This is a genomic window from Pseudomonas argentinensis (assembly GCF_001839655.2).
Taxonomy (GTDB): Bacteria; Pseudomonadota; Gammaproteobacteria; order Pseudomonadales; family Pseudomonadaceae; genus Aquipseudomonas; species Aquipseudomonas argentinensis_B.
In genome coordinates, this window is record NZ_CP056087.1 from 3,624,378 (window position 1) to 3,736,632 (window position 112,255).

At 63.9% G+C, this 112,255-nt stretch carries 101 protein-coding genes and 1 pseudogene (2 of these 102 only partly in view); 47 read left to right on the forward strand and 55 right to left on the reverse strand.

Annotated elements, in window-relative coordinates; genetic code table 11:
* The 3 genes in view from SA190iCDA_RS16230 to ttcA are tightly spaced (at most 22 nt apart) and all read right to left on the reverse strand, a layout consistent with a single transcriptional unit that may run on beyond the window.
* A protein-coding gene (locus SA190iCDA_RS16230) for an NAD-dependent deacylase (RefSeq protein WP_070886407.1) crosses the window boundary here: on the reverse strand, positions 1-738 show its 5' portion. The gene continues 42 nt to the left of window position 1, outside the view; the window shows 738 of its 780 coding nt (coding positions 1-738); its start codon is at positions 736-738; its stop codon lies off the left edge, out of view.
* The gene (locus SA190iCDA_RS16235) at positions 738-1,457 is read right to left on the reverse strand and encodes a DNA-3-methyladenine glycosylase I (RefSeq protein WP_070886408.1); all 720 of its coding nucleotides are present in this window, start codon (positions 1,455-1,457) and stop codon (positions 738-740) included. The genes SA190iCDA_RS16230 and SA190iCDA_RS16235 overlap by 1 nt, the downstream gene beginning before the upstream one ends.
* A gap of 22 nt (positions 1,458-1,479) precedes the next feature.
* The gene (ttcA, locus tag SA190iCDA_RS16240) at positions 1,480-2,304 is read right to left on the reverse strand and encodes a tRNA 2-thiocytidine(32) synthetase TtcA (RefSeq protein WP_070886409.1); all 825 of its coding nucleotides are present in this window, start codon (positions 2,302-2,304) and stop codon (positions 1,480-1,482) included.
* Between the two features lie 142 nt (positions 2,305-2,446).
* Here ttcA and SA190iCDA_RS16245 point away from each other — a divergent pair, with 142 nt between their 5' ends.
* Positions 2,447-3,025: a DNA-J related domain-containing protein gene (locus tag SA190iCDA_RS16245; RefSeq protein WP_070886410.1), complete on the forward strand. Its 579-nt coding sequence runs from the start codon at positions 2,447-2,449 to the stop codon at positions 3,023-3,025.
* Positions 3,026-3,107: 82 nt separating this feature from the next.
* Complete coding sequence (locus SA190iCDA_RS16250; RefSeq protein WP_070886411.1) at positions 3,108-3,602, forward strand: SprT family zinc-dependent metalloprotease; 495 nt, start codon at positions 3,108-3,110, stop codon at positions 3,600-3,602.
* A gap of 36 nt (positions 3,603-3,638) precedes the next feature.
* On the opposite strand, the gene SA190iCDA_RS16255 is transcribed toward SA190iCDA_RS16250, so the two are convergent.
* From SA190iCDA_RS16255 to SA190iCDA_RS16270, 4 genes and pseudogenes are all read right to left on the reverse strand, one after another.
* On the reverse strand, positions 3,639-4,526 hold the full coding sequence (locus tag SA190iCDA_RS16255) for a chemotaxis protein CheV (protein ID WP_070886412.1): 888 nt from the start codon (positions 4,524-4,526) through the stop codon (positions 3,639-3,641).
* Between the two features lie 82 nt (positions 4,527-4,608).
* The gene (locus tag SA190iCDA_RS16260) at positions 4,609-4,845 is read right to left on the reverse strand and encodes a glutaredoxin family protein (RefSeq protein WP_070886413.1); all 237 of its coding nucleotides are present in this window, start codon (positions 4,843-4,845) and stop codon (positions 4,609-4,611) included.
* A 57-nt stretch (positions 4,846-4,902) separates the two neighbouring features.
* Entirely contained in the window at positions 4,903-6,027 is a 1,125-nt protein-coding gene (locus tag SA190iCDA_RS16265) for a DUF5610 domain-containing protein (RefSeq protein ID WP_070886414.1), read from the reverse strand.
* Between the two features lie 96 nt (positions 6,028-6,123).
* A pseudogene (locus tag SA190iCDA_RS16270) lies at positions 6,124-6,639 on the reverse strand (ammonium transporter); the annotation flags it as partial.
* Between the two features lie 159 nt (positions 6,640-6,798).
* On the opposite strand from SA190iCDA_RS16270, the gene SA190iCDA_RS16275 reads away from it, so the two are divergent.
* The 6 genes from SA190iCDA_RS16275 (at position 6,799) to SA190iCDA_RS16300 (ending at position 11,634) form a co-directional block, all read left to right on the forward strand.
* A complete protein-coding gene (locus tag SA190iCDA_RS16275) occupies positions 6,799-7,128 on the forward strand; it encodes a DUF883 family protein (protein WP_070886415.1) in 330 nt (109 codons plus the stop codon).
* Between the two features lie 12 nt (positions 7,129-7,140).
* The gene (locus tag SA190iCDA_RS16280; RefSeq protein WP_070886416.1) at positions 7,141-7,527 is read left to right on the forward strand and encodes a phage holin family protein; all 387 of its coding nucleotides are present in this window, start codon (positions 7,141-7,143) and stop codon (positions 7,525-7,527) included.
* A 32-nt stretch (positions 7,528-7,559) separates the two neighbouring features.
* Positions 7,560-7,853, forward strand: a complete 294-nt coding sequence (locus SA190iCDA_RS16285; RefSeq protein ID WP_236100872.1) for a hypothetical protein — start codon at positions 7,560-7,562, stop codon at positions 7,851-7,853.
* A gap of 81 nt (positions 7,854-7,934) precedes the next feature.
* Positions 7,935-9,089 (forward strand): EAL domain-containing protein, encoded by a 1,155-nt coding sequence (locus tag SA190iCDA_RS16290; RefSeq protein WP_070886418.1) that lies wholly within the window; start codon positions 7,935-7,937, stop codon positions 9,087-9,089.
* 113 nt (positions 9,090-9,202) lie between these two features.
* Entirely contained in the window at positions 9,203-10,534 is a 1,332-nt protein-coding gene (locus tag SA190iCDA_RS16295; RefSeq protein WP_070886419.1) for a deoxyguanosinetriphosphate triphosphohydrolase, read from the forward strand.
* 2 nt (positions 10,535-10,536) lie between these two features.
* Positions 10,537-11,634, forward strand: coding sequence for an FUSC family protein (locus SA190iCDA_RS16300; protein ID WP_070886420.1), 1,098 nt, complete (start codon positions 10,537-10,539; stop codon positions 11,632-11,634).
* An 81-nt stretch (positions 11,635-11,715) separates the two neighbouring features.
* Here SA190iCDA_RS16300 and SA190iCDA_RS16305 read toward each other — a convergent pair whose 3' ends face one another.
* Positions 11,716-12,060, reverse strand: coding sequence for a YggL family protein (locus tag SA190iCDA_RS16305; protein WP_013790960.1), 345 nt, complete (start codon positions 12,058-12,060; stop codon positions 11,716-11,718).
* A gap of 211 nt (positions 12,061-12,271) precedes the next feature.
* Between SA190iCDA_RS16305 and dacB the strand changes: the two genes are divergently transcribed.
* Positions 12,272-13,750 (forward strand): D-alanyl-D-alanine carboxypeptidase/D-alanyl-D-alanine-endopeptidase, encoded by a 1,479-nt coding sequence (gene dacB, locus SA190iCDA_RS16310; protein WP_070886421.1) that lies wholly within the window; start codon positions 12,272-12,274, stop codon positions 13,748-13,750.
* A gap of 89 nt (positions 13,751-13,839) precedes the next feature.
* Here the strand turns inward: dacB and rlmKL are convergent, their stop codons facing one another.
* On the reverse strand, positions 13,840-16,086 hold the full coding sequence (rlmKL, locus tag SA190iCDA_RS16315) for a bifunctional 23S rRNA (guanine(2069)-N(7))-methyltransferase RlmK/23S rRNA (guanine(2445)-N(2))-methyltransferase RlmL (RefSeq protein ID WP_070886422.1): 2,247 nt from the start codon (positions 16,084-16,086) through the stop codon (positions 13,840-13,842).
* A gap of 424 nt (positions 16,087-16,510) precedes the next feature.
* Here rlmKL and rmf point away from each other — a divergent pair, with 424 nt between their 5' ends.
* A complete protein-coding gene (rmf, locus tag SA190iCDA_RS16320; protein ID WP_073268316.1) occupies positions 16,511-16,726 on the forward strand; it encodes a ribosome modulation factor in 216 nt (71 codons plus the stop codon).
* A 96-nt stretch (positions 16,727-16,822) separates the two neighbouring features.
* Here rmf and SA190iCDA_RS16325 read toward each other — a convergent pair whose 3' ends face one another.
* Both SA190iCDA_RS16325 and SA190iCDA_RS16330 read right to left on the reverse strand, forming a co-directional pair.
* Entirely contained in the window at positions 16,823-17,845 is a 1,023-nt protein-coding gene (locus tag SA190iCDA_RS16325) for a quinone-dependent dihydroorotate dehydrogenase (protein WP_070886423.1), read from the reverse strand.
* A 549-nt stretch (positions 17,846-18,394) separates the two neighbouring features.
* A complete protein-coding gene (locus tag SA190iCDA_RS16330; protein WP_070886424.1) occupies positions 18,395-18,616 on the reverse strand; it encodes a DUF2835 domain-containing protein in 222 nt (73 codons plus the stop codon).
* 166 nt (positions 18,617-18,782) lie between these two features.
* Between SA190iCDA_RS16330 and SA190iCDA_RS16335 the strand changes: the two genes are divergently transcribed.
* Both SA190iCDA_RS16335 and SA190iCDA_RS16340 read left to right on the forward strand, forming a co-directional pair.
* Positions 18,783-19,646 (forward strand): DUF6685 family protein, encoded by an 864-nt coding sequence (locus SA190iCDA_RS16335; RefSeq protein ID WP_070886425.1) that lies wholly within the window; start codon positions 18,783-18,785, stop codon positions 19,644-19,646.
* 85 nt (positions 19,647-19,731) lie between these two features.
* The gene (locus SA190iCDA_RS16340; RefSeq protein WP_419203820.1) at positions 19,732-20,739 is read left to right on the forward strand and encodes an alpha/beta fold hydrolase; all 1,008 of its coding nucleotides are present in this window, start codon (positions 19,732-19,734) and stop codon (positions 20,737-20,739) included.
* A gap of 253 nt (positions 20,740-20,992) precedes the next feature.
* On the opposite strand, the gene SA190iCDA_RS16345 is transcribed toward SA190iCDA_RS16340, so the two are convergent.
* Positions 20,993-25,861, reverse strand: a complete 4,869-nt coding sequence (locus SA190iCDA_RS16345; RefSeq protein WP_070886427.1) for an NAD-glutamate dehydrogenase — start codon at positions 25,859-25,861, stop codon at positions 20,993-20,995.
* Between the two features lie 280 nt (positions 25,862-26,141).
* Here SA190iCDA_RS16345 and SA190iCDA_RS16350 point away from each other — a divergent pair, with 280 nt between their 5' ends.
* From SA190iCDA_RS16350 to SA190iCDA_RS16385, 8 genes are all read left to right on the forward strand, one after another.
* Complete coding sequence (locus SA190iCDA_RS16350) at positions 26,142-28,025, forward strand: methyl-accepting chemotaxis protein (RefSeq protein WP_070886428.1); 1,884 nt, start codon at positions 26,142-26,144, stop codon at positions 28,023-28,025.
* Between the two features lie 150 nt (positions 28,026-28,175).
* The gene (locus tag SA190iCDA_RS16355; protein WP_013790950.1) at positions 28,176-29,135 is read left to right on the forward strand and encodes an AAA family ATPase; all 960 of its coding nucleotides are present in this window, start codon (positions 28,176-28,178) and stop codon (positions 29,133-29,135) included.
* Positions 29,135-30,088, forward strand: coding sequence for a DUF58 domain-containing protein (locus SA190iCDA_RS16360; protein WP_070886429.1), 954 nt, complete (start codon positions 29,135-29,137; stop codon positions 30,086-30,088). The genes SA190iCDA_RS16355 and SA190iCDA_RS16360 overlap by 1 nt, the downstream gene beginning before the upstream one ends.
* Positions 30,085-30,579: a DUF4381 domain-containing protein gene (locus SA190iCDA_RS16365; RefSeq protein ID WP_070886430.1), complete on the forward strand. Its 495-nt coding sequence runs from the start codon at positions 30,085-30,087 to the stop codon at positions 30,577-30,579. Before SA190iCDA_RS16360 ends, SA190iCDA_RS16365 begins: the two co-directional genes overlap by 4 nt.
* The gene (locus tag SA190iCDA_RS16370; protein WP_070886431.1) at positions 30,572-31,603 is read left to right on the forward strand and encodes a vWA domain-containing protein; all 1,032 of its coding nucleotides are present in this window, start codon (positions 30,572-30,574) and stop codon (positions 31,601-31,603) included. Before SA190iCDA_RS16365 ends, SA190iCDA_RS16370 begins: the two co-directional genes overlap by 8 nt.
* Positions 31,600-33,345 carry a VWA domain-containing protein gene (locus SA190iCDA_RS16375; RefSeq protein WP_070886432.1) on the forward strand — a complete coding sequence of 582 codons (1,746 nt, stop codon included), beginning with the start codon at positions 31,600-31,602 and terminating at the stop codon, positions 33,343-33,345. Before SA190iCDA_RS16370 ends, SA190iCDA_RS16375 begins: the two co-directional genes overlap by 4 nt.
* Entirely contained in the window at positions 33,342-34,982 is a 1,641-nt protein-coding gene (locus SA190iCDA_RS16380) for a BatD family protein (RefSeq protein ID WP_070886433.1), read from the forward strand. The genes SA190iCDA_RS16375 and SA190iCDA_RS16380 overlap by 4 nt, the downstream gene beginning before the upstream one ends.
* Before the next feature lie 11 nt (positions 34,983-34,993).
* Positions 34,994-35,818 (forward strand): AraC family transcriptional regulator, encoded by an 825-nt coding sequence (locus SA190iCDA_RS16385; RefSeq protein ID WP_070886434.1) that lies wholly within the window; start codon positions 34,994-34,996, stop codon positions 35,816-35,818.
* Between the two features lie 626 nt (positions 35,819-36,444).
* Here SA190iCDA_RS16385 and SA190iCDA_RS16390 read toward each other — a convergent pair.
* The 16 genes from SA190iCDA_RS16390 to SA190iCDA_RS16465 all read right to left on the reverse strand — a co-directional run bounded on the left by SA190iCDA_RS16390 (position 36,445) and on the right by SA190iCDA_RS16465 (position 54,623).
* On the reverse strand, positions 36,445-37,032 hold the full coding sequence (locus tag SA190iCDA_RS16390; protein WP_070886579.1) for a LysE family translocator: 588 nt from the start codon (positions 37,030-37,032) through the stop codon (positions 36,445-36,447).
* A gap of 235 nt (positions 37,033-37,267) precedes the next feature.
* Positions 37,268-37,870, reverse strand: a complete 603-nt coding sequence (locus SA190iCDA_RS16395; RefSeq protein ID WP_139159507.1) for a hypothetical protein — start codon at positions 37,868-37,870, stop codon at positions 37,268-37,270.
* Between the two features lie 50 nt (positions 37,871-37,920).
* Positions 37,921-38,289, reverse strand: coding sequence for a hypothetical protein (locus SA190iCDA_RS16400; RefSeq protein ID WP_139159508.1), 369 nt, complete (start codon positions 38,287-38,289; stop codon positions 37,921-37,923).
* Positions 38,290-38,576: 287 nt separating this feature from the next.
* Positions 38,577-39,071 (reverse strand): hypothetical protein, encoded by a 495-nt coding sequence (locus tag SA190iCDA_RS16405; RefSeq protein WP_139159509.1) that lies wholly within the window; start codon positions 39,069-39,071, stop codon positions 38,577-38,579.
* 198 nt (positions 39,072-39,269) lie between these two features.
* Positions 39,270-39,773: a hypothetical protein gene (locus tag SA190iCDA_RS16410; protein ID WP_139159510.1), complete on the reverse strand. Its 504-nt coding sequence runs from the start codon at positions 39,771-39,773 to the stop codon at positions 39,270-39,272.
* Between the two features lie 86 nt (positions 39,774-39,859).
* Positions 39,860-40,246 carry a hypothetical protein gene (locus SA190iCDA_RS16415; protein ID WP_139159511.1) on the reverse strand — a complete coding sequence of 129 codons (387 nt, stop codon included), beginning with the start codon at positions 40,244-40,246 and terminating at the stop codon, positions 39,860-39,862.
* 270 nt (positions 40,247-40,516) lie between these two features.
* Positions 40,517-42,895 carry an efflux RND transporter permease subunit gene (locus SA190iCDA_RS16420; protein ID WP_070886435.1) on the reverse strand — a complete coding sequence of 793 codons (2,379 nt, stop codon included), beginning with the start codon at positions 42,893-42,895 and terminating at the stop codon, positions 40,517-40,519.
* Positions 42,896-42,914: 19 nt separating this feature from the next.
* Positions 42,915-43,958, reverse strand: coding sequence for a WD40/YVTN/BNR-like repeat-containing protein (locus SA190iCDA_RS16425; RefSeq protein WP_070886436.1), 1,044 nt, complete (start codon positions 43,956-43,958; stop codon positions 42,915-42,917).
* A 164-nt stretch (positions 43,959-44,122) separates the two neighbouring features.
* Positions 44,123-45,484: a DUF1329 domain-containing protein gene (locus tag SA190iCDA_RS16430; protein ID WP_070886437.1), complete on the reverse strand. Its 1,362-nt coding sequence runs from the start codon at positions 45,482-45,484 to the stop codon at positions 44,123-44,125.
* Positions 45,485-45,499: 15 nt separating this feature from the next.
* Entirely contained in the window at positions 45,500-47,464 is a 1,965-nt protein-coding gene (locus SA190iCDA_RS16435; RefSeq protein WP_070886438.1) for a DUF1302 domain-containing protein, read from the reverse strand.
* Positions 47,465-47,992: 528 nt separating this feature from the next.
* Positions 47,993-50,656 carry an aminopeptidase N gene (gene pepN / locus SA190iCDA_RS16440; RefSeq protein WP_070886439.1) on the reverse strand — a complete coding sequence of 888 codons (2,664 nt, stop codon included), beginning with the start codon at positions 50,654-50,656 and terminating at the stop codon, positions 47,993-47,995.
* Between the two features lie 59 nt (positions 50,657-50,715).
* The gene (locus SA190iCDA_RS16445) at positions 50,716-51,561 is read right to left on the reverse strand and encodes a DUF2797 domain-containing protein (RefSeq protein ID WP_070886440.1); all 846 of its coding nucleotides are present in this window, start codon (positions 51,559-51,561) and stop codon (positions 50,716-50,718) included.
* Positions 51,561-51,824: a YeaC family protein gene (locus tag SA190iCDA_RS16450; protein WP_070886441.1), complete on the reverse strand. Its 264-nt coding sequence runs from the start codon at positions 51,822-51,824 to the stop codon at positions 51,561-51,563. Before SA190iCDA_RS16450 ends, SA190iCDA_RS16445 begins: the two co-directional genes overlap by 1 nt.
* Positions 51,825-51,895: 71 nt before the next feature.
* Entirely contained in the window at positions 51,896-52,765 is an 870-nt protein-coding gene (locus SA190iCDA_RS16455) for a rhomboid family intramembrane serine protease (protein ID WP_070886442.1), read from the reverse strand.
* Positions 52,762-53,736: a metallophosphoesterase gene (locus SA190iCDA_RS16460; RefSeq protein ID WP_070886443.1), complete on the reverse strand. Its 975-nt coding sequence runs from the start codon at positions 53,734-53,736 to the stop codon at positions 52,762-52,764. Before SA190iCDA_RS16460 ends, SA190iCDA_RS16455 begins: the two co-directional genes overlap by 4 nt.
* A complete protein-coding gene (locus SA190iCDA_RS16465) occupies positions 53,736-54,623 on the reverse strand; it encodes an NAD(+) kinase (protein ID WP_070886444.1) in 888 nt (295 codons plus the stop codon). Before SA190iCDA_RS16465 ends, SA190iCDA_RS16460 begins: the two co-directional genes overlap by 1 nt.
* Before the next feature lie 377 nt (positions 54,624-55,000).
* Between SA190iCDA_RS16465 and SA190iCDA_RS16470 the strand changes: the two genes are divergently transcribed.
* Positions 55,001-55,966, forward strand: coding sequence for a DUF1853 family protein (locus tag SA190iCDA_RS16470; RefSeq protein ID WP_070886445.1), 966 nt, complete (start codon positions 55,001-55,003; stop codon positions 55,964-55,966).
* Here the strand turns inward: SA190iCDA_RS16470 and SA190iCDA_RS16475 are convergent.
* From SA190iCDA_RS16475 to SA190iCDA_RS16485, 3 genes are all read right to left on the reverse strand, one after another.
* Positions 55,955-56,896: a 1-aminocyclopropane-1-carboxylate deaminase/D-cysteine desulfhydrase gene (locus tag SA190iCDA_RS16475; RefSeq protein WP_070886446.1), complete on the reverse strand. Its 942-nt coding sequence runs from the start codon at positions 56,894-56,896 to the stop codon at positions 55,955-55,957. The two genes, SA190iCDA_RS16470 and SA190iCDA_RS16475, sit on opposite strands and share 12 nt — an antisense overlap.
* 28 nt (positions 56,897-56,924) lie before the next feature.
* Positions 56,925-58,211 carry a chromosome partitioning protein ParA gene (locus SA190iCDA_RS16480; RefSeq protein WP_070886447.1) on the reverse strand — a complete coding sequence of 429 codons (1,287 nt, stop codon included), beginning with the start codon at positions 58,209-58,211 and terminating at the stop codon, positions 56,925-56,927.
* 408 nt (positions 58,212-58,619) lie between these two features.
* The gene (locus SA190iCDA_RS16485; RefSeq protein ID WP_139159512.1) at positions 58,620-60,650 is read right to left on the reverse strand and encodes an NADPH-dependent 2,4-dienoyl-CoA reductase; all 2,031 of its coding nucleotides are present in this window, start codon (positions 60,648-60,650) and stop codon (positions 58,620-58,622) included.
* A gap of 193 nt (positions 60,651-60,843) precedes the next feature.
* Between SA190iCDA_RS16485 and SA190iCDA_RS16490 the strand changes: the two genes are divergently transcribed.
* The 9 genes from SA190iCDA_RS16490 (at position 60,844) to SA190iCDA_RS16530 (ending at position 68,473) form a co-directional block, all read left to right on the forward strand.
* The gene (locus SA190iCDA_RS16490; RefSeq protein WP_070886448.1) at positions 60,844-61,902 is read left to right on the forward strand and encodes an AraC family transcriptional regulator; all 1,059 of its coding nucleotides are present in this window, start codon (positions 60,844-60,846) and stop codon (positions 61,900-61,902) included.
* Positions 61,903-62,093: 191 nt separating this feature from the next.
* Positions 62,094-63,281: a PepSY-associated TM helix domain-containing protein gene (locus SA190iCDA_RS16495; RefSeq protein ID WP_070886449.1), complete on the forward strand. Its 1,188-nt coding sequence runs from the start codon at positions 62,094-62,096 to the stop codon at positions 63,279-63,281.
* The gene (locus SA190iCDA_RS16500; RefSeq protein WP_070886450.1) at positions 63,278-63,823 is read left to right on the forward strand and encodes a thiamine pyrophosphate-binding protein; all 546 of its coding nucleotides are present in this window, start codon (positions 63,278-63,280) and stop codon (positions 63,821-63,823) included. The genes SA190iCDA_RS16495 and SA190iCDA_RS16500 overlap by 4 nt, the downstream gene beginning before the upstream one ends.
* Positions 63,820-64,140, forward strand: a complete 321-nt coding sequence (locus tag SA190iCDA_RS16505; RefSeq protein ID WP_070886451.1) for a hypothetical protein — start codon at positions 63,820-63,822, stop codon at positions 64,138-64,140. The genes SA190iCDA_RS16500 and SA190iCDA_RS16505 overlap by 4 nt, the downstream gene beginning before the upstream one ends.
* Positions 64,137-64,703 carry a DUF6162 family protein gene (locus SA190iCDA_RS16510; RefSeq protein ID WP_070886452.1) on the forward strand — a complete coding sequence of 189 codons (567 nt, stop codon included), beginning with the start codon at positions 64,137-64,139 and terminating at the stop codon, positions 64,701-64,703. The genes SA190iCDA_RS16505 and SA190iCDA_RS16510 overlap by 4 nt, the downstream gene beginning before the upstream one ends.
* 329 nt (positions 64,704-65,032) lie before the next feature.
* A complete protein-coding gene (locus SA190iCDA_RS16515) occupies positions 65,033-65,938 on the forward strand; it encodes a metal ABC transporter substrate-binding protein (RefSeq protein ID WP_139159514.1) in 906 nt (301 codons plus the stop codon).
* On the forward strand, positions 65,935-66,690 hold the full coding sequence (locus tag SA190iCDA_RS16520; protein WP_070886453.1) for a metal ABC transporter ATP-binding protein: 756 nt from the start codon (positions 65,935-65,937) through the stop codon (positions 66,688-66,690). The genes SA190iCDA_RS16515 and SA190iCDA_RS16520 overlap by 4 nt, the downstream gene beginning before the upstream one ends.
* Positions 66,687-67,589, forward strand: coding sequence for a metal ABC transporter permease (locus tag SA190iCDA_RS16525; protein ID WP_170833953.1), 903 nt, complete (start codon positions 66,687-66,689; stop codon positions 67,587-67,589). Before SA190iCDA_RS16520 ends, SA190iCDA_RS16525 begins: the two co-directional genes overlap by 4 nt.
* Complete coding sequence (locus SA190iCDA_RS16530) at positions 67,586-68,473, forward strand: metal ABC transporter solute-binding protein, Zn/Mn family (protein WP_070886454.1); 888 nt, start codon at positions 67,586-67,588, stop codon at positions 68,471-68,473. Before SA190iCDA_RS16525 ends, SA190iCDA_RS16530 begins: the two co-directional genes overlap by 4 nt.
* A gap of 272 nt (positions 68,474-68,745) precedes the next feature.
* Here SA190iCDA_RS16530 and epsC read toward each other — a convergent pair whose 3' ends face one another.
* From epsC to SA190iCDA_RS16550, 4 genes are all read right to left on the reverse strand, one after another.
* The gene (gene epsC / locus SA190iCDA_RS16535; protein ID WP_070886455.1) at positions 68,746-69,708 is read right to left on the reverse strand and encodes a serine O-acetyltransferase EpsC; all 963 of its coding nucleotides are present in this window, start codon (positions 69,706-69,708) and stop codon (positions 68,746-68,748) included.
* 122 nt (positions 69,709-69,830) lie between these two features.
* Positions 69,831-71,906: a maltose alpha-D-glucosyltransferase gene (treS, locus tag SA190iCDA_RS16540; protein WP_419203821.1), complete on the reverse strand. Its 2,076-nt coding sequence runs from the start codon at positions 71,904-71,906 to the stop codon at positions 69,831-69,833.
* Between the two features lie 152 nt (positions 71,907-72,058).
* The gene (locus SA190iCDA_RS16545; RefSeq protein WP_419203822.1) at positions 72,059-72,547 is read right to left on the reverse strand and encodes a c-type cytochrome; all 489 of its coding nucleotides are present in this window, start codon (positions 72,545-72,547) and stop codon (positions 72,059-72,061) included.
* A 42-nt stretch (positions 72,548-72,589) separates the two neighbouring features.
* Positions 72,590-73,477: an NAD(P)/FAD-dependent oxidoreductase gene (locus tag SA190iCDA_RS16550; RefSeq protein ID WP_070886458.1), complete on the reverse strand. Its 888-nt coding sequence runs from the start codon at positions 73,475-73,477 to the stop codon at positions 72,590-72,592.
* Between the two features lie 146 nt (positions 73,478-73,623).
* On the opposite strand from SA190iCDA_RS16550, the gene SA190iCDA_RS16555 reads away from it, so the two are divergent.
* Positions 73,624-74,073, forward strand: coding sequence for an Rrf2 family transcriptional regulator (locus SA190iCDA_RS16555; RefSeq protein WP_070886459.1), 450 nt, complete (start codon positions 73,624-73,626; stop codon positions 74,071-74,073).
* Positions 74,074-74,092: 19 nt separating this feature from the next.
* On the opposite strand, the gene SA190iCDA_RS16560 is transcribed toward SA190iCDA_RS16555, so the two are convergent.
* Positions 74,093-74,494, reverse strand: a complete 402-nt coding sequence (locus SA190iCDA_RS16560; RefSeq protein ID WP_070886460.1) for a hypothetical protein — start codon at positions 74,492-74,494, stop codon at positions 74,093-74,095.
* A gap of 68 nt (positions 74,495-74,562) precedes the next feature.
* On the reverse strand, positions 74,563-76,200 hold the full coding sequence (locus SA190iCDA_RS16565; RefSeq protein ID WP_070886461.1) for a methyl-accepting chemotaxis protein: 1,638 nt from the start codon (positions 76,198-76,200) through the stop codon (positions 74,563-74,565).
* Positions 76,201-76,813: 613 nt separating this feature from the next.
* Between SA190iCDA_RS16565 and pgm the strand changes: the two genes are divergently transcribed.
* Complete coding sequence (pgm, locus tag SA190iCDA_RS16570; RefSeq protein WP_070886462.1) at positions 76,814-78,478, forward strand: phosphoglucomutase (alpha-D-glucose-1,6-bisphosphate-dependent); 1,665 nt, start codon at positions 76,814-76,816, stop codon at positions 78,476-78,478.
* Between the two features lie 69 nt (positions 78,479-78,547).
* Here the strand turns inward: pgm and SA190iCDA_RS16575 are convergent, their stop codons facing one another.
* The 7 genes from SA190iCDA_RS16575 to SA190iCDA_RS16605 all read right to left on the reverse strand — a co-directional run bounded on the left by SA190iCDA_RS16575 (position 78,548) and on the right by SA190iCDA_RS16605 (position 84,582).
* Positions 78,548-79,180: a hypothetical protein gene (locus SA190iCDA_RS16575; RefSeq protein WP_236100873.1), complete on the reverse strand. Its 633-nt coding sequence runs from the start codon at positions 79,178-79,180 to the stop codon at positions 78,548-78,550.
* Entirely contained in the window at positions 79,180-79,881 is a 702-nt protein-coding gene (locus SA190iCDA_RS16580) for a hypothetical protein (protein WP_070886464.1), read from the reverse strand. The genes SA190iCDA_RS16575 and SA190iCDA_RS16580 overlap by 1 nt, the downstream gene beginning before the upstream one ends.
* Before the next feature lie 99 nt (positions 79,882-79,980).
* A complete protein-coding gene (pstB, locus tag SA190iCDA_RS16585) occupies positions 79,981-80,742 on the reverse strand; it encodes a phosphate ABC transporter ATP-binding protein PstB (RefSeq protein WP_070886465.1) in 762 nt (253 codons plus the stop codon).
* A gap of 76 nt (positions 80,743-80,818) precedes the next feature.
* Entirely contained in the window at positions 80,819-81,712 is an 894-nt protein-coding gene (gene pstA, locus SA190iCDA_RS16590) for a phosphate ABC transporter permease PstA (protein WP_070886583.1), read from the reverse strand.
* Positions 81,712-82,677, reverse strand: coding sequence for a phosphate ABC transporter permease subunit PstC (gene pstC / locus SA190iCDA_RS16595; protein WP_070886466.1), 966 nt, complete (start codon positions 82,675-82,677; stop codon positions 81,712-81,714). The genes pstA and pstC overlap by 1 nt, the downstream gene beginning before the upstream one ends.
* Positions 82,678-82,739: 62 nt before the next feature.
* Complete coding sequence (gene pstS / locus SA190iCDA_RS16600) at positions 82,740-83,771, reverse strand: phosphate ABC transporter substrate-binding protein PstS (protein WP_070886467.1); 1,032 nt, start codon at positions 83,769-83,771, stop codon at positions 82,740-82,742.
* A 460-nt stretch (positions 83,772-84,231) separates the two neighbouring features.
* Complete coding sequence (locus SA190iCDA_RS16605) at positions 84,232-84,582, reverse strand: hypothetical protein (RefSeq protein WP_070886468.1); 351 nt, start codon at positions 84,580-84,582, stop codon at positions 84,232-84,234.
* 244 nt (positions 84,583-84,826) lie between these two features.
* Between SA190iCDA_RS16605 and SA190iCDA_RS16610 the strand changes: the two genes are divergently transcribed.
* Entirely contained in the window at positions 84,827-85,384 is a 558-nt protein-coding gene (locus SA190iCDA_RS16610) for a cysteine hydrolase family protein (RefSeq protein WP_070886469.1), read from the forward strand.
* 45 nt (positions 85,385-85,429) lie between these two features.
* Here SA190iCDA_RS16610 and SA190iCDA_RS16615 read toward each other — a convergent pair whose 3' ends face one another.
* A complete protein-coding gene (locus SA190iCDA_RS16615) occupies positions 85,430-86,704 on the reverse strand; it encodes a glucarate dehydratase family protein (protein ID WP_070886470.1) in 1,275 nt (424 codons plus the stop codon).
* Positions 86,705-86,907: 203 nt separating this feature from the next.
* On the opposite strand from SA190iCDA_RS16615, the gene SA190iCDA_RS16620 reads away from it, so the two are divergent.
* Positions 86,908-87,807, forward strand: coding sequence for a LysR substrate-binding domain-containing protein (locus SA190iCDA_RS16620; RefSeq protein ID WP_070886471.1), 900 nt, complete (start codon positions 86,908-86,910; stop codon positions 87,805-87,807).
* A 171-nt stretch (positions 87,808-87,978) separates the two neighbouring features.
* Here the strand turns inward: SA190iCDA_RS16620 and SA190iCDA_RS16625 are convergent, their stop codons facing one another.
* Positions 87,979-88,404, reverse strand: a complete 426-nt coding sequence (locus SA190iCDA_RS16625; RefSeq protein WP_070886472.1) for a VOC family protein — start codon at positions 88,402-88,404, stop codon at positions 87,979-87,981.
* A gap of 125 nt (positions 88,405-88,529) precedes the next feature.
* On the opposite strand from SA190iCDA_RS16625, the gene SA190iCDA_RS16630 reads away from it, so the two are divergent.
* Positions 88,530-89,399: a LysR family transcriptional regulator gene (locus tag SA190iCDA_RS16630; protein WP_070886473.1), complete on the forward strand. Its 870-nt coding sequence runs from the start codon at positions 88,530-88,532 to the stop codon at positions 89,397-89,399.
* A 186-nt stretch (positions 89,400-89,585) separates the two neighbouring features.
* Here the strand turns inward: SA190iCDA_RS16630 and SA190iCDA_RS16635 are convergent, their stop codons facing one another.
* From SA190iCDA_RS16635 to SA190iCDA_RS16650, 4 genes are all read right to left on the reverse strand, one after another.
* Positions 89,586-90,254, reverse strand: coding sequence for a TIGR04211 family SH3 domain-containing protein (locus tag SA190iCDA_RS16635; RefSeq protein ID WP_070886474.1), 669 nt, complete (start codon positions 90,252-90,254; stop codon positions 89,586-89,588).
* 214 nt (positions 90,255-90,468) lie between these two features.
* Complete coding sequence (locus SA190iCDA_RS16640) at positions 90,469-91,683, reverse strand: MFS transporter (RefSeq protein WP_070886475.1); 1,215 nt, start codon at positions 91,681-91,683, stop codon at positions 90,469-90,471.
* Positions 91,684-91,875: 192 nt separating this feature from the next.
* Positions 91,876-92,775 carry a LysR family transcriptional regulator gene (locus SA190iCDA_RS16645; protein ID WP_070886476.1) on the reverse strand — a complete coding sequence of 300 codons (900 nt, stop codon included), beginning with the start codon at positions 92,773-92,775 and terminating at the stop codon, positions 91,876-91,878.
* Between the two features lie 35 nt (positions 92,776-92,810).
* Complete coding sequence (locus SA190iCDA_RS16650) at positions 92,811-93,329, reverse strand: GNAT family N-acetyltransferase (protein WP_083329817.1); 519 nt, start codon at positions 93,327-93,329, stop codon at positions 92,811-92,813.
* A 226-nt stretch (positions 93,330-93,555) separates the two neighbouring features.
* Here SA190iCDA_RS16650 and minC point away from each other — a divergent pair, with 226 nt between their 5' ends.
* From minC to SA190iCDA_RS16680, 6 genes are all read left to right on the forward strand, one after another.
* A complete protein-coding gene (gene minC / locus SA190iCDA_RS16655) occupies positions 93,556-94,287 on the forward strand; it encodes a septum site-determining protein MinC (protein WP_070886478.1) in 732 nt (243 codons plus the stop codon).
* Positions 94,288-94,466: 179 nt separating this feature from the next.
* Positions 94,467-95,282: a septum site-determining protein MinD gene (gene minD, locus SA190iCDA_RS16660; protein ID WP_013790889.1), complete on the forward strand. Its 816-nt coding sequence runs from the start codon at positions 94,467-94,469 to the stop codon at positions 95,280-95,282.
* Complete coding sequence (gene minE / locus SA190iCDA_RS16665) at positions 95,279-95,533, forward strand: cell division topological specificity factor MinE (protein ID WP_013790888.1); 255 nt, start codon at positions 95,279-95,281, stop codon at positions 95,531-95,533. The genes minD and minE overlap by 4 nt, the downstream gene beginning before the upstream one ends.
* Positions 95,534-95,717: 184 nt before the next feature.
* Positions 95,718-96,353: an RluA family pseudouridine synthase gene (locus SA190iCDA_RS16670; protein ID WP_070886479.1), complete on the forward strand. Its 636-nt coding sequence runs from the start codon at positions 95,718-95,720 to the stop codon at positions 96,351-96,353.
* Positions 96,354-96,584: 231 nt separating this feature from the next.
* Positions 96,585-98,735: a TonB-dependent siderophore receptor gene (locus SA190iCDA_RS16675; RefSeq protein WP_070886480.1), complete on the forward strand. Its 2,151-nt coding sequence runs from the start codon at positions 96,585-96,587 to the stop codon at positions 98,733-98,735.
* A gap of 304 nt (positions 98,736-99,039) precedes the next feature.
* Positions 99,040-99,873 (forward strand): 5'-nucleotidase, lipoprotein e(P4) family, encoded by an 834-nt coding sequence (locus SA190iCDA_RS16680; protein WP_070886481.1) that lies wholly within the window; start codon positions 99,040-99,042, stop codon positions 99,871-99,873.
* A gap of 611 nt (positions 99,874-100,484) precedes the next feature.
* On the opposite strand, the gene SA190iCDA_RS23170 is transcribed toward SA190iCDA_RS16680, so the two are convergent.
* Complete coding sequence (locus SA190iCDA_RS23170; protein WP_268963855.1) at positions 100,485-100,607, reverse strand: hypothetical protein; 123 nt, start codon at positions 100,605-100,607, stop codon at positions 100,485-100,487.
* Between the two features lie 10 nt (positions 100,608-100,617).
* Between SA190iCDA_RS23170 and SA190iCDA_RS16685 the strand changes: the two genes are divergently transcribed.
* The 5 genes from SA190iCDA_RS16685 (at position 100,618) to SA190iCDA_RS16705 (ending at position 108,085) form a co-directional block, all read left to right on the forward strand.
* Complete coding sequence (locus SA190iCDA_RS16685) at positions 100,618-103,527, forward strand: ribonucleoside-diphosphate reductase subunit alpha (RefSeq protein WP_070886482.1); 2,910 nt, start codon at positions 100,618-100,620, stop codon at positions 103,525-103,527.
* Between the two features lie 157 nt (positions 103,528-103,684).
* A complete protein-coding gene (locus SA190iCDA_RS16690) occupies positions 103,685-104,947 on the forward strand; it encodes a ribonucleotide-diphosphate reductase subunit beta (RefSeq protein WP_070886483.1) in 1,263 nt (420 codons plus the stop codon).
* Between the two features lie 94 nt (positions 104,948-105,041).
* Positions 105,042-106,025 (forward strand): hypothetical protein, encoded by a 984-nt coding sequence (locus SA190iCDA_RS16695; RefSeq protein WP_139159515.1) that lies wholly within the window; start codon positions 105,042-105,044, stop codon positions 106,023-106,025.
* A 960-nt stretch (positions 106,026-106,985) separates the two neighbouring features.
* Positions 106,986-107,447, forward strand: a complete 462-nt coding sequence (locus SA190iCDA_RS16700; RefSeq protein ID WP_139159517.1) for a Bro-N domain-containing protein — start codon at positions 106,986-106,988, stop codon at positions 107,445-107,447.
* 107 nt (positions 107,448-107,554) lie between these two features.
* The gene (locus SA190iCDA_RS16705) at positions 107,555-108,085 is read left to right on the forward strand and encodes an REP-associated tyrosine transposase (RefSeq protein WP_070886485.1); all 531 of its coding nucleotides are present in this window, start codon (positions 107,555-107,557) and stop codon (positions 108,083-108,085) included.
* 86 nt (positions 108,086-108,171) lie between these two features.
* Here SA190iCDA_RS16705 and SA190iCDA_RS16710 read toward each other — a convergent pair whose 3' ends face one another.
* A complete protein-coding gene (locus SA190iCDA_RS16710) occupies positions 108,172-108,372 on the reverse strand; it encodes a DUF1289 domain-containing protein (protein WP_070886486.1) in 201 nt (66 codons plus the stop codon).
* Positions 108,356-108,691 carry a hypothetical protein gene (locus SA190iCDA_RS16715; protein WP_070886487.1) on the reverse strand — a complete coding sequence of 112 codons (336 nt, stop codon included), beginning with the start codon at positions 108,689-108,691 and terminating at the stop codon, positions 108,356-108,358. The genes SA190iCDA_RS16710 and SA190iCDA_RS16715 overlap by 17 nt, the downstream gene beginning before the upstream one ends.
* A 133-nt stretch (positions 108,692-108,824) precedes the next feature.
* Between SA190iCDA_RS16715 and SA190iCDA_RS16720 the strand changes: the two genes are divergently transcribed.
* Positions 108,825-109,517: a GNAT family N-acetyltransferase gene (locus SA190iCDA_RS16720; protein WP_070886488.1), complete on the forward strand. Its 693-nt coding sequence runs from the start codon at positions 108,825-108,827 to the stop codon at positions 109,515-109,517.
* 72 nt (positions 109,518-109,589) lie between these two features.
* Here the strand turns inward: SA190iCDA_RS16720 and SA190iCDA_RS16725 are convergent, their stop codons facing one another.
* The gene (locus SA190iCDA_RS16725) at positions 109,590-111,689 is read right to left on the reverse strand and encodes a TonB-dependent receptor (RefSeq protein WP_070886489.1); all 2,100 of its coding nucleotides are present in this window, start codon (positions 111,687-111,689) and stop codon (positions 109,590-109,592) included.
* A gap of 288 nt (positions 111,690-111,977) precedes the next feature.
* Positions 111,978-112,255, reverse strand: the end of a protein-coding gene (locus SA190iCDA_RS16730) for a class I SAM-dependent DNA methyltransferase (protein ID WP_070886490.1). The gene runs 466 nt beyond the window's last position; 278 of the gene's 744 nt are visible here — the last part of the coding sequence; its start codon lies beyond the right edge, outside the window — the gene reads right to left on this strand; it ends in the stop codon at positions 111,978-111,980.

The window sequence follows — 112,255 nt, forward strand, 5'->3', positions numbered from 1 at the left end:
CGGGAAAACATCTAAGGCCCGTTCTTCCAGCCGCAAGTCAACCCGGTCACTGACCCGGGTGTGCGACAAATTGACCTCCACCGTCACGCCTCCCGACCGGCGCGCCTGCAGCAGCGGCTCGGCTATATAAGGAAAGCTGGCGCTGGTGCCGGCACTGATCACCAGGTCGAAACCCTTCGCCAACTGCCGTCGTAGACGCTCCAGGGCTACGGACGGCAACAGCTCCCCGAACAACGTCACCGGTGGGCGCAGCACGCCATCGCAAGCCGCGCACAGCGGTGGTAGCGGCCGCTGCAGATGCTCGGCCAACCGCTCGTCGGTTTGTCCGCATCGCTGGCAATAAAGCGGCGCCAATTCTCCGTGAATCTCTATCAGCCGGTCCATGGGGCTGCCGGCCAGGCGGTGGTACCCATCGATATTCTGGGTCAGCACCCAGCATTCGGGCTTGATGGCCTGCAGTTCGGCTATCGCCTGGTGGCCGGCGTTCGGCCCGGCGCCCAGGCAGGCGCTGCCAAGCTGCGCCAGGTATTTCCAGCACAGCGCCGGATCACGGCGCAGCATCTCGCCGGACATGGCCACCTCGATCGGCACGCCATCATCGGTATGGTCGTTGTACAGGCCGCCGATGCCGCGGTAGGTGGGCAAGCCGGAGTCGGCGGAAATTCCCGCCCCGGTGATGATCAGGATGCGCTGCGCGTCGATGAACGCCGACGCCAGGCGCTGCAGTTGCGGCCGCATCAATGGTTGACCGTATGGGCCAGCATCACCGAAAGCTGGCACAGGGGCCGACCACTTTCCCAATGCCACTGATTGAATGCTGCCTGAACCGCTGCGCGGTCGCGCTGGCTGCTGGGTACCTTGTCGACGATCTTCTGCGCCTTGAGGGCGGCGACCATGTCGTCGCTGGGAATAAAGGTGTCCTTGCCGACCATGCGCAGAAAGCGCGGCGCGGAAAGCCCGCCGAGCTGGGTGCCCTGCTTGGCCAGCCAGTGCCAGAGGCCGACGATATCGGTCACCGGCCACTCGGCGATCAGCGCACCAAAGGCGAAGCCGGGTTTGGGCGCAGCGGCCTTCCCCGCAGCCGCCGGGCCGGTGAGCGCACCGTGCTCGACATCGAGGATGAACTGCGCATTGCGCGGCACGCTCTTGAGCTTGCCCAGGTGGCGAATCAGCCGGGCATCCTGCATCAGTCGTTCCAGGCGCTCGCCCCCCATCAGCACGACCTTTTCCGGGTCGAAGCCGAAGAACACTTCCTCGAAGGCCGGCCACTTGGCGTCGACCAGGCTGTGCTTGAGGCCGGCCCTGAAGATGCGCAGGCTCATGATCGACAGGTAGCGATCGTTACCCAGCGCGCGCAGCTTCTTGTCCGAAACCGGCTGCGGCAGCCGCGCCTCGAGCGCCTCGACCGAGCCGAAGCGGTTCACGCAGTACTCATGCAGCCATCGATAATCGTGCATCGCTTGTGGTCAGCCCTCGAGATTACAGGTTCATCACGTTGAGAAAGCGTGGTGTAGCCTGCTCGTCGATCTTCAGGCTGGTGAAATCGAACAGGTTGCGATCCGCCAGTTGCGAGGGCACCACGTTCTGCAGGGCGCGGAACATGATCTCGGTACGGCCCGGCGACTTGCGCTCCCACTCCTGCAGCATGTCCTTGACCACCTGGCGCTGCAGGTTTTCCTGGGAGCCGCACAGGTTGCAGGGGATGATCGGGAATTCCTTGAGCGTGCTGTAGGCTTCGATATCCGCCTCGCTGCAGTAGGCCAGCGGGCGAATCACCACGTTGCGCCCGTCGTCGGCGCGCAGCTTGGGCGGCATGGCCTTGAGGGTGCCGCCGTAGAACATGTTGAGAAAGAAGGTCTCCAGGATGTCGTCGCGGTGGTGACCGAGGGCCATCTTGGTCGCGCCGATCTCGTCGGCGAAGGTGTACAGGGTGCCGCGGCGCAGGCGCGAGCACAGCGAGCAGGTGGTCTTGCCTTCCGGGATCTTTTCCTTGACCACCGAATAGGTGTCCTTTTCGACGATGTGGTACGCCACCCCGATGGACTCCAGGTAGGCCGGCAGCACATGTTCGGGAAAGCCCGGCTGCTTCTGGTCCATGTTGACCGCGACGATCTCGAAGTTGATCGGCGCGACCTTCTGCAGGTACAGCAGGATGTCGAGCATGGTGTAGCTGTCCTTGCCACCGGACAGGCAGACCATGACCTTGTCGCCCTCCTCGATCATGTTGAAATCGGCGATGGCTTCGCCGGCCTGCCGACGCAGGCGTTTTTGCAGCTTGTTCTGATTGACCGAGAGGGTGCCCATGGCGCGCAAGAATCCGCTATAAGTACTGAAGCCGCGCATTTTACCCAGAAAACGAGGCGCACCCCAGCCACAAAACGGCTAACTGTCGGCGCGCCGGCGAAACCCGCCAGCAACGCGCCCTCTCATCGATCAAGGAAAGCCGATGAACCAGGAAACCTTACCCGACTGCAAGCTGCTCGACCTGCTGGAAGCCTCGCCCGCCGGGCTCACCGAGTACGAACTGCTGTTGCGCCTGAACCGCTGGCAGGGCCGTGACGAGCGCCTGCCGGACGACACTCTGGAGCTGTTTCGCAGCCACTTCCTGCTGTTTCATACGCTGTACCGGCTACGCGATCAACTGCATGCCGAGGGCCGGGCGTCGCTGCAGATCAGCCCGCTGTGCATCCGCCTGCTGCCTTACCAGGCTGGGCAAGGCGGCCTGAGCGAACCGGAGCCACTGCGCGACTACTACCTGGATCTCGATCATTTGCGTGACACCGGCGCCGAGGATGTCGAACAGATGCTTGGCGCCTTCTGGGTGCGCCTGCAGGGCGGCGAAGACCGGCAACAGGCGCTGGCCACGCTGGAGCTGGACGCACAGGCTGGCGAACTCGACCTGACGATCATCCGTCAGCGCTACCGACAGCTGGTCAGCCTTCATCACCCGGATCGCGGCGGCTGCACCCAGCGCCTGCAGCGCATCAACAGCGCCATGGAAACCCTGCAGCGCTACTACCGCTGAGCCCTACCACTCGGCTCAAAGCCCTGCAGCGGGCGAGGATTTGCGACATAATCGGCGGCAGTTACCCGCCCCCGAAGCCGTCATGCCCGATCAGATCCACGCCCGCGTCGAAGCCTGTTACCAGCAGGCGGAAACCTTCTTCAAGCGGCGCTTCACCCGCCCGCAGGTGAGTTTCAAGCTGCGCGGGCAAAAGGCTGGCGTGGCGCACCTCACCGAAAACAAGCTGCGCTTCAATCCGCAGCTGTATCGCGACAACCAGGAAGATTTCCTGCGCCAGACCGTGGCCCACGAGGTGGCCCACCTGATCGCCCACCAGCTGTTCGGCCTGAACATTCAACCCCACGGCGAGGAATGGCAGCTGATCATGCGCGGCGTCTATGAGCTGCCGCCGCACCGCTGCCATACCTACGAGGTGAAGCGGCGCCAGGTCAGCCGGTTCATCTACCGCTGCCACTGCCCACAGGGCGAGTTTCCGTTTTCCGCCCAGCGCCACGCGTTGGTGGCCAAGGGGCGCCGCTACTTCTGCCGGCGCTGCAAGATCACCCTGCAGTTCACCGGCGAGCAGCGCGTCGAATAGAGCCAGGGCGCGGTCGTGCGGCCGTATTAACAGGCCCTAGTTGTCGAGGCGCTGAAAGGCACGCAGCAGCGCGTGGCTGAGGTCCACACTGGAGAACTTGGTGAGCACGTCGTTGGCGCCGACCGCGCGGGCCTTCTCGGTGTTCATGGTGCTGTCCAGCGAGGTGTGCAGCAGCACATAGGTTTCGCCGAGTTCGGCGTCCTTGCGGATCTGCTGAACCAGGGCATAACCATCCATCTCCGGCATTTCGATATCCGAAACCAGCACCTCGACCGGCCGTCCCTCCTCCCGTGCCGCTCGCAATACTTCGAGGGCACTGGCAGCGCTGCGCACCGCCTGGCAATCGAGGTCGAGCTTGCGCAGGGTGATCAGCGTCTGCTGCAGGGCCACCTGGGAATCGTCGACCACCAGCACGCGTCGGCCCTGCAGCAATCGCTGCTCGTCCGCGGTCAGCAGTTGCTCGCCGACCTCTTCGAGCGGCGCCGGGGCGAGTTCATGCAGCACTTTCTCGATATCGAGAATCTGCACGATGGTGCCGTCGATCTGGGTCACTCCGGTGATGAAGGCGCGCGTGCCGGCACCCGAGGGTGGCGGACGCACATCGCGGGTCGAACACTGCACGATACGCTCGACGCTGTGCACGTGCAGGCCCTGCCGAGACCGACTCAGCTCGGTGACGATCAGGCAACCTTCACCGGCATCGCTGCCGCCACGTTCGCCGATCGCCCGGGCCAGGTCGATGACCGTCAGTGCCGAGCCCCGCAAGGTCGCCACGCCACGCACATGGGGGTGCCGACTGGGCATCTTGGTCAGGGCGGGACAGGGAATGATTTCGTTGACCTTGAGCAGGTTGATGCCCAGCAGGCGACCGTTGTGCAAACGAAACAGCAGCAGCGACAGCGCGTCGCCAAGCACCATGTTCATACCCGCATCCCCCATCCAACAGAAAACGAAATAAAGTGGCCCGGCGGCATGGCGCCCGGCTCATTGCTCTAATGGCAATCGGTCAACCCAGAAACGCGGCAACCTGTGGTGCGTCGAACGGCCAGTGCAGTTCGGCCCCCGTGTCGGTGCGCCGTAGCACGGGAATCACCAGCGCGTAGCGCTCCAACAGCCCGGGCCGATCGGCGATATCCACCAATTCGACCAGCAGACCGTTTTCCACGAATGGCATCAGCACGGCCTCGGCGTATTCACAGAGATGACAGCCCAGGGTGCCGAGTAGCTGGCATTCAGGAAGCATGGTCGAAGCAGCCCGCGAGGTGACAGAGCGCAAAGTCTATCACCTCGAGCTGTCTACTCAGCCCTTCTCGCCGTCCTGATTGCCTGGCGGCGCCAGCGTCGAGCCCAGCAGGCCCTGCAAGCCATCGAGCAAGCGCCCGTTGAGCTGTTCGGCCTTTTCCAGGCGCCCGGCGTCGAAGCGCTCGTCCAGCGAGAACCCGCCCTTGAGCAGATCCTGCAGCAGCCCCTTGCCATCGCTGACCCAGGCGTCCGCCGTGCGCAGAGCATCGAGCAGACCCTGGGCGTAATCGGTAAGCGCACCGTTGGTCGCGCTGGCTGGTTGCCCGCCCTGATTGGAGACCGCGCCGTAGGTATCAGTGGCCTGGCGTACGCTGGTCTGGGTCAGGCGCAGCGACATGGAGGCCAGCTGCGAGCTGTCCATGTCCAGCGCCATGGCGCGGTCAAAGGCCCCGGCCATATCGCCGGAATAGAAGGAATTGGACAGATCCTGCACCTGGTCGAAGAGTTTCCCCAGGGCGGCCTTTTCCTCATCATCCAGCTCACCCTCGACCTCCACCTGCCAGCCGCCGATCTGCAGGCTGCCGGACTGGCTGCCGGCACCTTCGGTGCGCGACCAGGCCGCCGAGGCCTGGGCAACCGATACGCGCAGGCGGTCGCCGTCACGGGTGGTGATGTTGAGTTCGAAGCTTTCCGCCACCGCGGCGAAACGATCGCTGGAAGTCGGCGTGACGCCGCTGTTGCCGCCGGTGGCCGGCACGCCACCGTAGAGTTTGTCGAGCCCGGCGAAACCCTGCTCGATGCGCTTGAAGGTGTCGTCGATGTCCGTGGCGACTTTATCCTTGAGCACGCCCATGCCATCGAGAATCTTGCGCGCCTCGTCGAACCCCTTCTGCACACCGGAGCGGGCCTGATCGAGAAGCTGCTGCAGTTTCTCGGGGCTGGCGCCCGATGCCGCCTCGCTCTTGAGGCGTTGCTCGACGAAGCCCAGCACACGATCGGCGACTTTCTCCGGGGAGAAGTCGTCCTGCTTGGCCGTCAGCGAGCCTGGCGGCAGGCCGAGGCGCTCAGCCAGGCGGTTGGACAGCGCGGCCTGGGCATCGGCCGCATTGCGAATGGTGGGCTGACCGCCGAGTTGGGGCGAGCGGCCTGTCGTGTTGGTCGACAGCGGGATGGAAATAGCCATGGCAAGTCACCGAAACGGAGCATGTCCAAGGTTGACGGCAGCCCCGGGCAAAAGTTTAGGGTTGGCCGTCAGCCAATCGACCAGACGGTTAGCGGCTCAGTCCTGGCTCACCGAACCGATCTTGTGGATCGACAGGTCGGCGCCGTAATACTCCTGCTCTTGGCTCAGGCGAATGCCCACCAGCAGCTTGAGCAGGCCATACACCACAAAGCCGCCGAGCAGGGCCACGGCCACGCCGGCCAGGCTGCCAAGCAGCTGACTGGTGAGGCTCACACCGCCCAGGCCACCCCACCACGGTTGGCCAAAGATACCGCAGGCGATGCCGCCCCACAGGCCGCACAATCCGTGCAGGGGCCAGACGCCGAGCACGTCGTCGATCTTCCATCTGACCTGCGTCGCGGTGAAGGCCCAGACGAACAACGCGCCAGCGATGGCGCCAGTGATCAGTGCGCCCACTGGATGCATCAGGTCGGAGCCGGCGCAGATGGCAACCAGCCCGGCCAGCGGGCCGTTGTGCAGGAAGCCCGGGTCGTTGCGCCCGACGATCAACGCCGCCAGGGTGCCACCGACCATCGCCATCAGCGTATTGACGGCCACCAGCCCGCTGATGCTGCCCAAGGAGCATGCATCTCGCTCAACGTCGCGGCTCGACAATGCAATGCCTGTGCCCTCCGTTCGGTCTCCGCGCCTATCCCGGCAGATAGAGTGAACCTGCCGAGGGAGCGCCACTCGAACCCCTTACACCGCCTCATACCTACAGGAGATTGATCAATGGCCCGCCCACTCCCCCCGCGCCCCGCAGCTCCCGCCAGCAAAGAAGAGCTGCTCGAAGAATTCCAGGCACTGGTACGTGACACCGAAACCCTGCTGCAGCACTCCGCCAGCCTGGTTGGCGATCAGGCCGAAGAGCTGCGTGCGCAGATCCGCGACAGCCTGGGCCGCGCGCGCACCACGCTGAAGAACACCGAAGAAACCGTGGTTCAGCGTGGCCGTGCGGTGGCTGGCGCGACCGAGGACTACGTGCAGACCCATCCGTGGCAGACCATCGGCATCGCTGCCGGTATTGGTATACTGATCGGCATGCTCATTAGCCGACGTTGATCAGGACAGCCCATGGATGACAGCCAGACAGCAGCACCTCCCAGCCGCGGCCCTTCGCCACGGCGCCTGGCCGGTGCGCTGCTCGGGCTGGTTCATGGCCATGTGGCGCTGTTCAGCGAAGAGATCAAGGAACAGCAGGCGCGCACCGTCAGCCTGCTGATCCTGACCGGCCTGTGCATCCTGTTCGGCCTCCTGCTGATCGTCGGCCTCTCCGCCGCCCTGTTGATCGGCTTCTGGGACACCCACCGTATTCTGGTCATCACCCTGCTCTGCTTCTTCTATGCAACGGGTCTACTGGTTTGCGGCTGGAACCTGGTACAGCGCATGCGTCATGCGCCGGCGCCCTTCAGTGCCAGCCTCGAAGAACTGGCCCGTGATCGCGAGCAACTGCTGCCATGACCGACAAAAGCACCAGGGAACTGCGCAAGACCATGCTGCGGCTGCGCCTGGAAATGCATCGCCAGGAAATTCGCCATGAAACCCTGGTCATGCTCGAGCCGCTGCAAAGAGCCAAGGATCTGGGCACGCATTGGCGCGAGGAACTCAAGAAGCGCAACGCACCAATCTGGATCACCGGTGGTGTGTTCGCCCTGACGGTACTGGGCATGCGCGGGGGCCAATGGCGCCATTGGCTGCGCATGGCACTTGCCGCCTTTCCTGATCTGCGCAAACGTGCACCTCGGGGTACAAGCGAAAAGCCAGCAGAAAAACCCGATCAAGCGTAAAACTGGCCACCTTATTGCTAGAAATGGCGCAAAAGGCCAGGTCATATCCCGGCTCCCGCCCTATCACTAAGGATGTGCCCGGTGCTCGACGGTCAACCCACCGCCGTCTTCCAACCCTTTATCGATACCGCTACCGGACAGATTGCCGGCGTCGAGGCGCTGGCGCGATTGCGCGACGCCCATGGCCATCTGCATTCTGCAGGGCCGCTGTTCGCCGACCCGAAAACCCCTGCCGCAGCCCTGCGCCGGCTTGACCGAGCCGTTCGCGAGCAGGCGTTCGCGCGCTTTCATGATGCGCCTTCGGACTGGTTCCTGAGCGTCAACATCTCTCCGCGCTGGATTGCCCGTCTACGCCCGCAACAGGCGCTGCCGAGCCTCAGGCAATTGACGAGCAGTGGCGTGGATCCCAGGCGCGCGGTGTTCGAGATCACCGAACTGGGCGGCGCCAGCCAGCGCCTGGCGGCCGTGGCGGCCCGTTATCGCGAGGCCGGGGTACGTATCGCCATCGACGACTTCGGCGCCGGCTACTCGCAGCTCGACCGCGTTCTGGCCCTGCGCCCCGACATCCTCAAACTGGACATGCGCCTGTTCCAGGAGGCGGCCCGTGGCGGGCCCAGCGGTGAAGTGGTCAAGGCGCTGGCGATGATGGCGGAGAAGACCGGCTGCTGGATCATCGCCGAAGGGGTGGAGACCGAAGCCGAACTGGAGTTTGCCCTGGAGTGTGGCGCACGCTACGTGCAAGGTTATCTGTTCGCCAAGCCGGAGCTCGACTTCTTCGCCAGCAGCGCGTTCGTCGAATGCTTCGCGGAGCTGCGCAACGCCTACGTGCACAAGAAACTCGCCGAGCGCATGCAGCTGATGACCTTGCGCCGCCAGCTCGCCGAGTTGTTCACGCAGTTCAAGCACAGTCCCGAAGGACTGGCGCCGCAGATCACCCCAGGCGCGTATCCCTGGCTGATCCGCCTGTACCAATGCGACCGCCACGGCACCCAGGTCACCCCCAACCTGGAGTGGCGCAACGGCGCCTGGCAGGCCGATGATCGCTACCTGGGCCACAACTGGTCATGGCGCCCCTACTTCTACCAGTTGCTCGCCGAAGGCTGGGAAGAGCGCCGCCTGATCCTGTCCAATACCTACCGCGACGCCACCACCAACCAGTATTGCCTGACCGCCGGGCAGTTCATCGACAACGGCAGCCGCCTGCTGCTGGTCGACATCGACGCCAATGGACTTTAGTGGATGTGGCCTTGCAGTTGCTCGGATGAACAGGGAAGCTAACGGGCATTCGCGTGCACGGCTCGCCTGGCGAGACCGTGCCCGCACCGTCGTCTCCGGTAAAGGAAGCACGCTTGGACTGGCATACACTGCTCACCCGTGAACGTCTCGGTAAACCGTCGCCCAGCGCCGATGAACTGGGCCGCAGCCCCTTTCACAAGGATCACGACCGGATCATCTTCTCCGGTGCCTTTCGCCGGCTGGGCCGCAAGACCCAGGTGCATCCGGTATCCAGCAACGACCATATCCATACCCGCCTGACCCATTCCCTGGAAGTCAGCTGCGTGGGCCGCTCCCTGGGCATGCGTGTCGGCGAGATGCTGCGCGGCGAACTGCCGGCCTGGTGCGCACCCAGCGACCTGGGCATGGTGGTGCAGTCGTCCTGCCTGGCCCATGACATCGGCAACCCGCCGTTCGGCCACTCCGGCGAAGACGCCATTCGCCACTGGTTCCAGCAGGCCGCCGGGCGTGGCTGGCTGGACGCCATGAGCGACGCCGAGCGCGGCGACTTTCTCAGCTTCGAAGGCAACGCCCAGGGGTTTCGCGTGCTCACCCAGCTGGAATATCACCAGTTCGATGGCGGCACGCGGCTGACCTACGCCACCCTCGGTGCCTACCTGAAGTACCCCTGGACCTCACGGCATGCCGAGGCCCTGGGCTACAAGAAGCACAAGTTCGGCTGCTACCAGAGCGAGCTGCCGCTGCTCGAGCAGATCGCCAGCAAACTGGGCCTGCCGCAGCTCGAAGAGCAGCGCTGGGCACGCCATCCCCTGGTCTACCTGATGGAGGCGGCGGACGATATCTGCTATGGCCTGATCGACCTGGAAGATGGCCTGGAAATGGAGCTGCTCGACTACGCCGAGGTGGAGTCGCTGCTGCTCGACCTGGTCGGCGACGACCTGCCGGAAACCTACCGCCAGCTCGGCCCGCAGGACTCGCGTCGGCGCAAACTGGCGATCCTGCGTGGCAAGGCCATCGAGCACCTCACCAACTCGGCCGCCCAGGCCTTCGTCGAGCAGCAGGCCAGCCTGCTGGCCGGCCGCCTGGAAGGTGATCTGGTCGAGCACATGCACGGCCCGGCCAAGCACTGCGTGCAAGCGGCCAAGGCCATGGCCCGCGAGAAGATCTTTCAGGACAAGCGCAAGACGCTGCACGAGATCGGCGCCTACACCACCCTGGAAATACTGCTCAATGCCTTCTGCGGCGCGGCGCTGGAGCAACACGGCGGGCGCACGCCGTCATTCAAGAACCGGCGCATCCTCGACCTGCTGGGCCATAACGCCCCCGACCCGCACTGGCCGCTGTACCGCTCGTTCCTGCGCATGATCGACTTCATCGCCGGCATGACCGACAGCTACGCCACCGAAATGGCGCGGGAAATGACCGGTCGCTCGAGTCCGGTCTGACGATGCGCCAGGTATTCAGGCAGCTGTTCAGCTGGCACGCCGGGCCACCCGCCTGGGGGCCGGCCGTGGTCGCCGGTCTGGGTTGCGCGCTGCCACTGCTGCTTGGTTTGTTCAGCGCCCACCCGGGGTTCCTGTGGGCGTCGGTCGGCGCCTTCCAGGCGGCCCAGGCCAATCCGCTGCACCGCTTCGGCATGTTGCGCATGCTGCTACTCACCGGCCTGGGCGCGTGCAGCGCCGGCCTGGGCTTCTGGTCGGCAACCCACCCGCTGATCAGCCTGTCGCTGTTCGCCGGCTTCGGCCTGCTGCTGGCCTGGCTGCAGCGCTTCGGCACCGAAGCCGGCAAGCTCGGTATCGGCCTGACGGTGTGCCTGTGCCTGGGCCAAGGCCAATACGGCAGCAGCCTGCTGAACAACCCCAACGCCATCGCCATGCTGTTCATGCTCGGCGGACTCTGGGTGATGCTGCTGGCGTTCGGCTTGCGGGGCCTGCATGGCCTGCGCATGTGGCCACACATGCCGCGCCTGATCAGCCTGCTCAAGGTGTTGCGCCGCCATGCGCAGCGCCAGTCCCGCCAGCAATGGGGCCTGTATGCCCTGGGCTGCACGGTGGCGGTTTCCCTGGCCGGCCTGATCGTCAACCTGGCGCACCTGCAGCGCGGCTACTGGCTGACCCTGGCGGTGGTCACGACCTTGCAGCTGGAATTTCGCGGCAGCCTGGTGCGGGCACTGCAGGCGAGCATGGCCAGCCTCGGCGCCGCCGGCCTGCTGATCCTGTTCGGCCACAGCCTGCAGAGCCCGCCGCTGATGGTCGCCATCATGCTGCCGCTGATCATGCTCAGCCGCGCCCTACAGGCCAACCACTACGGGCTGTTCGTGCTGCAGACGACGGTCTGCTTCGTGCTCCTGGCCGAGAGCCTGGCCAAGGACTGGCACCTGCCGCAAGTGCGCTTGTTCAACGTCACCCTGGGTATCCTGCTGACGCTGTTCATCGCCCTGTTGATGCACGGCCTGCGCCAATGGCTGGAGAACCGCAACGGGGCGAAACAACGGCCGACAGCCGCAGACGAACCGTTACCTTCGCGCGAGTCACCAGACGCCTGACGTTATTACCGCCAGGGTGATGATCGGCACAGGACAAACGACGCACAATTGAAAAGGGCCTCGAATGAGGCCCTCGGTGGATCAGGAAGCGGAGTTGATCTCTTTTTCCGGGTACCACACGTCCAGCAATGGGCTGACGCTGAAATCGACCAGCTCGGAACGGCCCTTGAGCCAGGCTTCCACTGCGGCACGCTGCTCTTCGCTGACCGAACCACGCTTGGCCAGGCACACCAGGCCGTAGTCGTCGCCGCCAACATAGCCCAGGCCGTTGGCGTTCATCGCGTCGCTCAGGAAGGCATCGAGGAAGGCATCGACCGCTTCGTCGCTCAGGTCTTCCTTGAAGTTCAGGTTCAGCTCGAAACCCAGCTCCTGAAACTCGTCCACACAGAGTTTCTTGCGCAGACGACGGGAACGATTGGTAGCCATGGGTATAGATCCTTGCAGAGTGATAACGCGCGGCACTCTACCAGTTTAGTGGCGGCGATGCCCGCCGGCCGACGAAAAATCCACCGGCGCCACTGCCGTGAAGGCCGCCAGCGGATCGCCGGCCGATAAAATCCAGCGATCACCGGCCCTTGCCGGCTTGGTCCTGGGGCATAATGCGCGGCATCGTCCCAAACCGCTGTGGGAGCTCGTAATGCGATTTTCCGTTGTACCCGCCGTGCGGAGGTTGCGCATCCTCCGCCCTCTGGCCCTCGCCTGCCTCGTTCTACCCACCACCCTGCCTGCTCATGCAGCCACCAGCGCCACACTTCCGGAAAGCGTGGCCAAGAGCCTGAAGGCCAACAAGATCGGTCAACAGTCGCTGTCGGTGGTGACCCTGCCGCTCGACGGCCCAGGCAATGGCACCATTTTCAATGCCGATGTGTCGGTGAACCCGGCCTCGACCATGAAACTGATCACCACCTTCGCGGCCCTGGAGCTGCTCGGCCCGACCTTCCAGTGGAAGACCGAGTTCTACACCGACGGCCAGCTCAAGGACGGCGTGCTCAACGGCAACCTGTACCTCAAGGGCGGCGGCGATCCCAAGCTGAACATGGAAAAGCTCTGGCTGATGCTGCGTGACCTGCGGGCCAATGGGGTGCGTCAGGTAACCGGCGACCTGGTGCTCGACCGCACGCATTTCGTGCAACCGGATCTGCCCGCCTTCAACGACGATGGCGGCGATGCCAACAAACCCTATCTGGTCACCCCCGACTCGCTGCTGGTCAACCTCAAGGCGCTGCGCTTCATCGCCCGCGCCGAGAACGGCAAGGTTACCGTCGCCGCCGAGCCGCCCCTGGCCGGTTTGACCCTGGACAACCAGGTCAAGGTGCTCAAGGCCGGCAAGTGCCCGGCCTGGCCGGACGTGCGCTACAACCCGGTCAAGGAGTTCGACGGCACCCGGGTGATAGTCACCGGCCAGCTGACCGACGGCTGCAGCGCCCAGACCTACCTGTCGCTGCTCGATCACCCGGCCTATGCCGCCGGCGCGGTACGGGCGATCTTCGGCGAACTGGGCGGCAGCATCATGGGCCAGGACCGCCAGGCCGAAGTGCCGAAGAGCGCCACCCTGCTGGCCCGGGCCTTCTCGCCGGACCTGGTGGAGATCATCCGCGACATCAACAAGTACAGTAACAACACCATGGCCCGCCAGCTGTTCCTCAGCATCGGTGCGCAGAACCGCAACGAGGCGGATGTCGACGACGCCCACGCCGCGCAACGGGTGATCCGCGCCTGGCTGGCGCGCAAGGGCATCACCGCCCCGCAACTGGTCATGGAAAACGGCTCCGGGCTGTCCCGCGCCGAACGCATAAGCGCCCGGGAAATGGGCCGCATCCTCGAGGCCGCCTGGAAGAGCCCCTTTGCTGCCGAGTTCATCAGCTCGATGCCGATCGTCGCGCTGGACGGCACCATGCGCAAACGCCTGCGCAACACGCCGATGGCCGGCCAGGCGCACATCAAGACCGGCACCCTCAACAACGTGCGCGCCATCGCCGGCTTCAGCCGCGACAGCAACGGCAACAGCTGGGCCGTGGTGGCCATCCTCAACGACCCGAAACCCTGGGGCGCCTCGGTGATTCTCGACCAGGTGCTGCTTGACCTCTATAAGCAGCCCAAGGGCAGCGCCCGATAGCGCTGAAGCAGCCCGGGTCGAGCGCAGCGACACCCGGGAAGCCATCCCGGGTATCGCTAAGCTCAACCCGGGCTACGGCTGTAACAGACTTACTTGGCCATCACCTTCCAGGCACGGTGGATCTTGGCATTGCGCGCAAAGTCCGGATCGATGGTTTCGGCAGTGATCTCCTCGACCCGATAACGTGCCGGCAACTGCTCGTCGAGCAGGAACTTGCGGAAGTTGTTGGAGAAGTACAGCACGCCGCCCGGCGCCAGGCGCGCCATGGCCATGTCCAGCAACTGCACGTGGTCGCGCTGCACGTCGAACACGCCTTCCATGCGCTTGGAGTTGGAGAAGGTCGGCGGGTCGATGAAGATCAGCTCGTACTCGCCGCGGTCATCGGCCAGCCAGCTCATCACGTCGCCCTGCTCCAGGCGGTTCTTGTCCGAGAAGCCGTTGAGCGACAGGTTGCGCCGCGCCCAGTCCAGATAGGTCTTCGACAGATCGACGCTGGTGGTGCTGCGTGCGCCGCCCTTGGCCGCGTGCACACTGGCCGTGGCGGTGTAGCAGAACAGGTTGAGGAAACGCTTGCCGGCCGCCTCTCTCTGAATGCGCAGGCGCAGCGGCCGGTGATCGAGGAACAGGCCGGTATCCAGGTAGTCGGTGAGGTTGACCAGCAGCTTGATGCCGCCCTCCTTCACTTCCATGAACTGCCCCTGGGCCGCCTGCCGCTCGTACTGCCTGGTGCCGCTCTGCCGCTCGCGACGCTTGATCACCACCTTGCTCTTGTCGATGCCCAGGGCCTGGGGAATCGCCGCCAGGGCATCGAACAGGCGCGCCTGGGCCTTTTCCGGGTCGATCGAGCGCGGCGCGGCATACTCCTGCACGTGCACCCAGTCGTGGTACAGGTCGACGGCCAGGGCGTATTCGGGCATGTCGGCATCGTACAGGCGGTAGCAGTCGACGCCTTCGCGGCGCGCCCATTTGCCGAGCTGCTTGAGGTTCTTCTGCAGGCGGTTGGCGAACATCTGCCCGCCCTCGCTCAGGCGCGCCTGCTCGACCGGCGCGGCGGCCGGCTTGATCGGGTTGCCGTTGCGATTGAGCGTGGGCGCCTCGGCCTGCAGCTCGTTCTGCTCCCGTTCGCGCTCACGCTGCTCCGGCGTACGCCGCTCGCCGGTAACGAACTGCTCGGGCTGCACCTTGATCAGCAGCAGTTTGCACGGCAAGGCGCCATTCCAGAACGCATACTGCTTGTGGCTGCGAATGCCCATGCGCTTGCCCAGGTCGGGCGCCCCGGTGAATACCGCCGCCTCCCAGCCCATGCAGGCCTGGCGCAGGCGCTCGCCGAGGTTCTGGTAGAGGTACAGCAGGCTGGCCTCGTCGCCCAGGCGCTCGCCATAGGGCGGGTTGCTGATCACCAGGCCCTTCTGGTTCTGGTCCGGGCGCGGCTCGAAGGTCGCCACTTCGCCCTGGTAGACCTTGATCCAGTCGCTCAGCCCGGCGCGATCGATGTTATTGCGCGCCGGCTGGATCAGCCGCGGATCGGCTTCGTAACCACGGATCCACAATGGCGGTTTGGCCATTCCGGCTGCAGCGCGCGCCTCGGCTTCGCCGCGCAGGCGAGTCCAGGTGGCCGGCACATGGCCGAGCCAGTTGCTGAAGCCCCACTGCTCGCGCGTCAGGTTCGGCGCGATGTCGGCGGCGATCATCGCCGCCTCGACCAGAAAGGTGCCCACGCCGCACATCGGGTCGGCCAGGGCGCCACCTTCGGCGGCAATGCGCGGCCAGCCGGCGCGAATCAGTACGGCCGCGGCCAGGTTCTCCTTCAACGGCGCCGCACCCTGCTGCAGGCGGTAGCCGCGCTGGTGCAGGCTGTGGCCGGAGAGGTCCAGGGACAGGACCGCTTCACCACGATCCAGGCGCAGGTGCACGCGCAGGTCCGGGTTGAGCTTGTCCACCGAGGGGCGGGTGCCGTCGGCCTGACGCAGCTTGTCGACGATGGCGTCCTTGACCTTCAGGGCGCCGAAGTGAGTGTTGTCGATGCCCGAGCCATGGCCACTGAATTCCACGGCCAGACTGCCACTGGGTTCCAGGTGCTCGAACCAGTCGACGTCGAGCACGCCCTGGTAGAGCGACTCGGCATCGCGCACCGGAAAGCGCGCCAGCACCAGCAGCACCCGATTGGCCAGGCGTGACCACAGGCACAACCGATAGGCGGTTTCCATGCTGGCGATGCCACGAATGGCCGAGGTGTGCTCGCGGGCCTCGTTCAGGCCGAGCGCCTTGGCTTCCTCGAGCAACAGGCCTTCGAGCCCCTTGGGACAGGTGAGGAAGAGTTCGTTTTGCTCCGACATCATAGATCCAGTGCCCGAAGGCGGTAATGGGTTGGCCCAATGGTGGGGGCAACCAAAAATAAGTGACAAGAAGTCGCAATGCGACCCTTCGTCCGAATAAATAGCAGGCGCAATCGATAGCCATTCACGATGGCAAAACACCAGCAAATCCGACCCAAGCCACTGTTAGCGTGGGTTTCAGCTACCAGAGCAGCCACTGCCTGAAGAGCTTATGGCCTCACCCTCAAAAGCGTTACGTCCTTATGACAAATCGATCATTCACAGCGCATCGTGCATTCGATAGAAATCTACCCAGGCCATCGTTGCAACGACGATGGCACATGGAGGCTCGCGACGCCGGCAGCGGACTCCAACGGCAGACCATCTGCCTGACCTCCTGGAGGTCTACGGGACATAAACAGTCAACAAGTGAGGGCAACACCCTATGAGAAGACTTAAGCGTGATCCGTTAGAAAAAGCATTTTTGCGCGGCTATCAGTACGGTATCAGTGGTAAATCCCGCGAGCTGTGTCCTTTCACTCTTCCGTCCGTGCGTCAAGCCTGGCTCAATGGCTGGCGTGAAGGCCGCGGTGACAACTGGGACGGTCTGACCGGCACTGCCGGTATTCATCGACTTAACGAACTTCGCGCTGTCGGCTAACGCCAGGGACCTACCGACTCCACCAAGCACGCTCCATCCGAGCGGCGGGCGAGAGCCCAGGGGCTCCCTCAGGGAGCCCTTTTTATTGCCCGCGATTCAGCGACGCGCTGCCGCGATGGCGTCCACCGCCTCGCGAATCAACGCCGGCCCCTTGTAGATGAAGCCCGAATAGACCTGCACCAGGCTCGCGCCTGCGGCGATCTTCTCTGCCGCATGGCGGCCCTCGGTGATGCCACCGGCCGCGATGATCGGCAACCGCCCACCCAGTTCTCCTGCCAGCACGCCAACCGTATGGGTGCTCTTGTCGCGCACCGGGGCACCGGAGAGCCCGCCGGCTTCGTTGGCGAACGCCAGGTTCTCGACGCCTTCGCGACTCAATGTGGTGTTGGTGGCGATCACCGCATCCATGCCGCTATCCAGCAGCGCCGCGGCGACCTGCACGGTCTCCTCGTCGCTCATGTCCGGGGCGATCTTGATCGCCAGCGGCACACGCCGGCCGTGGCTCAGGGCCAGTTCATTCTGGCGCTTGTGCAGGGCATCGAGCAGGTGCTTGAGCGAATCGCCGAACTGCAGGCTGCGCAGCCCCGGCGTGTTCGGCGAGCTGACGTTGACGGTGACGTAGCTGGCGTGGGCGTAGACCTTGTCCAGGCAGATCAGGTAATCGTCCACCGCCCGCTCGACCGGGGTATCGACGTTCTTGCCGATGTTGATGCCCAGCACGCCGCGGTACTTGGCTGCCTGCACGCGCGCCAGCAGGTGGTCGACGCCATGGTTGTTGAAGCCCATGCGGTTGATGATCGCCTCGGCCTCGGGCAGGCGGAACAGGCGCGGCTTGGGGTTGCCGGGCTGCGGCCGGGGGGTGACGGTGCCGATTTCCACGAAACCGAAACCCAGCTGCGCGAAACCATCGATGGCATCGCCGTTCTTGTCCAGGCCCGCGGCCAGGCCCACCGGGTTGGCGAACTGCAACCCCATGACCGTCACCGGCAGGCTGCTCGGCTGCTTGGTCAGGCGACCGGCCAGGCCCAGACGGCCAGCGGCGCCGATCAGATCGATGGACAGCTCGTGGGAAGTTTCCGGGGACAGTTTGAACAGCAGCTCGCGGGCCAGGTTGTACATGGGCAGGCTTAGCTCGGCAGTGGCGAAATCGAAAGGCGCGAATTATAGCCGGCCGAGGCTTCGACTAGCGAGGATTAGAGCCGGTTAACGGTGTCGCGAGCCAGATACGCAAGAAGCGGCAACTACAAGGCAGAAGCGGACATTGAGCTTCAAGCCGCAAGCCTCGAGCTGCAAGAACAAGAGAGAGCAATGCGGACTGCTTTTAACCTGTAGCTTGGAGCTTGCAGCTTGCGGCTGCTTCCGCCACTTAGCTGCCAAAATCGACGACATGGGCTGAAAAGGTTATCAGCAGGTTGTTAGGGTCTGTTGACGTTTCAGCACGACCGCGCCGGAGCCAGTTTTTGCGCGAGGTGCGAAGTTTGGCTGGCCAAATGAGCCACCGAGAAACGCAGCATCGCACAAAAACTGGCCCGGCCCTGCGGGTTGCGCGGGAAATCTCGCCAGGCGTCGTTGGAGGATTTGAAAAGGGAATGCCATTCCCTGCGCCCTCCGCCTAACCTGGCGAGACTTCTCGCAGCAACGCGGCTTGCGCTGAAACGTCAACAGACCCTAGGACAAGCGCCGCAAGCTCAGCAGCTCACCGGCATCGTTGAATTGCAGCTCGAAGGAACCATGGATACCGGCGTGGGTCAGAAACGGTCGGAAATGGTGGGCCGGAATGCTGACCCGGCGTCCATCGCGACTGAGCGCCTGAATGCGGTTGGCCCGCCCCTGATAGATCGCCTGCACGCGGTCTGCGGATAATGCGATATCCAGAATCAGGCTGGCCATGGAGGCTCCTTGCAAGTGAATGAACGGATTCTGCCACACTCCCGGGCGCTGCACGCGCCACGCCCAGCTATTTCGGCCACTGGCTGGACATTCTGTGCGTGGGGTCGTGCAAGTCATTGCCGGCTCTGCCACACTGCGCCTGGCACACCGACGTACGCGAGCTGCCATGAGCCTGCCTGAACAGCCCAGCCCTCTCTCCTCACGCCTGGCCGCCCTGGCTCAGCGCGTGGGCCTGCTTGCTCGTGGCTGCAGGCCCATCTTCGAACGCGCCAGCCAGTTGCAGCTGCCGTTCTCCGCCATTCCCACCTTTGGCGACAATATCTGCTGGCTTGGCGGCCCGCCCCTGCAGCGCCTCAAGGACCTGCCGCGCAGTGCCCTGTCCGGCCCGGTGCAGGAAGACAAGGCCGAAGCCCACGCCGCCCTGACCCGGCTCATCGAGGTCGAACATCGCCAGCTGCAGCAGTTCGACCTGCGCCTGGTCGACAGCCTGGTGCATTGCGACGGCAGCTACGGCAGCCTCGAGGACTATGCGGCCAGCGAAGCCTGCCGGCAGATTCGCATCATCAGCTATCGCGACTTCCTCAAGCACCTGGGCAAGGCGTTGCCGGACTATCCCCATCAGCGCCTCGAACTGTTTCACGCCCAGTGGCGCGGCGAGCGGCTGTTCTGGGCCGGCGATCGCCATCCGCAAGCCTTTGCCAGCGCAGTGGCCTACGCGCGGCTGCGCGGCCTGGAAATCACCCTGCCGGCGCACATCACCTACTACCGCATCAGCCCCGAGGGCCTGCACGATCTGGAACAGCGTTACCACGCCCTGGCGATGCCTTGCGCGGCCTGGAGCGATGCCTCTTTCATGCAGCTGCTGATGGAGCACGAGGTGCCCTATGCGCGCCTGAGCCTGCTGCGCACGCCGGGCTCGCCGGAGTTCCTGTTGCTGCCCAAACATTCGCCCCAGGCCTGCGCGCTGGGTGAAGGCCTGCTCCAGGCCGGCGCACCGGACATGCTGCGCTACGTGCGAGAACTGGGCTGACCGACAGGTTTTGTAACCACTTCGCCGAGACGCGCGCGCCGATCACGGGTCAGTCTTTGCTCCCGTCTTTGTCTGGAGCACCATCGTGCGCATTGCCCTCGCTTCTTTGCTGATTGCAGGCAGCCTGCCTGCCCTTGCTGCCGAAACACCGCGCTATGGCGCCGAGCTGCAGGGTTTCGACTACCCCCATGAAGTCAAACGCTTCAACTTCGAGTCGCAAGGCAATTCGCTGCAGATGGCCTATATGGACGTGCAGCCCGAGAAGGCCAACGGCCGCACCGTGCTGCTGATGCACGGCAAGAACTTCTGCGCGGCAACCTGGGAGGGCAGCATCAAGGCGTTGACCGCCGCGGGGTACCGCGTGGTAGCAGCGGACCAGGTCGGCTTCTGCAAATCCAGCAAGCCGGCTCACTACCAATACAGCTTCCAACAACTGGCCAGCAACACCCACGCGCTGCTCGAACAGATCGGCGTCGACAAGGTGACCGTCATGGGCCACTCCATGGGCGGCATGCTCGCCACCCGCTACGCCCTGCTCTACCCCGAACAGGTCGAGCAACTGGTGATGGTCAACCCGATCGGCCTGGAGGATTGGAAAACCCTCGGAGTGCCTTACCTGAGCGTCGATCAGTGGTACCAGCGCGAACTGAAAACCACCGCCGAGGCCAGCCGCAACTACCAGAAGAACACCTACTACGCCGGTCAGTGGCGGCCCGAGTTCGATCGCTGGGTCGACATGCAGGCAGGCATGTTCAAGGGTGACGGCAAGGAAATCGTCGCCTGGAACTCGGCGCTGACCTACGACATGGTCTACACCCAGCCGGTGGTCTACGAATTTTCCGAACTGCAGATGCCCACGCTGCTGCTGATCGGCGAGCAGGACAACACCGCCGTCGGCAAGGACGCCGCGCCCGAAGCGCTGCGCAGCAAGCTGGGCAACTACAAGGCGCTGGGCCCGGCCACGGCCAAGCGCATTCCCGATGCGACCCTGGTGACCTTCCCCGACCTGGGCCATTCGCCACAGATCCAGGAGCCCGAGCGCTTTCACAAAGCGCTGCTCGACGGCCTGCAGAAGAAACCCGCAGGCAATTGAAGCCGCGGTTCGGCATCGAGGCGGGCAGCGATGAGCGGGGCCGATAAGCCCGACCATCGCCGCCCACGCCTATACACCATGCCTGCCTGAACATCGTCACCGGTCCGATGAAACAGGCCGGGCAAAAAAACGCCGGGAGCGATTTTTGACGTCGGCTCTGCCGACGGCCCGTAGGGTGGCCGCCAGGGACGGCAGGCCACAAAAAAACGCCCCGAACCAGTCGGGGCGTTTCTGTTTCCAGCGCCTACTCAGCTCAGGCCGGCAGCACCGGCAGCTGGCTTTGCGCCAGGTCGCTCAGCTCGCGGTTGGCCACGGCGTACATGGCGTAGTCGCTGCCGGTGGCGGCACGCAGCTCGGCGAGCATGGCTTTCCAGCGGTCGGCCAGTCGGCGGTTCTGCTCCAGCCACATCTCCACCCGCGCCTCGATCGACTCCGGCCCGTTGGCCAGTTGCAGGACCGAGACGGTGATGGCGCGCTGCTGCGCGTCCAGGTCGTCGCGGAAGGCTTCGCGGGCCAGGGCCTGCCAGTTGCTTTCCACGCTCAGGCCGCTGATCTGCTGCAGATACCAGGACAGGTCCAGCGCGTCGGCCACCGCGAAGTAGGCGGCCGCCACCTCGGTCGGTTCGCGACCGGTGAGGTCCGCCGACTCGATGATCGGCAGCAGCGTATACAGGTGGCCAGTGCCGGCGACCACCCGGGACAGCAGCTCCGGTACGCCGGCTTCGACGTAGGTCTGGTAGCGCGCCATCCACTCGTCACGAGCCGGGCCTTCGAGCAACTCGTCCAGGCGCATGGCCAGTGCCTTGACCCGCGGACCGAGATGGGCGACATCACGGGCGGCATCCAGGTCATTGCGACGGCTGCGCAGATACCAGCGCGTGGCGCGGCGGCCCAGACGCATCAGCTCGTCCATCATGGTCAGCTGCAGGTCGGCCGGCACCTGGTTATCCAGGGCCTCGATCTGCCGCCACCAGAACGGCAGGTGAAATACATCCCGCACCACGACATAAGCCGCGGCAACCTGGGCTGAACCCACCCCGGTGGACTCCTTCAGACGCTGCACGAAGGTGATGCCCATGTGATTGACCAGATCGTTGGCGATCTGCGTGCTGACGATCTCGCGCTTGAGGCGGTGACGGCGCATGGCCTCGCCATACTCCTGGGCCAGGCGCGCCGGGAAGGCGGTTTCCATCTCCCGCGACAGGTACTCGTCATCGGCGATATCGGACTTGATCAGGGCTTCCTGCAGCTCGATCTTGCTGTAGGAGATCAACACCGACAGCTCGGGACGGGTAAGCCCCTGGCCCTTGGTGGCGCGCTCGTTGAGCTCTTCCTCGCTGGGCAGGAACTCCAGGGCACGGTCCAGTTTGCCGGAGGCCTCCAGCGCCGCCATCAGGCGCTTGTACTCGCCCTGGCGTTCCCGGGCACGGCGCTCGGCCAGGGACAGCGCCTGGGTCTGCTTGTAGTTGTTGCCCAGTACCAGATTGCCCACGTCCTCGGTCATCTCGGCGAGCAGCGTGTTGCGCTGCTTGCCGGTCATGTCGCCGGCGGTGACGATCTCGTTGAGCAGGATCTTGATGTTCACCTCATGGTCGGAGCAGTCCACCCCACCGGCGTTGTCGATGAAGTCGGTGTTGCTGGCCCCGCCATTGAGGCCGTACTCGACGCGGCCGAGCTGGGTCATGCCCAGGTTGCCGCCCTCACCCACCACCTTGGCACGCAGTTCGCGGCCGTCGACGCGTAGCACGTCGTTGGCCTTGTCGCCGACATCGGCATGGCTCTCGCGACTGGACTTGACGTAGGTGCCGATGCCGCCGTTCCAGATCAGATCAACGGGCGCCTTGAGCAGCGCGTTGAGCAGCTCGGTCGGCGCCAGCTTGTCGGCCTGGATATCGAAGCGCGCCTTCATCTCCGGGCTGATGGCGATGCTCTTGGCGCTGCGCAGGAAGATGCCGCCGCCCTGGGAGATCAGCGAGGCGTCGTAGTCGGCCCAGCTCGAACGCGGCAGGTCGAACAGGCGCTTGCGCTCGACGAAACTGCGCGCGGCATCCGGGTTCGGGTCGATGAAGATATGCAGGTGGTTGAAGGCAGCCACCAGTTGCAGCGACTCGGAGAGCAGCAGGCCGTTGCCGAACACGTCACCGGCCATGTCGCCGATGCCGATCACGGTGGTCAGGTCCTTCTGCACGTCGATGCCGCGCTCGCGGAAGTGACGCTGCACCGAGACCCAGCCGCCCTTGGCGGTGATGCCCATGCCCTTGTGGTCGTAACCGGCCGAACCGCCCGAGGCGAACGCATCGCCGAGCCAGAAGCCGTATTCGTTGGCAATGCCGTTGGCGATATCGGAGAAGGTCGCGGTGCCCTTGTCGGCGGCGACCACCAGATAGGGATCATCGGCGTCATGGCGCACCACGTTGGCCGGCGGCGCCACCTCGCCTTCCTTGAGGTTATCGGTGATGTCCAGCAGGCCGCTGATGAAGATGCGGTAGCAGGCGATGGCCTCGGCCTGGATCTCGTCACGGCCGCCGCCCACCGGCAGGCGCCGCGGTACGAAGCCGCCCTTGGCGCCGACCGGCACGATCACCGCGTTCTTGACCTGCTGGGCCTTGACCAGGCCGAGCACTTCGGTACGGAAGTCCTCTTCGCGGTCGGACCAGCGCAGGCCACCACGGGCGACGTTGCCGAAGCGCAGGTGCACACCTTCGACCCGCGGCGAGTAGACGAAAATCTCGAACTTCGGCACCGGCCGTGGCAGTTCGGGAATCGCGCTCGGGTTGAACTTGAAGCTGAAGTAGTTCTTCACCTCGCCCAGAGCGTCGGGCTGGTAGAAGTTGGTGCGCAGGGTCGCCTTGATCAGGTCCAGGTAGCGACGCAGGATACGGTCTTCGTTGAGCACCGCGACGTTGTCCAGGGCGCCGAGAATGGCCTGCTCGAGCTTCTGCTGCTTGTCGTTCAGGTCATCGGCACTGAGCTTGCGCGCCAGGTAGAAGCGCGTCTTGAACAGGCGCACCAGCTCGCGGGCGATATCGGCATGGTTGAGCAGCGTGTTGGCGATGTAGCCCAGGTCGAAGCCCAGACGGATCTGCTTCAGGTAGCGGGCATAGGCGCGCAGCAGCGCCACGTCACGCCAGGCCAGGCCGGCGTTCAGCACCAGGCGGTTGAAGGAGTCGTTCTCGGCGTCGCCGCGCACGATGTGCACGAAGGCGTCCTGCAGGGTGTCGTTGAGCTGCTGGATGTCGAGCTTCATGCCTTCGGGGTAGGTGAAGGCGAAATCGTGAATCCAGAATTCGCGACCGTTCTGGTGCTGCAGGCGATAAGGGAATTCACCCAGCACGCGCAGGCCGAGGTTCTCCAGCACCGGCAGCACGTCGGACAGCGCCAGCGGCGTATCGGCGTGGTACAGCTTGCAGTGCAGCTGACGCTCACCCGGCACCAATGGCTGGTAGAAGCTCATCACCAGCGGGCGTTCCTCGGAGAGGCTGCGCAGGTGCTGCATGTCCACCACTGCCGAGTGCGGCGCGAAGCGCTCGCGGTAACCGGCCGGGAAGCTTTTCGGGAAATCGCTGAGCACCCGGGTGCCCTTGGCTTCGCCGAAGTTCTCCACGGCCAGGGCGGCGTAGTCGTCGGTCCACGAGCGGCAAGCCTGGACGACTTCGCGCTCGAGTTGCTGGGGGTCGATGTCCAGCTTGTTCTTCGGGTCCACGCGCAGGATGAACTGCACACGGGCCAGCACCGACTCGGAGAAGTAGGTCCAGAACTCGCAGTCGCTGGCCTGCAGGCGGTCGACCAGCACCTGCTGGATACGCAGGCGGGTTTCGGTGGAGTAGATGTCCCGCGGCACGTAGGCCAGCGCGTAGACGAAGCGGCCGTAGGGGTCGAAGCGCAGGAACAGGCGCACCTTGTTGCGCTCCTGGATCTGCACGATCGACAGCGCCGTGCTGGCCAGTTCGTCGACCGGCGTCTGGAACAGGTCGTCGCGCGGCAGCACTTCAAGAACCTTGACCAGCTCCTTGCTCAGGTGACCCTGGGAAATGAACCCGGAGCGCTTCTCGACCTCGGCGACCTTGCGGCGGATATAGGGAATATCACGCACGCTCTCGCTGTAGGCGGTCGAGGTGTAGATGCCGAGGAAGCGGCACTCCTTGACCACCTTGCCGGTGGCATCGATTTCACGGATGGAGACGAAGTCCGGGTAGGCCGGGCGGTGCACGCGGCTTGGTTGCGCAGCCTTGGCGAACGACAGCAGGGTGGGCTCGCGCAGGTAGGCCAGCGCGTAGGGTTCGATATGCAGGTCGTCCTTGCTCAGGCCGCTGCGCAGGCGCTTGGACAGGCCCAGCAGCGCGCTTTCGTCGTACTGCAGGTGGCCGCCATCGACGGCGTCGTGAACGGTGAATTCCTCGTAGCCGAGAAAGGTGAAATGGTTGTCCTGCAGCCAGGCGAGAAACACCTTGATCTCTTCCAGCTCGGCCGGGTCGGCGCTGCCATGACCGAAGGTGCCGTCACCCAGCTTGCCCAGCAGTTCCTGGGCCTTGGCCTTCATGGGCTGGAAGTCGGCCACGCTCAGGCGTACTTCCTCGAGCACTTCGAGCAGGGTCTTCTGCAACGACTTGATCTCGACGTTGCTGGCGCAGCGGTTGATCTCCAGGAACATCAGCGACTCGCGGCTGACGCCCTCGCCCGTGCTGCCCTTGGGCAGCAGTTCGAGCAACGCGCCCTGGGCATCGCGGCGCACGCTGAGCACGCTGTTCTGCAGGGTATGGATACTGTAGCCACGACGCTTGAGTTCGATACGCACGGAGTCGACCAGGAACGGGATGTCCGGGTGCAGCACTTCGATGCCGGTATGGGTGCTCTGCCAGCCGTGCTTTTCATAATCGGGGTTGAAGATGCGAACCTGGGGCTGGGCGGGGTCGAACTGGGCCAGCAGGCGCCAGGCAGAAAGGGTGCAGCCAACGAGGTCGGAAAGTCGCCGCTGAGTCAGCTCTTCGAGGGCGATGATGCCAAAGAACTGTTCGGCGAACAGGGCCACTTGTGGCTGGTCCTGCTCGCTGACGTGCTGCGCCAGGGCCGCTTGCAGTTGATGCTGGAAGTCGGCTTTGCTGGCCGCGGTGAAGAACGCCATGCTTGTACTCCGTCTGTAGGCTTGGTAAGTGCGATTGTTGTTTCCGTACGTAGTTCAACCTTAGACCGGCTACCTGCAAACGCTACCAGATACGCAATGACGCGCCGGTCACAGGCGCCCGACGAGCTTAACGAGGCAGGGGCAGTGCACGCTTGCGGTGCAGCGACATTTTCGTTCACGCCGCCTGCACCACGGCAGACATCGTACAACTGCTTGCGCTGTAGTGGCACAGCGCCTAGAGTTTGGCGTCAATAAAAATAAAGCCAATCGGACACCGCCCATGCCACTATTCCTCTCCTGGAAGCAGAAGTTTCGCCTGCTGATCTTGATAACCCTCTCCAGCCTGGCGCTGATGACGGCCGCCTCCTTCTGGGCCAGCCAGACCCTCGGCAACGCCCTGCAGGCCAGGGAAAACGCCACGGCCTATGCCGGCGCCTCGGCCGCGCTGATGAACCAATGGCTCAAGCTGGGCGCCGAACGGCGACGCCTCACGCCCGATGACGAAACGCGCTTTCAGGACAGCCTGACCGCGCTGGCCGCGCGTTCCCGACAATACGCCGAGCGCGCCGCGGGCCTGGGTGATGATGCCGTCATCGGCAGCTCCCGGCAGATCGACGAGCTGCTGAAGGAAGATATCCGCCTGCAGCACAGCTGGCTGGAACAGTCCCACGAGCTGGGCCTGACGCCATTCGACGGACAGCGCGCCAGGCTTGCCGAGAGCGGCAAGGGCCTTGAGCGGGTGAGCATCAGCCTGATCCAGGCATCGATCGCCGAAGCCTTGAGCAACCAGCGTGACTACCTGGCCACCTTCGACGAGACCTATGCCGAGCGTGTACGCACGGCGCTGGCCGATCTGCAGACGCGCATCGTCGAACTGGAATGGCAGGACAGTCAGGTCGGCAAGGCGGTGGCCGCCTATACCGCGGATTTCGCCGCCGCGGATGCTATGATCCAGCACATCGCCACCACCGAAAAGCACCTGTTCGACCAAGGCCGGCAGATCGAGAACAGCATCGAAGCCCAAGGCGTTCATCTGCAACAGAACCTGCTGGCCAACGCCACTCGCCAGGCCGAACAGGCGCGCAGCACCGCCAACTGGGCCATGGGCCTGACCTTCGTACTGGTGTCGCTGTTCATGCTGCTCACCCTGGGCCGTGCGTCGCGCCTCCTGATGTCGCAGTTGGAGCGGGTCAACCGCCTGCTCGCCCAGGTCGCGGCGGGCAATCTCACCGTGCGGATCGACGTCGGCCACAACCACCGTGACGAATTCAATCAACTGGGCAGCGCCTCGAACCAGATGACCCAGGGCATCGCCGGGGTGATTCGCCAGGTGCTCGACGGCAACCAGCAGCTCAACCAGCTGCACAGCTACCTCAATGACGCCATGCGCCGCCTCGAGGAGAACAGCACCCAGGTGGAGATGCAGACCGAGCAGGCCGCCTCGGCTTCCCAGCAGATTTCCGCCACCGTCCACGAGATGGCCCAGCGCACCACCGACGTCGGCAACGCCACCCAGGCGGCCTACCAGTCGGCGCGCAACGGCGCCTCGGTGATCAATGCCAGCGCCGACAACATGCGCTGCCTCTCGCGGCTGATCCAGGACAGCCACGCCCAGGTCAGCGCCCTCAGCCAGTCGAGCACCCGAGTCACCAGCATCATCGACGTGATCAACGGCCTGGCCGACCAGACCAACCTGCTGGCCCTCAATGCCGCCATCGAGGCGGCCCGGGCTGGCGAGGCCGGCCGCGGCTTCTCGGTGGTCGCCGATGAAGTGCGCTCCCTGGCCCAGAAGACCGTGGCGGCGACCACCGATATCGCAGTGATCGTCAACGAACTGCGCCAGCAGACCCAGCAGATCGACCAGTTGATGAACAGCGGTCTCGACCTGGCGATGCAGGGCGAGCGCAGTTCCGCTGAAGTGGCCCAGGCCATCGACGGCATCACCGGCTCCATGGAACACCTGAGTGCGGAGATGAATCAGGTGGTAGTGGCCATCGAGCAGATTTCCTGCACCACCGAGGAGATCGCCGCCAAGGTCGAGGACATCAACCTGCACACCGGCAAGACCAAGACCCTGCGCCTGAGCCTGGACGAACACACCCGGGGCCTGTCGCGCCAGGTCGAGGCGCTCAACCACAGCGCCGGCCAGTTCCGTATCGCCTGAGCCGGTGCCGGCCGCGTACTCCGGTATGCGGCTGGCGACCGGGTCACAGACCGCATCCGGCTCGCATGGCTTAACGCCCCTGCCTTCGATTATCATGGGCGGCCCTGACGAGCGGGGTTCGTCGCTCGCGATTCGTATCTGGACAGCCCCATGGAACACAGAGACGCGCTGCTCGCTCTTCGCCACTTTCTCGCCAGCCAGATTCTCGGTCAGGAAAAGCTCATCGATCGTTTGCTGATCGCCCTGCTTGCCGACGGTCATATGCTGGTCGAAGGTGCCCCCGGCCTGGCCAAGACCAAGGCGATCAAGGAGCTGGCCGAAGGCATCGAGGCCGAGTTCCACCGCATCCAGTTCACCCCCGACCTACTGCCCGCCGACATCACCGGTACCGAGATCTATCGCCCGGAAACCGGCAGTTTCGTGTTCCAGCAGGGGCCGATCTTCCATAACCTGGTGCTCGCCGACGAGATCAACCGCGCCCCGGCCAAGGTGCAGTCGGCGCTGCTCGAAGCCATGGCCGAGCGCCAGGTGTCGGTGGGCCGCAGCACCTACGACCTGTCGCCGCTGTTCCTGGTCATGGCCACCCAGAACCCCATCGAGCAGGAAGGCACCTACCCGCTGCCCGAAGCACAGCTCGACCGTTTCCTGATGCACGTGAAGATCGGCTTCCCCGACGCCAGCGTGGAACGCAAGATTCTCGCCCAGGCCCGCGGCGAAGCGCTGCACGGCGAAACCAAGCCGGATCACCGCCTCAGCCAGCAGGCGATCTTCTCCGCCCGCAAGGAAATCCTCGGCCTCTATATGGCCGATGCGGTGGAGGAATACCTGGTGCAGCTGGTGATGGCTTCGCGCACGCCCGGCAAATTCGACGCCGAGCTGGCCGAGTGGATCGCCCACGGCTCCAGCCCGCGTGGCTCCATCGCCCTGGACCGCTGCGCACGAGCCCATGCCTGGCTGGCCGGGCGCGATTTCGTCAGCCCCGAAGACATCCAGGCGGTGCTGTTCGACGTGCTGCGCCACCGCATCATCCTGTCGTTCGAGGCCGAGGCGTCGGGCATCGACCAGGACCGTGTGGTCCAGCGCATCCTCGACGTGGTCGCGGTGGCTTGATGCTCTCGCCCGCGGATAACCCTGAGCTGCAGGCGGGCATCCGTACCGATCTCAAGCAACTGATCGACATGCGCCACCGGGTGCGCGAGGTGCAGCTGTTTTCCACGCCCGGCCGGCGCAGCCCATTGATCGGCCTGCACCACTCGAAACTGCGCGGGCGCGGTGTGGACTTCGACCAGGTGCGGGTCTACCAGCCCGGCGACGACGTGCGCACCATCGACTGGCGCGTCACCGCACGCACCCAGGAGCCGCACACCAAGCTGTTCCATGAGGAGCGCGAGCGGCCCATCTACCTGCTCGTCGAGCAGAGCCGCCAGCTGTTCTTCGGCTCCGGCCTGATGTTCAAGTCAGTGCTCGCCGCCCGCGCCGCCGGGTTGATTGGCTGGGCCGCCCTGGGCCACAACGACCGCATCGGCGGGCTGGTTTTCGGCGGCCAGGACCTCCACGAGATCAAGCCGCGGCGCAGCAAGCAGAGCCTCTTGCAATTGCTCAGCCGCCTGGCCCGCGCCAACCAGGCGTTGTCCACCGATACACCACTGCTGCGCGACAGCTTCGGCCAGGCCCTGCGCCGCGCCCGGGAAGTGCTGCGCCCTGGCAGCCTGGTGGTGATCCTCTGCGACGAACGCACCCTGGGCGACAGCAGCGAGCAGCAACTGATGCTGCTGGCCCGGCACACCGACCTGCTGCTGCTGCCGGTCTCCGATCCCTTCGACCATGCCCTGCCCGCTTCCGGGCTGCTGCGCTTCGGCGCAGGCGATGCCCAGCTGGACGTGGACACCGACGACGCCGCCCTGCAGCACCGCTACCGCGACCTGGCCCAGGCACGCCGCGCCCGCTGGCAGCGCCTGGCGCACAAGCTCGGCGTGCCGCTGCTGTCGCTGTCCACCGGGCAGGAGCTGGTCGAGCAGCTGCACGAGCACCTCGACAACCTGCGCCCGGGTAAATCGGCATGAACCCGCTGGATCAGCTCGAGCCGCTGATCGCACCCACCGCCATCGGCTGGTGGCCGCCGGCGCCCGGCTGGTGGCTGCTCGCCGTGCTGATCCCGGTCATGGGCTGGCTTGCCTGGCGCCTGCTGCCGCGGCTGCCCCGGCCGCGCCGCAGGCAGGCGGTCGAGCAGCCCCTCGACCCGTTGCGCGAAGCGGCCCTGCAGGAACTGCAGCGCCTGAGCAAACCCTACGACGGCGCCGCCGCCGGCCCCTGGCTGCAGCAGCTCAACGGCCTGCTCAAGCGCCTGTGCCGCGAGCGCTACCCGGACAGCCACAGCCATACCCTGAGCAGCCGCGCCTGGCTGGCGTTTCTCGACAACCGCTGCCCGGCCGCCGGGCTGACGCGCTGGATGATCCTCGTCGAGGGCGCCTACAAGCCGCAGTGCACGCTCGACGACAAGGCCATCGAAGGCCTGTACCAGGCCGTCGCCACCTGGATTCGCAAGCATGTTTGAGTTCGCCTGGCCATGGCTCTTCCTGCTCGCCCCCCTGCCCTGGCTGCTGCGCCTGTGGTTGCCGGCGGCCGACAGCGGCGAGGCGGCGCTGCAGGTGAGTTTTCTCGGCGAACTGGAAACCCTCTCCGGGCGCCGCGCCCGCCTGCAGCTGCCGCCCTGGAAGAAACAGGTGCACTTCGCCCTGCTCTGGTTGCTGCTGCTGATCGCCGCCGCGCGCCCCGAATGGGTCGGCGAGCCCTTGCCGCTGCCAGCCAGCGGGCGCGACCTGCTGATCGCCGTCGACGTGTCCGGCTCCATGGATTACGCCGACATGCGCCTGGAGGACGAGGAGGTCAGCCGTCTGACCCTGGTCAAGCAGCTGATCGGCGACTTCATCGATGGCCGCACCGGCGACCGCGTCGGGCTGATCCTGTTCGGCAGCCAGGCCTACCTGCAGGCGCCGCTAACCTTCGACCGGCAGACGGTGCGTACCTGGCTCGACGAAGCGGTGATCGGCATCGCCGGGCAGAACACCGCGATCGGCGACGCCATCGGCCTGGCGGTCAAGCGCCTGCGCCAGCGCCCGGCCGACAGCCGGGTGCTGGTGCTGATCACCGACGGAGCCAACAATGGCGGGCAGATCGAACCGATGACCGCCGCTCGCCTGGCCGCCGAAGAAGGCGTGACCATCTACCCCATCGGCATCGGTGCGGACCCGCAGCAGGCCGGCAACTTCGCCGCCTTCGGCCTCAACCCGAGCCTGGACCTGGATGAGCCGAGCCTGCGCGCCATCGCCGACCTCACCGGCGGCGAATACTTCCGCGCCCGCGATCAGCACGAGTTGCAGAGCATCGAAGCGACCCTCGACCGCCTCGAACCAGTCGCCCAGCAGCCGACCCTGGCACGCCCGGCCCAGGCGCTGTATGCCTGGCCGCTGGCCGCCGCCCTGCTGCTGAGCCTGGCGCTGGTGATCCGCAGCCTGTGGCCTCAGCTGCGCCAGCAGTTGGTGAACATCGGCCAGCGCCTGGGGGGCAAGAGGCCATGAGCGATTTGTTGCCCCACCTGCTGCGCCCCTGGTGGCTGCTGGCGTTGCCGGTGCTGGCCTGGCTGCTGTGGTTGCTGGCGCACCGCGAAACCCGCAGCGGCCGCTGGCAGACCTTGCTGCCATCCGCCTTTCACGCCGTGCTGTTGCGTGGTGGGCGCGGCCGCCGCAGCCGTCTGCCGCTGGTCATCCTGGCGCTGGCCTGGCTGTTGACCACCCTGGCACTGGTCGGGCCCAGCTGGCAGCGCATCGAGCAGAACGACGTCAAACCCGCAGACCCGCTGGTGGTGATGCTCGAACTGACGCCGCAGATGCTGGCCAGCGACGCCTCGCCCAACCGCCTGGCACAGGCCCGTCGCAAGCTGCTCGACCTGCTGCAGGCCCGTGGCGATGCGCAGACCGCCATCGTGGTGTACGCCGGCAGCGCCCACACCCTGGTGCCGCTGTCCGATGACCTGGGCACCAGCCGCAACCTGCTCGAAGCGCTCAAGCCGTCGATCATGCCGGAGCCCGGCAAGCGCGCCGACCTGGCGGTGGCCAGGGCCCTGGAACTGCTCAAGGGCGGCGCCCAGGGCCAGGGCCGCCTGCTGCTGATCACCAGCAGCCTGGACGACGACGAACGCAGCGCCATCGCCAGGCTGCTCGGCAGCCGCGGCGAGCGCCTGCGCATCCTCGGCGTGGGCAGCAGCGAAGGTGCGCCGATCGTGCAGGAAGACGGTACCTTCATGAAGGACGAGCAAGGCGCCATCCTCATGCCGCGTCTGGATGTCAGCGGCTTGCGGCAGTTCGCGGCGAGCGTTCGCGGCCAGTACCGCAGCATCAGCCTCGACGAGCGTGACCTGCGCAGCCTCGGCCTGCTCGACGGCCCCTCGCAGCTGCGTGACAACGGCCACAAGACGCAACTGCGCAGTTGGGCCGACCAGGGCTACTGGCTGCTGCTGCCGCTGTTGCTGCTGGCCGCCTGCGCCGGGCGCCGCGGCTGGCTGCTGTGCCTGCCGCTGGTGCTGCTCGGCACCCCGCAAACCGGCATGGCCATGAGCTTCGACGACCTCTGGTGGCGTGCCGACCAGCAGGGCCAGCGCCTGCTCGACGCGGGTCGCCCCAAGGAGGCCGCCGAGCGCTTCGAGGACCCGCACTGGCGCGGCACTGCGCTCTATGAGGCGGGCGACTATGCGGCGGCCGCCGAACAGTTCGCCAAGGACGACAGCGCGCCTTCGCTGTACAACCGCGGCAACGCCCTGGCCCGCAGCAACGAGCTGGAAGCGGCCATCGACGCCTACGAACGGGCCCTGGAAATCGACCCGCAGCTGCACCAGGCGGCCAAGAACAAGGCGCTGGTCGAGGAACTGCTGCGCCAGCGCCGACAGCGGGCCGAACAGCCGGATGGCGACGAAGATCAGCAGCCCGAAGACAAGCCTGATGGGCAGCAGCCACCCGGCCAATCCTCGGCCGCCAGCGAAGACCAGCAGCAGAGCGGCCAGGGCCAGCCATCGCCACCCCAGGAGCAGTCACCGCCAGCGGATGAACAGCCCCAACCGGGTCAAGCTGGCGAAGCCGATGACCAGGCCGAGCCGGCGCAGGCCACCCCACCGGGCAGCGAAGCACAAGAAGCCGACACGCCACTCGATGGCGAGCGGCGCCAGGCTCTGGAACAATGGTTGCGGCAGATTCCCGATGACCCGGGCGAATTGCTGCGCCGCAAATTCTGGTATGAACAGCAACAGCGTCAGGAACAAGCCCGATGACCCGCCTGCTCTGCACCCTGCTTTTCTGTTTGCTGGCATGGCAGGCCAGCGCGCAGGAGTTTACCGCCAGCGTCGACCGCAGCCGGCTGAACCTGGGCGAAAGCCTGGACCTGACCCTCGAATCGGCGGATGCCACCGAGTTCGGCAAGCCCGACCTGACCCCCCTCGACGAACTGTTCGACGTACTCGGCACGCGCCAGGTCAACCGCCTGACCACCCTCGATGGCAAGGCGCGCGCCAGCACCCGCTGGATCGTCACCCTCCGCCCGCGACACAGTGGTTATGTCGTGGTGCCGCCACTGCGCCTGGGTGACGCGCAGACCCAGCCCATCAGCCTGCACGTGGTCGAGGCCAGCAGCCAGAATGCCGACGAGCAGATGGCGCCGGTATTCATCGACGCCAGCCTGGATCATGAAAGCGTTTACGTGCAGGCGCAGAGCGTGCTGACCCTGCGCATCTACCACTCGGTATCGCTGTACGACGACAGCAGTCTGACACCGCTGGAGATCGCTGACGCGCGGGTCGAATCCCTGGGCGAACCGCGCACCTACGAGCAGGACATAGGCGGCGTGCGTCACGGTGTGATCGAGCTGCGCTATGCCATCTTCCCGCAGAAGAGCGGCCAGTTGACCATCCCCGGTCAGGTGTTCAGCGCCACCCTGGCCGACCGCAGCAGCCGCAACGGTTACGCGCCATTCGGGCCGCGCCCGGGCAAGGTCACCCGCGTGCGTTCGCCGGAGATTCCCCTGACGGTCAAGGCCAAGCCGGCGGACTACCCGGCCGACGCGCCCTGGCTGCCGGCACGCGCCCTGAGCCTGGCCGAGGCCTGGAGCCCGGAGCCGGGCCAGGTAAAGGTCGGCGACTCGCTGACCCGCAGCCTGATGCTCAAGGCCGATGGCCTGTCCAGCGCCCAGCTGCCGCCGCTGCCGGCGACCCAGGTGGAAGGCCTGCGCCGTTACCCCGATCAGCCGCAGCTGAACAACGAGGCCAGCGAGCGTGGAGTGATCGGCAGCCGCGAAGAGCGCGAGGCGCTGGTCGCCAACAAGGCCGGCACCCTGGAGTTGCCCGCCGTGGATGTGGTGTGGTGGAACACCCATGAGGATCGCCTGGAGCACACCAGCCTGCCGGCGCGCACGCTGAATGTGGCCGCTGACCCTGCGCTGAGCGTCGACCAGCCGGTGGAAACCCGCCCACGCGAAAGCAGCGCCGTAGACGTGCTGCTATGGCCTTGGCAGCTGAGCAGCGTGCTGCTCGCCCTGACCACCCTGCTCGGCTTCGGTCTGTGGTGGCATGCGCGCAGCCAGCCGGCGGTGCAGCGCAGCGCCCAGGTCGGGCCCAGCCCGCGCACCCTGCTCGACGACCTCAAGCGCGCCTGCCTGGCCAACGACAGCCAGGCAACCCGCCAGGCCCTCGACGCCTGGGCGCGCCAGCAACCGGAAACCCTGGCCGACATGGCCGCCCGCTTCGCGCCGCTGTCCGACGCCCTGGACGGCCTCAATGGCGCGCTGTACAGCGAAGCCGGTCAGCATTGGCAAGGCAAGCAGCTGTGGCAGGCCATCGGCGAACTGCCGGCGGCGGAAAAAACCCAGGACAGCGGCCAAGACAGCGGCCAGTTGCCACCGCTCTACCCGCGCTGAAGGGAGCCACCATGGACGCTCGCCCCGCCTCGCCCATCCCCAGCTTCTGGCGCGACGCCGCCCTGCCCTTTATCGAGCTGCGCTCCATCGAAGACGGCAGAAAGGTCTGCTACGGGCGGCACAGCCATGCGTTCTTCTCGATCGGCGCGATCACCGGCGGTCAGAGCACCTACAGCAACCGCGAGGTGGATCGCCAGGTGAGCCAGGGCACAGTGGTGCTGATGAACCCTGGCGACGTGCACGCCTGCAACCCCATCGACGGCGAGCCCTGGTCGTACCTGATGTGCTACGTCGACCCGCAGTGGCTGGGCGAACTGCAGCACGCCCAGGACTTTACCGACACACCCACGTTCCAGCGCTTCGCCTCCATCGCCAGCAACGATGCAGAGCTGTATCAGGGCCTGCTGGCATTGCGGCGCAGCCTACTCGATCCAGCGGCCAGCACCGCCGAGAAGCGCGCCCAAGCCGAGACCTTCTTCGGCCTGGCGCTGCAGCGGCTGGTGCTCGAGGGCGAGCGTGACGACAGCCTGAATCCGCGCCTGGAACTGGCCGCCGAGCTGATCGAGCAACACTGCGGCGAGCCGCTACGTCTCGATACCCTGTGCGAAGCGGCGCAATTGTCTCCGTCGCAATTGATCCGGGGCTTCAAACAACGCTACGGCCTGACGCCCCACGCCTACCTGCTCAACCGCCGCATCCAGTTCGCCCACGCCCGCCTGAAAAGCGGCGCGGCCCTGGCCGAAGTCGCCCAGGAAGCCGGCTTCGCCGACCAGGCGCACTTCCAACGCACCTTCAAACAACTCCTCGCCGCCACGCCCGGCCAATATCGCGGCTAGCCAGATCCGACGCTGTAGCTCGTAGGGCGAACCGGGGCGCCGGCCGCTGGTAGCGAAGCGAACAGTCCCCCAACTGATGCCGATCATCAAACCATGGCAACGGCGTACTGCTTCGCGAGTACGCCGTGCTGTTCGCGATCTCGTGGGAGGGGCTTTAGCCCCGAGCTCTTTTGTTTGCCTTGATAAAAACTCGCGGCTAAAGCCGCTCCCACGCAATCACTGAGCCTGCAGGGCAGACTCAGGAGCGCCAGCGAACAGCCCGCCGGTCCATGCCGGGTTCGTTACGCCCCTCGACCAGCCGTTCAAGGCGTACTGCTTCGCAAGTACGCCTAGTGCTGTTTCGCGGTCTCGTGGGAGGGGCTTTAGCCCCGAGCTCTTTGTTTGCCTTGATAAAAACTCGCGGCTAAAGCCACTCCCACGAATCGCTGAGCGGCCGCTTCTGCCTTGTATTTGCCGCTTTATGGACATAAAAATCGTGGACAGCCTCAACCAGGTTTACGCCAGCACCAGCTCGTAGGGCGGACTCAGGAGCGAAGCGAACAGTCCGCCAATTCATGCCGATCCTGATACCACCGCAACGGCGTACTGCTTCGCGAGTACGCCCTACCGCCCTGGTGTTTGTCGGCTTACGCCAACACCAGATACCCCGCACTGGCCACCAACAACCCCGCCAGCACCCGATTGAACACCCGCACCCGCCGCGGCGCCTGCAGATACGGCTGCAAGCAGGCGCCGGCGACAGCCCAGCAAGCCAACGACAGATAACAGACCACGCAATAGATCGCCGCGAACAGCCACACCCGCCCCGCATCGCCATCAGCCGCAAAGGCACCAGTGCCGGCAATCACTGCCAACCACGCCTTGGGGTTAAGCCACTGCATCAGTGCGCCGCCAGCAAAAGACGCAACCGCCTCGCCTTCAGCGCTGTGCAACGCGCCGTTATCGACCGCCAAGCGCCAGGCCAGATAAAGCAGAAAGGCCACGCCAGCCCACTGGATCGCCGTCGTCAGCCAGGGCAACAGCACCAGCAACTGATGCAGCCCCAGGCCAATCAAAACCAGCAGTAACGTAAAGCCCAGCGTCGCCCCGGCGACATGCCTCATGGCCACCCACAGGCCATGGCGGGCACCCGCGCTCAGCGACACCAGGTTGACCGGCCCAGGAGAAATGGAAGCGGCCAGCGCAAACGCCGCCATGGACAGATACAGACTCATCATCACGCCTACCTCACTGCTGATCGAGTGAGGCACGTTACGTAGCGCGCGAGCGGACGTATTGAAGAAAATTTGCACCCTCTGAAATGAAAATCGCGGCTAGGCTGCAGTTTCTCATTTGCTAATAACTATAATAGCTCGGCATAACGTCTGGGTAATGGGCGGGCCTTAATCCCTCCCAATGGGCGAAGCTAACGAGTTGAACCAATTGCTATCCGCTATTTACACTATTACTTTAAGTACGAACAGAAATTTTCCATAAATGCTCTAGCGCGCCATCGTAGAACTGGCAGAGCGCCTGAATACTTGCAGTGTGCTCTTTAATTCCACCTATGTGTTTTATTGCCTCGCGTAGAAATGCCTGTCGTGCACCGAACGAGGGATGAGATTCAGACTCGTCCTCCTCAAAATGCTCGTCTCGGATACCTGAGAGAAGGCTACGGTAGCGCTCAGACAACACCATTGCAGAAAAGAAAAGGTCAAGGCCTATAAATGAAAGTGCAGAATCATAACCTTTGCGAGACATCGCCTGAAGTGTAAGCACGCAGCCCCACAAATCGGCTTCGAATTCTTGCTGATGAGATTTATATATCTCTGCCTCGGAAAGCATCCGCATTGAGCGCCAAGCTGCGTCACCTAAGTGACCAGCATTAAAGTGACCAAACTCATGGCCAACAACCATTAATTCCATTCCTTGCCGGAGAAGCTCGGAATAAGAAATATAACCTTTTGGTAGAGGATACGGCTCAGCCTCATTTGGACGACCCAATACTACATAGGCGTGCAGCACATCAAAAAAACGCTCTGCACATTTGTTTGTATTATTCTCGATCTGCACCTTGACTTTATCGAGATCACTCGAGAGCTGAATTTCAGATGAATCTGAATTTATGATGGGGAGGCAGAGCGCAAAAGCTTTAGAAAAGAGATGGCAGTACAGGAAAAGCTGAGAGTCAAATAGTAAGAATGTCGACTAGAACACTTCAGGTTCGCCGCACAGGCATTTACTTGGCCGGTTGGAATAGTGCTCGAGTGCGGAAACTGCTCGTATTCAAGTTTAAAGTCCTGGGCGGACTGTTCAATTTCTGCAATCAAGTCAGAAAGAATTGAGTGCTGTGATATCGAGTCGAAACGTGTAGGTAGGATGACCTCATCTCTTTGCATTTCACTAAGAAATTTATCTAACTCCTCTTTTGGGTAGTAGCTGGAAAAAACCTCCTGTATTTTCCATGCAAAAAAACCTTTTTCACGCTCCAATTCAACTTTCCATAGATCATTAAGCTTCCCAAACTCACCGCGCGCGATGCTTTCTTCTAAGCACTTGAAGTCTGTCGGATCTGTATGAGATATTCATAGTGGCTAACTTTTTTTAAGGGCCAGTTTAGCCTGTCCTGTGGAGCGGGCAATAGGGACAGACGACGATTTACCGATAAATTAATCGTGATCTGTCCCCTTATTGTTCTCCGGTCATTATGGCTAAAGTTTGGTTATGGGGCGGGCTCTAGCCCGTCCCAGTGAGCGAAGCGAGCGATTTGAACCAGTTGTTATGAGTCAAACCCGAGATTTGATAGTGTTTCAGAGCTCACATTTAGCATGCTGTGAACTAAATTGTTTCCATGCACTTCCATTGCCAAGTGATCATCCGGGTCCCATTGCCCATAAGTCTCTTTGGCATGGTCAAGTTCCAATTGGCTTTTATCTAAAAATGACTGAAACTCTTTGCGATGCTTTTTTCTTAGATATGGTGAGATTTTGTAGCTATTGGCATGAAGGGATTTTACAAGCTCGATAACATTATTCTCTGTATTGCCCCATGAGTCAGACATGGAAAAGGAGTCTGCATAAGTGCTACTAAGCTCATGATGAGCAAGGAACTTAATCTTGGATATGGATTCTATTAATAGTTCTGTTGCGGAGATTTCTTTCTCCCAGCGCCATTGCTTTCGCTTCAAACACATGGGAAGTATAAAGCCTGATAATGCAGCGCCAGTGATTGTGCCTAGCAGAGGAAGCAAAAGTAGCAATATTGAGTTATTCATTTTTTGCTCGACAATAAAGCAATTTAATAATTATTTATATATTATATTTGGGCTCGGCAGTATGCTTTGACTCATAACGCCGTACTCAACGGCAGTTTGTAAGTTGTGATTTTGCGGATTACTTTTGCCTAGCAAAAACCACAAAACCACAACTTACACACTGTCCAGCGCACGTAGTACGTGGGTTGCAGCACCTTGTTATATTGCAGTGTAGTTTATGTAGCGCATTACAAATGAAACCAATAAGCACAGGAAACCCAAACCTGCCAAAGGCCCCTTTTCTGTGCTTGTTAGAAACTTTGTAATTGCTTTAAAAACACCACCCATACCCAGAGGAACTAGCAATGGGAAGATTATATTCATTAGAGCTAGAAAACCGCCTGATACAAGAAACAGATAAAGAAGCCCTGTTACTAGTGCAACCTCCGGGCGCGATGAACCATCAAATGAAGCACCAAATTTAAGAACCAAATACGCCAGGCCAAATGCAAGAAAAGACAGAAGGATTCGAGGAATATTTACCTTTAGAAACTCCAGTGATTGGTTAATATCTTTATCGACGTTACTCTGAACACCACTAAAATATTTACCTAAAACCCCGTCCATGTAGGCTCTCCAAGTTTTGGGAGTAAAGTAGTCCCACCCCATCATTACAGCTGCAGCAACCTGAAAGTACAAAATTGTTAATTCTTGGAATGGCACTATTTATCCTCTTGAAGCATAACGTTTGGTTAAGGGGCGGGCTTTAGCCCGTGCCAGTGAGCGAAGTGAACGGTTTGAACCACTGGTTAGGTGCTGGAGTCAGCAGATAATACCGCTTCATACGCTCCGCTTTCAGGATTAAAAGCAACAAAACCGTTTACTCCTTTTTGAATCCACAATTTGCCGCAGGACTGACACTCGTAAGCTACAGCAGAGTTACTCAATAATTTGCTTCCGATAATGTCGTAGCAGGCCTCGGCTGCTTTCGGGCTCCATGGCGTATTTCCGTACCGCTCATTCAAATGTGCCTCTAGGCTTCCAGCTTTCGCTGCAGTCAATAGGAGGTTCATTTCTTGCGCTAAATCATCAATAAAGCGATCTTCCTGCTGATCTTTTATAAGCGAAGCTTTATAGGGTAGTGAATCCGTTTGATCTCGGATTATGTTGCCGCATGTGCATGCGAGCTTACTCATGAAGCACCTAACAGTGATTAGACAGAATTCTGCGTTAACGCAATAGTAAAGCGCTCTGTATAAGCGCACCCTACCCGTATTCGCAAAAATCAAACTCCATGTCAATCAGCAGCTTACCCACCTATAGAGCGGCCCCACCTGTATTCGCCTGAATCCCGCATTTTCATGGCCATCACTGTCCTATAAAAACCAGCCCTATCCTGCAGTAGCAAAACGACCTCTACGGCATGCAAATGCCGTAGAGGTCGCGCCTTTTATAGAGCCAACCAGTCAGTGCGCCAGCAGCGAACCACCCTTCTTGCCCGCCAGTTTCTCCGGCTTGATCAGGAAGTGCGCCAGTGCCGGCAGTAGCCACAGCGCGCCGAACATGTTGACGATAAACATGAAAGTCAGCATCAGGCCCATGTCGGCCTGGAACTTGATCGCCGAGAACATCCAGGTGGCCACGCCGATGGCCAGGCACAGGCCGGTGAACAGCACCGCCTTACCGGTCGAGCGCAGGGTCTGGTAGTAGGCCTCCTGCAAAGGCAGGCCAGCGCGTAGGAAGGTTTCCAGGCGGCTGTAGATGTAGATGCCGTAGTCCACGCCGATGCCCACGCCCAGGGCGATCACCGGGAGGGTCGCGACCTTCACGCCGATGCCCAGGAAGGCCATCAGGGCGTTGCCGAGGATCGAGGTGAGGATCAGCGGCAGCACGATGCAGACGGTGGCGGCAAAGGAGCGGAAGGTGATCATGCACATGACGCCGACGCACAGGTACACCAGCACCAGAATCAGCAACTCCGAGGTGCTGATCACTTCGTTGGTGGCGGCCTCGATGCCGGCGTTACCGGCGGCCAGCAGGAACTCGACGTTGTCGGACTGATGCTCGGCGACGAAACCTTCGACCGCCTTCACCGCACGCTTGAGCGTTTCCGCCTTGTGGTCTTCGAGGAACACCAGCACCGGCGCCACCGAGCAGTCGGCGTTGTACAGGCCGTCGGCACGGGCGATGGAGTTGTTGAGCACATCCGGGTTGCGCGACAGGGTTTCCCATTTCAGGTTGCCCTCGTTCATGCCCTTGATCACCTGGCGCGACACGCTGACCATGGAGATCGCCGACTGCACGCCTGGCGTGTTGTCCATGGTCCACATCAACTCGTCCATGGCCGCCATGGCTTCATAGGTCGAGCAGCCTTCGGGCGCGGTCTTGACCATCACCACCAGCACGTCGGAGCTGGTCGAGTAGTTGCGGATCACGAAGTCGTTGTCGAGGTTGTAGCGCGAATCCGGGCGCAGCTCCGGCGCGCCCTGGTCGAGGTCGCCGACCTGCAGGTTCTGCTGCTGGTACCAGAAGCCGCCGATACCGGCCACCAGGGCCAGGGTCACGGAAATCGGCGCGACCTTGGAGCTGGCGAAGTTCGACAGCAGGCGCCAGAACGGGTGCTCGCTGACCGCATCGCGCTTGCTGCGCTCCACCGCCTTCTTGCTGATGCCGATATAGGAAATCGCCACCGGCAGCAGGATCAGGTTGGTGAACACGATCACTGCCACGCCGATGGAGGCGCCGATGGCCAGCTCGCGGATCACGCCGATATCGATCAGCAGCAGGGTGATGAAGCCCACGGCGTCGGCGAGGATGGCGATCATCCCCGGCAGGAACAGCTGGCGGAAGGTCAGCCGCGCGGCCATCAGTGGCGTGTCCGCCGCGCTGGACTGCAGGGCGATGCCGTTGATCTTCTGCACGCCATGGGAAATGCCGATGGCGAAGATCAAAAACGGCACCAGCATGGAGTACGGGTCGATACCGAAGCCCACCGTGTACATCAGGCCCAGTTGCCAACCCACCGCCACCAGGGTGGTGATTACCACGGCGATGGTGCTGCGGATGCACCAGGTGAACCAGTAAAGCAGCACGAAGGTGATCAGCAGCGCCACGCCGAAGAACAGCGCGACCATCATCAGACCATCGATCAGGTCACCGACCTTCTTGGCGAAGCCGATGATGTGGATCTGCACGTCCGGGTTCTGCGCCTGGTACTTGTTGCGGATCTTCTCCTCGAGCTGGTGGGAAAACTGCTGGTAGTCGAGCTTGATCAGGCGGCCCTGGTCTTCAGGATCCGGGTAGGACTCGAGCAGCGGCACGTCGATGATGCTGGACTTGAAGTTGTTGGCCACCAGCCGGCCGATCTGCCCGGACTTGAGCACGTTGCCGCGCAGCTCCTCGAGGCTCTGCGCGCTGCCGTCGTAGGTCTGGGGGATCACCTCGCCACCGGCGAAGCCTTCCTCGGTCACCTCGGTCCAGCGCACGCTGGGGCTCCACAGCGACTTGAGCCCCGAGCGGTCGACGCCGGGGATGTAGAACACCTCGTCGTGGATCTGCCGCAGGGTTTCCATGTAGGACTGGCTGAAGATGTCGCCGTCCTTGGCCTCCACGGAAATCCGCACGGTATTGCCGAGGTTCGCCAGGTCGTTGCGGTGCTCCATCATGTTCTGGATGAACGGATGGCTCAGCGGGATCATCTTCTCGAAGCTGGTCGAGGGACGCACCTGGGTGGCCTGGAAGAACAGAAAGACACTGACCAGCAGGCAGATCAGGATCACTGCCGGTCGGTTGTTGAAGATCAGGCGCTCCAGCAGGCTGGCCTTGTCTTGATCAAGGTTACTCATCGAACACTACCCCAGCTGGTTATTGTTGGCCTGGATTGGCACCGGTCTCGGTGGTCAGGCGTACGCCGCCCTGCCCGACCAGCACCAATTTGCCGTCTGCACCCGCAGTGACGCCCGCCAGGGATACCCGATCCGGGCGGTTGAACACGCTGAAGCTATGGCCGTGGTCGGTACTGCGCAACACGCTGCCGCCATGGCCGACCACCAGGATGCTGCCATCGACCAGGGCGGCCGCACTGGCCAGGCCGAATTCGAGCGTGCCGCCGCTGGCGGTGGCGAGCGGGACCTGCTGCCAGGTCTCGCCCGCATCCGTGGAGCGGAACAGGTGGCCGCGCAGGCCGAAGACCAGCAGGCCATTGGGCTCGCCGCTGGCGATCACGCCGAACAGCGAGCCCTGGTAGGGACCTTCCAGGGTTTCCCAGCTTTGCCCTTCATCGGTGGAGCGAAACAGACTGCCCATCTCGCCGACGATGAACAGGCCGGCGTCCGGCACCTCGGCGATGGCATTGAGGTGGTAGGTGTCTTCGTTGTCGAGGCGGTCGCTGACGTCGTCCCAGCTGGCGCCGCCATCGCTGGTTTCCAGCAGCGCACCGTAGGCGCCGATGGCGAAGCCGTGCTGGGCGTCCCTGAACCACAGGTCGAGCAGCGGCGCTTCGCGTTGCAGGTCTTCGAACTGCTTGCTCCAGGTCGCCCCACCGTCGCTGCTCGCCAGGATCAGCGCGTCGTGGCCAACCGCCCAGCCATGCTGCTCGTCGACGAAATACACCGCGGTGAGCATCTGCCGGGTCGGCACCTTGGCCTGGGTCCAGTTGGCGCCGTCATCGTCGGAGTACAGCACGTGGCCGCGCTCACCGACCGCCACCAGGCGTTTGCCGGCATGGGCGACATCGAGCAGCAGGCTGGAGACGGCGCGGGTCGAGGGCACCGAGAAGGTCGCCGTATCGGCGGCCGCGGCCTGAACGAGCGGCGCAGCGGCCACCAGCAGCGAACACAGCGCCAGCGCCTGCAGCACGGGCCAGGCGATTTTACCGCTTCGGGTGCGCCGCACCATGGGCTCACTCATACACAACTCCCCCTTTGTTCTTGTTATTCCGGCGCCTGCGCGGCGCCGCCTATGCTATCGGCCTTTGCAAGACATGGTAGCCACCACGTTCTGCTGTTTTGTAAGAAAAAGCCCGTGTTATCGATCGTGCGAATGCCTGTTGCTCAACAGGCGGGCCTTCTCCGCTATCGGGTGCCGCGACGGCGCAGCGCAGCCGGCGTGAAATAGCCGTCATCGGCGGTCGGCTGGCTGAAGTCGATGGTGTTGGCTTCCTCGTTGTCCAGGTTCTGCACGTGGTAGCGGCGGGCCTGCAGGTCGTGGAACACGTCCAGCGCAGACCAGGTGGTCGGCAGTTCGTAGTAGTTCTTCAGGTACGCCATCGACACGCGCCACAGCTCGCCGCGGCCATCGTACTGATCGACCACGGCGGCCTGCCAGCTGTCTTCGTCCAGGTACAGGGTACGCTTGGAATAGATATGCCGGGCGCCGGTCTTGAGCCTGCCCTCCACCACCCACACGCGGTGCAGCTCGTAGCGCGTGTAGGCCGGATTGAGATGGCCGACCTGCAGCAGGTCCTTGTATTTCACCTCTGGGCTGGTGAGCTTGTAGCTGTTGTAGGGAATGTAGATTTCCCGCTTGCCGAGCAGCTTCCAGTCGTAGCGGTCCGGGGCGCCGTTGAACATGTCGGTGTCATCGGCGGTACGCAGGCCGTCGGCGGCGGAAATCGGCGTGTCGTAGGCCAGGTTCGGCGCGCGGCGCACACGGCGCTGGCCGGCGTTGTAGCCCCAGGCCTGGCGCGGTTCCTTGACCTGGTCCAGGGTCTCGTGCACCAGCACCGCACCCCCGGCCAGGCGCGCGGGGCTGCGAGTGAACGACAGGTAGTAGAACAGGATGTTGTTCAGGTCGGCGTAGCTGCCTTTCGGGTCGTAGAACTTGAACAGCGCCTCCTGCTGCGAGGTGACCAGCGAATAGGAGCCGTTGCGCTGCACCGCCACTTCCGAGGCGCGGCGCACCACGTAAGTGCCACGGTAGCGGGCGATGTGGTTCCACAGCGCCTCGACGCCATTCTGCGGAATCGGGAACGGGATGCCGCCATAGGCGTCGGCAAAGCCGTTGCCGCCGTCGAGCAGCTTGGCGCTGACGGCGTTCCTGGCGGTGTTGTCGTACACCCACTGCGGCGCCGAGCCCGAACGGCGGCTGGGGTAGACCGGCATCTGGAAGCTGTCCGGGTAGGTCTCGAACAGCGCCACCTGCCCCGGCGCCAGCTGATCGCGGTACTGGGCCAGGTTGGCGCGGGTGATGGTGAACAGCGGCTTGTCACCAGCGAACGGATCGACATGGTGCTTGCCCGAGCCCTGGTAACCGGCGGGCGCCTGGGTGATGCCGCCGGTCCACGCCGGAATGCTGCCGGCGGCATTGCCGGCCTTTTCAGCACCCAGCGGCGTCAGGCTCGCGCCCAGTTTGGCGGCGTCCTGTGGCGAGACGGCCGCCATGCTGTTGCCGGCCAGCAGTACCAGCGCGACGGCGACACCCTTGATGTTCAGCATGCTGTTTCCCTGTGATCAGAAGGAGTATTTGACGTTGAAGCCGACGTTGTCACGGTCGCGCACGGCATTGTTGTTGCCACCGCCGGAGAACTCGGTGTACTGCAGCTCGGCCTCCAGGCTGTTCATGTAGGCCGCCTTGATGCCGAGGGTGTAGGCCTTGCGGCCCTCGATGAAGCGCCCGGTCTGGTAGGAGTTGCCTTCGAAATCATCACGATAGACGACAAAGGGCGACAGGTTCACCCCGGCGAACACGTCGTTCCAGGTGCCCGACAGCACCAGGGTGTAGCCGTAGGCGTTCTTGTTGACCTGGTAGCTGCGCCCGTAGCCGAACACGTAGGACGAATCGCCGCGCCCCGAGTAATAGCGGGTCGAGCCGTCGAAGGCGGTGTATTTCAGGTCGCTACCGCGCAGGTGTTCGGAGGCCAGCTCGGCCACCCCGGTCAGGGCGTCGAAGCCCAGCGACGGGCCGAAGTTGTAGATGCTGCCCAGCGAGGCGTCGAAGGCCTCGACGCGCTCGTAGTTGTGGATTTCGTCACCCAGCTGCAGGGTCTGGCCACCGATGTTGCCCTGCTGGCCCTGCACCAGCTGCGGCGCCTGGCGCAGCAGGTCGCCGAGCAGGTCGTTGGTGGCGGCGATGCCGATCGGCAGGTTCGGCCGGTAGGCCAGTTCACCGAACACCGAGGCATCGCCCAGGGTGGTGTTGAAGCTGAAACCGTACATGCGGATGTTCTCCACATATTCGCGGCGGGCATTGGCCTGGTTGGCGGCATCGACGGTGGCTGCCCCGTTGACCAGGCCCAGGAGCGTCTGCGCCTGAGCGCTACCGGCACCAGCAGCGTTGAGCAGTGCAGCGTAGCTGGGAATGCTGCCAGCGCTGGCCGCGCTGGTGATGGCGTCCATATCCAGGCCCGAGAAACCATCGAGGTCGGCGTAGAGCGTCGGCTCCTTGGCGTGGTAGTTGACGAAGTAGAAACCGAACTCAGTGGCGTTGAGCTGTTCGGCAATATAACGAAAGGCGACGCCGAACTGGCCGTCATCCTTGGCCTTGATATCCGAGCCAATGGAGGCGACCTTGAAGTAACCGTTGCTGTCGAGGTAGTCAGTGCCCTGCAGCCCACCAGCGCCAAGGGCGGTCAGGCCGGCATAGTTGCTGCGGAAGGCGGCGCTGCCCAGCGCTGGATTGCGGGCATAGGCCGTATCGCCCCCCTCGGCGAACAGATCGGTCTCGGCGAAGTAGCTGCCCACCGGGTCTATGGCGCTTTCCTTCCATTTGAACTGGTAGAAGGCTTCCATCGACAGGTTGTCGGTCAGGCCGATATTGAAGCTGACGGCCTCGACGGGAATCAGCACTTCCTTTATCTCCGCGCCAGGCAGGCGGAACCGTGCGCCATCCACCGGGTTGCTGGCATTCACGCCACCGCGGTAGAACACACCCTCGCCCCAGTTGAACACCTGGCGCCCCAGGCGAACGCTGAGCGGGCGCTCGGCGACATCCCAGTTGGCGTAAACGTACGCATCGAGAATCTGCGCATCGCGCCCGGCCTTGTGGCGGGTGTCGCGGGTGAAGCTGTCATCGTTGGGGGTGTTCTGGCTGGGCTGAGCGCTGCGGTTGCCGCTGTAGAAGTCGTTGCGCTTGTCCATGATCTGCGTGTCATAGAACGCCGTGCCGCGCACGAACAGGCCGTAGTTCTGGTAATTCATCTCAAGATCCGAGGTGATCTTGAACACTTCCGAGGCCAGGCCGGTATCGAAGTTGCGGTTGCCGTCATTGACGTTGACGTCGTCGTTGCCCCGGCTCTGCCCCTGCACACGCCACAGCTGCCCATAGGACAACGTGGTGTCCAGCGAACCGCTGACCTCGTTATCGGCAAAGCTGAACTCCACCGCCTGCACGGGCGCGGCAGCCAGCAACGGCAGCATGCCCGCCAGGGCAAAACCGGATCTTGCCCGCTGGGCCTGCTCAAGGGACCTGATACGCATTGAATCACTACTCCGCAGACAGACGGTCATTGTTCGTTACGGCCCACTTTCCCGGCGGGCCTGGCGAGCCCCTGACGAGGCACCCGTTGATGACCTTGAACTGACCGGCGTCACTGCCCTGTGCAGTGCAACCTTGGTGCCAATTCAAACGATCGTATTAGCTGAAAGCGCTTTTCTAGAGCAGCTCCGTAGCGTCTCTTTGTGACTGGTCGGCCACTGATCAGCAATGGCCCGTTATCGACCTAGAATCGCTTACAAAGGCTTTCAGCACGCTGTCGGAACGCCGCATGGGAGGCAAAAAAAAACCCGGCTAAATGCCAGCATCACCAAAGCGGCCGCGATATTAAGTGCGTCGCCGAACGCAGCGTTAGCTTTTCATTCCCTGAGGTAACAGAAAATTGTTACCACGCAATCTGCTGGTAACAACGCCAGGGGCACCACGGTGGGGCTGATGGCGTCCAGAATGGACGCCGGAGGGACATGCAGCAGCGGCTGCCCGAAGCGGCCGACGCCGCTCCAGGCAAAGCCTCAGGCGAGGCTCTTGCTGACGACTTCGTAAACGTCGGGCGACAGTTCACCGGAGGCGAGGATGCGCTCCAGCTGGGCCTTCATCAGCGCCTGGCGCTCGGCGCCGTATTTGCGCCAGCGGGTCAGCGGCGCCAGCAGGCGCGAGGCGATCTGCGGGTTCAGCGCATTGAGCACTATCACCTGGTCAGCCAGGAAGCGGTAGCCGCTACCGTCGATGGCATGGAAGTTCACCAGGTTCTGCCCGGCGAATGCGCTAATCAGCGCGCGCACCTTGTTGGGGTTCTTCAGGGTGAACGCCGGGTGCTCCATCAACGCCTGCACGCGGGCCAGGCCACCGGGCAAGGTGCTGGCGGCCTGCACACTGAACCACTGGTCCATGACCAGGGCGTTGTCCTTGAACTGCTCGGCGAAGGCTTCGAGCGCCTTGCTGCGCTCGGCCTCGAAAGGCGAGTTGACCAATACCGCCAGGGCGGTCAGGCGCTCGGTCATGTTGTCACTGGTCTCGAATTGATCGAGGGCTGCGGCCAGCACCTGGGGCTGGTCACCGAGCATCAGATAGGACAGCGCGATGTTCTGCAGCGCGCGGCGGGCAAAGTGCTCGGCCTCGGCGACATAAGGCGTGTTGCGCGAAATCTCGCGGTTGGCCTGATAGCGCTGCCACAGGGGCTCGAACAGCGCCTCGGCCAGCTGCTGGCGAGCGAACTCGCGGGCGCCATGAATGGCGTCGACGTCAGCCACCTCGCTGATTTCGGTGAGGTAGGCCTCGCCCGGCAGCGAGAGCATCTCGGCGACCATGGCCTGATCCAGACTGCCATCCTGCAGCAGGCTGCGCAGTGCGCTGACCAAACGCCCATCGAGCATCAGCGCTTCGCCGCGCTGGTACTGGCCGATCAACTCCTGCAACACCTGCACGCTGAGCTGCTGGCCGGCTTCCCAGCGGTTGAAGCCGTCGCTGTCGTGCTGCATCAGGAACATCAGCTGGTCGCGGTCGTAGGCGAAGCTCAGCTTGACCGGCGCACTGAAGCCGCGCAGCAACGACGGCAGCGGCTTCTCGGCGATATCCACGAAGGTGAACGACTGCTGCGCCTCGGTGATCGACAGCACGCGGTTGCTGCCCACTGCAGCGGCTTCGCCCTGCAGGCGCAGCGGCAGGTCATTGCCCTGCCCGTCCAGCAGGCCCAGCTCCACCGGGATCACGAACGGCAGCTTGCTGCTCTCGCTCTGCCCCGGCGTGGCCGGGCAGCTCTGGGTAAAGGTCAGGGTGTAGGTCCTGGCGGCGGCATCGTAGCTATCGCTGACCGCCAGGCGCGGCGTGCCGGCCTGGGTATACCAGCGCTTGAACTGGGTCAGGTCGATACCGCTGGCATCTTCCATGGCCTTGACGAAATCGTCGCAGGTCACGGCCTGGCCATCGTGCCGCTCGAAGTACAGGTCCGAGCCCTTGCGGAACGCCTCGGCGCCCAGCAGGGTTTGGATCATGCGCAGCACTTCGGCGCCCTTCTCGTAGATGGTCAGGGTGTAGAAGTTGGAGATTTCCATGTACGCGTCCGGGCGTACCGGGTGGGCCATGGGGCCGGCGTCTTCGGCGAACTGGTGGGTACGCAGGTAGGCGACGTCCTGGATGCGCTTGACCGTCGGCGAGTTCATGTCCGCCGAGAAGGCGGCGTCACGGAACACCGTGAAGCCTTCCTTGAGCGATAGCTGGAACCAGTCGCGGCAGGTCACCCGGTTGCCGGACCAGTTGTGGAAGTACTCGTGGGCGACGATCGCCTCGACGCGCTGGTGGGCGGCGTCGGTGGCGGTTTCGGCACGGGCCAGCACGGCGCTGGAGTTGAAGATGTTGAGGCCCTTGTTCTCCATGGCGCCCATGTTGAAGTCGTTGACCGCGACGATCATGAAGATGTCCAGGTCGTACTCACGGCCATACACCTCTTCGTCCCACTTCATGGACTTCTTCAGGCTGTCCATGGCGTGCTGCACCTTGTCGATGTTCTCCGGCTCGACGTAGATGCGCAGCGTCACCTCGCGGGCGCTCAGGGTGGTGAACTTGTCTTCCACGCACCACAGGTCACCGGCGACCAGGGCGAACAGGTAGGCCGGCTTCCTGAACGGGTCTTCCCAGGTCGCCCAATGCCGGCCATCGCCCTCCTCGCCGCTGGCGATCGGGTTGCCGTTGGAAAGCAGGATCGGGTACTTCTGCTTGTCGCCGCTCAGGGTGGTGGTGAAGCTGCTCATCACGTCCGGGCGGTCGAGGTAATAGGTGATCTTGCGGAAACCCTCGGCTTCGCACTGGGTGCAGAACATGCCGCTGGACTTGTACAGCCCTTCCAGCGCGGTGTTGCTTTCCGGGTGGATGCGCACGGTGCTGTCGATGACGAAGCTGGCCTGGGTCGGCTGCACGGTGAGCGTGCTTTCGGTCAGCTGATAGTCGCCGGCACCCAGCTCGCGATCGTCGAGCTTGAGATGAAGCAGCTCAAGCTGCTGACCATCGAGCACCAGCGCCGGCAGCGCGGCGGGCAGCTGCGGGTTGCGGCGCATCACCAGCTGGGCATGCACCAGGGTGTGATCCTCGAACAGCTCGAAGGTCAGGTGGGTTTCGTCGATCAGGTAATCCGGCGCCTGATAGTCCTTGAGGTAGATGGTCTTCGATTGTTCGGTGCGCATGGGAGGCCTCTTCGAGGCAGCTTCAAGCTACGAGCTTCAAGCTGCAAGTCGGGTTTCCATCAGCTTGCAGCTTGTGGCTTGCAGCTTATGGCTAATTGGTAGGCGGTGTACTTGCGGATGTTGATGACGCCCGTGTCGAACATCAGGTACTGGCCCTTGATGCCGAGTAGCGTGCCTTCGGCGATGGGGTTCTTGTCCAGGTTGAAACTGGTGATCTTGGCCGGATAGCCCTCGATCGGGTAACGGATCTCCACCACGCTCTGCTCGTTGAGCGGCTGCACGGCCTGCAGGCCGAACCGCTGTTGCAGCGCGGTGATGCCGCCTGCACAGGCATCGAAGATCTGCTCACGCACGTACAGCAGATCGACCGGCGCCGCATCGCCCTTGAGCAGTGCGCGCCAGTTGGTCTTGTCCGCCACCTGGCTGCGTAGCAGATCCTCGACGAAACCGGACTGCTGACGGGTGGCGACGCGCATGATCGGCAGCGCCTGGGTGGCGCCCTGGTCGATCCAGCGGGTGGGAATCTGCGTGGCGCGGGTGATTCCGACCTTGATGCCTGAAGAGTTGGCCAGGTACACCACGTGGTCGGTCATGCAGAACTGCTCGCCCCAAACGGGATCACGGCAGGTGCCGGCGTCGTAGTGACAGCGCTCGGGGCTCATGATGCACAGGTCGCACTGGGCCAGCTTCTGCATGCAGGGGTAGCAGTAGCCCTGGCTGAAACTGGTCTTGGTCTTGCGGCCGCAGTGGCTGCAATGGATGGCGCCGAGAAATTCCAGGCGCAGGGTCTTGCCGATCATCGGGTTGACGGCGATCTGCTCGTCACCGAGGCGAAACGCATACTGCACTGGCGCATCGAGTGTGGTGGCCATCTTACTCAGGGCGCCGCGGGCTACTTCGAACATCAGTGCAGGGTTTCCGAGGACTTGAACAGGATGTTCGGGACGGGCTCGGATTTCGAGGCACATTCGGACGCGCCCATGTAACCGGTGCGCTGATCCTCGGGCAGGTTCTCGATCTCCCAGGCGATCATCGCCTGCAGGCTCAGCTCTTTCTGCTCCTGGGTCAGCTTGCGGCCATCCGGCCACTTGCCGATCTCCACGGCCAGCTTGAGGCTTTCATACACGTCCGGGGTGATGTTGCGGATCAATTCGACGAAGGAGGACATGGCTGACTCCAGGGCTGGAAAAGCGCTGATTCTACCCTATCTGACCCGCCAAGCCGAGGCGCTGGCGACGCTCAGCGCCGCGCCAGCTGGCGAGCCAGCAGCCCACCGATGGCACCGGTGAGGCAGCCGGCGACCAGCCCGCCCACATGGGCAGCGTTGGCGATGGCACCGAACTGCAGCAGCTCGAACACCCCGGTCATGCAGATCAACAGCCACACCAGCATGCTCACCAGCACGCCACGTGGCAGCCGGTACGCCGCATTCGGCGCCAGCAGCTGGAACAACCAGCAGTGGCCGAGCAGCCCGTAGAGCACGCCGGACAAACCGCCGAACAGCGCCGGCCCGCCGTAGAGGTACTGCGCCACGTTGGCAGCGAGGCCGAACCACAGGGTCAGCAGCAACAGCATCAACGCGCCCTGGCGTGCCTCGATACGCCGCCCCAGCTCCCAGTACCACAGACTGTTCATCGTCAAGTGGAGGATGCCGAAGTGCAGCAGCATGGGCGTCAGCAGGCGCCACCACTGGCCGCTGTCGAGGGCCTGGGCGAAGGTGCCGAAATAGATGTACTGCCCGTCGATATGGAAGTCGACGAAGCTCAGCCAGCGCACCACGTCGTAGTCTTCACCGCCCCAAGTCAACACCGCGACCAGCAGGGTCAGCGCCAGCACCACCAGGGTCAGCGGGCTGCGCCTGGCCCCGGCGGCGATGCCCGGCCGCGTGCTGGCAAGCGGCGGGCGCAGTGGCTGCGGATTCGGATCGCCCGCGGGCGCCCGTGCATACAGCTCGCGTACCTGGGCAGCGATCTCTTCGTCCGGCACCCAGAGCACCTGCTCGTTGCCCTGCTCGGCCACCCGGTGCGGCACACCCAGCCTGGCCAGCAAGCTGATGAACGCCGCCAGGTCCTGCTCCAGCGGCGCGCGCAGGGCGATCACCGGGCTCATCGCGCCGGCCCCGGCCGTTCCACTTCCACCCAGACGAACTTGGCCGGATCCAGACGGATTTCCTGATCCAGCCGATAGGCCACCAGCTTGCCGTACATCACCGCGCTGTAGTCCAGGCAGGCGATGTTCGCGCAGATCGGCGCCGGCGTACCGCTGCGCCAGTAGTGGCCGACGAACAGCGGCGGCTGCTCGGGGCCGTAGGTCAGCAGCTGCGCCTTGTCCTCTTCACTGAGGGGCAGGCAGGCGACCTGCTCGGGCAGCGGGTCGGGCTGGAACTGCACGTCGCCGTAGGTCAGCGGGTTGCCGGCCCAGAACTTGGTGCGAAAGAACGAGCGGGTGAAGCCGTCGCTGCTGGTCATTGTCAGCCCGCCGGGCAGGCGCATGTCGGTGCCGCGCAGCAGCCGGTCGAGCACCGTGCAGGCGAAGCTGCCGGGCACCGCCGAGGCCTGCAGGAAGTGTTCGTCGATGCAGCCACTGGGGAACTGCCCGCGCAGCGAGGCGATCATGGCCTCGTCCCAGCAGGCGTGCACCACGCGAAAATGGCCGGCATCGAGAAACAGCGGCAGTTCGTAGAACCAGGCCAGCATGTCACGCCATTCGTCCGGGTAGGCCTGGAACTGCCGCAGCGTCTCGCCGATCAGCCGCTCGTGCCGCGCCGTGTGCTCGCGTACGAAGGCGCGCCCACTGCCCGGTGGCGCCGGGGTCATCCAGCCCAGGGCGTTGAATTCGTGGTTGCCCATGATGCACAGCGCCTCGCCGGCGCGCACCATGTCGTGCACCAGATGCACGGCTTCGCGAATGCGCGGGCCGCGGTCGATCAGGTCGCCGAGAAAGATCGCCATGCGCTGGGGGTGCCGCCATACGCCGTCCTGGCGGCGATAACCCATACGTTCGAGCAGGCGCACCAGGGTATTGGCGCACCCGTGCACATCACCGATCAGGTCGTAACCGCGAGACGGATCGAGCTGCATCAGTCGCCTCCGCCGAGTCGGCTACCCCAACCCAGTTTGGTACGGCAGACCTCGTAGTAGTTGTGATCCAGCGGATGGATCAGGCACAGCTTCTGGGATTTCTTGCGCACGGTGATGGTGTCGCCCGGCGCGCAGGTGAAATGGTTCTGGCCGTCGCACGACACCTGCGGATAGAGCTGCAGGTCCTTGGAGACGACGATCTTCAGCTCGCTGTTGCCATCCACCACGATGGGCCGGCTGGACAGCGTGTGGGGGTACATGGGCACCACCACGATGGCATCGAGCTTGGGGTGCATGATCGGCCCGCCCGCCGACAGCGCGTAGGCGGTGGAGCCGGTCGGCGTGGCGACGATCAGGCCGTCGGCCTTCTGGCTGCATACGAACTGGCCATCGATATACAGCTCGAACTCGATCATCCGGTTGGACTTGCCCGGGTGCAGCACCACGTCGTTGAGCGCATCGCCCTGGCCGATCGCCTCGGAATGCCGGCGCACTTCGGTCTCCAGCAGAAAGCGGTTCTCGGTCAGGTAATTGCCTTCCAGCACCTCGGCGACCCTGGATTCCAGCTCGTCCGGGCGGATATCGGTGAGAAAGCCCAGGTTGCCACGGTTGATGCCCAGCACCGGCACCTTGTGGCGGGCCAGGGCGCGACCGGCGCCGAGCATGCTGCCGTCGCCACCGACCACGATCACCAGGTCGCAGAACTCACCCAGGTGCTTGCGTGCCGAGGTCTGCAGGCCATGGCCCGGCAGTACTTCGGCGATGCTGTCGTCGAGAATCACGTGCAACTGACGCTCGAGCAGGAATTTCTTCAGGCGGCGAATGGTGTCGAGCACCTGGGTGCTGCCCAGGCGGCCGATGATGCCGATATTTCGAAACTGCTCCATGGGGCTCCCGCAAGGCTTTGGCTCTAGTCGCCCGATTATGGGTGAAAGCTCATCGCACCAGCAAACCCTGACGTCGACGGGCCTAGCAGGCCGTTGAAAAACGTAGGCGAGGCAGCCGGTGCAGTACCGATAGCGGCCCCGCAAAAACAGCCGAAACGTAGCGCAGCGGCGTTACAGCCGAAGGCTGGCCCGCAAGCGGAGTGTACGAGTTGTACATGAGTATTTTGGCGGGGGCGCCTAGCCTGGACTCGCACGCGAGGCTGTTTTTAAGGCAGCAATGGCCACGCACCACTGCATGGATGCAGGGGGTAGAGCGACGCAGGACGCCAAAGCCGAGGTAGTTTTTCAACGGCCTGCTAAAGACCTATGCTGCAGCGATGAACCCCTTCGCCGCCCTTGTCGACCTGCCCCGCCACCTCAGCGAACCTGCCGTGCGTGATCTGGCCTGGACGCTGCTGTCCCCGCCGCTGCTGGCACATACGCCCTGGCCGCAGCGCCACCCGCTGGCCGACTCGGGCTGGGCTGCCGAACCTGGCCTGCTGGCCGACTGGTTGCGGCGCCAGGACCAGACGCCGCAAGCCCTGCACCAATGGTTGTCGCGCAGTTCGGTACGCCGCCTGGGCCTCTATTACGAGCGCCTGTGGCAGTTCGCCCTGCAGGCGGCGCCCGCTATCGAGGTGCTGGCCGCCAACCTGCCGATTCGTCAGGGCGGCCACACCCTGGGCGAGCTGGATCTGCTGTTGCGCGATGCCAGCGGCGTGCACCACGTGGAGCTGGCGATCAAACTCTATCTGGGCCAACCGCCGCTGGCGCCAAACCACTGGATCGGCCCGGGCGGTCGCGATCGGCTGGATCTCAAGCTCGGACACCTCGCGAGCCACCAGTTGCCCTTGTCGGCTTCTTCCGAAGCGCGGGAGACCTTGCAGGCGCTAACCGACGCGCCGATCCAGGCCTCGATGTGGCTGGGTGGCTATCTGTTCTACCCCCATGGTAAGGATCATGCGCCACCGCCGGGAGCCGAGCCGGCGCACTTGCGCGGGCGCTGGCTGCACCGCCGTCAATGGGCGGCGCTGCAGGCCGAGCATACGGATGCCCGCTGGCAACCGCTGCCGCGCAGTGCCTGGCTGGCCCCGGCGAAACTGCCGGCGACGCAGGGCTGGTCCGACAGTCAGTTGCAGGCATGGCTGGACACGCTGCCGGTGGACGCCGGTGCCCAGCTGCTGGTCGATCTGCAGCCCGATGGCAGCGGCTCGCTCGCCGAGCGCCAGCGGATCTTTCTGGTCGCCGATGACTGGCCGTGCAGCGGTACCGAACCGGGTGCGGTGCCGCCCTCAACGGCCTGACGCGGCAGCCAACGCGGCCCGCCGGCCCTGCAAGCCACCGGTATGCACGAAGATCAGCCGTGTACCGGCGCAGATCTCGCCTCGTTCGATGGCCTCACGCAGCGCCAGCAGCGCCTTGGCGGTGTACAGCGGCTCCAGGGGCAAACCGCTCTGTGCCTCGCAGTGCGCCATAAAGGCCAGCAACTCGGCGTCCTGCCGCGCGAAACCGCCGCGACAGGCCGCCAGCAGCCGGTACCCGGCGTTATCGCGCCCCGCCTCGGCCAGCAGCGCCTGCACCTGTTTCGGCACACCGTGGTCCAGGGGCACCGCCAGGGCGCCATGCACGGTACGCTGCCCGCCCTCGCCGATCACCAGCCCGGCCAGGGTGGTGCCGGTACCGGCGGCCAGCCACCAGCCGTGGTAATCGCCCCAGCCAAGCGCCGGCAATTGCGCAGCCACCATGGCAGGCAACTGCGCACAGCCCAGGGCGCCCGGCAACCCGCCACCGCCTTCGGGCACCGGCATGAAGCCCGGGTAGCGTGCCTGCCACGGCGCCCAGAACCCGGCGCGATGCCGTTCCCGGTAGCCGCCGTAGCCCAGCCAGTGCAGCTGCATGCCGAAGCGCTGCAAATCCTCGACGGTCGGTGTGTCCTGAGGGTGGCCGCGCAAGAGGCCGACGGTGGCGAAGGAAAAGCGCTGGCCGGCGGCGGCCAGGGCATGCAGATGATTGGAGTGAGCGCCGCCAGGGCTAAGGATGCCGCTCGCGCCCTGCTCAATGGCACGGCGCAGATGGGGGGCGAGCTTGAACCCCTTGTTGCCGCTGATCAGCGGATCGATCAGGTCCAGGCGCAATACCGCCAGCTCGACGCCTGCCAGCCAGTCGAAATGCAGGCGCTGCAGGGGTGCCTGGGGATGCCAGGCGCGGATGGCAGAGAGTGGAATCGAGGTCATGAAGAGGCGGCCCGGAAAGGCCGCCAGTTTAACCCACGGTACGCAGGCGGGCACTCTTGTGCAGCATGCAGCAGTTGGATTCGCCGGCCACGAAGCGTCCAGGCGTCTCGACCCGCTCGAGCGCGACGTCGCAGCGCTGGCCGTCCGCCTGCCGGCCTTCGCAGCGCGGCCGCTGGTAATGTTCCAGCCATTGGCGGTACTGGCTTTCCGGCACGAAGCACTTGCTCGCGGCATAGGCCAGCGGGCCGGCCAGGTAGCGGTCGACATCCTGCAGCGGCACGGTCAGGTGCCCGGCGCCCGGATGGAACACCACGAACACCACGCCCTGTGCGGCCAGGCGCTCGAGCACCTGGCTGGCGCCGCGTTGGGCGGCCTCGCCCTCACGGCGGCGCGCCTGCTCCTCGGCCGCAGCCTGGGTCGCGAGAATGCGCGCGCGCAACTCTTCGTCGAACTGTTCGCGCAGGATCTCGCGCTCGGTGCGCGCATGGCGCTCGGCGGCGCGCATCCGCACCGCCATCTCCTCGCGTTCGCTCTGCTGCGCTTGCCGTTGCTCGGCCAGCTGGGCTTTGAGGTTCTGGTTGAGCCCCTCCTGCTGCCGCAGCGCCTGGCGCAGGGCCAGAATCTGCCCCTGCAATTCGGCCACTTGCCCGCTGCTCTGGGTGGCAGCGCGGGCCAACTCGGCCTGGTGCTCGCGGGCCAGGGCAGCGAGGCGCTCGCGCTGCTGGCGAACCAGTTGCGCAGCCTTCTGCCGGTAGTCGTGGGACAGCCGCTCGGCGAGCTTCTCGGCCAGGTCACGGGATGAATCGACGGCGTACCATTGATCTTCCGAGGCCATCTGCAGCCGTTCGGGCGTCACGGCAGGGGTCTCTTCTTCCTGCATGAGGATGCCGAGGCTGTTGGCTCGCACCGTGTCACGCAGGGTGGCCAGGTCGTTGTTGCCGGGTACCAGGCTGGGGTCCCAGAGGTGCATCTGGTGCCAGGACACCGGGCACTGGCTACGGCAGGCCAGGCGAATCGGCCCGCCGCCCAGGTCGGGACCACGGCCGGCACGTTCGGCCATCTGCTGCAGGGGGATGTTCCAGCCGGCGTCTGGCGCGCCGCTTTCGTCGAAATCCAGGTAGAAGAACACCGCCGAGCGAACCTGCAGGCGGCCATTGATCACCACGTACGCGGCCCGGACCTGCTCGTCGGCCAGGGTCGGCATTTTCACCAGGCCATCGAGCAGAGTCTCGAATTCGGCGTAGAACATCTGCCTGCCGATGCTGCCGTCCGGGGCGAAGAACATCACGGCCTCGATCAGTTGCGGCTTGCTCATCGATGTTCTCCACAGGTAATGACGGTGCTCGACTGCAAATCAGCTGGCGCAACGAAACGCCAACCAGGCAAGTCTAGGCGAGAACCCATTACAGGCTGTGTGACCCGGTTGGCAGTCATTCAGCCGCAGGACGAACGGTGTGTTCGAACTGTGACCGGCTCCCTAGCAGCCGCCTGGCGAAAGTAAAAAGCCTAGAGCCTGTCCACGATATTTCGGCTCGACTTCAGCGCTTTGACTGCAAAGTCGCGGAAGCAGCCGCAAGCTGCAAGCCCCAAGCTACGAGTTAGAAGCAGTCCGCAGTGCTCTAGCTTGTTCTTGCAGCTTGAGGCTTGCGGCTTGAAGCTCAATGTCCGCTTCTGCCTTGCAGCAGCCTCTTCAATGTCGCCTGAAAAGATCATGAACAGGTTCCTAGAGTTCTGCCGCCAACCGCGAGCCTTGATTGATGGCGCGCTTGGCATCCAGCTCGGCGGCCACGTCAGCGCCGCCGATCAGGTGCACAGACGCGCCGCCGGCAACCAGCTCGTCCTGCAGTTCGCGCAGCGGGTCCTGGCCGGCGCAGAGAATCACCGTGTCCACCGGCAGCACCTGGGGCTCGCCCTCGGCCACGCGCAGGTGCAGCCCATGGTCGTCGATCTGCAGGTATTCGACGGCGTTGATCATCTGCACCTGCTTGTTCTTCAGGCCCGCACGGTGGATCCAGCCGGTGGTCTTGCCCAGGCCGTCGCCGACCTTGCTCTTCTTGCGTTGCAGCAGGAACACCTGGCGCGCCGCCGGCTCGACCTGGGGTTGCACGCCAGCGACGCCGCCACGGGCCTGCAGGGCCGGATCGATGCCCCACTCCCTCCAGAACGCCTCGCGGTCCAGGCTGGTGGCCGGGCCGGCGTGGGTGATGAATTCGCTGACGTCGAAACCGATGCCACCGGCGCCGATCACCGCCACGCGCTGGCCCACCGGCTTGCGCCCCAGGATGGCGTCCAGGTAGCTGATCACCTTGGCATGCTCGACACCTGGGATGGCCGGGGTGCGCGGCACGATGCCGGTGGCCAGGATCAGCTCGTCGAAGCCACCGGCGAGCAGATCCGCAGCGCTCACCCGGGTGTTAAGGCGCAGCTCCACGCCGGTGGTTTCCAGCTTGCGCTTGAAGTAGCGCAGGGTTTCATGGAATTCCTCCTTGCCCGGGATGCGCTTGGCCACGTTGAACTGGCCACCGATCTCTCCGGCCGCATCGAACAGGGTGACGCGATGCCCGCGCTCGGCGGCCACGCTGGCGGCGGCGAGCCCAGCCGGGCCGGCGCCGACCACGGCGATCTTCTTCACCGTACGGGTGGGGATGTAGTTGAGCTCGGTTTCGTGGCAGGCCCGCGGGTTGACCAGGCAGGTGGTCAGCTTGCCGCCAAAGGTATGGTCCAGGCACGCCTGGTTGCAGCCGATACAGGTGTTGATCTCGTCGGCGCGACCGGCGGCAGCCTTGTTGACGAACTCGGGGTCGGCGAGGAACGGCCGCGCCATCGACACCATGTCGGCATCGCCCTCGGCCAGCACCTGCTCGGCCACTTCCGGGGTGTTGATGCGGTTGGTGGTGACCAGGGGAATCTGCACCTCGCCGCGCAGCTTGGCGGTGACCTTGGTGAAGGCGGCGCGCGGCACCTTGGTGGCAATGGTCGGAATACGCGCCTCGTGCCAGCCGATACCGGTGTTGATCAGCGTGGCGCCCGCCGCCTCGATGGCCTTGGCCAGCACCACGATCTCGTCCCAGCTGCTGCCGCCCTCGACCAGGTCGAGCATCGACAGCCGGTAAATGATGATGAAGTCGCTGCCCACCGCCTCGCGCACCCGGTGCACGATCTCCACCGGCAGGCGCATGCGGTTGGCGTAGCTGCCGCCCCAGCGATCGTTGCGCTGGTTGGTGTGGGCCACCAGGAACTGGTTGATGAAGTAGCCCTCGGAACCCATGATCTCCACGCCGTCATAGCCGGCCTGCTGGGCCAGCACGGCGCAGTTGACGAAGTCGGCGATCTGCTTCTCGATGCCCGCCTCATCCAGCTCCTGGGGCTTGAACGGGTTGATCGGCGCCTGGATGGCGCTGGGCGCCACCTGCTTGGGGCTGTAGGCGTAGCGGCCGGCATGCAGGATCTGCATGCAGATCAGGCCACCTGCGCCATGCACCGCCTCGGTGACGATGCGGTGCCTGTCCGCTTCTTCGGGCGTGCTCAGCTTCGCCGCGCCGGCATACACGCCACCTTCTTCGTTCGGCGCGATGCCGCCGGTGACCATCAGGCCGACACCGCCACGGGCGCGCTCGGCGAAGTAGGCCGCCATGCGCTCGAAACCGCCCGGCTTCTCTTCCAGCCCGGTGTGCATGGAGCCCATCAGGGTACGGTTCTTGAGGGTCACGAAGCCCAGATCCAGGGGCGCGAGCAGGTGCGGGTAGGCGGTCATGGTCAGGTCCATCGGCGTCGGTCACGGAATTGCCGCAGCCTGCGCGGGCAGCGGTCGTATGGCACAGACGATAGTGAAGCAGATGCGCCTGCTCAATGATCATAAATGACAAATCAATGATCAAAAGTGACAGCCGACTGGCACTGCGCCAATCGCCGAGCTAGGCTGGCGAACTTCCTTGGGACGCACGCTGATGAAACCTGCCGCCATCCGCCTGGGCGACCTCTCCGTCGGCTACCTGCACAGCCTGGCCGATGCCGTCGAGCACCTGGGCCATGCCTCGCGGCCGCTGCTCGAACACTACGGTTTCGATGCCGCGCGCCTGGCCGAGCCCCGCGCGCGGCTGTCGATCCCGCGCTACATGCACCTGGGCCATGCCGCCATCGTGCAGACCGGCGAGCCGGCCCTCGGCCTGCTGATGGGCCGCTTCGCCTACCTGCATCGCCTGGGCCTGGCCGGCATCGCCGCGGGCCAGGCGCCCACGGTGCGCGAAGCCGCCCGCACGCTGATCCGCTTCGAGGCGCTCTATGCCGCCAACTATCGAGGCCGTTCCAGCCTGCTGGAAGACAGCAGCGGCGCCTGGCTGCGTTTTCACTCCATTGGCCCCTACAACGCCTACAACCGCTTCGTGGTCGACACCGTACTGGCCGCCTGGCTGCAGCAACTGGGCGCCCTCGCCCATACGCCGCTGCCCGCCCAGGCGCTGCAGCTGGAATTCGCGGCCCCCGACTACGCCGAGCGCTACCCGTTGGAATTCGGTTGCCCGGCCGTCTTCGAAGCCGACTTCAACGGCATCCGCCTCGACCTGCAGGCGCTCAATCTAAGCAATCCGCTGCACTGCCCGGGCACCTGGAATGAATTGTTACAACTTTGCGAGCAAGAACTGCAAAGGCTGACACGGCCGCAAAACATGCGTGATCGCGTCATCCAGCTGCTCGGCCCGCGCCTGCATGGGCGAGAGCCGGACATGGACGATATCGCCCGCCAACTGCAGCTGCCAGCCTGGACCCTGCGCCGGCGTCTGGCCGAAGAAGGCACGCGCTTCAGCACCATCGTCAACGAGACCCGGCGCGACCTGGCCCTCGCCTACGTGCGCGACACCGAGCTGAGTTTCGGCGAGATCGCCTACCTGCTCGGCTTCGCCTCCGCGGAGGCCTTTCAGCGCGCCTTCAAACGCTGGCTCGAGTGCCCGCCCGGGGAGATGCGTCGACTCTTGCGGCAGAGCGGCAACACATCTGAATCTATGAAATAACTATTTTCATTTGCAGCTGCGGGTTTTACGCTTCTCATCCGTCCTAGTAGATGACCGATCCAGTGGTGCCCGCCCCGGCGAGCACCCTATCGGTTTGTTCTCCTTGCCGGCCGTCGGGCCGGCGAGGTTTCGTTCGTACCTAAATCGCTCTCCGTGCCGCGCACGGGAGGGCTCAGACAAGACTGATATTCATGTCCAAGAAGTCGCGTTCAAAAATCTGGTTCCTGGTGCACAGCTGGCTCGCCCTGCCCATCTGGTTCTTCGTGCTGATCGTCTGCGTCACCGGCACCCTGGCGGTGGTCAGCCAGGAAATCGTCTGGCTGGCCAATCCGGACGTGCGCGCCAGCAAGCCATCGGACGACGCCGAACTGCTGACCTTTGGCCAGGTACTCGCCGAGATCAGGAAAGCCGAGCCGGAGCTGGTGGTGCAGTCCATCACCCGCCCGGACGAATCGCACTTCGCCCTCACCGCCCGGGTCAGCTACCCCGACGGCAGCAACCCGACCCTCTACGTCAACCCCTACACCGGCGCCATCCAGGGCGTCAGCCCGGAGTTCGATTTCCGCCAGTTCACCCGTGCCCTGCACGGCTGGTGGCTGGTGCCCTTCACCAATGGTTTCAGCTGGGGCTGGTACCTGGTGTCGATGATGGGCATCCCCATGCTGCTGTCGCTGATCACCGGCCTGGTGGTGTACAAGAAATTCTGGAAAGGCTTCTTCAAACCGCGCCTGCGCTTCAACCAGGGCGCGCGGATATTCTGGGGCGACTTCCATCGCCTGAGCGGTATCTGGTCGATCTGGTTCATCGCCGTGGTATCGATCACCGGCATCTGGTTCCTGATCCAGGCGATCCTGTTCGACAACCAGATTTCCATCTCCACCGAAGGCGTGCCCGCTGTGGTGGCCCGCGAAGACGTGCCCATCGTGCGGCCCGGCGAGCCGATCCCGATGCTCGACGTGGACGAAGCGGCACGCATCGCCATCAGCAAGGTACCGAGCCTGGACGTCAGCTTCACCCGCCTGCCCAGCAATGCCTATGACCATATCGCCGTCGGTGGCCGCGGCTGGTATCCGCTGATGATGCAGAGCGCCTCGATCAACCCCTACACCGGCGAAGTGGCTCAGCAGCGCTTGCTCGAGGATCGCTCCAAGCTGGAGTTCGTCACCGAGTCCATGCGCCCCTTGCACACCGGTGACTTCGGCGGCCTGTGGGTGAAGATGATCTGGTTCTTCTTCGGCCTGGTGCTGAGCATGATGGTGCTCAGCGGCCTGCTGATCTGGACCAAGCGTACCGCTCAGGCCACCGCCAAGGTGATCAAGCGCCCGGCGCGGGTGCGCGATCGCGACACTGCAATCGACACTGGGGAGGTCAAGGCATGAGCAAGGCCGTGGCAGCACAACCCGCCTCGCCGCTGAGCCGCTTGTGGTACAAGTGGCGCTTCCACATCAATATCCTGCTGGTACTCATCCCGCTGGGGTTCATGCCCAGGTACTTCGCCGACGTCGCGCTGTTTCGTGGCACCAGCGGCCTGGGCGAGCGCACCGTCGGCGAAGTGCCGGTCGGCCCCTGGTCGATCACCCTGGCCGAATTCCGTGCCGCGCCGCCGGAGCTCGACGGCCCGGCCGGCTACATGAAGACCTTTACCGGCGCGCTGTGCAAGGCATGCATCGGCGAGGTCAAGGCCACCTACCTGCGCATCGGCAAGCCACGCAGCCTGCGCGCCGCCGGTGGTATCTTCTTTGGCAGCGCCTACCGCATGGGCGCCACCGTGCCGCTGCCGACGCGCACCAAACCCGACGCCGAACTGTGGATCACCATGGAGGGCTGGGACGGTTCCGTGCACCAGGCCGCCGTACCGCTCGAACAGGCATCCCCATCCACGGTCGCGTGGCTGCAGAAACAACAAGGAGGCAAACCATGATCAAGTCCACTGGCCTGCGCAGCGCCGCAGGTATCGCCCTGCTGTCGCTCAGCGCCCTGGCCCTGGCCCACAACCCGATGTGCCAGTGCGAAGAAGTCGACGGCGAGAGCATCCGCTGCACCGGCGGTTTTTCCGATGGCAGCGGCGCCGCGGGCGTGACCCTGGATGTGATCGGCTATGACGAAAGCATTCTGGTGCCCGGCAAGCTGGCCGAGGACTCCACCCTGACCTTCAAGAAGCCGGAGGGTGAGTTCTACGTGCTGTTCGACGCCGGCCCCGGCCATATCGTCGAAATCGACCATACGGAAATCGAATGACAGTCCAGGTCGTACGGCCGGCCGGTGCCGGCCATGAAACCCTCTACGTGCTCGTTCTTTGTCTGTTCATCGTGCTGGCGGCCGGCGCGGTGGTCGCCTGGCATGGCGAAACGGACAGCGAAACCGTCATCGCCGGCCACCAGATCGACGCCCGCCGCGACCTCACGCCGGCCGAACAGGGCATCTACGCCGACCTGCGGGTGGCCGCCGACGAGATCCGCATCCGCCGCGACGAAGAGCAGGCGCTGCTGAGCCCCGCCGAGCTGGCCGACGAAGGCTTCCCGCCGTTCGTCAACGATGCCAGCGCCGCCAGCCGCGGCAACCATCAGTGGCAATTGCTGCCCGGTGACGGGGCCGCCTATTTCGGCGCCAGCCAGGCGCTGGACGTCGCCGGTTCGCTGCTCATGCGCCTCGATGGCGAGCAGGAGCAGGTCGACGTCTGGCTCAATCGCAACAGTGCCAGCGCCCCCGCCAGCCTCGACGCGACCGCCCTGATCGCTGCCGGCTGGCAGCAGATCGCCTCCCAGTACGACGCAGGTGTGACCCGGCAGCATCGCCACTGACACCTTTGACTCATTCGACAGAAGACCGCCCGCCCATGCCCATTTCCCGCCTTTTCCGCGCACGCCAGCTGCTGTCACGCATAGGGTCTGTTCCCGTTTCACGCACGGCCGCGCCGGCGCCCGTTTTGCCGCGAGGCAAGGCACGAGCCGCGACGTTTAGTGAGCTAAATGAGCCGGCGAGAAACGCAGTATCGCGGCAAAACGAGCCCGGCCCTTCGGGTTGCGCGGGAAATCTCGCCAGGCGTCGTTGGAGGACTTGGCAAGGGAATGACCATTCCCTGCGTCCTCTGCCTCGCCTGGCGAGATTTCTCGCGGCAACGCGGCTCGCGTTGAAACGGCAACAGGCCCTAGCCATCGGCGCGACCGCCCTGCTGCTGCTCGGCGCCGCCAGCGCCGCCGACGCCAAGCTGCGCATCGGCATCACCCTGCACCCCTACTACAGCTATGTGAGCAACATCGTCGGCGACAAGGCCGAGGTGGTGCCGCTGATTCCGGCCGGTTTCAACCCCCACGCCTACGAGCCGCGGGCCGAGGACATCAAGCGCATCGGCTCGCTGGACGTGGTGGTGCTCAACGGTGTGGGCCATGACGACTTCGCCGACCGCATGATCGCCGCCAGCGAGAAGCCCGACATCGAAGTGATCGAAGCCAACGCCAACGTGCCGTTGCTGGCGGCTACCGGCATCGCCGCCCGCGGCGCCGGCAAGGTGGTCAACCCGCATACCTTCCTGTCGATCAGCGCCTCCATCGCCCAGGTCAACAACATCGCCCGCGAACTCGGCAAGCTCGACCCGGACAACGCCAAGACCTACACCCAGAACGCCCGCGCCTACGGCAAACGCCTGCGCAAGCTGCGCGCCGATGCCCTTGCCCAGCTGACCGAAGCGCCCAACGCCGACCTGCGGGTGGCCACCGTGCACGCCGCCTACGACTACCTCCTGCGTGAGTTCGGCCTGGAAGTCACCGCGGTGGTGGAGCCGGCCCATGGCATCGAGCCGAGCCCGAGCCAGCTGAAAAAAACCATCGATCAGCTGCGCGAGCTGGACGTGAAAGTGATCTTTTCCGAGCTGGACTTCCCGTCCACCTACGTCGACACCATTCAGCGCGAGTCGGGCGTGAAACTCTATCCGCTGTCGCACATTTCCTACGGCGAATACAGCGCCGAGAAGTACGAGAAGGAAATGACCAACAACATGAATACCGTGGTGCGCGCCATCCAGGAAGCCGGCCAATGACCGCGGCGGAAAACCTGGGCGTGAAAGCCATCGGCCCGACCCTCGACTTTCAGCAGGTCAGCCTGGTGCTAGGCCGCACCTCGATCCTCGATAACGTGACCTTTCAGGTGCGCCCGGGCAGCGTGCATGCCCTGGTCGGCCCCAACGGCGGTGGCAAGAGTTCGCTGATCAAGACCTTGCTCGGCCAGATGCCCCATCAGGGCGCGCTCAGCCTGGAATGGCCGGGCGCCGTCGGCACCATCGGCTACGTGCCCCAGGCCCTGGAATTCGACCGCGGTCTGCCAATGACCGTGGACGACTTCATGGCCGCCATGTGCCAGCGCCGGCCGGCCTTTCTCGGCCTGTCCAAGCATTTCAGCAAGCCCATCGACGATGCGCTGGCCCGCGTCGGCATGCTGGAGAAACGCAAACGGCGCATGGGCGCGCTGTCCGGGGGTGAGCGCCAGCGCGTGCTGCTGGCCCAGGGATTGATTCCGGCGCCGCAATTGCTGGTGCTCGACGAGCCGATGTCGGCCCTCGACGAAGCCGGCATCCAGGTGTTCGAGCGCCTGCTCGGCGACTGGCGCCGTGCCGGCATGACCGTGCTGTGGATCGAGCACGACCTGGAAGCGGTGAAGCGCCTGGCCGACCGCGTCACCGGCCTGAGCCGCCGGGTGCTGTTCGATGCGCCACCTGCCGAGGCACTGACGCCGGAGCGCCTGCTCGGCCTGTTCTCCACCCATGCCCGCACCGTGGAGGCCGCCCAGCCATGATCGACTATGAACAGTTCCGCCTGCTGATCCAGGGCTGGGCCTCGGCCGGCTACCTGCCCGCCGCGCTGGCCTACGGCTTCGTGGTCAACGCCTTGCTGGCCGGCCTGCTGATCGGCCCGGTGCTGGGCGGCCTGGGCACCCTGGTGGTGGTCAAGCGCTTCGCGTTCTTCTCCGAGGCGGTGGGCCACGCCGCGCTGACCGGCGTGGCCATCGGCATCCTGCTCGGCGAGCCCTACACCGGCCCCTACGGCGCACTGTTCGGCTATGCCCTGCTGTTCGGCATCCTGCTCAACTACCTGCGCAACCGCACGGGCCTGGCGCCGGATACGCTGATCGGGGTGTTCCTGTCGGTGTCCCTGGCCATGGGCGCCAGCCTGCTGCTGGTGCTGGCCGGGCGCATCAACGTGCACATTCTGGAAAACGTGCTGTTCGGCTCGGTGCTGACCGTCAACGGCACCGACCTGCTGGTGCTGCTGGTGGTCGGTGGCCTGGTCATGGGCCTGGCGCTGCCGCTGTACAACCGTATCATGCTGGCCAGTTTCAACCCGCAACTGGCGGCGGTACGCGGCGTCGCCGTGAAGAGCCTGGATTACCTGTTCGTGATCCTGGTGACGCTGATCACCGTGGCCGCGGTCAAGGTCATCGGCGCCATTCTGGTCGGCGCCCTGCTGGTGATTCCGGCTGCCGCCGCGCGCCTGCTCAGCCAGTCGCTGAAAGGCTTCTTCTGGCTCTCGGTGCTGATCGCCACCGTCAGCACGCTGCTTGGCATCCTGTTGCCTATCGTGCTGGATCTGCCGATCCCCTCCGGCGCCGCGATCATCATGATCGCCGGTATCGCCTTCGCCCTCGCCGCCATCGCCCGCGGCGTCGTACCAAGCTTGAAAGGGAACCTGGGATGACCCATCGACTCCACCAACTGGGCCTTGCCCTGCTCCTCAGCCTGCCGGGCCTGGCCCACGCCAAGGACGTCACCGTGCTGGTTTCGCAGCCGATCACCTTCGGCCTGGCCAATGCCCTGCTCGACGGCACCCAGGTGCAGATCGAGCGCGCCGCTCCGGCCAACCTGCCGGCCAGCCGCCAGGTGTCCTACTTCGCCGGGCGTGGTGCCACCGGGCTGCAGAAGGTCGCCGTCGATGCCGACGCGGCCATCGCCCTGCGCTCGCTGTGGGCCGAAGACCCGCTCTACCCCATGGCCCGGCGCAGCAACATTCGCATCGTCGAGATCGATGCCGCCCGCCCGGTTGACGGTGCCCTGCCGGGTATCGCCATCCAGGCCGAAAGCGCCGGCGACAACGACCTGGCCAGCCATCCCTGGCTGGCGATCAACAACATGGGCCGCATGGCCGACGTGATGGCCGCCGACCTGGGGCGCCTGGCACCGGACGCCAAGGGCAAGGTCGAGCAGAACCTGGCCACCCTCAAGCAGCGCCTGCTCAAGCTCAACGCCCACAGCGAGCGCGAGCTGGCCAAGGCCGACAACCTGTCGGTGTACAGCCTCAGCGATCGCCTGGACTACCTGGTCAGCGGCCTCAACCTCGACCTGGTCAGCAGCGACAGCCGCGATGACCGCGACTGGGATGCCGACGCCCTGAAATCACTGACCAGCGCCCTGCAAGCCGATGACGTGGCCCTGGTGCTGACCCACCGCAACCCGCCCGAGCCGGTGGCCGAAGCGGTGAAGGCCGCCGGCGTGCCGCTGCTGGTGCTGGCAACCGACAGCGACGACCCGGTGGCTGAGCTGGAAAACAATGTGGGCAATCTGGTCAAGGCGCTTACGCAGTAAATCCATATGTCGGTGCTGAAACGAAAAGGCCCGATGCATGCGCATCGGGCCTTTTACTTTGATCGTTGCCGGGGCTTACCCCAACCTGCCAACGCGCTCAGAGCTCGGTGGCGTCTTCGGCGAACTCGGGCACGTCCTGTTCCAGGGCACGGGTCTCGAGCAGCTCTTCCTGATAATCGTCCATCTCCGTTCTCCTTTCTCTCTCTTTGGTCTCGTGCCGATTCTATGAAAGCGGTGTGACTGTGCTGTGACAGGAATCAAGCCCGTGTGGTTCAGCAACCCCGCTGCTCAGCACTGGCCTGGGACACATTACTCCCTGGCTCGACGCTGCGCGTCAACCAGACGTTACCGCCGATTACCGAGCCCTTGCCGATGGTGATACGCCCCAGGATGGTGGCACCGGCGTAGATCACCACATCGTCCTCGACGATCGGGTGACGCGGCTGGCCCTTGTGCAGCTGGCCGCTCTCGTCGCTGGTGAAGCGCTTGGCGCCCAGGGTCACCGCCTGGTAGATGCGCACATGGTTGCCGATGATCGCCGTCTCGCCGATCACCACGCCGGTGCCATGGTCGATAAAGAAACTATGGCCGATCTGCGCACCCGGGTGAATGTCGATGCCGGTCGCGCCGTGGGCGGTTTCCGCGGCGATGCGCGCCAGCAGCGGCAGGCCGGCGCGGTACAGATGGTGCGCCAGGCGGTGGTAGATCACCGCCAGTACGCCGGGATAGCACAGCAGCACTTCATCGACGCTGCGCGCCGCCGGGTCACCGTTGTAGGCGGCCACCACATCCTGGTCGAGCAGGCGGCGCAGGGCCGGTAATGCTGCAGCGAAGTCGCGGACGATGGCCACGGCCTGGCGATCCACATTCTCGGCACCTTCGCCGCGCTGGCGCGCGGCATAGCGCAGCTCCATGCGCACCTGGGCCACCAGGGCGTTCAGGGCCCGGTCCAGGGTATGACCGACGTAATAGTCCTCGCTTTCCTCGCGCAACTCGGCTGGGCCCAGGCGCATGGGAAACAGCGCCCCGCACAGGCCGTTGAGGATCACCGCCATGGCCTGCCGCGAGGGCAGCTCACGGCCACCCAGCTCAGGGTTGCGACCGGTGTGATTGCGCCATTCGGCGCGTGCCGCCCGTAGGCCGGCGACGGTCTGCTCCAGTTCCCAGTTGATCGGTCGGGATGAATACTCCGCCTCGGCACCCTCCTCGTTGCGGATCGCAAACTCGCCGTTCATTGCTACCTCAGCTCAGCAGGTGACCGGCACCCATGGCCGGCCTGAACAGGGACAATACGGCGCGCCCGCAGGCGCGCTCAACTACTCGAAGGTTATGAGCTTAGTGCGCAAAGGCATATCCCTCAGCCATCCACTGGCGCGATACCAGGCGCCATGCTGGCGATACGCAACGCCAGCCCTTCATAAGGCTCGAGCTGGATATGCAGCTCACCCTCGGCGGACAGATCGCCCAGCAGCCGCTCGTGGATGATGTCCACCACCGGCCCCGGCTCGACGTGCTCCAGGGTGATCACCTCGCTGAGCGGTTCGGCACCGAAGTTCAGCGCCGTGACCTGGATGCCGCGACCGGCTGGCAGCTCGTGCACCATGATCAACAGCGCCGGGTGCTGGGTGACCGGTACGGCGATCTGCCGGCTGGAGGCCACGCCGTGGGAGCGCCGCGCCGCGAACAGCCGGCGCGCCTGGGAGGCGAACGACCGCGGGTCCTGCAGCTGCTCGGCGAGGCTGCCGTAGAGCTGGCGCGAACGCGGCAGGCCTTCGGCGGATAGTAGCGCCTCGGGGTCGAGATCGACCAGGTCATAGCCGCCGCGGTTGATCCAACGGGTGTCGCCGTCGGCGATCAGCTCGGCCACCTGCTCGGCCTCCAGGGGCAAGGCGCCGACCAGGTCCCAGCCCGACAGCGCGACTACGCCGGGCTGCATGGCGTTGAACATCAGCAGGAGCAGGTGCACGCGGCGGATCTGCTCGATATCGGCCTCGGTAATGGTGCTCAGGTCGCGAATGCCCAGTGCCGCGGTGATGATGCTCACCGTGGTGCAGGCCACGCCGTTGGTGACGAACTTCAGGTTGTAGGGCGCGTGTTCGCCGGTCAGGCGCTCGTACATCTCGCCGCGAATGTGCTCGCGCAGGATGCTGCCCGGCAGGCTCTGGCCGCGGAACACATAGGTGTCGTTGGCGTGCAGGGTCCAGAAGTGCACCAGTTCGAGGGTCAGCTCGTCATGGTTCTGCAAGGCATGGATCAGCGACGCCGGGTCGATGCCGAAGTCGTGCATCTGCTGCAGCATCAGGCGCAGGAACTCCACCTCGCCGGTAAGCAAGGCGTGCTGGTAGGCCGGCCGGGTGATGAAGTCGTAGGACAGGTCGGCGCCGCCCTGGGACATGGCGGCAATGTCGTCCAGGGTCAGGTTGAGCTCCTGGAAGCTGAACGCACCGGCCTTGCGAATCATCCCGGCGAGCAGCTGGTTGCCGGTCAGCGACAGCGGGTGGCTCTCCGACCAGGCATTGCCCTGGCTGCGTCGCTCCACGCCGAGAAAACCGTTGGCATCCAGGCGCAGCACCCGCGAGCCGATCACGTCGATGGCGTGCAGCGACTCACCGGTAACCAGTTGCTGGGCGGCGAAGGTCGGGTCCAGCCAGTTCAGGGACGGCTGGCCTTCCTTGAAGTAGTGCAGGTACACCCAGCGCCGCACCTTGCCATCGACCCCGGTGATCTCGCCGGTGGCGCTCCAGTCGGTTTCCTTGACGCCGGGTTCGAAGAAGATCACCCGCTGCAGCTGGCCAACGATGTAGTGCTTGTCACGCAGGGCATCGACGGTGGCCGGCGACAGGTTCACCGAGTCACGGCCCTCGGGCAGCGGTGGTAGCAGCTCCCAGTCGGCCTCGGCGATCTCCACCATGTGATAGAGGCCGGGATAGTCGCCATAGGCCATTTCCGCCAGGCGGAAATCCGCCCCCTTGCCGGTGTGCGAAGGGATCGAGTCGTCGATGGTCACCGCATTGTGCGCGGCGGCCACCCGGCTCAGGTGCACCAGCTGTTCCTCGCTGCCGAAGCGTGGGTCGATCTCCAGGCTGATGCGGTCGAAATTGCCGTCGACGGTGGGCGTGTATTCACGCCCCTGCAATCCACCCGAGCGGCGCAGCGGCCCGGTGTGGATACCCTGTACGCCCAGTTCGGAGAGCGCCGACCACAGGCGTTCGTCGCCGAGCGCCTGCAGCACCGAGCCATCGGGCGAGGTGATGATCGAGGCCGGATAGACCGCCAGCCACACCGAGGCTACCGCGGTAACGCTGCGTGGCCGGGCCAATGCATAGGGTTGCTGCCACAAGCGGGCCTGGCCCGAATACAGGCGCATGCGCTGGCGGGCGGCGTGCAGCATGGACTGCTCGACCAGCCAGTTGATCTGTTGTTCATCTGCCATAGCGATCCCGGGGTGCGAGGGGATGGATCGCGAACGGCCAGGCCGTCCGCTGGTTCTAGAATTTCAGAGCCGGCGGCCGGGGCTTCGTTCAGTCTGATTGACGCCAGGCACATCCGCTCCGGGCGTCTTTGATGACAGTGTCGAAATGGCCTTCAGTGATCCTGCTGGGCTTTAAGGTAAAGCAGCAGGTTGTCGATCTTCTCCTGATCGCCAATGCCCCAGAAGCGCATCTTGTTGCCGGGCACCACGCTGTCGGAATCCTTAATGAAGGCGCTCAGGGTGTCGTGATCCCACACCAGGTTCGCCTGCTGCATGGCAAGCGAATACCTGTAGTCCCCGGTGGCGCCGGCGTGCCGGCCGAAAATCCCGTTGAGCTGCGGGCCGAAGGCTGCGCGGGCGCCCGGCCCGACGTTATGGCAGTTGCCACAGACGCGCTTGAACAGCGCCTCACCGGCGGTAATATCGGCCTCGGCACAGGCCGCCCCAGCGAACAGTACGGCGACGATGAGCAGGCCGTGACGGATAACGCGGCTGCACGGCAGTGGGATCGTGAGAAAAGCGGTCATTGGTACGCTGATAATCGCTACGGAGGGGGCCGCCAGTATGCCCCAGCGCCCGCACTGATTCATTGATCTGGGCACGGGCCTTTCCAAAAGTCTTCGCCGCCAGTTTGCAGACGGCGCCTAGCGAAAGATCAGCGACTGGTGAGCCCCCGCCCCTGCCCTCGCCCCCGAGCCCACGGCGAGCGCCACCGAGCCGGCGGCCAGGGCCGCATCGCCACAGGCGAAGACGCCGGGCACGGTGGTTTCCTGGGTTTCGCCGGTTTGCAGGTAAAGCCCCATCGGCCCTTCCAGCAAGGTGCAGCCAAGTTGCGTGGCCAACGAGTTGCCCTGGTGTGTACGCGGCATCACGAAAAGGCCGTCCAGCGCCACGCTCCGGCCGTCGGCCAGGTTGATCTCGACGCGCTCGCCACCGATCGACCGCACGCGGTCCGGCTCGACCACCACGCCACGGCGCGCCAACTGTTCGAGCTGCTCGGCATCGGGCAAGAAGGCGCCGTTGAGAAAGAAGGTGGTGCTGCCCCAGTCCGGCAGCATCATGGCGTGGTGAATCGATAGGGGCGAGACGGCCAGCACACCGATGCGCCCCTGATCCAGCTCGTAGCCATGGCAGTACGGACAGTGAAACACGTGACGCCCCCAGCGCTCGGCCAGCCCCTCGATGGCGGGCAGTTCGTCGCGCACCCCGCCGGCCAGGATCAGCCGCCGGGTGGCCATCTCCTGGCCGCCACGCAGCGTCACCAGGAAGCCGTCGCTGTCACGCTGCACCTCGGTGGCCTCGCCCACTTGCCAGGTGACGTTGGGATAGTCCATCAGCTCGGCACGGCCGTCGGCGGCGATGTCCTCGGGGGCGCGCCCGTCCTGGCCAAGAAAGCCGTGGGAATGGCTGGCGAAGCGGTTACGCCGCATACCGGCGTCGATCACCAGCACACGTCGTCGGGCACGGGCCAGCTGCAGGCCAGCAGACAAGCCGGCATAGCTGCCGCCGACGATGATTGCGTCATAACGCATGGCGCTATTCCTCCATGGGGGGGACTCGGGAGAATGCCGAGCCATCATGCAACACCATAAGTTACATAATAAGGAGGCGTCAACCTCTCGTAACTTTATTCATTACGAATCATACTCGCCACCATTGCTTCCAGCCCGAGACGCCCATGAGAAACGACACCCGGCTATCGCGCATGTTGCACGTGCTGATTCATATGGATCGCCACGGCCAGCGCACCACCTCGGAGACCATCGCGCGCATGCTGGAAACCAACCCGGTGGTGGTGCGGCGCACCATGGGCCTCTTGCGTGACAAGGGTTACGTGAGCTCCGACAAGGGCCATAACGGCGGCTGGTCACTGGCCAGGCCGCTGGCCGAGATCACCCTGCTGGACATTCATCAGGCCCTGGGTTCGCAGTCGATCTTCAGCATCGGTCTGGCGACCGATAACCCCACCTGCCTGGTCGAGCAGGCCGTCAACCACGCCCTCGGGCAGGCCTTCGACGAAGCCCAGGCGCTACTCTTGCAGCGCTTGGCATCGATCAGCGTGGCCTCCCTGGCCGAGGACTTCGACGCGCGCTACCGGGCCCTCGAGGCTCCTTGCAAGAACCTCTGAGCTCGGCAGTAGCGGGGTTTTACAGGTCGCGGAACAGGTCGTGGGCGTTGAGCAGCGCGTAGGCGATTTCCGGGCGACGCTCCAGGCCGCGGCGAATGGCGGCTGGAATCGCCTGGCGGGTCTTGCGGCACAGGCCGGGGAAGCTCTGCACCTCGATGGCGATGCCGCGCATGCTGCGCACTTCGTTGAACCCCGGCGCCACCTCGACGCGAATCCCCAACTGCTCGAACATGCGCTGCTGCAGGCGCTCGAGGTCTTCGAGGCTGGCCAGGTTTTCCAGCCGCTCGAGCAGGCGTTTCTCTTCGCTCTTGGTCAGCAGCAGGATGCGCTGATGCTCGCCGGGGGTTTGCAGCAATTGCTCCCGCTGGCAGTCGCAAGCGCCCGGCGGGCAAGGATGGCGGATCGGCAGGGATGAATTCATGGCCTGCATCATAGCCAGGCCGACGGCGCGTTGACCATGGTCAACGCGCCGCCAATCATCGGCGCGGATCAGGCGCTGAGCTTGAAGCGCCCTACCAGGCTATTGAGGCCCTGGGCCAGGTGCGCCAGTTCGCTGCACGCCGCAGCGGTCTGGTTGGCACCCGAGGCGCTCTGGATCGACAGGTCGCGAATGCTCACCAGGTTGCGGTCCACCTCGCGGGCCACATGGGCCTGCTCTTCCGAGGCGGTGGCGATCTGCAGATTGCGTTCGTTGATCATGCCGATGGAATCGACGATCTGCTCCAGGGCCACCCGTGCGTCGTCGGCAACCTGCAGGGTGTTGGTGGCCTCCTGGCTGCTGCCGCGCATGGCCTGCACGGCCTTGTCGGTACCGGTCTGGATCGCCGCGATCATCTGCTCGATTTCCTGGGTCGAGGCCGAGGTGCGATGGGCCAGGCCACGCACTTCATCGGCCACCACGGCGAAACCGCGGCCATGGTCGCCGGCGCGGGCCGCCTCGATCGCGGCGTTGAGGGCCAGCAGGTTGGTCTGTTCGGCCACGTTGCGGATCACATCGAGCACCTTGCTGATGTCACGGGCCTGGTCGGCCAGCCCCTGCACCTGGTCGGAGGCCTGCATCACGTTGCTCGACAGGTTGCGAATGGCCGACACGGTGCGCGCCACGTGCTGGTTGCCGGCGTTGGCCGACACCGTCGACTCGCGGGAAGCGTCCGATGCACCACTGGCGTTGCGCGAAACCTCGTCGACCGCCGAACTCATCTGCGTCACCGCGGTGGCCGCCTGGTCGATCTCGGCATTCTGGCTCTGCAGGTTGCGGGTGCTCTCCTCGGTGACCGAGGCCATCTCTTCGGCTGCGGCGGCCAACTGAATGGACGAATCGCTGATCTGGCGGATGGCATCGTTGAGGTTCTTCTGCATGGTGGCCTGGGCCGCCAGCAGACGCGAGGCCTCATCCTTGCCGGTGACCTGCACGGTACGGGTCAGGTCGCCTGAGGCGATGGTCTCGGCGCTCTGCAGGGCTTCGCGGATCGGTGCGGCGATGGATCGGGTCAGCAGGGTCGCCAGCAGCACGGTCAGCAGCACGGCGATGCCGATGGTCACCAGCACCCCGGTGCGGCCGTGCTGGTAGATGGTATTGGCGTTGATACCGGCCTGCTTGGCACCCTGCACGTTGTAGGCGGTCAGCTCATCGAGCTGCTGCTGCAGGGTGCTGCCGGCCTCGCGCACTCGGCCATTGGCCAGCTCCAGTGCCTTGGCCAGCTGGCTCTGGCGCAGCAACTCGACGATCTGCTGCTGGCCGCTCAGATAGGCCTGGGCATTGGCGTTGACTCGGGTGAACATGCCGCGCTCCACATCCGAGGACACCATGTGCCGGTCGTACTGCTCGAGTACCTGCTGCAGCGCGGTACGGTAGCTCTGGGCGGCGCTGTCATCGATCGCCTGATGGCTGGTGTTTTCCACCACGGCCAGCATTCTCAGGGTTTCCAGGCGGATATTGAGCAGATCCTTCTGCATCTCGCCGGTGACCTGGATGCTCGCCATCCAGTTGTTTTCGATCTCCTGTTCGGCGTCGTAGAGGTCACCGAGCTTGAACAGCGAGAATACGCCCAGCGCCATCACCAGCAGGGTGATGAGCGCGAAGCAGAAGGCAGCCCGGGGGGCGATATTGAAGCTGCGAAGGTTCATGGTGGCACCAGATCATGGGGTGTTCTACCAACCACTCCCTGTCGGCCCAGCAGATGCGCGGCCGTTCCGACACACGCACTTGCAAAATAGCAAAACGCCATCATGCCGCACGTTAAATAAATCTATCGTCATGATGCGAAGTGCCATGCTTTTGCAATCCATCCTGACTATTCGGCCAGTTTAGGGTCTGTTGCCGTTTCACGCACGGCCGCGCCGGTGCTCGTTTTGCCGCGAGGCAAGGCACGAGCCGCGAAGTTTGGCTGGCCAAATGAGCCGGCGAGAAACGCTGCATCGCGGCAAAACGGGCCCGGCCCTTCGGGTGGGGCCGCCTAGGTTGCGCGGGAAATCTCGCCATGCGTCGTTGGAGGACTTGGAAAGGGAATGCCATTCCCTGCGTCCTCCGCCTAACCTGGCGAGATTTCTCGCGGCAACGCGGCTCGCGTTGAAACGGCAACAGACCCTAGGGGGCACTGGCGCTTTCTCGGGCAATCTTTATCATCCGCGCGCGAGTATGGGGAACTCCAGCCCACCGCCACGGTGTCGAACCCCGAGTCCGATGTCAGGCGCGGCGCAACAGCCGCCCGGTCCCTTCACCCCATCAAAGGAACGATTGATGAGCATTCACAGCAACGCGGGGCTCCTTCCCGACGAGCACAGCCTGGTCAACCTGCCCCGTCTGGTAGCGCGCTATTACAGCGAACGCCCGGACCCGAGCGACCCGGCTCAGCAGGTGGCCTTCGGCACCTCGGGCCACCGCGGTTCTTCCCTGAAGAACAGCTTCAACGAATGGCACATCCTCGCCGTGACCCAGGCGATCTGCGACTACCGCCGTGGCCAGGGCATCGACGGTCCGCTGTACATCGGCATGGACAGCCATGCGCTGTCCGAACCCGCCTTCGTATCCGCCCTGGAAGTACTGGCCGCCAACCGCATCGAGACCCGTATCGATGCCGGTTGCAGCGAAACCAATGGCGAGCCGGGCTATACCCCGACCCCGGCGATCTCCAAGGCGATTCTCGATTACAACAAGGGCCGCAGCAGCGGCCTGGCCGACGGCATCGTGATCACCCCGTCGCACAATCCGCCGGCCGATGGCGGCTTCAAATACAACGCGACCAACGGCGGCCCGGCCGACACCGGCGTGACCAAGTGGATCCAGGAGCGCGCCAACGCGTTGCTGGCAGCTGGCCTGAACGGCGTGCAGCGCATCGACTACGCCAGCGCCCTGAAAGCCCCTACCACCCAACGTCATGATTTCATCGAGCAGTACGTCGGCGATCTGGAGCAGGTACTCGACCTGCAGGCGATCCGCGGCTCGGGCCTGAAGTTCGCGGTCGATCCGCTGGGCGGCGCCGGCGTGCACTACTGGACGCGCATCGCCGAGCGTTTCGGCCTGCCGCTGGAGGTGCTGTCGACGCGCATCGATCCGACCTTCCGCTTCATGCGCCTCGACTGGGACGGCAAGATCCGCATGGACTGCAGCTCGCCCCACGCCATGGCCGGGCTGATCGAGAACAAGGATCGCTTCGACGTGTCCTTCGCCTGCGACACCGACCATGACCGCCACGGTATCGTCGCCCGCTCGGTAGGCCTGCTCAACCCCAACCACTACCTCGCGGTGGCCATCGAATACCTGTTCACCCACCGTCCGCAGTGGGCGGCCCAGGCCGCCATCGGCAAGACCCTGGTGTCGTCGTCGATGATCGACCGCGTGGCCAAGGGCATCAGCCGCGACGTGGTGGAAGTGCCGGTGGGCTTCAAGTGGTTCGTCGATGGCCTGATCGACGGCCGCTTCGGCTTTGGCGGTGAAGAATCGGCCGGTGCCTCGTTCCTGCGCAAGGACGGCAGCGCCTGGTCCACCGACAAGGACGGCATCATCCTCGGCCTGCTGGCGGCGGAAATCACCGCGGTGACCGGCAAGGACCCGGGCGAGCGCTACCAGGCGCTGACCGAGCGCTTCGGCGCACCGGTGTACCAGCGTATCGACGCCCCGGCAGACCGCGAGCAGAAGGCCCGCCTGGGCAAGCTGTCGGCGTCCCAGGTGACCGCCAGCGAGCTGGCCGGCCAGCCGATCACCGCCATCCTGACCGAGGCGCCAGGCAACGGCGCGGCCATCGGCGGGCTCAAGGTGGTGACCGCCAACGGCTGGTTTGCCGCGCGTCCGTCCGGCACCGAAGACGTTTACAAGATCTACGCGGAAAGCTTCGAGGGCGATGCCCACCTCAAGCGCATCCAGAGCGAAGCCAAGGCCCTGGTCGACAGCGTGCTGGCCGGCTGACCAACAGACCAACAAAACGCCCGGCTGATGCCGGGCGTTTTGCATTGGCTCGACTCAACAAGCCTGGACTCAGGGCGAATACACTTCCGCCCCCTGCCCCACCTTGGCCCGGCGCACGGCCTGCTGTCGGCTCATCTGCTTTTGCACCTTCGCCACCGCGCCCAGCACCTGCTGCGCCCACTGCTGGTCATCCGGGCGCACCACCACCACGCGAAAGCCATGATGCTGGCCTTCGATCTGCACGCCTTCGGAATCGTCGACGTGCAGGTCGATATCGAATGCCGACGGCAGCTTCGAGGGCGCGTGGGACAGCCCGCGGGCGGTCAGCGCATGCTTGTGGCGCACGCTGTTCACCACGCCGTCGACGTGAATGCCGTGGAGCATCAGCCAGCGCCGGATGTACGCGGGCGTGCGCCCGGACGAGGTGTAGATCCAGACGCTACAGTTTTGCCGACGCAGCTCGCGAATCAGCGAACGGGTACCGATGCGCAGCGGCTCGCCGAGCCAGCGATGGATGAACGCCGGCAGCCTGCTCGGTTCGGCGTCGCTATGCAGGGCCTGGCAAGCCAGGGTGTCGTCGATGTCGAAGGAAATGCGCAGGCGCTGACGCTTGAGCGAAGCCAGCGGCACGAGACCTTTGAAGGTCTGCAACGTTGGCAGATCAGTGAGGTGAGATAGTCGGACCGCAAGACGCTTGTTCATTACGCCTCCCACCGCTGTCCGGCAGCGAGCTTTTTCTCGCTGATAAGGAACTTCTTGCGCTCGGGCGACTGGCCTTCCAGGAAGGCGGCGTATTTCTTTTTGATCTTGGGCAGTTCGTACAAGGCCTTCACACCGTGTTTGGCAGAGTTGCGGATCACCGAAGAAGGATTGAAGTAGCCCTCGGCATTTTCCAGGGTCAGTACGAAAGGCGGCTGCCCGTCACGCATCAGCAGGTAGCTGACGATCAGCGAGCCGGTGCGGTTGTTGCCTTCGATGAACAGCTGCGGCTTGCTGAGAATCCGCACATAGACGCCGGCGGCACGCTTCCAGACCGATTCGCTGCGATGCGCGCAATACCAGTTGAACACGTCTTTGATTCCGCCTTCGATGTTGTTGAAGAAGTGCGCTTCAGTCGCCGCCAGGTGCTGGGCGAACTCCTGCCGACGTGCCGCATCCTGCCCGCAGAGCACGGTGGCATTGAGCTCCAGCATCAGGTTCAGATTCTGCAGTTCGAACAGGTCGAGACCGCGGGCGACATATTCGTCAATCAGCCCATAGCCCTCAAGCACATTTTCCAGCACTTCGTCGGTGAGCGGATCGCGGGGCTCGGTAAAGTGCCGGCTGAGCTCGGCGAAGCGGCTCTGCACCTCGCGCAGGGCGTGCTCCACCGCAGGTAAATCAAGGCGACGCTTGGCAGGCATTGGCATTCCTGTACGAAAAATTTTGAAACGACAAAACGGCCGATCCCCGTTGGAGCGTTTCCACTCCTCACGGCATTCGGCCTGCAGCGATTACAGCGGTTAGCTGAACTTGCCGCTTATGTAGTCCTCGGTCATTTTCTCTCGGGGATTGCCGAAGATCTGGTCCGTTGCGCCCATCTCGACCAGATAGCCCGTGCGGGTGCCCTGAGAGATGTCCACCGAGAAGAACGCGGTGGTATCGGCCACACGGATGGCTTGCTGCATGTTGTGGGTGACCAGGGCGATGGTGTAGTCCTTCTTCAACTCGATCATCAGCTCTTCGACCCGGCGCGTGGCGATCGGGTCGAGCGCCGAGCAGGGTTCGTCGAGCAGCAGCACTTCCGGCTCGGTGGCAATGGCGCGGGCGATACACAGACGCTGCTGCTGGCCGCCGGACAGCGACAGGCCGCTGACCTTGAGTTTGTCCTTGACTTCATCCCACAGCGCAGCGCCTTGCAGGGCGTGCTTGACGCGGTCGCCCAGGTCACCCTTGTAGCGATTGAGCCGCAGGCCGAAGGCGACGTTGTCGAAGATGCTCATCGAGAACGGGTTGGGCTGCTGGAACACCATGCCGATGTAGCGACGCACCACCACGGGATCGACGCCCTTGCCGTAGACGTCCTGGCCGAGAAAGTGCACATGGCCCTCGAAGCGGAAGCCTTTGACCAGATCGTTCATGCGGTTGAGACTGCGCAGCACGGTACTCTTGCCGCAACCGGACGGGCCGATGAAGCCGGTGATCTTGTTCTTCTCGATCGGCACGTGGCTGTCGCGCACGGCCAGGAAGTTACCGTAGAAAATCTTGTCCAGCTTGCAGTCCATGACCACGGGCGCGTGGGTCTCGAACGGGGCGGCTATTGGTGGCGATAATTGGTTCACAATCAGAGTGCTCCCATTCTCAATACTTGGGCTTGCCGAAAATACGGCTGATGACATTCACCATGAGCACGATCAACACCAGGACCAGCGAAGCGGCCCAGGCGAGCTCAAGCTGATTGTCGAACGGCATGCCGGAGAAGTTGTAGATGAGTACGGCAAGCGATGCCGTGGGATTCATCACGGCCAGCTCACCGTTGTGATAGATCCAGTAGTTGCTGAACAGCGCGGTAAACAGTAGCGGCGCGGTTTCGCCAGCGGCGCGGGCCACAGCCAGCATCACGCCAGTCAGGATCGCCGGCAGGCCGGTCGGCAGAATGATCTTCCAGACCACCTGGGAGCGGGTGCAGCCCATACCGTAGGCAGCGTCCTTCATGACCTTGGGCACCATCTTCATCGCCTCTTCGGCGGTCAGCACGACGATGGGTAGCATCAATACCGCCAGTGCCACGCCGCCGGCCGGTGCCGAATAGGTGCCGGTGGTGATGACCACCAGTGCGTAGGCGAAGACCCCGGCGAGAATGGATGGCAGCCCGGTGAGCATCTTGGCAGCGAAGCGCGCGGCATTGGCGAGCCTGCTATGGGGCCCCAGCTCGGCCAGGAAAATCGCCGCCATTATGCCGACCGGCACGGCGATGGCAGCCGCGATGCCGACCATCACGAAGGTGCCCGCCATGGCGTTACCAAAGCCGCCACCGGTCTCGAAACCAGTCGGTGGCAGTTCGGTGAACACTTCCAGGCTGAGGCGCGCGCCGCCACGGGTAATCAACATGTAGAGCACGGAGAGCAGCGGCACACTGGCCAGCAACGCAACGAGCCAGACCACACCGGTCAACATCAGGCTGCGCAGCGCGCGGCCCTCGAAGCGGCGCTGCAGGCTTGGCATTTCGGTGGAAGGAGCAGTCAGGTCAGTCATCATTTATTGCCCCGCTGGGCGTAGACCATCAGCATCGAGCCGATGATGTTGACGATCAGGGTGATCAGCATCAGCACCAGTGCGGCGTACATCAGCACCTCGACCTCGCGCGGCCCTGCTTCCGGGAAGTTCAGGGCCAGCAGCGCCGCCAGGGTGTTGGCCGGCGCGAACAGCGACAGGGAAATGTTGTTGGCGTTACCGACCAGCATGGCCAGCGCCATGGTTTCACCCAGCGCGCGGCCAAGGCCCAGCACCAGAGAGCCAAAGATGCCGGTCGCGGCAGACGGCACCATCACCTTGAGAATCGCTTCCCAATGGGTGGTGCCCATGCCGTAGGCGGCCTGCTTGGTCTTCATCGGTACGCTGGAAAGCGCATCCTGGGACACCGCTGCAATGGTCGGCAGAATCATGATCGCCAGCACCAGCGCGGCAGGCAGTAGCCCCGGGCCGCTCAGGGAAGAGCCGAAAAAAGGGATCCAGCTGAGTTCGGCATGCAGCCAGGTGGTCAGCGGCCGGATGGCCGGGATCACCACGTAGATGCCCCACAGGCCGTAAACGACGCTGGGGATGGCCGCCAGCAGCTCGACGATGGTGCGAAACACCGCAGCGAGCTTGGCAGGCAGAAAATCCTGGGTCAGGAAGATAGCCATGCTGATGCCGAAGAAACCGGCGATCAACAGGGCGATAAAGGCGCTGTACAGCGTGCCCCAGATGGCGGGCAGGATGCCGTACTTGTTCTGATTGACATCCCAGACGGTGCCAAACAGTACATCGAATCCATATTCCTGCATGCCGGGAAGCGCCTTGCTCCCGACTTCGAATACCAGAGCGAAGACCACGGCCAGAATCAGAACCACGCCCACTCGGGCGAGTGCGCGGAAGGTGCGGTCGACCAGAAGATCCTTCCTGGAAGGAGGCCGACACGCAGAGTCAGGATTGTCTGGTACAAGGAAAGGGCTGGTCATTGGCTAATTCCGACGCAGTTGCAGGCCCCTTGCGGTATTTACCGCAAGGGGCCTGGCGAGCATTACTGGATGTTGGCAGACGCTTTGCGAACCTGGTCGATGACCGATTGCGGCAGCGGGATGTAGCCCATCGAATCGGCGATCTTCTGACCTTCGGTCAGGCTGTACTCGACCATGTCACGCAGGGCTTTGGCCTTGGCCGGGTTGCCGTTGTCCTTGCGGAAGATCATCCAGGTGTAGGTGGTGATCGGGTAGGACTTGGCACCGTCCGGGTCCGGCAGCCAGGCCACCAGGTTTTCCGGCATCTTCACGGCGGCGAGTGCTTCGGCACCGCTTTCAGCGTTCGGCACTACGTATTGACCGGCCTTGTTCTCCAGCACGGCGAAGTCGACCTTGGCCAGTTTGGCGAAGCCGTACTCGATGTAGCCGATGGAGCCCGGGGTCTGGCGAACGGTAGCGGTCACGCCATCGTTTTTCGGCGACTTGATGAACTTGTCGCTGGCAGGCCAGTTGACCGTGTTGCCTTCGCCCAGCTGTTTGTTGAATTCGGCATTGATCGCCGACAGGTGCTTGGTGAATACGGCAGTGGTGCCGCTGGAGTCGGCGCGCACGACGACGGTGATCGGCAGCTCGGGCAGTTCCAGGTCGGGGTTGGCGGCAACGATCTGCGGATCGTTCCAGTGGGTGATCTTGCCCAGGAAGATGTTCGAGTAAACGTCGCGAGGCAATTTCACGCCCTTCGGGTTGCCTGGCAGGTTGTAGGCCAGAACGATCTCGCCCGCGGTCATCGGCAGCAGCTGTACGCCTTCGGCCACCTTGGCGATATCTTCCTCTTTCATCGCCGAGTCACTGGCGGCGAAGTCGACGGTCTTGTTCAGAAAATCCTGTACACCGGCACCGCTACCCTTGGATTGGTAGTCGACGGTAACGCCGGGAGTGTTCTTGCTGAAATCCTTGAACCAAGTCAGGTAGATAGGTGCAGGGAAGCTGGCACCAGAGCCGGTCAGCCGCACGCTTTCTGCAGCAAAAGACACCGAAGTGGCACAAAGAGAAACCGTGAAGGCGATGGCGGCAGACTTGATTAGCTTTTTCATTAGGAGACTCCTTGTGAGAGGGAGCCCGCACTCTGCATCAATCTCATGAACTTTTTGTGACAGGTACTGACTGATCCCCCGCGCCCTGGTTTCCAGGACGAAAAAAGGCGCTGGTAGATGGGCCAACCGCTGCCCAGGCAGGGAGCGCCACGGCGTTGAGCCTGTCACGGCCACGACACAATTTTTTGCACTTGCCCATCGAGGCGCTCTGGCGGATGGGTAGCGGCGGATGTCCGGATGAACGCGCACCTCGACTGCGTCCATCCCCTGCTCAGCCAGAGTGTCCTGGGAGATTTTCGGCATCCGATATCCGGTTGCCGCAGTGGCTGAATCGCGAGGACTGTTTGCGCAGGGCGACGCGCACCAGCTGGCTCGCGCGGGTATCGAGCGCAAAACAGGTTTCACGCGGGCATGAAAAAGCCCCGCCTGGGCGGGGCTTACCTGAGCCTGCTGACTGAAGTCAGGCGGTAGCGCGGTAGCTGCCGTCGCGGCCGCGACGGGCCCACATCATCTTGGCGGCGGTGGGATTGATCGGCGCGCCGGTAAAGGTCGGCAGGCTGCGATCGATCCACTGGGCGCCCTGCCCCTTCCAATTGATTTCGCCGCTGATCAGCTTGCTGTCACGCATGATCTCGTGCAACAGCGCCTGCACTCGGGTCTCGCAGAAAACGGTTTGGCGGTCGATCGCCTTAACGAAAGCGACTTCACCATCCTTGCGCAGCGTCATCAGCAACATCCCGTCGGGGCGCTTCTTGAAATCGATGGCGTAGTCCGGGAGGTTTTCGATCAGGTGCTGGATGGCGTATTGCATGGCTCGTACCCTCTGAGTGGTGTTCCTTCGTCGAGAGGGATATTGCAGACTGCATGCCAGCTATGGAGAAAAAATAAGTGCTTGATTTTAATAGACTATTTGCGAATAAATAATAATTGAACTATGCATCCTGCACGGTAGCCAGATTCTGGTCGTGCAAGATGCAATACTGAGCGCGAGGGGGTTAATCTATAGAGCGGGAAATCCCCTGGAAGTGCCCAGCCACCTGCCACAAGGTAAGCCAATGGCCCAGCCCACCCTGATCATCATCGACATGCAGCGCGGCATGCTCGAGCCGGCAGCCGGCCTGCGCAACAACCTCGACGCCCCAGCGCGCATAGGCGAACTGCTGCAGGCTTGGCGTCTGGCAGGTGCGCCGGTGGTGCACGTTCGGCATATCTCCCGGTCGCCAGACTCATTGTTCGCGCCGGGCCAGACGGGGGTGGAATTCCAGCCAGCGCTGCGGCCCTTGCCCCAGGAACATGTGGTCGAGAAGAACGTGCCCGATGCCTTCATTCACTCCGGCTTGGAGCGCTGGCTACGGGTACGGGGCGTCGAGGCGGTGGTGATTGTCGGGGTCAGCACCAACAATTCCGTGGAAGCGACGGCACGCTCGGCGGGCAATCTGGGTTTCTCCACTCACGTGGTTGCCGATGGCTGCTTTACCTTCGCCAAGGCGGACTACCACGGTGTGCTGCGCAGCGCCGACGAGGTGCATGCCATGGCCCTGGCCAACCTGCAGGACGAATACGCCCAGGTAATCGAAAGCCGCGCGGCCCTGGCATTACTGAGGCAGGCCTAAACGAGGATCGAGGCGGCCAGAGTGGCCACCTCGGCAGGCGCGGGATCAGAAGCGCGGTTTCAGCGCCTTCCAGCCCGGGTCGTACTTCTGCATCTGGGTCACGTCGTTGCGCGAGCGGATGCCGCAGGCCAGGTACTGGTCGTTGAGCTTGGCCAGCTGCTCGTAGTCCAGTTCGACGCCCAGGCCCGGCGCACGGGTCAGCGCTACGCAACCGTCGACGATGGGCAGCTTGCCGCCCTTGATCACTTCCTCGTCGGGCTCCTGCCACGGGTAATGGGTGTCGCACGCGTAGGACAGGTTCGGCACGGCCGCCGCCACGTGGGTCATGGCCATCAGGCTGATACCCAGGTGCGAGTTGGAGTGCATCGATACGCCCAGGCCGAAGGTATCGCACATGCGCGCCAGGATCTGCGTATCGCGCAGGCCGCCCCAGTAATGGTGGTCGGCGAGCACGATCTGCACGCTGTTCAGCGCCACGCTGCGGCGGAATTCGTCGAAATCGGTGACCACCATATTGGTCGCCAGCGGGATGCCGGTGCGCTTGTGCACCTCGGCCATGCCGTCCAGGCCCGGGCACGGATCCTCGTAATACTCCAGGTCATCGCCGAGCAGCTCGGCCATGCGCAGCGAGGTCTCCACCGACCAGTTGCCGTTCGGGTCGATACGCAGCGGCGCCTCCGGGAACGCCCGGCGCAACGCCTTGATGCACGCCACTTCATGCTCAGGGCCGAGCAAGGTGCCGGCCTTGAGCTTGATGCTCTTGAAGCCGTTCTCCTCGATCATCGTGCGCGCCTGGGCGACCATCTGCTCGGGGCTTAGGCCCTCGCCCCAGCGATCCGGCTTGTAGGGCGAGCCCAGGTGCTCGGCGTACTTGAGAAACAGGTAGGCGCTGAACGGTACGCGATCGCGCACCGCGCCGCCGAGCAGATCCACCAGCGGCATGCCCAGCGAGCGTGCCTGCAGGTCGAGAAAGGCCACCTCGAAGGCCGAGTAGGCATTGGCCACCTGCTTGCTCGGGTGCGAGCCCGGCGCCAGCTCGGCACCCGCGCTGCCCGGCTTGAGCGCGGCCACGGTCTTCACTACCCGGGCACGCAGGCCATTGAGGTCGAAGGGGTCGAGGCCGACCAGCGATGCCTGCATGGCCTGCAGCACGCTGAGCACCGGCGCATCGCCGTAGCTCTCGCCCAGGCCGATAAAGCCGCTGTCGCTTTCCACTTCGATGATCGAGCGCAGCGCATAGGGCTCATGGATTCCGCTGGCGTTGAGCAAGGGTGCATCGCGAAAGGCGATGGGGGTGACACGAACCTGTTTGATCTTCACGTTTCATTGTCCTCGAACAGCGCAAGGGCGAAAGCCGGGGCCGTTGATCAGGCGGCGCTCGCGATACTGACGGCTTGATCGCGTCGCCAACCCGAATCGACCTGTCCGGCGATGCCTGGGTTTTAGGGATGCGCCGATCATGTACGCGGACATTGATCCCGTCTAATCTAGTTTGGTATTCGATTGATACCCGGATTAGATCAATGTTCGAACTTGCTCAGCTACGCTGCTTCACCACCGTCGCCACCGAACTCAACTTTCGCCGCGCCGCCGAGCGGCTGAACATGACCCAGCCGCCCCTGAGCCGGCAGATCCAGCTGCTCGAACACAGCCTGGGCGTCGAGCTGTTCACCCGCAGCACCCGCAGCGTGGCGCTCACTGCCGCCGGCCGGGCGTTCTTCATCGAAGCCCAGAACCTGCTCGAACGCGCCCACCAGGCCGCCTCCTCGGCGCGGCGCTTCGCGGCCGGCGATATCGGCTCGGTGAGCATCAGCTTCGTGGGCAGTGCGGTGTACGAATTCCTCCCCCGGGTGATCGCCGAGGCGCGGCTCAACCAGCCCCAGGTGAAGATTTCCCTGAGCGAGATGAACACCCACCAGCAACACGAAGCGCTGCGCACCCGGCGCATCGACCTCGGCATCGTGCGCCAGCCGCTGCTGCAGGCCGGCTACGAGAACGAATGCCTGGTACGCGAACCCTTCGTGCTGGCCATTCCCAGCGGGCACCCGCTGGCCGCCATCGATCAGGTGGGCGTCCGGGATCTGGATGGCGCGCCCTTTCTCATGTACTCCCACGCCGCCTACCCGCCTTTCAACGAGCTGTTGACCGGCATGTTTCGCTCTGCCGGCGTGGCACCGGAATACGTGCAATGGCTGGGTTCGTCGCTGACCATCCTGGCGCTGGTCAACGCCGGCATGGGCCTGGCCCTGGTGCCGCGCTGCGCCACCAACGTGGTGTTCAAGGACGTGAGCTTTCGCGAGATCGACCTCGGCGAAGGCATCCACAGCGAACTGCACCTGACCTGGCGCAGCAACAACGACAACCCGGCCTGCCTGATGCTGCTCGAGGCGATCCGCGCAGCGGTGGCGGCGGATATACATTGAAGGCGGACATTGCCGCAGCCTGTGGTTAGATCCCGGATAATTTCACGCCAGGCATGAATACCGGGATCGCTGCCGGGTTTCGCTGCGCCGTTCCCAGGTTACGGGCGAATCGCTTCAGTGCTTGTCGGTCCCCAGCTTCTTTTCCAGGTAGTGGATGACTGAGTTAGCGCATTACTTGGCGAACAACTGACTCATGTCCTTGAACGCCTTGAACTCCAACGCGTTGCCGCACGGGTCGAAGAGGAACATGGTGGCCTGCTCGCCGACCTGGCCCTGGAAACGCACGTAGGGCTCGATCACGAACTGGGTGTCACGGGCACGCAGGCGGTCGGCCAGGGCTTCCCACTCCTCCCAGTGCAGGATGATGCCGAAGTGCGGCACCGGCACGTTGTGGCCGTCCACGGCGTTGGTATGAGCGGATTCCTGAGAAGCGGTCTTCGGGTGTTCGTGGATCACCAGTTGGTGGCCGTAGAAATCGAAATCGACCCAATGATCGGAGGAACGGCCTTCAGGCAGGCCGAACACCTCACCATAGAAAGCCCGCGCAGCGGCCAGATCGTAAACGGGAATAGCGAGATGGAAAGGAGAGAGGCTCACGGTAGGTCATCCTGTGCGGTGTTTTTTCTGCTGACCATGGTGCAGCTTGTCGCCATTGCAGAAAAGCGCATATCTTTTGATTCGAGCTCAAATAATTTCGATCAATAGATACCGAAATCACCACCATGCTTCGTGAACTGAAAACCTTTCTGACCGTCGTCCGGTGCGGTACCTTCGCCGCTGCCGGCAAGCAGATCGGCCTGACCCAGTCAGCGGTCAGTGCGCAGATCAGAAACCTCGAGGGTGCCGTCGGCCAGTCGCTGTTCGACCGTACCGGGCGCACCGCCACGCTCAACCAGGCCGGGGCGCGGGCGGTACCGCTGGCGGAAAAGATCCTCGAGCAGTTCAGCTTGATGAGCACCCCCGAGCGTCTCGAGGATTACCGTGGTGAACTGCGCATCGGCGCCATCGGCACCGTACAGTCGTGCCTGATGCCGGCGATGCTGCTGAAGCTGCGCGAACAGGCGCCGGGTATCGAGACCAAGCTGGTGCCTGGCGTGTCACTGGACCTGCTCAACCAGGTGGACAGCGGCGAAATCGACCTGGCGATCATCATCCGCCCGCCCTTCCAACTACCCAAGGAACTGGAACTCGAGCTGGTGCGCAGCGAGCCCTTCGTGCTGGTGGCGCCTACCGACATGGACGCGCAAGAGCCCATGAAAATGCTGACCGAGCACCCGTTCATACGCTACGACCGCAGCTCGTTCGGCGGCCGCCTGGTCACCCAGTTCATGCGCAAGCAACGTATCCAGCCCCGCCAGGTGCTGGAGCTGGACGAGCTGGATGCCATCGTCAAGATGGTCGAAAGCGGCCTGGGCATCGCGCTGATTCCAGAGGCCGGCTTATGGGTCGAAAACCAGCCCAGGGTGCAAATCGTCGACCTTGGCGACAAGGTGTTCTATCGCGACCTGGTGCTGATTTCCCGCTACGGCTCACGGCAATCGCCGGCCCAGAAACTGTTCCGCGAATGCGTGATGGAGTTGAAGCAGGTGTGAGACCTCGAGCGAGCAATGGCTGCGAGGTGGCGGGCAGCCGCAAGCTGCAAGCCCCAAGCTACAAGTTAAAAGCCGTCCGCAGTGCTCTAGCTTCTTCTTGCAGCTTGAGGCTTGCGGCTTGAAGCGCAATGTCCGCTTCTGCCTGCTAACAGCCTCTTCCCACCCGCACGACCATCACCGACAACCTCAGATCCACTGATCGTTGCGCTTGCGGCGCACCCGCAGCATGGTCGGCAGGATCAGCCCGAGCAGCAGGCCGGCGCCGGCGATGCTGCCGCCGTAGACCATGTAGCGCATCAGCACCTGCTTCTGCTCGTCACCCAGCTGCGCCTGGGCTTCGCGCAGCTCCGAGCGGGCCTGGTTGAGTTCGATGTCCAGGGCGCTGCGGCTGGCCTCGAGTTCGTCGATCAGGGTCTTGCGCGAATCGAGGGTCTCCTGCATGCCCTGCACGCGGGTTTCCCAGGTTTCGTTGATGCCCTTGAGCTCGGTGCTCAGCTCGGTGACCTTCTGCTCCAGGGCTGGCAACCGCTCGGCCTGGCCGGGCACCGCCTGCAGGTCGCGGTTGGGGATCCACACCGCATCGCCGCTCTCGCCACGTACCTGGCTGTAGTCGCCCTGGGTGCGCAGCAGCTGCACGCGGGTGCCGGAGCTCAGGGTGCCGACGATGCGGTAGCCGTCGGTGGGGCCGCTGCGCACGAAGGTGTTGAGGCTGTCACTGACCCAGCGCACGTTGTCGCCGGCCTGCTGGGCGTGGGCCGGCGCGGCGATCAGCAGCAGGCCGGATAGAACGCAAGTGCCCAGCACGCGAAGCGGCGGCAGGGAAAAGGAAACAGAAAAAGGGCGGGCTAGGGACATAAAAAACCATTTTCACTCGGCGGTGGAACACAATGCGACGCAGCGCGCGAACGTCGGCCAGGCGAATTGTTGTAACCGGCACGAAAGTGGCGCAACGCCATGCCTTCCACCGGTTTGGCCGACTGCTGAAAGACCGCAGCAGATCGGTCGGGTTCCTCAGCGGCCGGCAGATTGGCGGCGCACCCGTCGAGATCGGCGCGCCGCGTCCGCTCGCCTATTTGCCGACGGCCAGTCGCTGCTCACCGGCCGCGCGCCGCCCGTGCCACAGGGTGAGCAGCAGGGCCAACGCTGGAAACGCTGCGCCAGCCAACGCCGCGCCCTGCCAGCCGAAGCGCTCGTAGATCGGGCTGGCGATGGCCGAGCCGCTGGCACCACCGATAAAGATGCTGGTCATGTACAGCGCATTGAGACGCGCCCGGCTGTTCTGCTCCAGCCCGTAGACTTCGCGCTGGCCGAGCACCATGTTCAATTGCACGGCGAAATCCAGCAGCACGGCGCACAGCACCAGGCCAATCACGCCTGCCAGCGGGCTGGCCAGGGTCAGCGCGAAAGCCAGCGGCGCCAGCACCAGTGCCACCAGGGTGGCGCGCCGGGTATGACCGGCATCGGCCAGACGCCCGGCAATCGGCGCGGCGATGGCGCCAATGGCACCGACCAGGGCGAACAGCGCCACGTGGGTCTGGCTGAAGCCATAGTGGCGCACCAGTTCCATCGGCGCCACCGTCCAGAACAGGCTGAACGAGGCGAACATCAGCCCCTGGTACAACGCCCGCTGGCGTAGCGTCGAGTAGCGGCGTAGCAGGCCGAGCAGCGACAGCAACAGGTGCCCGTAGTGACCGCGGTTATCCGGCGCATGGCGGGGAATGGTGGTGGCGATCACCACCACGATGCCGAGCATCAGCGCCGCCGCCATGCCGTACACCGCACGCCAGCCGAAGTATTCGGCGACCAGGCTGGCCACCGGCCGCGCCAGCAGGATGCCCAGCAACAGACCGGCCATGATGTTGCCCACCACCCGGCCGCGGGTCGCTTCCGGCGCCAGGTGCGCAGCGAGCGGAATCAGCATCTGTACCGATACCGAGCTCAGGCCGATCAGCAGCGACAGGCCGAGAAACAGCCCCGGCGAAGTCGAAAACCCCGCAGCCAGCAGGCAGGCCATTGCCGCCAGGGTGGTCAGCAACATCAGCCGCCGGCTCTCCAGCAGGTCGGCCAGGGGCACCAGAAACAGCAGGCCGACGGCATAACCGATCTGGGTCAGCGACACGATCAGGCTGGCCTGCTGCATCGACAGCCCGACGGCGGGCGCGATCAGCTCGATGATCGGCTGGGCGTAGTAGAGGTTGGCGACGATGGCGCCGCAGCAGAAGGCGAACAGCAGCACCAGTGCCGGTGAAAGGCTGTGCGACGGGTTGGACGTGGATGTGCTCATGATTACCTCGCGATGAGCCGGCCTGCACGGCGGCTCCTCGGAACGGGAAACGGGTGGGATGCCCGCTGATGCCATGGCGTCACCAGCACGAGGCTGGCTGCCTGGGTGAAGCAAGGTTACGAGCCCTGGTGCCAGCGGAGAATCCACCTGCCGCGCAACGCAGCGTTGCGCCGGCTCGAACGCTGCCCGCGCTCAGCCCGCAAGCAGCTCACGCAGGAACTCGACGAACGCGGCAACCCGCCGCGAGCCGCGCCGATTGGGCAGGTACAGCACGCTGATGGCGCCGCTCGCCGAGCCTGGGCTGATGGTGTACCGATCGAGCAGGCGCTGCAGTCGGCCATTGGCCACATCGTCACGCACCAGCCAGTCGGCCAGCAGCGCCACGCCCTGTCCGGCCAGCGTCGCTTCGCGCAGCACATCGGCATTGTTGCTGTGCAGGCGCCCGCGCACCGCCAGCTGCTGCACCTCGCCAGAGGCCTTGAACTGCCAGGGTTGGCTGACCGTGCCGTAATCGAAGCGCAGGCACTGGTGCGTCAGCAACCCCTGGGGAGCGTCGATCGGTTCGCTGCGCGCCAGGTAAGCCGGGCTGGCCACCAGCCAACGCTGGAATTCGCCGACCCCGAGGCTGACCACGTCGTCGCTGATCAGCGTACTGCCAAGGCGCACGGCGACATCGACGCGCTCGCCGAGCAGGTCGACCACCTCATCGCTCAGGCGCAGGTTCAGCTCGAGTTGCGGGTGCCGCTCGAGCAGACGCCCCAGCCGAGGCGCGATGATCCGCCGCCCGAACTCCACCGGTGCACTGACGCTGAGCCGGCCGCGGGCCTGTACACCGCCGTCACACACGGCGGCATCGGCTTCCGCCAGCGCCTCGAGAATCGCCACAGCGCGCTCGAAGTACGCCTGCCCGGCCTGGGTCACGCCGACCTGGCGGGTGCTGCGGTTGAGCAGCACGCTCTGCAGCTCGGCTTCCAGGCTGCTGACCAGCCGGGTCACCGACGAGGTCGCCACCCCCAGCGAGCGCCCGGCCGCGGAAAACCCACCGCAACGTACGGTTTCCACGAAGGCTTGCAAGGCCAGCAACTTATCCATCTCCACCTACTCCCACACTCGACTGGCAATAGACCCTAGCGCAAGTCCGCCAGCCGGCATTGCATATGCGTCGTCTGCCACACCGGGTCGCTCTCCACATCGGTGACCGTGAAGCCCTGCTTTTCCCAGAAACGAATGGCGCCCGGCAGGAAGGGGTGGGTGTGCAGGTAAAGCACCTCGACACCCTGGCCGAGGGCATGTTCGCGCAGTACGCTGCACAGCCTCGCCGCCAGGCCGGAGCGCCTCAACGCCGGCGCCACGAACAGGCGCACGATCTCCACGGTGCGCACACCCTGGTAGTCCAGCTGGGCGAAGCGGTGGTCGTAGGGCAGGTAACCGACGGCCGCGACGATCTCGCCGGCGCAGCGCGCCAGCCAGAAGGCGCCCGCCTCGCCCTGCACGTACACCTGGGCGAAGCGCTGCAGGTCGGCCGGCAGCAGCGTGGCGTCGAGCATCGGGAAGATCTCGGCGCGGGCGGCCATCACGAAGCCAATCGCCTCGTCGACATCCTCGCCCGTGGCCTGGGTTATCTGTACGCAAGCGCTATCGATCATGGGGCCGGAAGGTACTCGATCACTGGCTGACAAGGGGCGGCAACATAGCGCGCACGCCTGGCGGCGCACAACCGGTGTGCAGCCGTAAGGGCAGTGGCGGCACCAATGGCTCGTCAGTTTGTCACTGCAAGCCTGGCGGCGGGAACCGGTGCGACATTTATCCTTGAGCCCCGCCGCCGTTCTCGTTATAAGTCCCGCTAATTTTCCAAGGGCCATCAGGCAGACCATGAGCCAAGCTGATCTCCTCGACCAAGACCCCGTGTTCCAGCTCAAAGGCAGCATGCTGGCCATCACCGTGATGGAACTGGCACACAACGACCTCTCCCGCCTCGACCTGCAACTCGCCGAGAAGGTCGCCCAGGCGCCCAACTTCTTCAGCAACACGCCGCTGGTTTTGGCCCTCGACAAACTGCCCCGCGAGGAAGGCGACCTCGATCTGGGCGAGCTCATGGCGCTGTGCCGCAAGCACGGCCTGCGCACCCTGGCCGTGCGCGCCAGCCGCGAGGACGACATCGCCGCCGCCAATGCCCTGGACCTGCCGGTGCTGCCGCCCTCCGGCGCCCGCGAGCGGGTCATCGACCCGGCGCCCAAACCGGTCGAGCCACCCAAGCCGGCCGAACCCGAGGTCAAGCCGACCCGCGTCATCACCACCCCGGTGCGCGGCGGCCAGCAGATCTACGCCCAGGGCTGCGACCTGGTGGTGCTGGCCCCGGTGAGTGCCGGCGCGGAACTTCTCGCCGACGGCAACATCCATGTCTACGCCCCAATGCGTGGCCGAGCACTGGCCGGCGTCAAGGGCAACCGGCAAGCACGGATTTTCTGCCAGCAGATGGGCGCCGAACTGCTCTCCATCGCCGGCCAGTACAAGGTTGCCGAGGACCTGCGCCGCGACCCGAACTGGGGCCGCGCGGTGCAAGTCAGCCTGATGGGCGACGTGTTGAACATCACCCGTCTTTAACGGATACTGCCCGGCACTTTTAACTGTCACACAGGGCCCTCGAACGCCTCTGGGCGGGCTGTCAAAACAATCATCGGTCCCCCCGGCGAGCATCGCGCACGCCGCAGCCGAGCGATTCTTTCGACAGACCGCCAATCGCGGCAGGTTCCTGCTTTTATTCATTTTTAGGGTGAATCACCTTGGCCAAGATCCTCGTAGTCACTTCCGGCAAGGGTGGCGTCGGTAAAACCACCACCAGCGCTGCCATCGGTACCGGTCTCGCCTTGCGCGGCCACAAGACCGTCATCGTCGACTTCGACGTCGGCCTGCGTAACCTCGACCTGATCATGGGCTGCGAACGCCGCGTGGTGTACGACTTCGTCAACGTCGTCAACGGCGAAGCCACCCTCACCCAGGCCCTGATCAAGGACAAGCGCCTCGAGAACCTCTACGTGCTGGCCGCCAGCCAGACCCGTGACAAGGACGCCCTGACCCAGGAAGGCGTCGAGAAGGTCATCGCCGAGCTGTCGCAGAACTTCGAATACGTGGTCTGCGACTCGCCGGCCGGTATCGAGAAAGGCGCCCACCTGGCCATGTACTTCGCCGACGAAGCCATCGTGGTCACCAACCCGGAAGTCTCCTCGGTACGTGACTCCGACCGCATGCTGGGCCTGTTGGCCAGCAAGTCGCGTCGCGCCGAACAGGGCGGCGAGCCGATCAAGGAACACCTGCTGCTGACCCGCTACAACCCGGAGCGCGTCACCAAGGGCGAAATGCTCGGCGTGGAAGACGTCGAGGAAATCCTCGCCATTCGTCTGCTCGGCGTGATCCCCGAGTCCCAGGCGGTGCTCAAGGCCTCCAACCAGGGCGTACCGGTGATCCTCGACGACCAGAGCGACGCCGGCCAGGCGTACAGCGACGCCGTCGATCGCCTGCTCGGCAAGGAAGTGGCGCACCGCTTCCTTGATGTGAAGAAGCAGGGCTTCCTGCAACGTCTGTTCGGAGGTCGCGAATGAATATTTTCGACTTCTTGCGTTCGCGCAAGAAGGAAACCACAGCCTCCATCGCCAAAGAGCGCCTGCAGATCATCGTTGCCCACGAACGCGGCCAGCGCACCCAACCCGACTACCTGCCTGCCCTGCAGCAGGAGCTGGTCGAGGTGATCCGCAAGTACGTGGCCATCGATTCGGACCAGGTGCAGGTCGCCTTGGAAAACCAGGGTAGCTGCTCGATTCTGGAGCTGAACATTACCCTGCCCGACCGCTGATCCGCGTACCGTAGGGTGGTTTAGCGGCGCCTGGTGGTGACAGTCGCATCGCAGTCAGACTCAGCGCGCTGCGTAACCCACCAAGCGATGCCGGAGACGACATCGACCTCTGCGTTACTCAGCTCTACGAATGGCGGCCCCGATGGCCGCCATTCGCTTTTATCGCCCAACCCAAAGAACGCCCATGCCGCTCAGCCAAATCGAAATCGTCCACCAGGATGCCGCCCTGCTGGTGATCAACAAGCCCACCCTGCTGCTCTCGGTGCCCGGCCGCGCCGACGACAACAAGGATTGCCTGGTCACCCGCCTGCAGGAAAACGGATACCCCGAGGCGCGCATCGTGCACCGCCTGGACTGGGAAACCTCGGGGCTGATCGTGCTGGCCCGCGATGCCGACAGCCATCGCGAGCTGTCGCGCCAGTTTCACGACCGCGAGACCGAAAAGGCCTATACCGCGCTGTGCTGGGGCTCACCCGAGGGAGACAGCGGCAGCATCGACCTGCCCCTGCGCTATGACCCGCCCACCAAGCCGCGCCACGTGGTCTGCCACGAGCACGGCAAGCACGCCCTGACCTTCTGGCGCGTGCTCGAACGCCACCCTGAGCATGCCCGCGTCGAGCTGACGCCGATCACCGGCCGCTCCCACCAGTTGCGCGTGCATATGCTGTCCATCGGCCACCCGCTGCTCGGCGATGGCCTCTACGCCCACGAACAGGCCCTGGCCGCCTACCCGCGCCTGTGCCTGCACGCCAGTATGCTCGGCCTGACCCATCCGCAAAGCGGCGAACGCCTGCGCTTCGAGTGCCCGGCGCCGTTCTGAACGACTGAATCGTTCCGTAGCCTGGGTAGAGCGCAGCGAAACCCGGGATTGCTCCTGGGTATTGCTAACGCTCAACGCCAGGCTACGGCTGACGGATTGCCAGATCCGCCATGGCAACCGCCGTCCCGATAAGCGACAATGCCGCCCCGCCAAGCGATGGCTGCCACGCAGCCGATAAATCGTACGCACGCCGGATAGCCAACCGCCCACCTCTGCAACCAAGGAGTTTGCATGGCCCTGCCCTGCCCGCGTTTTGCCCCGAGCCTGCTCGCCCTGGCGCTAAGCCCGACCTTTTGCTGGGCCGTCGACTCGGCCGTGGTGCTCGACGCCACCACCATCGAAGAACAGGCCGGCGACGGTTACCGGGCGCGCAGCGCCGCAGTGGGCGGCTTCAGCGAGGCCGAGCTGCTCGACACGCCAGCCTCGGTATCAGTGGTCAGCCGCCAGTTGATCGACGACCAGCAGGCGCGCCTGCTCAGCGACGTGCTGAAGAACGACGCCTCGGTGGGCGAGGCCTATGCGCCCATCGGCTACTACGAGAACTTCGTGGTGCGCGGCTTTTCCCTCAACGCCGCCAACAGCTACCGGGTCAACGGCCGCAGCGTGGTGGGCGAGCAGAACGTGGCGCTGGAGAACAAGCAGCAGGTCGAGCTGCTCAAGGGGCTGTCCGGCCTGCAGAGCGGCGTGACCGAGCCGGGCGGGCTGATCAACTACGTGACCAAGCGCGCCGAGAATGTCCGCTCGCTGAGCGTGGCCAGCAACCAGGATGGCGAGCGCTACCTGGCTGCCGACCTCGGCCAGTGGTTCGGCGCCGAGCAGCAGGTAGGCGTGCGCCTGAACCTGGCCCACGAGGACATCCGCTCGTTCGTCGAACATGCCGATGGCAAGCGCGACTTCATGTCCCTGGCGCTGGACTGGAACATTTCCCCGGATGCCACCCTGCAGCTGGACGCCGAATACCAGACCCGCGAACAACCCTCGGTGGCGGGTTATCAGCTGCTCGGCGGCACCCAGGTGCCAAGCGGTGTCGACCGGGACAGACGCCTGGGCCATCAGAGTTGGTCAAAGCCCGTGGGCATCGATTCGCTGAACCTGGGCGGGCGCTTCGAGTACCGTTTCGATGACAGCTGGAAAGCCGCCATCGATGCCTCGCGCAGCGAAGTGGTGATCGACGATTACAGCAGCTTCCCCTACGGCTGCAGCCCGGCCTCCGGGTGTAGCGACTGGCTCACCCAGTTCAGCCCAGAGGGTGGCTACGACATCTACGATTACCGCAGCCCGGATGACACTCGCCGACATGACGAACTGCAGGCCACCCTCAGCGGCGCCTTTGCCACCGGTGCAATCGGGCACGAGCTGACACTTGGCAGCAGCGCACTGCGCCGCACCGTGGATCGCCGCAGCTCGGTCAACGAATGGATCGGTACCGGCAATATCCATGAAGACCCAACCGACTTCGCCCCGACCGATGTGCCGCTCAACCCCAAGCAACGTCGCCTGGACAGCCGCCAGTACGGCCTGTTCTTCAGCGACCGCATCAGCCTCGACGAACACTGGCAGATGCTGCTGGGTGGTCGCCAGGTGCGCCTGATCGAGGAAGCCTTCACCAGCAGCGGCGTCAGCGATCGCCGCACCCGGCGCAGTGAGTTCCTGCCCAACGCCGCGCTGCTTTATAAGCCCCAGGCGGACACCACCCTGTACCTGAGCTACAGCAAGGGCCTGTCCCTGGGCGGCGAGGCGCCCTGGTTCACCACCAACGAGGGCCAGACACTCGCCCCCACCACATCCCGGCAACTGGAAGCCGGCTTCAAACGCGACTGGCAGGGCCTGAGCCTGGGCGCCGCGCTATTCCGCATCGACCAGGCGCTGCAATACAGCCGCCCGAACGACGACGGCTCGCTCACCTACGTGCAACAGGGCAAGCAGCGCAATATCGGCCTGGAGCTCTCCGCCAGCGGCCAGGCCAGCCGCAATCTGCAGCTGTCGGCCAGCACCGCGCTGATCCGCGCCCGGGCCATCGACAGCGGCACCGAAGCCTTCGAAGGCCACCAGGCGGTCAACGTACCCAGGCTGCGCGCCAGCCTGGCCGCCGATTATCAGATACCCGGCATCCAGGGCCTGTCACTGCTCGGCGGCCTGCAATACAGCGCCAGCAAGTACGCCAATCCGAGCGGCACGGTAAAGGTCGGCGACTACACGGTGTTCAACCTGGGCAGCCGCTACACCACGCACATAGAAGGCCATGAGACGGTGCTGCGCCTGAGCGTCGACAACCTGTTCGACAAACGCTACTGGCGCGACACCGGCGCCTACCAGGGCGATGGCTACCTGTTCCCCGGTGACCCGCGTACGGCGCGGCTGTCTGCCACGGTGAGTTTTTAAGAGGTGAGTCACGATCTGGAAACCCATGTACACATGGGCCAGGTGATGGGTAGAGGAGTGGCGGGAGCGGCCTTTCGTAGGGTGGACGACGCTTCATCCGTCCACCATGCAACGATCGCAACGGTGGACAAAAAGAGCGTTGTCCACCCTACGCTGATCACCACACCCTGTGGGAACGAGCCATGCCGGTGATTTTCGCGGGCATGAACTAGGCGTCCCCGCCCGCTCCCACAGGCTCCTGCAGCCCCTAGGCACCCCAGCCCTGCCCCTCCAATCATCATCGACCAACCTCGAGGACCCTCCCATGCGTAGCGCTGCCCCCGCCCTGGTCATTGCCCTGCTCGGCACCCTGCTCACCGGCTGCCAGCAAACACCCAAGGGCCATGACCAGCTCGATGCCGTGCTGTGGACCCAGACCGCCATCGAGCACGAGGTGCTCTACCAGCAGATCTACGCCGCCGCGACCCGCCAACTGCAGCCTGCTTTGGCCGACCCCGAATGGGACGCCCTCGCCCAGGCGCCGCGCGACCTCAGCGGCCTGCCGCCGGCGCTGATCGTCGATATCGACGAGACCCTGCTCGACAACACTCCGGTGAACGCCAAGGCGGTGGTCGATGGCGGCGCCTACGACTATGCCGAGTGGTACCGCTGGGTGGAAAAGGCCGAGGCCCGCGCCCTGCCCGGCTCGGTGGCCTTCATGCAGGCGGCCGCCCGGCTGGGCGTCACCCCCTACTACCTGACCAACCGCGAACCGGGGCAGGAAACCGACACCCTGCGCAACCTGCGTCAGGCCGGCTTTCCCATCAGTGATGTCGGGCAGATCCTCACCGCTGGCATGGCCATTGGCGGTTGCCAGCAAGCGGGCTCGGACAAGACCTGCCGCCGCCAGTGGGTGGGCGAGCGCGCGCGGGTGCTGCTGATGGTGGGCGACAGCTACGGCGACTTCATTGCCGCGCCCAATCGCCTGGACGCGCAGCGCCAGGCCGCGGCGCCGTACCTGGCATGGTTCGGCCAACGCTGGTTCCTGCTGCCCAACCCCACCTATGGGAGTTGGTACACCGCGCCCTATCAGGACCGCGACGAATTGCCCGATGCCCGCAAGCGGGCACTCAAGCACGAGGCGCTGATTCTGCCGTAAATCGCCAGGCAAACCGCCAGGTGACGCCGGCGCAACCCAGGCCCGCGGGCATCTGCATATTGCAGGCCACAACTCAGCGAGAAACCCTACATATTGTGTTTTGCTGACGAAGTGAAAACCGCGCGCCCAGCGGCGAAAAAAAACTGCCTGCGGCAAGCGGCCGCCCGGCCAAATCACAACCCCTGGCACCGCCAGCAACCATGGGCATTTGCGCCACTTACCCCGGACTAACCCACAGATTTATCCACAGCCTGCAGGGCTTGCCTTACGGCCCTTACCGCACTATCTTGTATCCCCAGTTCGCCAAACCCCTATATGTTGGGTTTCTGGCACAAACGGACCCAAGCACAAATGCGCTGAAAAAGTCCATGCCCAGCGCGGTTTCGGTGCACTGAAATGTGAGTCGATACCGCGCTCCGGCGTAAATAGCTACATCGGCATTGAACGATTCGCCTCGTTTGGCCACTACTAGGACACCGCTCGCCGCGCTTGCACCGGCAACACTACATGTAGTGGCCGCGCACAGCAGGAAGCACCAGTAAACGCCAGGGACGAAGCGTTCCGGCATCGAACAGTACCGACCGCCGTCGAGCAGCGCCTCGACCGGTCCATCACCGCCTTTTTGCAACACCCTGCTGCCTCCCGTGCAGGCGCAGGCTTTGTCGATTGGGATGAACGCCAGGTACCACGTCGATCAGCGACACAAGCTTCGCCCTGAAAATTTCATTGATCATGGAGACCTTCATGCACACCGACACCACTCGTGAGAACCCTCAGGCCAACGTGCCTCAGGGCGACGCCCCTCAGGATCTGGCCGCCACCGCCCCGGGCCAACTGCGTGTGATCAAGCGTAACGGCACCGTGGTGCCTTACACCGGTGACAAGATCACCGTGGCCATCACCAAGGCGTTCCTCGCAGTGGAAGGCGGCACCGCCGCCGCCTCGTCGCGCATCCATGACACCGTCGCGCGCCTGACCGAGCAGGTCACCGCGACCTTCAAGCGTCGCATGCCGTCCGGCGGCACCATCCATATCGAAGAGATCCAGGACCAGGTCGAACTGGCCCTGATGCGCGCCGGCGAGCAGAAAGTCGCCCGCGACTACGTGATCTACCGCGAAGCCCAGGCCAACAAGCGCAAGAGCGCCGATGCCGGCAGCGGCATCGCCGAGCCGCACCCGAGCATCCGCGTCACCCTCGCCGACGGCAGCCTCGAGCCACTGGACATGGGCCGCCTCAACACCATCATTTCCGAAGCCTGCGAAGGCCTGCTGGAAGTCGACGGCGCGCTGATCCAGAAGGAAACCCTGAAGAACCTGTACGACGGCGTGAACCAGAAGGACGTCAACACCGCCCTGGTGATGACCGCCCGTACCCTGGTCGAGCGTGAGCCGAACTACAGCTACGTCACCGCCCGCCTGCTGATGGACAACATCCGCGCCGAGGCCCTGAGCTTCCTCAACATCGCCGCCAGCGCCACTCACCACGAGATGGCCGAGCTGTACGCCAAGGCCCTGCCGGCCTACGTCGAAGCCGGCGCGCAGTTCGAACTGCTCGACCCGAAACTCAAAGAGTACGACCTGGAGAAGCTGGGCAAGGCGCTGAACCACGAGCGCGACCAGCAGTTCACCTACCTGGGCCTGCAGACCCTGTTCGACCGCTACTTCATCCACAAGGATGGCGTACGCTTCGAACTGCCCCAGGTGTTCTTCATGCGCGTGGCCATGGGCCTGGCCATCGAAGAGCCGAAGAACCGTGAAGAGCGTGCCATCGAGTTCTACAACCTGCTCTCCTCGTTCGACTACATGGCGTCGACCCCGACCCTGTTCAACGCCGGCACCCTGCGCCCGCAGCTGTCGTCGTGCTACCTGACCACCGTGCCAGACGACCTGTCGGGCATCTACGGCGCCATCCACGACAACGCCATGCTGAGCAAATTCGCCGGCGGCCTGGGCAACGACTGGACCCCGGTGCGCGCGCTGGGCTCCTACATCAAGGGCACCAACGGCAAATCCCAGGGCGTGGTGCCGTTCCTCAAGGTGGTCAACGACACCGCCGTGGCGGTCAACCAGGGCGGCAAGCGCAAGGGCGCCGTGTGCGCCTACCTGGAAACCTGGCACATGGACATCGAGGAATTCCTCGAGCTGCGCAAGAACACCGGTGACGACCGTCGTCGTACCCACGACATGAACACCGCCAACTGGATTCCGGACCTGTTCATGAAGCGCGTCTTCGAAGACGGCAAGTGGACCCTGTTCAGCCCGAGCGAAGTGCCGGACCTGCACGACCTGACCGGCAAGGCCTTCGAAGAACGCTACGAGTACTACGAAGCCCTGATCGAGTACGGCAAGATCAAGCTGTACAAGACCATCCAGGCCAAGGACCTGTGGCGCAAGATGCTCTCGATGCTGTTCGAGACCGGCCACCCGTGGCTGACCTTCAAGGACCCATGCAACCTGCGCAGCCCGCAGCAGCACGTGGGCGTGGTACACAGCTCCAACCTGTGCACCGAGATCACCCTGAACACCAACAAGGACGAGATCGCGGTCTGCAACCTGGGCTCGATCAACATGGTCAACCACATCAATGACGGCAAGCTGGACACCGCCAAGCTCGGTCGCACCGTGAAGACCGCCGTGCGCATGCTCGACAACGTCATCGACATCAACTACTACAGCGTGCCCCAGGCCAAGAACTCCAACCTCAAGCACCGTCCGGTCGGCCTCGGCCTGATGGGCTTCCAGGACGCCCTGTACCTGCAGCACATCGCCTACGGCTCCGACGCCGCGGTGGAATTCGCCGACCGCTCCATGGAAGCGATCAGCTACTACGCCATCCAGGCGTCCTGCGACCTGGCCGACGAGCGCGGCGCCTACGAAACCTTCGATGGTTCGCTGTGGAGCAAGGGCATCCTGCCGCTGGACTCCCAGCAGATCCTCATCGAGGCCCGTGGCGCCAAGTACATCGACGTCAACCTGGACGAGACCCTGGACTGGGCACCGGTGCGCGAGCGCGTCAAGAAAGGCATTCGTAACTCCAACATCATGGCCATCGCGCCGACCGCGACCATCTCCAACATCATTGGCGTGTCGCAGTCCATCGAGCCGACGTACCAGAACCTCTACGTGAAGTCGAACCTCTCCGGCGAATTCACCGTGATCAACCCCTACCTGGTTCGCGACCTCAAGAACCGCGGCCTGTGGGACCCGGTCATGGTCAACGACCTGAAGTACTACGACGGCTCCGTGCAGCAGATCGAGCGCATCCCGCAAGACCTGAAGGACCTGTACGCCACCGCCTTCGAAGTCGACACCAAGTGGATCGTCGATGCGGCCAGCCGTCGCCAGAAGTGGATCGACCAGGCGCAATCGCTCAATCTGTACATCGCTGGCGCTTCGGGCAAGAAGCTCGACGTGACCTACCGCATGGCCTGGTACCGTGGCCTGAAAACCACCTACTACCTCCGTGCCCTGGCCGCTACCAGCACCGAGAAGTCCACCATCAACACCGGCAAGCTCAACGCCGTGTCCAGTGGTGGCGACCAAGGCCTCGTCGCAGCCCCGGCTGCCGCGCCGGCCACCCAGGCCTCCCCTGGCCCGGCGCCGGTTCCGAAGGCCTGCGCCATCGACGAGCCGGACTGCGAAGCCTGCCAATAACGCAGCCGTAAGCTGCAAGCGGTCAGCGCCAAGCTGACCGCACAACATGGCCGACCGTGTGCTGCTCGCGGGGATGGAACCGCCCTCCCCGCCACCACCCAACCACTTGCAGCTTGAAGCTCAGAGCTTGAAGCTGCTCCTCAAAGGAGCCCCCCTCATGCTGAGCTGGGATGAATTCGACAAGGAAGACGGCGCCGAAGCCGCCTCCCCCGCCAAGAACACCGCTGCACAGGCCCAGGCCGGTGCCGACATGAGCCTGGAGAAACTCAACCAGGTCGGCGGCAACGCCGCCCTCGAAGCCCGCGCCGTCGACGCCAACGACTCCGCCGCCGTAGCCCGCGCCAAACAAGCCCTCAACGACCTCGACATCCAGGAAGGCCTGGACGAGCTCGAAGGCAGCTCCGCGCGCGTGGAAGTCGGCGACAAGCAGATGATCAACGCCCGCGCCGACCTCAACCAGCTCGTACCCTTCAAGTACGACTGGGCCTGGCAGAAGTATCTGGATGGTTGCGCCAACCACTGGATGCCCCAGGAAGTGAACATGACCGCGGACATCGCCCTGTGGAAGTCCGCCGACGGCCTGACCGAAGACGAGCGCCGCATCGTCAAGCGCAACCTGGGCTTCTTCTCCACCGCCGACAGCCTGGTCGCCAACAACCTGGTACTGGCCGTGTACCGCCTGATCACCAACCCCGAGTGCCGCCAGTACATCCTGCGCCAGGCCTTCGAGGAAGCGATCCACACCCACGCCTACCAGTACTGCATCGAATCGCTGGGCATGGATGAAGGCGAGATCTTCAACATGTACCACGAGATCCCGAGCGTCGCGAAGAAAGCCTCCTGGGGCCTCAAGTACACCCGCTCGATCTCCGATCCCAAGTTCGAAACCGGCACCCCGGAAACCGACCGCCAGTTCCTCAAGAACCTGATCGCCTACTACTGCGTACTCGAAGGTATCTTCTTCTACTGCGGCTTCACCCAGATCCTCTCCATGGGCCGCCGCAACAAGATGACCGGCACCGCCGAGCAGTTCCAGTACATCCTGCGTGACGAGTCCATGCACCTGAACTTCGGTATCGACATGATCAACCAGATCAAGATCGAGAACCCGAGCCTGTGGGACGCCACCATGAAGGACGAGGCGACCCAGATGATCCTGCAGGGCGCCCAGCTGGAAATCGAATACGCACGCGACACCATGCCCCGCGGCGTACTGGGCATGAACGCGGCGATGATGGAGGATTACCTCAAATTCATCGCCAACCGCCGCCTGACCCAGATCGGCCTGAAAGAAGAATACCCAGGCACCACCAACCCGTTCCCGTGGATGAGCGAAATCATGGACCTCAAGAAGGAGAAGAACTTCTTCGAGACCCGCGTGATCGAGTATCAGACTGGTGGGGCGTTGAGCTGGGATTGATAAGCCTTAGCCACAGCAGTTGGAGACAATTCCTGCTCCAACTGCTGGCTTCGTATTGCAAAAAATCAGTTATAAGTAGAAAGGGAATTCTAAATTGATCATTGAGAAACTTTCTGAGAAATTTTCAAGAACGCTAGACAGTATAGAGCAAGAAGAAAGTTTTCTAGACCTTATAAAGGCTCTCACCGAATTCCATAGAGACTTCAACAAATATCTGCTGAAAGTACTATCAAAGTCTGGCAATCCAAATGAAGTAAACAGCACAGCCAGCTCAGTGCAAAGCCAGATAACAAGCGAAGTAAGCTCTGCCGTTCGCGCCGCACGAACAAGTACAATCGTCGTATCAGCAAATCGCATAAAAAATCTAACAGAAAACATAGAAAGCAAGCCATTTCAAACCGCGACCATAGCAGCAGAAAACTTTATTGATGCTTTTGATAGCTACATACACACCAAAGATATATCAAACTGCATAGATCTTGTAATTGCTGGCAGAGATCTAAACCTTGCATTACACCAAATCCGCCTAGTAAAAAACGTCATTGAGCCATCACAGGGAAATCAATCAAACCCTAGCATCAGGATTTATATTCCTGGTGAAACAGATCTTGAAGACTTCTCAACCAAACTTCTGTCACTAACAAGAATTATTGAGACCTGCTGCAACATGCTAGACATGAGCATGACTGAAGCCGGCGTTACGATAGAAAAAATTGAATCCGGCAGTTTCTTTGCCAAAATATCCGCTAACCCGCTAGTCGTCGCAATAGCAACAATAATAATCAGCCAAGGCTCAGAGTACTTCTTTAGTCAAATCCGACAACCTAACGAGGCCATAGAAATCCGTGAGAATTCGGATACGCTAGCAAGTCTTCTAAAAATCAGAGAAGTACTTAATGCTAATGGCATACCCACAGCCGAAATGGATGAGACAATCAAAAGCGCAGCACTTTCAATGGCAAAACAGCTAAACAAACTGGTTGGCCACTCTCAATCTATAGAAATCAACGACGAGATCTTCAAAACTCCAGAGTCACGATTAATTACAAGTTCAACACCGACAGAGCAGCCTAATTAACTTCATCAGTTCTCAGCGAGTAAGGTGGACAACGCGAAGCTTGTCCACCCTGGTTCAGGCAACAGAAAAAGGGGACAAGAAAAAGAGATTTATTTTCTCCGTCGCCCTCTTTTACTGGTTTCGCCCTTACGGCGAGTCACTTGACTCGCTTCGCTCGCCCTTCGGGCCAGCCTTCGGCTGTTACTCCGCTGCGCTCCGTTTCTCTTTACTCGCGCAGAAAGTAACCAAAGAGAAAGCGCGCCCGGCATCCGGGTTTCGCTACGCTCAACTCCTCTCGCTCCGGCACTGTTCCGAGGGTCGTCGCGAAGGGCCATCCCTGGCCCATCACTCCTCGTTTGGCATCCATGCCAAACGCCGCTCTCCACAGCACCTCCACTCGGCCTCCTGACGGGATTCGGGGATCGCGGCGCTTGAACGTTTTGTGGAAGACGGAGCAAAAGCAAAGGCAAAACGAGAGCATCGCGGCGTTAGCCGCGATGCTCTCGTTTTGTTTGATGCTGGAACACAGATATCACAGGCGACGCCAAACGCCCCGTCAGGAGGCCGAGTGGAATCGTTGTGGAGGGGGTTGAGCGGCATGGATGCCGCGAGAGCCGCGATGGGCCAGGGATGGCCCTTCGCGGCGTGCCCCTGGAACGACGATGGAGCGAGGGAACCCGACGAAGTCGGGCCGGATGCCAGGGGCAAGCCTTTTTGCTTACTTTTGGGGCGTTTGCCAAAAGTGAGCCGCCGTAAGGGCGGAACCATTATTGGCAACGACACAAAAGCGGCGAGTTCATGCCGTACGTGTTCGTCCCACCACCGCAATGGTGGATGAAAAGAGCGTCATCCACCCTACGCCCGGACACATTGACCATCCACAATTACATCCCTACCCTGAGCCACAGCGCCTAAGAAACGCTTCACGCAGCGGCAATACTGCTCCCGAAAGCAGCGGTATATTCCATTGAGGTAATGGATATGCCAACTCAATCCGCATTCCCCACCATACCCGCCCTCCCCGGCGAAACCCTGATCCCGACGACCTTCACCCGCCACCGCCGCCAACTGCGTGCCCTGCTGCTCGAACCACACTGCTGGTTCTGCACCCGCGACCTGGGCCGGCTGATCGGCCAACCGCACCTGGAAGAACGCGTTACCCGCACGCTGGACGCCGACCAGCTGCTCGATGCGATACTGCTCAACACTCACGGCCAGCCCGAGACGACCCGGCTGATCAGCGAATCCGGCGTGTACGCCGCGCTGATCCACTATTACCACCCGGAAAACCGCTGCATCCGCCGCTGGCTCAGCGCCGACGTGGTGCCGACGCTGCGCGAGGGCGAGCCGGCGAACACTCGCCGCCCGCGCCGCGAAAACCGCCAGGGCCTGTCACTGCTGCACTGGCAGGGCGATGTGTGGATGCCGTATCGGCCTGGCTAGCAGGTAGTCCGATCCCTCCTACGCGACACAAAAAATGACTGTAGGGTGGACAACGCGAAGCTTGTCCACCATGGTTCAGGCAACACACTGCTCAAGGATGAGCCGCCATGCCCGACTACCGCCGCGCCCAGGTTCCTGGCGCCACCTACTTCTTCACCGTCAATCTGCGTGATCGCACCAGCGACCTTCTGACCCGCGAAGTCGACCTGCTGCGCGAAACCGTGCGCGCCACGCGGGCACGGCACCCTTTTCATATCGACGCCTGGGTGGTGCTGCCCGACCACATGCACTGCCTGTGGACGCTACCGCCGGGCGATGCCAACTTCGCCCTACGTTGGAAGGTGATCAAGTTCGCCTTCGCCAAACGTCTGCCCATTACCGAGACACGCACGGTCAATCAGCAACGCCGCCGCGAGCGCGGTATCTGGCAACGACGTTATTGGGAACACCTGATTCGTGACGAACGGGACTACCAGCAGCACTTCGATTACATCCACATCAACCCGCTTAAACATGGCTACGTCGAGCAGCTGGAGGATTGGCCTTATTCGAGTTTTCACCGTGCGGTGGCGATGGGCGTCTATCCCGCGGGCTGGTGTGTAGAGCCCGAGCGGCTTGATCGGGGCTATGGAGAATAAGGGTTCGACGTTATATCGCTATGGTGGATGAAAAGAGCGTCATCCACCCTACGTGACTGCATTCCCACGCAGAGCTTGGGAAACGATCAATCGGGCTTCTGCCCTTTGCCCTTCTTCTTGGCAATCGCCTTCATCCGCGCCGCCGCCTTCTGCACGGTAGCCATCTTTTCCGGGCGTTTCATGCCCCGCCATTTGCGGATTTCTTCCCGCGTGCGGCCGCAGCTGACGCACAGTTCACTGTTGAGCTGGCACAGCGACACGCAGGGGTTTTCAATGTCCTTGGCCACGCTTGCCCCCTGCCGGCTGCTCGACCGAAAACGCCACGTGCTCATTGATACGGGACACGCTGATGCCCACCGCCTCGAACGCGGCCAGGGTCAGCGCCAGCATCCTGGCCTTGTCCGCGCCCGCCAGGGCCCGCGCCTTGCTGGCCTCGCTGTCGAACATCCAGGTGACGATCAGGCTCTCTGGAAAGCGTGCGTAGTTCACCTCATGGGTGAGCCACTGGAAGCCGACGATCTCGCTCTTTGCCGTTTCGCAGGCGTCGGTGAGGGTGCGAATCAGCTCGCGTTCGATGCCTGCATATGTTCGTTTCGAGGCTGCCATAAGGCCCTTCCGGATCGGTGTCGGGTGCGCCGCCATGTTACCCGACAAGGCCCATCCATAGGTCCTCGGCCACAACGCCCGCCGGCCCCTCGGGTTACAATGGCGCTCGCCGTTTTAACAAGAGCCCGCCCCGATGTTCACCCTCACCCACCTCGATGCCTCGCCACCCGAGTCCCTCAAAGCCCAGGTGCTGCAGATGGTGGTGGATTATTTCAGCGATATCAGCCCGGTGCCGCTCACGCCCAGCAACCCGCTGTTCCAGCTGTACCAGTACGTGATCGGCTTTGAAGTGCACCTGTACCTGCAGGCCATGAATGGCGAAGCCGATAGCCCCACGCAGCTGCTGCTGGCCCTGGATGATCAGGACCCTGCCGTGGTGCTGGGTTTCGCCCTGTACCTGCCCAGCCAGGACGATGCCGACGCCTGCACCCTCGCCTATATGGCCGTTGCGGCCAGCCACCGCCGGTGCGGCATCGCCCGGGCCATGCTGCAACGCATCACTAGGTCTCATCCCCATTTGGAGCTGGCCTGCGTGGCCGGCAAGGTGCCGACCTTCGAGGCCATGGGCCTGCAGGTGCTGGCCGCGCAAGGGCCGCAGGTGCTGATGAACACCCGTGACCAGCGCTCCGATGGCCTGGTGGCCGTGCAGGATCTGGCACCGGTGTTCCAGTCCACCGAGGTGCGGCAGATCCACGCCTACCTGCTCAAGCAGCATGGCAAGAAGGCCATGAGCGAAGCCGAGAAACAGCGCGACTATCACCTGGATCAGTTGGCCCGTCAGGCGCGCCAACTGGTTGCTGAAAGGCTGACGCCGACGCTGCACTAAGGCGCGCGTTGCCCTGCAGCGCTGGCGAGGTAGCCAGCGCTGCAGGCGGCGGAGCCTGCCGTCGACTTAGCGTCAGAAGCTGTAGGTGGCGGTGACGACCAGGTTGCGCGGCTCGCCGACACGAATCTGCCCGGCGCTGGTCGCCGAGCTGTGGTAGGTGCGGTCGGTGAGGTTGTTCAGCGCGGCGCGCAGGTCCCAGTCCTTTTGGCGCAAGCCGGCCAATGCATCCCAACGGCCATAGCCCGGCAGCACGGTGGTGTTCTGGTTGTCGGCGAAGCGACTGCCGACCAGGGTCAGGCCGGTTTCGGCGTACCAGCCCTGCTCCGGTTTCCAGGTCAGGAACAGGCTGCCATTGCGCTTGGCGACATTGCTGACGCGGTTGCCTTCCAGGCCGTTGTTGTCCTTGACGATGGTGGCGTCCTGCAGGCCGATACCGCCGCGCAGGTACCAGTTGCCGGCCAGTTGGCCGGTGGCCGTGAGTTCGATACCGCGCGAGCGTTGCAGGCCGGTGAGGATGGTCAGGGTCGGGTCGTTCGGGTCGGTGGTACGGCGGTTGTAGAGTTCCAGCTCGTAGAGGGCGAAGGTGGTGCTCAGGCGGTCATCCAGCCAGTCGCTCTTCACGCCGACTTCTTTCTGCCGGGTGAGCTCCGGGTCCAGATCGTTGGCATTGCCGGATGCACCGGGCGTGATGCCGATCAGGCCACCGCCCACCGGCGAGTAGCTCTTGCTCCACGAGGCGTAGAAGGAATGCTCCGGCAGCGGCGTCCAGACCAGGCCGACGCGCGGGCTGGTACTGTTGTTGTCGCGACCGTCCTCGATGCCGCGCAGCTTGTTGGTGGTTGCCACTTCGAAGCGGTCGTGACGCAGGCCTGCCAGCAGTTGCCATTGCTCGTTCAGGCGCAACTGATCCTGCACGTAGACCGCCCGGCTTTCCACTTCGGTGTGGTTGTTGCTGGAGGCCATCATGGGCCCGGCATGACTCTGGCTGCGGTCCGGGTTGTAGAGATCGAGCGTTGGCACCGCCTGGCCGCCGCGGTTGGCAGGGAGCGAGGTGTAGAGCTTCGGATCGCGGCGCTGGCTGCCGATCTCGACCCCGGTCAACAGGCGATGCTCGAAGCCGAAGGTATCCACCATGCCTTCGGCCTCCAGGTTGTTGAAGAGGTTGCGGGTCTGCAAATCCTGCTGCCAGCGTTGGCGGGTCACGCGGTTGGTCGCTGCAGTGGCAGCGGTCAGGTAGGTGTTGTCGAAGTCGCTTTCGAGCTTGAACAGGCTCAAGGTCTGGCGCAGCTGCCAGTTGTCATTCAGCTCGTAGGTCAGCTTGGAGCGCAGCGATTGTGCCTTGTCGTCGATGTAGTCGCGGTCGTCGCCGTAGGTGGTCTCGCGCTTCACGTCGGCCGGACGGCCGTTCACGCCGGGAATACCGCGATCCGGGGTGCGCTCGAAGCGGCTGAATTCGTACTGCGCCAGCCAGTTGAGCCGGGGCGTCAGCTGCCAGCTGATGGCAGGGGCGAACAGCTGACGGTGGCTGGAGATGCCATCGCGAAAACTGTTGGCGTCCTGATTGCCCATGTTCAGGCGCAGGCTGACGTTCTCGCTCGCCTCGGCACTCAGGTCGGCGTACAGGCTGCGCATGTCCTCGCTGCCGCCCTGGGCCTCGAGGCTGGAGCGGCGCCCGGCCTCGGGCATCTTGCTGATGCGGTTGACGATGCCGCCCTGGCTGCCGCGCCCATAGAGCACCGCCGCCGGCCCCTTGAGCACGTCGATGCGCTCGATGTTGTGCAGGTCGCGCACATATTGGCTGTCGTCGCGCACACCATCGAGGTAGAAGTCGTTGCTGGCCTCGAAGCCGCGGATACGCAGGCCGTCGAAGCGGGTATCCGCCGCGCTACTGACGTTGGGAATGCCGCTCAGCGCCGTGGCCAGGTCATTGGTGCCGTAGTCGAGGACGTTGGCGGTCTTCACCGAGTCGATGGCCTGGGGCACGTAGCGCACCGGCGTGGCGGTGCGGGTGGCGGTGCTGACTTCCCTGGTGCGCGGGTTGTCGGCCTTGGCATCGCGGTCGGCGTTGATCGAGGTTTCCGGCAGCACGATCGGTGCAGCCTGGGTGAAACCGGTAGTCAGTAGGACGGAGAAGCCAAGCGAAACGGGTATGAGACGCAAAGAGGCAGGCATGAAGGAGCGCATCCAGTGAGGGTTGTTTTTGGCGCGCGAATGGTAATGCTTTGCGTTTACTTGCGAAATAGAGTCGCATTCATATTTACGTACGGCGATTCTCCGGGCATCGAGCCTGAGTCACAGTGCTGTAGCGCCTCACTAGTGCGAACTTCCTTTCGATACACAAACGCGTGGGAGCGGCCGGGCGGCGATCCGCTTCAGCCGCGATCAGCTTTGAGGGCGATGATAGGATCGCGGCTAAAGCCGCTCCCACGGAGCAGTGGGCATCCTTTCCAGAGGCGCTCGCTAACGCTTCACGCAAACGAACAGCGCATTACCCGCGCCCTGACTGAGGGGCAGGATGCGCTGGTAGTCGTGCTCCAGCACATGCACCTCGAAGTGCGGCTGCAGTAACGACTCCAGCTCGGCGAAGCTCACCGCGACCATGGGGTGTTCGTCGTTCCAGGTCAGGGTTTCATCGCCCGTGGTCTTGTCGATGCGCAAACGCAGCGCCTGCTGCTCGCCCGCACCGCTGTAGTGCCAGCCGGAACTGAAGGTGAAGCGGCCTTCATCGCTGTCCACGG

Excerpts from the sequence above, each read along its gene's own strand:
- SA190iCDA_RS16235 (WP_070886408.1), bottom strand. The coding sequence starts at position 1,457 with ATGCACGATTATCGATGGCTGCATGAGTACTGCGTGAACCGCTTCGGC.
- ttcA (WP_070886409.1), bottom strand. The coding sequence starts at position 2,304 with ATGGGCACCCTCTCGGTCAATCAGAACAAGCTGCAAAAACGCCTGCGT.
- SA190iCDA_RS16245 (WP_070886410.1), top strand. The coding sequence starts at position 2,447 with ATGAACCAGGAAACCTTACCCGACTGCAAGCTGCTCGACCTGCTGGAA.
- SA190iCDA_RS16250 (WP_070886411.1), top strand. The coding sequence starts at position 3,108 with ATGCCCGATCAGATCCACGCCCGCGTCGAAGCCTGTTACCAGCAGGCG.
- SA190iCDA_RS16255 (WP_070886412.1), bottom strand. The coding sequence starts at position 4,526 with ATGAACATGGTGCTTGGCGACGCGCTGTCGCTGCTGCTGTTTCGTTTG.
- SA190iCDA_RS16260 (WP_070886413.1), bottom strand. The coding sequence starts at position 4,845 with ATGCTTCCTGAATGCCAGCTACTCGGCACCCTGGGCTGTCATCTCTGT.
- SA190iCDA_RS16265 (WP_070886414.1), bottom strand. The coding sequence starts at position 6,027 with ATGGCTATTTCCATCCCGCTGTCGACCAACACGACAGGCCGCTCGCCC.
- SA190iCDA_RS16275 (WP_070886415.1), top strand. The coding sequence starts at position 6,799 with ATGGCCCGCCCACTCCCCCCGCGCCCCGCAGCTCCCGCCAGCAAAGAA.
- SA190iCDA_RS16280 (WP_070886416.1), top strand. The coding sequence starts at position 7,141 with ATGGATGACAGCCAGACAGCAGCACCTCCCAGCCGCGGCCCTTCGCCA.
- SA190iCDA_RS16285 (WP_236100872.1), top strand. The coding sequence starts at position 7,560 with ATGCTGCGGCTGCGCCTGGAAATGCATCGCCAGGAAATTCGCCATGAA.
- SA190iCDA_RS16300 (WP_070886420.1), top strand. The coding sequence starts at position 10,537 with ATGCGCCAGGTATTCAGGCAGCTGTTCAGCTGGCACGCCGGGCCACCC.
- SA190iCDA_RS16305 (WP_013790960.1), bottom strand. The coding sequence starts at position 12,060 with ATGGCTACCAATCGTTCCCGTCGTCTGCGCAAGAAACTCTGTGTGGAC.
- dacB (WP_070886421.1), top strand. The coding sequence starts at position 12,272 with ATGCGATTTTCCGTTGTACCCGCCGTGCGGAGGTTGCGCATCCTCCGC.
- rlmKL (WP_070886422.1), bottom strand. The coding sequence starts at position 16,086 with ATGTCGGAGCAAAACGAACTCTTCCTCACCTGTCCCAAGGGGCTCGAA.
- rmf (WP_073268316.1), top strand. The coding sequence starts at position 16,511 with ATGAGAAGACTTAAGCGTGATCCGTTAGAAAAAGCATTTTTGCGCGGC.
- SA190iCDA_RS16325 (WP_070886423.1), bottom strand. The coding sequence starts at position 17,845 with ATGTACAACCTGGCCCGCGAGCTGCTGTTCAAACTGTCCCCGGAAACT.
- SA190iCDA_RS16330 (WP_070886424.1), bottom strand. The coding sequence starts at position 18,616 with ATGGCCAGCCTGATTCTGGATATCGCATTATCCGCAGACCGCGTGCAG.
- SA190iCDA_RS16335 (WP_070886425.1), top strand. The coding sequence starts at position 18,783 with ATGAGCCTGCCTGAACAGCCCAGCCCTCTCTCCTCACGCCTGGCCGCC.
- SA190iCDA_RS16345 (WP_070886427.1), bottom strand. The coding sequence starts at position 25,861 with ATGGCGTTCTTCACCGCGGCCAGCAAAGCCGACTTCCAGCATCAACTG.
- SA190iCDA_RS16350 (WP_070886428.1), top strand. The coding sequence starts at position 26,142 with ATGCCACTATTCCTCTCCTGGAAGCAGAAGTTTCGCCTGCTGATCTTG.
- SA190iCDA_RS16355 (WP_013790950.1), top strand. The coding sequence starts at position 28,176 with ATGGAACACAGAGACGCGCTGCTCGCTCTTCGCCACTTTCTCGCCAGC.
- SA190iCDA_RS16360 (WP_070886429.1), top strand. The coding sequence starts at position 29,135 with ATGCTCTCGCCCGCGGATAACCCTGAGCTGCAGGCGGGCATCCGTACC.
- SA190iCDA_RS16365 (WP_070886430.1), top strand. The coding sequence starts at position 30,085 with ATGAACCCGCTGGATCAGCTCGAGCCGCTGATCGCACCCACCGCCATC.
- SA190iCDA_RS16370 (WP_070886431.1), top strand. The coding sequence starts at position 30,572 with ATGTTTGAGTTCGCCTGGCCATGGCTCTTCCTGCTCGCCCCCCTGCCC.
- SA190iCDA_RS16375 (WP_070886432.1), top strand. The coding sequence starts at position 31,600 with ATGAGCGATTTGTTGCCCCACCTGCTGCGCCCCTGGTGGCTGCTGGCG.
- SA190iCDA_RS16380 (WP_070886433.1), top strand. The coding sequence starts at position 33,342 with ATGACCCGCCTGCTCTGCACCCTGCTTTTCTGTTTGCTGGCATGGCAG.
- SA190iCDA_RS16385 (WP_070886434.1), top strand. The coding sequence starts at position 34,994 with ATGGACGCTCGCCCCGCCTCGCCCATCCCCAGCTTCTGGCGCGACGCC.
- SA190iCDA_RS16390 (WP_070886579.1), bottom strand. The coding sequence starts at position 37,032 with ATGAGTCTGTATCTGTCCATGGCGGCGTTTGCGCTGGCCGCTTCCATT.
- SA190iCDA_RS16405 (WP_139159509.1), bottom strand. The coding sequence starts at position 39,071 with ATGAATAACTCAATATTGCTACTTTTGCTTCCTCTGCTAGGCACAATC.
- SA190iCDA_RS16415 (WP_139159511.1), bottom strand. The coding sequence starts at position 40,246 with ATGAGTAAGCTCGCATGCACATGCGGCAACATAATCCGAGATCAAACG.
- SA190iCDA_RS16420 (WP_070886435.1), bottom strand. The coding sequence starts at position 42,895 with ATGAGTAACCTTGATCAAGACAAGGCCAGCCTGCTGGAGCGCCTGATC.
- SA190iCDA_RS16425 (WP_070886436.1), bottom strand. The coding sequence starts at position 43,958 with ATGAGTGAGCCCATGGTGCGGCGCACCCGAAGCGGTAAAATCGCCTGG.
- SA190iCDA_RS16430 (WP_070886437.1), bottom strand. The coding sequence starts at position 45,484 with ATGCTGAACATCAAGGGTGTCGCCGTCGCGCTGGTACTGCTGGCCGGC.
- SA190iCDA_RS16435 (WP_070886438.1), bottom strand. The coding sequence starts at position 47,464 with ATGCGTATCAGGTCCCTTGAGCAGGCCCAGCGGGCAAGATCCGGTTTT.
- pepN (WP_070886439.1), bottom strand. The coding sequence starts at position 50,656 with ATGCGCACCGAACAATCGAAGACCATCTACCTCAAGGACTATCAGGCG.
- SA190iCDA_RS16445 (WP_070886440.1), bottom strand. The coding sequence starts at position 51,561 with ATGTTCGAAGTAGCCCGCGGCGCCCTGAGTAAGATGGCCACCACACTC.
- SA190iCDA_RS16450 (WP_070886441.1), bottom strand. The coding sequence starts at position 51,824 with ATGTCCTCCTTCGTCGAATTGATCCGCAACATCACCCCGGACGTGTAT.
- SA190iCDA_RS16455 (WP_070886442.1), bottom strand. The coding sequence starts at position 52,765 with ATGAGCCCGGTGATCGCCCTGCGCGCGCCGCTGGAGCAGGACCTGGCG.
- SA190iCDA_RS16460 (WP_070886443.1), bottom strand. The coding sequence starts at position 53,736 with ATGCAGCTCGATCCGTCTCGCGGTTACGACCTGATCGGTGATGTGCAC.
- SA190iCDA_RS16465 (WP_070886444.1), bottom strand. The coding sequence starts at position 54,623 with ATGGAGCAGTTTCGAAATATCGGCATCATCGGCCGCCTGGGCAGCACC.
- SA190iCDA_RS16470 (WP_070886445.1), top strand. The coding sequence starts at position 55,001 with ATGAACCCCTTCGCCGCCCTTGTCGACCTGCCCCGCCACCTCAGCGAA.
- SA190iCDA_RS16475 (WP_070886446.1), bottom strand. The coding sequence starts at position 56,896 with ATGACCTCGATTCCACTCTCTGCCATCCGCGCCTGGCATCCCCAGGCA.
- SA190iCDA_RS16480 (WP_070886447.1), bottom strand. The coding sequence starts at position 58,211 with ATGAGCAAGCCGCAACTGATCGAGGCCGTGATGTTCTTCGCCCCGGAC.
- SA190iCDA_RS16485 (WP_139159512.1), bottom strand. The coding sequence starts at position 60,650 with ATGACCGCCTACCCGCACCTGCTCGCGCCCCTGGATCTGGGCTTCGTG.
- SA190iCDA_RS16490 (WP_070886448.1), top strand. The coding sequence starts at position 60,844 with ATGAAACCTGCCGCCATCCGCCTGGGCGACCTCTCCGTCGGCTACCTG.
- SA190iCDA_RS16495 (WP_070886449.1), top strand. The coding sequence starts at position 62,094 with ATGTCCAAGAAGTCGCGTTCAAAAATCTGGTTCCTGGTGCACAGCTGG.
- SA190iCDA_RS16500 (WP_070886450.1), top strand. The coding sequence starts at position 63,278 with ATGAGCAAGGCCGTGGCAGCACAACCCGCCTCGCCGCTGAGCCGCTTG.
- SA190iCDA_RS16505 (WP_070886451.1), top strand. The coding sequence starts at position 63,820 with ATGATCAAGTCCACTGGCCTGCGCAGCGCCGCAGGTATCGCCCTGCTG.
- SA190iCDA_RS16510 (WP_070886452.1), top strand. The coding sequence starts at position 64,137 with ATGACAGTCCAGGTCGTACGGCCGGCCGGTGCCGGCCATGAAACCCTC.
- SA190iCDA_RS16520 (WP_070886453.1), top strand. The coding sequence starts at position 65,935 with ATGACCGCGGCGGAAAACCTGGGCGTGAAAGCCATCGGCCCGACCCTC.
- SA190iCDA_RS16525 (WP_170833953.1), top strand. The coding sequence starts at position 66,687 with ATGATCGACTATGAACAGTTCCGCCTGCTGATCCAGGGCTGGGCCTCG.
- SA190iCDA_RS16530 (WP_070886454.1), top strand. The coding sequence starts at position 67,586 with ATGACCCATCGACTCCACCAACTGGGCCTTGCCCTGCTCCTCAGCCTG.
- epsC (WP_070886455.1), bottom strand. The coding sequence starts at position 69,708 with ATGAACGGCGAGTTTGCGATCCGCAACGAGGAGGGTGCCGAGGCGGAG.
- treS (WP_419203821.1), bottom strand. The coding sequence starts at position 71,906 with ATGGCAGATGAACAACAGATCAACTGGCTGGTCGAGCAGTCCATGCTG.
- SA190iCDA_RS16550 (WP_070886458.1), bottom strand. The coding sequence starts at position 73,477 with ATGCGTTATGACGCAATCATCGTCGGCGGCAGCTATGCCGGCTTGTCT.
- SA190iCDA_RS16555 (WP_070886459.1), top strand. The coding sequence starts at position 73,624 with ATGAGAAACGACACCCGGCTATCGCGCATGTTGCACGTGCTGATTCAT.
- SA190iCDA_RS16560 (WP_070886460.1), bottom strand. The coding sequence starts at position 74,494 with ATGAATTCATCCCTGCCGATCCGCCATCCTTGCCCGCCGGGCGCTTGC.
- SA190iCDA_RS16565 (WP_070886461.1), bottom strand. The coding sequence starts at position 76,200 with ATGAACCTTCGCAGCTTCAATATCGCCCCCCGGGCTGCCTTCTGCTTC.
- pgm (WP_070886462.1), top strand. The coding sequence starts at position 76,814 with ATGAGCATTCACAGCAACGCGGGGCTCCTTCCCGACGAGCACAGCCTG.
- SA190iCDA_RS16575 (WP_236100873.1), bottom strand. The coding sequence starts at position 79,180 with ATGAACAAGCGTCTTGCGGTCCGACTATCTCACCTCACTGATCTGCCA.
- SA190iCDA_RS16580 (WP_070886464.1), bottom strand. The coding sequence starts at position 79,881 with ATGCCTGCCAAGCGTCGCCTTGATTTACCTGCGGTGGAGCACGCCCTG.
- pstB (WP_070886465.1), bottom strand. The coding sequence starts at position 80,742 with ATGGACTGCAAGCTGGACAAGATTTTCTACGGTAACTTCCTGGCCGTG.
- pstA (WP_070886583.1), bottom strand. The coding sequence starts at position 81,712 with ATGACTGACCTGACTGCTCCTTCCACCGAAATGCCAAGCCTGCAGCGC.
- pstC (WP_070886466.1), bottom strand. The coding sequence starts at position 82,677 with ATGACCAGCCCTTTCCTTGTACCAGACAATCCTGACTCTGCGTGTCGG.
- pstS (WP_070886467.1), bottom strand. The coding sequence starts at position 83,771 with ATGAAAAAGCTAATCAAGTCTGCCGCCATCGCCTTCACGGTTTCTCTT.
- SA190iCDA_RS16605 (WP_070886468.1), bottom strand. The coding sequence starts at position 84,582 with ATGCAATACGCCATCCAGCACCTGATCGAAAACCTCCCGGACTACGCC.
- SA190iCDA_RS16610 (WP_070886469.1), top strand. The coding sequence starts at position 84,827 with ATGGCCCAGCCCACCCTGATCATCATCGACATGCAGCGCGGCATGCTC.
- SA190iCDA_RS16620 (WP_070886471.1), top strand. The coding sequence starts at position 86,908 with ATGTTCGAACTTGCTCAGCTACGCTGCTTCACCACCGTCGCCACCGAA.
- SA190iCDA_RS16630 (WP_070886473.1), top strand. The coding sequence starts at position 88,530 with ATGCTTCGTGAACTGAAAACCTTTCTGACCGTCGTCCGGTGCGGTACC.
- SA190iCDA_RS16635 (WP_070886474.1), bottom strand. The coding sequence starts at position 90,254 with ATGTCCCTAGCCCGCCCTTTTTCTGTTTCCTTTTCCCTGCCGCCGCTT.
- SA190iCDA_RS16640 (WP_070886475.1), bottom strand. The coding sequence starts at position 91,683 with ATGAGCACATCCACGTCCAACCCGTCGCACAGCCTTTCACCGGCACTG.
- SA190iCDA_RS16645 (WP_070886476.1), bottom strand. The coding sequence starts at position 92,775 with ATGGATAAGTTGCTGGCCTTGCAAGCCTTCGTGGAAACCGTACGTTGC.
- SA190iCDA_RS16650 (WP_083329817.1), bottom strand. The coding sequence starts at position 93,329 with ATGATCGATAGCGCTTGCGTACAGATAACCCAGGCCACGGGCGAGGAT.
- minC (WP_070886478.1), top strand. The coding sequence starts at position 93,556 with ATGAGCCAAGCTGATCTCCTCGACCAAGACCCCGTGTTCCAGCTCAAA.
- minE (WP_013790888.1), top strand. The coding sequence starts at position 95,279 with ATGAATATTTTCGACTTCTTGCGTTCGCGCAAGAAGGAAACCACAGCC.
- SA190iCDA_RS16670 (WP_070886479.1), top strand. The coding sequence starts at position 95,718 with ATGCCGCTCAGCCAAATCGAAATCGTCCACCAGGATGCCGCCCTGCTG.
- SA190iCDA_RS16675 (WP_070886480.1), top strand. The coding sequence starts at position 96,585 with ATGGCCCTGCCCTGCCCGCGTTTTGCCCCGAGCCTGCTCGCCCTGGCG.
- SA190iCDA_RS16680 (WP_070886481.1), top strand. The coding sequence starts at position 99,040 with ATGCGTAGCGCTGCCCCCGCCCTGGTCATTGCCCTGCTCGGCACCCTG.
- SA190iCDA_RS23170 (WP_268963855.1), bottom strand. The coding sequence starts at position 100,607 with ATGATCAATGAAATTTTCAGGGCGAAGCTTGTGTCGCTGATCGACGTG.
- SA190iCDA_RS16685 (WP_070886482.1), top strand. The coding sequence starts at position 100,618 with ATGCACACCGACACCACTCGTGAGAACCCTCAGGCCAACGTGCCTCAG.
- SA190iCDA_RS16690 (WP_070886483.1), top strand. The coding sequence starts at position 103,685 with ATGCTGAGCTGGGATGAATTCGACAAGGAAGACGGCGCCGAAGCCGCC.
- SA190iCDA_RS16700 (WP_139159517.1), top strand. The coding sequence starts at position 106,986 with ATGCCAACTCAATCCGCATTCCCCACCATACCCGCCCTCCCCGGCGAA.
- SA190iCDA_RS16705 (WP_070886485.1), top strand. The coding sequence starts at position 107,555 with ATGCCCGACTACCGCCGCGCCCAGGTTCCTGGCGCCACCTACTTCTTC.
- SA190iCDA_RS16715 (WP_070886487.1), bottom strand. The coding sequence starts at position 108,691 with ATGGCAGCCTCGAAACGAACATATGCAGGCATCGAACGCGAGCTGATT.
- SA190iCDA_RS16720 (WP_070886488.1), top strand. The coding sequence starts at position 108,825 with ATGTTCACCCTCACCCACCTCGATGCCTCGCCACCCGAGTCCCTCAAA.
- SA190iCDA_RS16725 (WP_070886489.1), bottom strand. The coding sequence starts at position 111,689 with ATGCCTGCCTCTTTGCGTCTCATACCCGTTTCGCTTGGCTTCTCCGTC.